The following is a 112598-nucleotide window of genomic DNA, read 5'->3' as shown; positions in this document are numbered from 1 at the left end:
CGCTTCACGGTTTTGCGAGTCGGTGCTGGCAAACCTTTTATCCAGCGGTGCCTACCGCAAATTGGTCCAGCGCCAGCGCCAGCGTTTGAGCAATGACAGAGAGGCGGCGCTGCAAGTGCTTGAAGACGCCGAATGGGAGGTGTTTGGCAAGCCCGTCGGTGGCTTGTTCATCTGGGCGCGATCGCGGATGTCCGACTACGCTCAGGTGCGCAAACAAGCCCAGCGCTACGGTGTCCTGTTGTCTTCTGCGACGGCATTCAGTCCCACCGCAGAGGCCAGTGACTGGCAGCGTATCAATGTGGCCTATGCCTGTGATCCGCGAGCCCGGGCGTTTTTTCAGGCCACCGCTCTGGATCGACCTCAAGCGTCCTGAAAACGACGGAAGCGTAGCTTTTTGCCATTATTCAGACGCCAGAGACTTGTGTTGATACAGGCCCGTTGCGAATCTGCGTCAACAGACAATGTCAGGGGACTAAGTGCAATGAATTCGGCCGTGCAAGGACGTTTTGCCAACCTCGGTATGGCGAAAAAACTGGGTGTCGGGTTTGTACTGGTGCTGCTGTTGACAGCCTTGGTGGCGGCCATCGGCGTATGGTCCCTGCAAACCATCAGCCAGCGCTTCGACGGGCTCAAGCAGATGTCGTCGCTCAACAGCGGTTTGCTCAAGGTGAGACTGCTCGAGCAGGAATACGCCTTGCACGGCAACCGGAAAACCGCTGATGCGCTGCGCGAGGGCGTTGACGGCCTGATCGCTCTGGCAACCCAGCTGAAAGCGGCGTCTGCGGCCAACGTGCCGGTGATGAATGACGTCGAGCAGTCCCTGGGGGCCTACCGCAAGGCCTTTGACGAGTTCGTCTCGCTCAGCCAGGCCAAGGACCTGGCACTGGAGATGGCCAGTTGGTCGGTGTCCAGCGTGGCCAATAACCTCGACGTGCTGCAGGCCGGGCTGGCCGATGACGGCGCTTATACCTTGAAGGAATCCGAAGGCAAGGACGGTGGTCAGTTCATCGAACAGGCCAATCAGGTCAGCCAGGTGTCGCGGTTGATGTTGCAAGCCATGAACGAAGCGCGTGTGCGCCTGGACCTGAGCCGCAAGGGCGACGACAGCGCAGGGCAGGGCAAGATCGAGCAGGCCGACCAGGCACTGACCCAGGCCGAGCAGCTGAAAACCACGGTCAAGGATGAGGGTTACCAGACGGTCCTCAATGAAGTGGTCGGGCACATCGGCGGATTCAGCGAAAAACTCGCCGAGTACACCGGCCTGCTGGCGCAGGAAAAAACCGTCTATGAGCAACTCCATCAGCGCGCCGCTCAGGTGGTGGAGCGGGTGGATCAGGCCTATGTCGCGGAAGACCAGTCGATGCAGGCGGAGCTGAAAAAGAACTCGCTGTTGATCATCGGCTCCTCGGCGCTGGCGTTGCTGGTCGGGCTGATTGCGGCTTGGGTGATTACCCGGTTGATCGTGGCACCGCTGCGCAGCGTGATCCGTGTTGCTCAACAGATTGCCTCTGGCGATTTGAGTGCGACGGTTGAAGTGACCCGACGTGATGAGATCGGGCAACTGATGCAGGCCATGCAGCAGATGGGCGCGGGGCTTAGCAGTATTGTCAGCGGTTTGCAGGCGGGTATCGAACAGTTGGCCAGTTCAGCGCAGTCGTTGTCGGCGGTGACCGAGCAGACCAATCTTGAGGTCAGTAGCCAGAAGGAGGAGACCGAGCAGGTTGCTACCGCGATGAATCAGATGACCGCCACCGTGCATGACGTTGCGCGTAACGCGGAGGAAGCAGCTCAGGCAGCGCAGACGGCGGACGACAAGGTTGAAAGTGGTCAGCAGGTGGTGCGCCAGAGCATGGCGCGGATCGAACAACTGGCGGATTCAGCCACCTCGGCCAGTTCGAGCATCGAAAGCTTGAGTGCGGAAATCCAGAACATCGGCACAGTGTTGAGCGTCATCAAGAGTGTGGCTGAGCAGACCAATCTGTTGGCCCTCAACGCTGCGATCGAGGCGGCTCGAGCCGGCGAGCAGGGCAGGGGCTTTGCGGTGGTGGCCGATGAAGTGCGGGCGCTGGCCAAGCGCACTCAGCAATCGACCGAGGAGATTGAGCGACTGGTGAGCGCCTTGCGCTCGGCGGCTCAGTCTTCTGTTCAGCAGATTCAGAACAGTGGCGAGCTGGTGAAGCTGGCGGTGAGTGATGCATTGCAGACGGAGAGTGCGCTGGGGAGTATTGCGGCGGCAGTGTCATTGATTCAGCAGATGAACCAGCAGATTGCAGCGGCAGCCGAGGAGCAGAGTTCGGTGGCTGAGGAGATTAATCGCAGTGTTACGAGTATCCGGGCCAGCGCGGATCAGTCTTCGTTGGCGATGCAGGGGAATGCGGCTTCCAGTATTGAGTTGGCGCAGTTGGGGGTTGAGTTGAAGGGGATGGTGGGGCACTTTCGGCTTTGATGTGGGAGCCATGTTGAGGGTGTCCTAGATTTTGTGTAAACGGGATTTTTATTAAACCGTTAACAGCCGATCTTCGAACTGGATACTGAAGCGATTCAAGGCCGCTTTCCAGTCCCGGATCGGCATCGTCCACTTCTTGCTGATGTTGTTCAGCGCCAGATAAAACAGTTTCATCACCGCGTCATCGGTCGGAAATGAGGCGTGCGTTTTGATCACTTTGCGCAGGCTCATGTTGATCGATTCGATGGCATTGGTGGTGTAAATCACCTTGCGAATTTCGGCTGGATAGTCAAAAAACGGGATCACCCGAGCCCAGTTTCGCCGCCATGACAGGCTGATCGACTGGTACTCGGCATCCCATTTGGCTTCAAATTCGCAGAGTCGTTGTTCGGCCAATTCGGCGGTTGCCGAGGTGTAAATCAGTTTGAGATCAGCCGCCACCTCTCGCTGCTTTTTCCACGACACGAAGTTCAAGCTGTTGCGCACCATGTGCACGATGCACAGCTGAACGACGGCTTTTGGGTAGACGGCTTCAATGGCTTCAGGGAAACCTTTGAGACCGTCCACGCAGGCGATGAAGATGTCCTGCACGCCCCGATTCTTGAGTTCGGTCACCACTTGCAGCCAGAACTTCGCGCCTTCGGTTTGAGCGATCCACAGACCCAGCACTTCCTTGTGACCGGCCATATTGACGCCGATAGCCAGGTAAACCGCCTTGTTGCGCACGGCGCCAGCGTCACGCACTTTGACGTGAATGCAGTCCAGATAGAGGATCGGGTACAGCGCGTCCAGTGGTCTGGCTTGCCACAGCTTGACCTCGTCACTCACCGCGTCGGTAATCGCCGAGATCAGGCTGGGAGAGACCTCTGTGCCGTACATTTCCTGTAAGTGAGCCTGGATTTCTCTGACACTCAAACCGCGAGCGTAGAGAGAGATGACTTTGTCATCGAAGCCCGTCCAGCGGGTTTGATGCTTGGCCACCAACTGCGGCTCGAAGGACGCCTGCCGGTCGCGAGGGATGTCGAGCGGCAGTTCGCCGAAGTCGCCCTTCAGGGTTTTACCGCTGTGACCGTTGCGCGCATTGGCGGCGGTGTTGGTGATCGCTGCGCTTTTGTCGTGCCCCAAGTGTTCGGTCATCTCGGTTTCAAGGGCCCGCTCCACCAGCATCTTGGTGAGCTGTTTGAGCAGGCCGTTTTCGCCGATCAGATCTTCGGGCTTTTTGTAGTTGGCCAGCAGACTGTCGGCCAGTTTAACCAGTTCAGGATCAGGCTTGACTCGTTTGGCGCGCTTGGGTTTTGGCTCGGTCATTGGATTTCCTTGGGGTAGGCAGTCTCCTGCCAAATGACCGTTTACACAAAACTAATTACACCCTCGCCATGTTTTGTTGACTGAGTACATATCCGTTCCTGCGGTAACGGCCACTTGGGGTTTCGCCCTTACGGCGACTCACTTTTTTTACAAGCGCCAAAAAAAAGTAAGCAAAAAAACGCTCGCCCCAAGCGTCCGGCCCCTCGCTTAGGCTCGGCGTTCCTTCGCTCCGGCATTCATCTGGGGGCATCGCCTCCGGTCGGCTTCGCTTCGACCTCCTCTCGATGTGTTCGACTTCGTCGAACGGCGCTGCGCGCCTTCCCCCCAGATGAACACCTCCACTCAGCCTTCCGAAAGGGCGGGTGGATCAAGAGCTGCAGGCGAGCTAACGCTCGGCCTGTTGAGTGGTGGGGGGCGAAAGGCGAACACTGATCTCCTGTAGGAGCTGAGCTTGCTCGCGATGGCGGCCTGACAGCCGACCTATCTTTCCTGGGTGTACACGCCAAACTCAACGCAAAAAAAAGCCACCTGATCAGGTGGCTTCTCTGTTTTTTGTGATCAGTCGTAAATCACTTTCTTCTTCCAGTCCGCATCGGCCTCGACGTCTTTGAGGCCTTCGGTCAGTTGGTTCACTTCGCCTTCTACCGGGGCGATGTTGTCCATGACTTGTGCGTTGGCGCGAGCCAGGAGTTTTTCCAGGTATTCCAGTTGTTCGGCGTAGACCTGGGGTTCCTGTTGTTTGCGCAGGTATTGCACGCCGCGTTCGAACGCCAGGCGGGCCTGGCCGGGCTGGTTTTGTTGCAGGGCGTGCTGGCCGAGGTTGTTGAAGAATTCGATGTGCAGCAGGACCAGGATGTGGCGAACTTCGCGGATCCAGCGTTTGGCTTCGTTGGTTGGCAGGAAGCCGTCCTGTGCGGCGCGGGTGATTTGGCCGTGCAGGGCTTCGAGCAGGAAGCGTACGTCTTTGGCTTTGGCTTCGGTCTGGATCGGTGCTGGCGGGTTGTTGACCGGGATCGATTCCCCCTGGCCGACCAAGACGCTCAGTTCGTCAATCCTTGTCTTGAGATTGGAGCTGGTTTTTTCCAGATTGAGCAGGCGTTGGCAGACGTTCAATTCCAGACGGGTCAACAGCAGCTTGAGGCCCGGTGTCATCAATTGGCCGGGAAAGGTCTCGGTGATTTCGCCGCAACGACGCAGACGATCGTTGAGCTCAACCTTGGTGCGGGCCTTTTCCAGCTTATTGTTTTCCACCACATGGTTCATGTAGCCAATGGCGATCAGGAGTGCGATCCCGGCTACGACTAGCAGGGTGATCATGAGTGGTGTCACCGGTAAGACCTCTTTATGGGGTTCGCGTGCGAGTGTAGTGGCTTGGCATTGGGGCGCATAGCGCCGCTCAGCGAGTTGAATCGGCTACTGCACTGTCTGTATCGGCCGCGTTCCTGCTTATATAAGTAATAGCGTGCGAGGTGCACATTGCCATCATCTTTGGCGTGGGTGGACTATAACGTCTTGGTGGGTGCCAGAATATAGGCGTCAAACGCCGGGCGACGGAAAGGCCGGATTAGTGTCTCAAAGCAGGGCGAAGTCATTGATTTAAATAAATTTATATCTGGGGGTTGACGACCCCTCAATCCATCCATAGAATGCGCGCCACTTACAGCGTAAAGCACACAGCGAAACGCGGTAGGGAGTGAATGTTGTACGTGTGTCCCCTTCGTCTAGTGGCCTAGGACACCGCCCTTTCACGGCGGTAACAGGGGTTCGAGTCCCCTAGGGGACGCCAATGCGGGAATAGCTCAGTTGGTAGAGCACGACCTTGCCAAGGTCGGGGTCGCGAGTTCGAGTCTCGTTTCCCGCTCCAATTTTAAACAGTGTTGCTTTCGGGCAGCGCTGAGTGAAACCAGAACCAGCATCTTCGGATGCGGATTTGGGCACTGAAATACACACCATGTGTTTCAGTTAGCGTGTCCCCTTCGTCTAGTGGCCTAGGACACCGCCCTTTCACGGCGGTAACAGGGGTTCGAGTCCCCTAGGGGACGCCATTTGCGGGAATAGCTCAGTTGGTAGAGCACGACCTTGCCAAGGTCGGGGTCGCGAGTTCGAGTCTCGTTTCCCGCTCCATATTTAACGAAAACGCCGCTCAATGAGCGGCGTTTTTGTGTGCGCGTATAAAACCGCATCAACCGCTGAGGCTTTGCACCAGGCTTTCGAGCGCTTCAGTGGTTTTTTCATCTTGCACCATTTGCGCAGCTGCATTCACTCTGAGTTGGCGTGCCAAGCGGTATTCGCTGGGCGTGCAGTTTGCGAACTGCTTGAAGGCACGAGCGAAGTAGGAAGGATCCTTGAAGCCGGCCTCATAGCCGATGCTGGTAATGGGCATCTGGCTGTTGTCGAGAAGTTCTTTGGCGAAGTTCATGCGCTTGTTCAAGATGTAATCCGTGAAGCCAAGTCCATTGGCTTCCTTGAACAGGCGGCTGAAGCGAAATGTTGTCATGCCGCAGCGCTGCGCCAAATCCCTCTGATCAATGCTGTCCCGATAGTGCTGCTCGATGTACAGCATGATGTTGCTCAGCGCCTGATGTTTTTGGTGTCCGGAGGTCAGCCGGATGCTGTCCGGCAGGGTCGGGGAGTGGTCGATCAGCAGTGTCTTGCGGTGGTCGACAACATTCCGGCGCAGCTCGCAGAGCTGAACTACAGCAGTCAGGTAGCGGCTCCTCTCGGTGACCGGGAAGGGGAGCACTATGTATTCCCAGACGCTGGAACGCATGGCCCAGACGGCCAGTTCTTCTGAGTGCTGCACGGTGAACATGGTGATTGGGATGGCCGGTGCGCTGCGTTTGATCTCCAGCAACAGCCTCAAGCCTGGTGTGTCGGGGCGATCGAAATGGATGCAGATCATGTCTGCGTGTTCCCCGATGGGCAGCACGGAGTTTTTCGCCAGTTTGCAGTCGCAGGTACCCTCGAACTGCGCGATGAGTTCTTTCGTGGATCGATCATGAGTCAGATCGAACCATAGGAGCGTTGGCCTTCTGGTCAGGTTGGACGTCATGTCTCTACTCTGGGGTTCTTAGTGACTCTTTACGCTAAGCAGTATCGTCAATGTGCCATCACCTCGCAGATTTAATCTCGATAGGAAAGACGAGTTTTAGTTCTATTCGCTATATGCGTTGCCTGGAAAGCAGTCGCGGGCGACTGTTTGCTCGCGTGTTTTCGATGAGCCCGGGTTGAACCGCTTATCGGTTGCGAACAATGAGAATCGCATTTGCCCTGCCATGCCTTTTTACCCCTCCCGTTACTTCTGCAAAGGCCAATGACCCCTGTTTGGCCGCCCCGCAAAAAAGTCCTAGCGATGTGCAAAATCCTCCTAACGCCTATGCCCTCACCCTGACTAAGGTTTGCATCAGGCAGCGCAAAACGTACTGCCTCAGACAAAACAACTTTCGAGTGAGGTGGGCAAAATGAACATGCAAACAATCAAGGCTTCGGTACTGAAGTTCGTCAAAGACGAAGATGGTCTGACCATTGTGGAATACGCGGTGGCGGGTGGGCTGGTAACCCTGGCGGTTGCCGCTGCGTTTACTACCTTGGGCGGAGCCATTAGCACCCAGATCGGTAGGCTCTCTACCTGTATGGCCGGTGGGGCGTGCTAGTAAGTCTATTCAGTGAGAGATGCAGCGATGCCTATTGAGCAGATGTTTACATCAATTGTTCTGTTAGGGCTGCTAGGTATAGCGGTGGTGAGCGACCTTCGTCGCCACCGCATCCCCAACCTGCTGGTTCTTTTAGGACTTGTTTTGGGTTTGACCGGCCAGGCTTACGTAAGTGGAGTTGAGGGGCTTGGTAATGCTGCGCTGGCGATGCTGATCGGCTTTACAGTGTTTCTACCCTTGTACGCACTGGGCGGTATGGCCGCCGGGGACGTCAAATTGATGGCCATGGTCGGATGTTTTTTTACACCGCATGACGCGTTATGGACGGCGCTTTTCAGTCTGGCGGCCGGTGGTGTGTGCGGTTTTTTAATCATCCTTTTTCGTGGCCAGTTGCTGCAAACCCTAGCGCGTTACGGGTTGATGTTAAGGGCGCAAACCTACCTGGCTCCGGCGGGGGATGAAGTAGCCGGAAAGCCTTTCCCATACTCCGTTGCAATTTTGCTCGGAACCCTGGCCAGTGGCTATTGGCTGTAGATCGGCTCGTAGCCCTGGAGGCTAGTCATGCAAGTCATCGTCGATAGTGAGGCCAACCCCAGCCAGCGAGCAGCGGTACAGCGACTGGCTCCTCAGCCGCGCGCTATCTGCGAGACGGGGCTGACGGACAGTTTTCTGGGTGAACTGGTGTGCAAGCATTTGCACGAAGCCGGCGTGCTGGACATGTCACGACTGGTGGAGCGCCTGGCGCTGACCGGCGCCGTACTGGAAGAAGTCCTGGCGTTTCTGCGCAAGGATGGCCGCGTTGAGGTGCTTGGCCAGGTGGGTGCGCAAACGGGCGGGCAATCGCTGCGTTATGGCCTGACCGAACGCGGTCGCAGTGCCGCCCGCGATGCCCTGTCGCGCAGCGGCTATATCGGTGCGGCACCTTTCCCGGTGAGTACCTACCGTTCCCTGCTCAAAATACAGACCATTCACCATGGTCGCATCAACGCGAGCGATATGCGCAGGGCCCTTGCTGGCGTAGTGCTCACAGAGGGGATGCTCGATCAGCTGGGTGTGGCGCTCAACTCCGGGCGCGCGATCATGATTTATGGTCCCGCGGGTACCGGCAAGACCTATATCAGCAGCCGGTTGATTCGCCTGTTCGCAGAGGCGATTTGGGTGCCTCATGCCATCGTGATCAACGAGTCGGTGATCGAGATCTATGACCCGCAGGTACACCAGCGTCTGGATGATGACGGCCAACAGAACAATCTGATGCTCAACGAAGGGATCGACCGTCGACTGCTGTGCTGCAAACGCCCGATCGTCATTACTGGCGGTGAATTGAGCATGGAGCAGCTGGACGTTCGTTATGACCCCTCCACCCGTCAATACCAGGCTGCCTTGCAGCTCAAGGCCAGCAATGGCCTGTTCATCATCGACGACATGGGGCGCCAGCGCATGGCACCCGCCGAGTTGTTGAATCGCTGGATCGTCCCGATGGAAGAGAAACGCGATTTCATCAACCTGGGCGGCGGTCGGCATTGCGAACTGCCTTTCGATCTGATTCTGGTGTTTTCCACCAACCTCAATCCTCTGGAACTGGCCGATGAGGCCTTCCTTCGCCGGATTGGCTACAAGCTGCAGTTCGGTTACCTGAAGCCCGAGGAGTACGAAAAGATCTGGCGTCAGGAAAGCGAGCGTCTGGGCATGCCTTATGACCAGCTGCTGCTGCGTTATGTATTGCAAAGGCTCTATGCAAGTGAAGGCATGCCCCTGGTGCCTTGCCATCCCCGCGATCTCCTGAACATGGCGCTCGATCGTCAGCGTTACATGGGCGGTTCCGGATCACTGTCACCGCAAGATTTGGAATGGGCCTGGCACAACTACTTCGTCCAGCTCAACTTTCTTTGATACGGAGATACTGACATGAGCTCTCGTACTCTTACCCTGATAGGCGTTTCCCTGGTCATGGGCCTTGGAGCTGCATGGATGGCCGACTCCTGGCTGAGCGCACGTATCAACGCCAGCCCGGATGACCACCTTCGAAGCGTGGTGGTCGCCACGGTAGAGATTCCATTCGGGCAGATGGTCGAGGCTCAGCAGGTCACGACCGTCCGCATGCCCATGGACACGATCCCGGACGATGCCTTCGATTCCACCGACAAAGCAGTAGGCAAGATCGCAACGTTCGACATCCTGAAGGGCGACATCATGCGCGGCGCGCGTCTGAGTGAGCACCTGGGTGGCAGCACCCTGGCCTCTTTGATTGCCCCCGACAAACGTGCCATATCGGTACGTGTGGACGATGTGGTCGGTGTCGGCGGATTCCTGTTGCCGGGTAACCGGGTCGATGTTCTGGCGACCAAAACCACCGGTGCCGGCAGTAACAATGCCGTGTCCAGGACCATCCTCGAGAACTTGCGGGTGTTGGCGGTGGATCAGACGGCGGGTACCGACAAGACCCAACCCGTGGTGGTGCGCGCAGTGACGCTGGAGATGTCGGCCTCTGAAGCGGAAGCACTGGTTACCGCGCAGACGGAAGGCAAGTTGCAACTGGCGCTGCGTAACCCGCTGAACCTCGAGAAGAAAACCGCAGTCGTTGCGCCTGTTGTGCCGCCCATGGCTGTGGCTGCCGTCGTGCCGCCAAAACGTGTGGTACAGCGCAGCAGCGGCGAGGGTGGCGGGGCTATCACTGTTATCCGCGGGACCGAAGCCACTGTAGTCAAACGTTGACAGGGCGGTAGGGGTGCCTGGGCACCAAGTATTGGCGGAACCGATCCGGATCAGTATCGGCAAACGAGGGCTTGATGATGAATATTCGTATTCAGCGGCCGTTCACTTCGACGCCAAGGCGCCAGGAAGGATCGGTGAGTGTATTGATGGTGATTGCGTTGGCGGCGATTGCCATGATGGCGGCGTTGGCTTTGGACGGCGGGCATATGATGCTGAACAAAACGCGCCTGCAGAATGCGGTGGACGCCGCCGCCCTGAGTGGCGCCAAAACTCTGAGTCAGGTGGAAGGTGGTACCAACATTGACACCGTGACGAAGGCTGCCGCGCTCAATACGCTGATGCAAAATGCCAATGCCACGGGCAACACAGAATTGGCAACGGCTATTGGCGGCAACCCAGGCACATTTGCGGTGGTGGAACTGGCAAGCAGCGTCTATGGCCCGTTCTCCTTTCCCGGGCCTTCGGATGCCAAGTACGTTCGGGTATCGGTAGCGAACTATGGCCTGACGGGGTTTTTCTGGAACATCGCTCAGGTATTCGGCTCTGGCGGCCTGGGGGGCAAAGCGGTGGCGGCAATCGCCACCGCTGGACCTAGCCCTACCAGCCCCTGCGATCTCGCACCTTTGATGGTCTGTGGCGACCCGACTCAATACAACCCGGGCACTGGCATGTTCTGGGGCTTCCAGTTTGGTGATTTGAAGGTATTGAAGACGGCTGCCGGCAATACGTCGCCCATTGGCCCAGGCAACTTTCAATTGCTCGATTTTGGCTCGGGCGGCAGTACCGTCAGGGAGGACCTGGCCGGAGGTGGCAATGTCTGCCGCACTGCGGGGGACAATGTCCAGACCGCCCCTGGCAACAAGGTTGGCCCTACCTCTCAAGGCCTGAATACGCGCTTCGGCATCTATCAAGGGCCGGTCAGTGCCTCGGCTTATCCGCCGGACCTTGTGACCACGTCCAGCAACCCCGCAATTACTTACGACGACTCAGTCTCCCCGCCACAAGCGAAGTACAAGGGGCAAACCGTCACCTCGAGCAACGGCAATCTCACTGCGGGCAGCAACGCGATATTTGACTACAACGACTGGCGTGCGAGCACTGCCGCGTGTGTGGCCGGGGCCAGCGGCTGTCAGGGCAGTGGCGTATTCGAGCGCCGGATGCTGAAAATCGTGGTGGGCGACTGCACCGGGAAGCAGGGCGGTTCAACCTCGATCCCCGTCCTCGGTTTCGGCTGCTATTACGTGGTGCAGCCAATGGATGGCGGTGGTGGTGACGCGCAGATCTTCGGACAGTTCGTGAAGGAGTGCGAAGGCGACAATGTGGCCGGCCCCTCGCCGTCAACCGATTCCGGGCCGCAGATCATTCAGCTCTACAAAACCTATATCGGCAGCGGCACTGGCACTCCGAGCACTGACTCGTAGGAGGCGTCATGAGACTTCACGCGTTTAAACATTCGCAGCACCAGCAAGGCCTGGCGATAGTGGAGTTCACCTTCGTCCTGCCGGTGTTGCTATTGCTGTTGCTGGCCTTCGGTGAGTTCGGCCGCATGCTCTATCACTACAACGTGCTGCTGCAGGCCAGCCGCGATGCCGACCGTTTCGTCGCTAGCCGGGCCTGGGACTCGACGCTTGGCCAGGTCGCTCTGAGCAATACGCTACAGACCCAGACGAAAAACGTTGCGGTCTATGGCGTGCCTGCCAACACAGGGACCGCTGTGATGTCAGGGCTGACGACTGGCGACGTGGTCGTCGCCGCAGTGGGTGTCGACCATGTGCGGGTCACCATCACGTACACGTTCTGCCCGGTGATTGGTGGTGGCAATTGTGGCGGCTCGATTCCGGGATTCTTCGGTAATCAAATTGCGCTGAGCATTCCGCTGGTCGCCACTACCGTGATGAGGGCACTGTGATGAATAGAAAACACATGCGCGGCATCTATACGGTGGAGTTTGCCTTCATTGGTGTGCTGGTGTTCACGTTGTTGTTCGGCGTAGTGGAAATGGGCCGCCTGTACTTTACCGTCAATGCGCTGGATGAAGCCGTGCGCCGTGGTACGCGCCTGGCTTCGGTGTGCAATATCAGCGATCCGGTGGTATTGCGGCGGGCGATATTCAATGCCGCGACCGATGCAGGTAATAGCCAGCTGATCGGCGATCTGGCCACCACCCACCTGACACTGACCTATCTGGACGTAAACGGTGCTCTGGTAGCCAACCCCTCCGACACCAGTGGGGTCAACGGCTTTCGTGCCATCCGCTATGTCCGATTGAGTCTGCAAAACTTCGTTTTCAATCTGTTTATTCCCGGGTTCGGCGTGCCCATTACCCTGCCTGTATTCAGGGCAACGTTGCCACGCGAAAGCCTCGGGCGTCATTCCGATTCCGGGGAGATCACACCATGCTGAATACCAAGGAAACTCCAGTCTCTACCTCGACCAGCAAAGCCGGGCTACGGTTGCTGATTAGCAGCCGTGATGCCACGTCGTTGCGCGACCTGCAAGGCGTCTGCCAACGCATGCCCAGCCTGGAGGTGAGTACGCGGCTGGTGAGCAACGGGCATGTCGACCCGCTCTACGGTCTGGACCGGATGCCCGATCTGTTGCTGTTGCGCGTTAGCCATCTGTGGCGTGAAGAGCTGTCGGCACTGTTGCAGCGCCCGGCCCATGAGCGTCCGCCGATGTTGGTATGCGGACTGCTGAGCGAACAGGAAGCCATGCGCCTGGCGATGCAGGCCGGTGCCCGGGACGTGCTGCCGGAGCCCATCGCCGGGACCGAACTGGTCGCCGCCTTGAATCGTCTGGTCACGGAAGTTCGGACCGGCAGTGGGGCAGAAGGAAAATTGATCGCCGTGATGAGCGCCAAGGGCGGCTCTGGCGGAACCCTGCTGGCCTGCAACCTGGCTCAGCAACTCAGCATCATGGGTGGCAGCACCCTGTTGCTGGATATGGACCTGCAATTTGGCAGCGTGACGCATTATCTGGATGTGGCGCAGACGCACAGCCATCTAGAGGTGTTGCACCAGATCGACGGCATGGACAGCGTCGCGTTACGCGGTTTTTGCAGTCACTTCAGCCCGACCCTGCATGTGCTGGGCGGTCGGGCCGGTGAGTTGTGTTTGCCGCAGGATACCCAACCCGAGCAACTCGACACCCTGTTGCAGTTGGCCCGGGCCAGCTATGGCTGGGTGGTGATCGACCTGCCGCGGCAAATCGATCACCTCACCGGCTCTGTGCTGGAGCAGGTGGATCGGGTGTACGTGGTGGTGCAACAGAGTGTCAGCCATCTGCGCGATGCCAGCTCCCTGGTGCGGATTCTTCGCGAAGACCTGGGCGTGCGTGGGGATCAATTGCAGATAGTGGTCAACCGCTATGACAAGGCGGCGGCGGTCAGCCTCAAAGATATCGGCGAGGCGCTGCGCTGCACCAATCTGTCGAAGTTACCCAACGACTTCAATCTGGTCAGCCAGAGTCAGAACACTGGCGTGCCGTTGGGGCTGCATGCGCCGAGGGCAGCGATCACTGCTGCATTGCGCAACATGACCGAGGACCTGGTCGGTCAACAGGTGGCCGGCAACAAAGGCTTGCTCAAACGTGCCTTCAACCGTGTTTTCGGGGGATGACCCATGATCAGCGACTTTCGTAACCGCTTGCGCAAACAGTCCGGTAAACCCGCCGCTGCCCAACCGGGCGACGACCCGTTGGATCCGGCAGAGGAAATAATGGCGTGGGAGCGTACAACGCCGGACATTCTTTACGAAACCAGAAGCCAGGTCACCCCGGTGGAGGCCGAGTGGCGGGAAAAGATCTACCAGCAGTTGCTCAAGGTCATGGACCTGTCCTTGCTGGACTCCCTTGAGCAGGCCGAGGCTGCTCGGCAGATTCGCGATATTTGCCAGCGCCTGCTCGATGAGCATACGGCTCCGGTAAGTTCCGTCAGCCGCCAGTTAATCATCAAGCAGATCACCGACGAGGTGCTCGGCCTGGGTCCTCTGGAACCGTTGCTGGCCGATCACACTGTGTCCGACATTTTGGTCAACCGGCATGACTCAGTGTATGTCGAGCGCTTCGGCAAGCTGCAACGCACCGATGTGCGTTTTCGCGATGATCAGCATTTGCTGAACATCATTGACCGCATCGTCTCCAGCCTGGGTCGACGTATCGATGAGTCTTCGCCGTTGGTGGATGCGCGGCTCAAGGATGGTTCGCGGGTCAACGCGATTATTCCGCCGCTGGCCATCGACGGTCCGAGCATGTCGATCCGGCGTTTTTCCGTGGACCTGCTCAATACCGACAGCCTGATCCAGGTGGGGGCGTTGACCCCGGCCATTGCCCTGCTGCTCAAGGCGATTGTCCGTGGGCGCTTGAACGTACTGATTTCCGGCGGTACCGGCAGCGGCAAGACCACCATGCTCAATGTGCTGTCCAGTTTCATCCCGCACAACGAGCGGATCGTTACCATCGAGGACTCAGCCGAACTGCAGTTGCAACAGCCCCACGTGGTACGCCTGGAAACCCGGCCTTCGAATATCGAGGGGCGTGGCGAGGTGGGCCAGCGGGAGTTGGTGCGCAACAGTTTGCGGATGCGTCCGGACCGCATTGTGATCGGCGAAGTGCGCGGCGCCGAGGCGCTGGACATGCTGACAGCGATGAACACCGGTCACGACGGCTCGTTGACCACGATCCACGCCAACACCGCACGCGATGCCCTGGGGCGGATCGAGAACATGGTGTCGATGACCGGGGCGACCTTCCCGATCAAGGCCATGCGTCAACAGATCGCTTCGGCCATCGGAGTGGTCATCCAGCTGGAACGCCAGGAGGACGGCAAGCGCCGCCTGGTCAGTGTGCAGGAGATCAACGGCATGGAGGGCGAGATCATCACCATGACCGAAATCTTCTCCTTCGTGCGCCACGGCATAGGCGAAAACGGCGAAGTACTGGGTGATTTTCGGCCCAGCGGCATGATCCCCGCCTTCCGCGATGTGCTGGCCAAGCGCGGTATCGAGTTGCCGCTGACGATGTTCAGGCCTGAGTGGATGGAGGCACGGCAGTCATGAACCATATTCCTGGTGAATTCATTCTGATGTTCCTCGGCATGGTGTTTATCGCTGTGTTCCTCCTGTCCCAGGGGGTGGTGGTGCCGGTGTTCGGCGAGGCCGGCAAGATGCGCAAGCGCATCCGCGGCCGTTTGCATGTTCTGGAGAAAGCCAACAATCAGCCCAACATGCAGACGGTGTTGCGGCAGAAATACCTGACGCGCTTATCGCCACTGGAGGCCATGCTCGAGCAGTTGCCCTTTATGGCGAGCCTGACCCAGATGATCGAGCAGTCAGGTCATGAATATCGTGCTTATCGGGTGCTGTTGCTCGGGCTGTTCCTGGGCGCCTGTGCAGGCATCTCGATCTGGATGATCTCGTCAGTCTGGTGGATGCCGCTGCTGGCGGGCTTCGGAGTGTTCTGGGTACCCCTGCTGAAAATTTCTCGTGACCGTGGCAAACGCTTCGCTGCGTTTGAGGAAGGCCTGCCGGATGCACTGGATGCCATGTGCCGTGCCCTGCGCGCTGGACACCCGTTCAACGAAACCCTGCGCCTGGTCGCCGAGGAGCACAAGGGGCCGGTTGCACATGAGTTCGGTCTGACCTTCGCCGACATCAACTATGGCAACGATGTACGTCGGGCCATGCTCGGCCTGCTTGAGAGGATGCCGAGCATGACGGTGATGATGCTGGTGACCTCGATCCTCATCCATCGCGAGACCGGCGGTAATCTGACCGAGGTGCTGGAGCGTCTGAGTCGGCTGATTCGCGGGCGCTTCCGCTTTCAGCGCAAGGTCAAGACCCTGTCGGCGGAAGGGCGGATGTCGGCCTGGATATTGGTGGCGATTCCCTTCGTGCTGGCGATCGCGATCATCGTCACCAGCCCCGGTTATCTGCCTGTGCTGATCAATGATCCCACGGGCCATAAGCTGATCATCGGGGCGTTCTGCGCCATGTTGATCGGGATTCTCTGGATACGCAAAATCATCCGGATTCAGGTTTAAGCGGTAATCGCTACCGGGAGGTACAGGTCATGGACTTTTTGCTTGGGTTGTTCAGTCGGTTCACGGGGAACGAGGAGCTGGCGCGTCTGTTGTTCATCGGCTCGATCGGTTTGAGTTCGGTGCTTGCGGTCGTCGCCGTGATCTTGCTGATAATGGGGCTTCAGGATCCGGTGCAGCGTCGTCTGGCGCTGATCAAGCGTGGTCATTTAGGCAACGCCGCAGGGCAGGAGGCTCCGGGTAATCTGCAACTGTTGCTGGAGCGGGTCGGACAGCGCTTTGGCTCGACCGAATCGGCTCAGACGTCCGTCACCCAGGCCCTGTTGATACATGCGGGATACCGTTCCTCGTCGGCGGTGCAGATGTATTGGGCAGTGCGCTTGATGTTGCCGCTGTTATTGATCGGTATTGCGGTGTTGCTGGTGCCGATGATTCCCAGGATTTCCCTGATCATGGGGCTGTTGTTGGTGGCCATGGTGGCCTGTATCGGATGGTTGGTGCCAGGGCTCTATGTCGCCAAGCGTAAGCAGTTGCGACAAGGTCGGTTGCGTAAAGCGTTTCCGGATGCGCTGGATCTGATGGTGGTGTGCGTGGAGTCGGGCCTGGCCCTGCCCGCGACCATCGAACGGGTGGCTGAGGAGATGACGGTCAGTCAGATCGAACTGGCTGAAGAACTGGCCCTGGTCAATGCGCAAATACGCGCGGGCATTTCCAGTACCGAGGCACTCAAACAACTGGCCCTGCGCACGGGTCTGGATGATGTACAAGGGCTGGTCAGCCTTTTGGCGCAGAGTATCCGCTTTGGTACAAGCGTGGCCGATACCCTGCGCATCTATGCCGACGAGTTCCGTGACCGGCGTACGCAGGCCGCCGAAGAGATGGGGGCGAAAATCGGCACCAAGCTGATATTCCCACTGATTTTCTGTCTGTGGCCGAGCTTCTTTCTGGTCGCTATCGGCCCTGCCATGATCGGGGTGTTCAGAGCATTCGGGTGAGGTAAACGGCCGGAGGCTGTCGAGCGCGATGGCCTCGCCACCCGAACCTGCGGCAGCTCCTTGGGTAATCCGGCCTGGCCTGGAAGAGGTGCAGATGCCAATGCTTTCCCGCAGACGACCTCTAGCCCGGCTTTTCAGCCAGGCCACTCTGGGCTCCGCCAGAGGATGATTACCCGTTGAGGTGTCAGTTGCTGCCGGGGATCTCTCCCGCTGAATCCTGGTCAAAAAACTCCGGAATCGGGTAGAGGAAGCTGTTCAGCCAGCGCTGCATGGCCAGGTCACGTTCGGTGGCCGAAGCGGTTTGCAGGTGAGGGGAGGCAACCACACCGCGAATCTGCATTTGCAACCACTGCTCGGTGCCTTGTTGATACGGCGAAGAGGGGCCCGGCTCAATGGCCCAGGCAGTGGTGGACAGGCATGCCATGCACACGATCAAAAGTCTTTTGGTCTTCATCTCGACTCCTCGTACGTTCTACTTGATCGCACTGGAAGAGGCATCGGCTACCTCAGTCCGGCGATTCCTCTCGGAAGCCACCACCTTGTTGGCGGAGGCCTTGAGTTTTTCCGCGCGGGTTTGAGCCTCTTCGACTTGCTTGGGGCTCAAGTCGGCGCGGGTCACGAGTTCGGAAGCCGCCTTCCAGTTATCCTGGTAGATCAGCAACGTCACCATATTGAGTGCCGCCAGTGTGTTTGCCTGCTTGAGTTCCATGGCAGTCATGAACTCAAAACGCGCTTCCGGGATCCGTCGCTGATTGAGGTAGACGACCCCCAGGTCATTGCGCATCTTGTCGTCGGTGGGGGCCATCTTCACCGCACGCTCAAGGTGAAGGGTCGCGGCGGCGTTATCATTTTTGGCTGCGGCCAACTGGCCCAGACCATGTTCCCCATCAGCCGCCAGGCAGGTGCGAAGCAAGCTTTCGTACAACGGCGCCGCCTCGCTACGCCCCATCAGGCGCAACACTCGGGCCTTGCGCAGGCGAACCTGGACCAGACTGTCGGGCAAACCTTCAAGATTCGCCAGACTGGCATACAAACGACCTTCGTTGGCCATGTTGTCGGCCACGCTCAGGGCCAGCTCTTGCTCCGAAGCGGGCTTGGCACATTCAGGTGGCCGCGAACTCATGCCGTTGGACGCACAGCCCGCGAGCATCAATGTCGCTGTTATTGCAATGACTGCTTTCATCGAATGTCCTCTGGCTACAACACTTTGAACGCTTGGCCAATGGCAATAAGGCTGGCCCGGCAAGCGTTCAAGGTCACCGTTACGAGTGAGGGCGAGACAGGTCTGGTTCAGGTCATGGCTCATTGCGAGAGCCCGCTGAGACTGTCGAAGTCGCCACGTTCGAGGAAGAACATGCGGTAGAAATTCGGGTCGTAATTACGCAGTTGCTCGCCTGGCAACGACGGCAGTTTTGCGTTGGCAGCCAGTGGCTGGACCAGGTGAGGGGTGACGATCATCAACAGTTCACGCTCTTCACGGTTGATGGCGTTGTCGCGAAAGAACGCCCCCAGAATCGGGATATCACCCAACCCCGGAAACTTGTTTATCTGGGAACTGTTGCGGGTGCTGATCAGGCCGCTGATGACGAAGCTTTCGCCGTCGGCCAGGGAGATGCTGGTGTCGGTACGGCGTATGGTCAGCGCCGGAACGATGGTGCCGGCGATGCTCACAGCGTTAGTGAAGTCCAGTTCACTGACTTCCGGTGCCACCTTCAGTGCGATACGGTTTTTCCCGACGATGGTAGGTGTCAGGGTCAGGCGGATACCGAATTCCTTGTACTCGATGGACACGTTATCGCTGCCTGAACTGGGCACCGGAATCGGCACTTCACCACCGGCCAGGAAGCTCGCACTCTGCCCACTGAGCGCTACCAGGCTTGGTCGTGCCAGGGTGTAGGCGAAACCGCTGCCTTCCAGCGCGTTGATCGACACTAGAGTATCGCTGGACAAAAAGGAGAGGTTGAACATGTCGTTGTTCACCGGCAACGACGGCCTGACAATGCCGTCGATGGTGGGCAAGGTTCTCGGCGAGCCGAACAGGAAGTTGCCTTGTCGACCAAAAATCGAGGCATTGGCTTCCTTGAGTTTGGTCCGGCTGACTTCAACGAAGCGGATGTCGGTTTGCACCTGGATCGGCAACAGCGGGTCTTCGGAAGGTATTGTCGAGACGCTGGTCAGCGCCGCAGTGGCCTTACCCTTGACGAACACCATGCTTTGGCGCGGCGTTTTCGAGCAGGCGGTCCAGACCATCAGGCTGGTGGTCCCCGGTGTAACGCCCGTGAGTATGAAGGCGTTATTGCCACTGTTGGCACTGGATTGCACGTCGGCAATTTTCGGGTCACCCACTGCCAGTTGTGTTACCGGAACGGGGCTGCGCAGTTCACTTTGCAACCCCTGGCCGATCTCATACGTTGTCGGCCAACTGTCCAGTTGCGCACAATTGTTCGGCGCGGCCTGAGCCGCATTCACGCTGAGGCCCATCCAGAACAGGCCATGGATAATTCGCTTGAAAGCGGGCACGGGACGAAGGCTCATATAAAACATCCTCACTGGATAGGCCATCTTTAGGCTGACTGATTTGTCACGGATCACTTCACGGGGACCGGACTATCCCCCCCAATGCGTCAGACCACTTGTCCATGGCCTTGGTGTTACTCCTTACGTGCTACACACGAGCGGGCGCAATTCGCTGATCTGGCTGGACAGCGAGCGACTTTTGCTAAGAGGGTTTTTAGTGATCCGCTTACCTGGACTGCCCGCCAGAGCGAAGCTTGCGGCTATGGACGGTACTGTCCGCCTACCTGGCTCCCCCGGAAAGTAATCGGCAATGAAGGTACAGAGCCGCAAAACGCCTGACAGGATCATAAAGAGGTAACTCCTTTTGCCAATTCACCATCTGATCGCTGAAGCTAACGTGAAAATTCGAGCCGTTATGACTTCTTATTGCTTGACGTTAGTTCAATCAAACCAAAGTGCCATGAATTTAAAAAAAACCACGGGGTGCAAAGGCTGGAGAAAGGCGGGCGGGCGAGCGGTGCGGGCAGGTTGTAGCGCCGTGCGGTTGCCTGATATTGACGGGTTATGCTGAATGTCCAGTCCGTAGATCCGTACCTACGGTGTCAGAGGACGGCGGCTGTGAAGCCGCCTCCTACTCGATTCACGCGTATTTACATCGACAAAATCAACCGACCAGCAAACAGGATCAGGATCACCCCCATGCTCCGCTCGAACCAGTGCCCGAGGCGCATGAACAGCAACCGCACCCTGCTGCTTGAAAAGAACAGCGCGACGATCACAAACCACAGCGCATTCACAAAACACATCCAGATTCCGTAAAGCGCCTGGATCTTCAGCGGCGTTGTGGCGCTGATGATGGTGGTGAAGATCGCCAGGAAAAACAGTGTGGCTTTCGGATTGGTCGCGTTGGTCAGGAAACCGGTGGTAAATGCCTTCAGCAACGTTTGTTCTACGGCCGGTTCGTCAGGCTTGTCGCCTTCCAGTACGGTCTTGGGCTTGCTGCGCAGCAGGCTGACACCGAGGTACAAAATATAAGCGCCACCCACAACTTTGGCCACCGTCAGCAGCCAAGGCGTCGTGTGCATCAGCGCGCCGACGCCGAGCAAGGTGTAAAGCACATGCACGGAAATGCCCGCACCGATGCCCAGCGCCGTGCAAATCCCGACCAGTCGACCGAAGCGCACGCTCTGGCGGATGGTCACTGCGAAGTCCGGTCCGGGTGCAACCACGGCCAGAAAGTGGATAGTTGCCAGCGCCAGAAACTCGCCCAGATAATTCGAAAGCATCTCAACTCCAGAAAGTAAGGGGTGACGCATTGCCGCGATAGCCGACAAAGAACGAAAGGCTCAAACGCGGATCAGCCACGCCCGGTGTCACCGAGTGCATGCAGCGCGAATTGAACATGATGAAATCACCCGGCTCGGGAAGAATCTCCAGGGTCGGAGTCCCGAGCAGCGCCGGATCGATGCCGTAACTGTCGCCACGCATTTCGTCGAACTGGTCCGGGGAAATGTCGTGGTCCCACATCTGCAGCGCACCGCCCTCGGTGGGCATGTTCAGGTAAACATTGCAGGCGAACTGCGCTTCCAGGCTTTTGGCCTGGTAACTGTCCGGGGCGTCCTTGGCGAAAATGTCGTGGTGGGCCAGAAAACAGATCCCGGGTTTCACCACTCGGGACAGCCCGACATACATCTTGCGACCGTAGAGATTTTCCAGGTGCGCACCCGCCGGCCAGGACTCGTCGAGCATGCAGCGCAGGGTGTCGACGGGGGACGAATAGGGCGCACACCGGTTGCGCAATTCCGCAATGTTGCGGGTGGCGCGTTCGAAATAATCCTCGATCAGCAGCGGCTGGTTTTCCGCTTCATAAAACGCCATGCCGATGCGACCGATGCTCGGCGCATTGATATAGCCTTCGAAGCCGGGGGCGAGGATCTTGTCGCCAATCTGAATCGCCAGCGGCTTGGGCAACAAGCCTTTGACGCGGATGGCGAGGACTTCTTCGTTGGCCAGTTTTTTTATGCACGTCTCATCGAGACGCTCGACGTCAAGCATCATGTCTTAGGTCCATCTATCAGATAGTCAACAGAACCCGCGACCGCAGGTTCCTCCGGCGTCAGGCGATGACAGGAACGGCATCGCCCAAATGCTCAATCCACGCTGTAGTGGACTGACAGCGTTCCCTTTTTCAGTGAAAGGGAAGCGATCGTGACCGTGCCCAAATCCTTCAGGCTGCGTACATGGGTGCCACCGCAGCCGTAGGCGGGCAGTTCACCGAAACCGATTTCCCGGGCGCCTTCACGCATTGACGTCAGGCGCGGCAGATCATGGGCGATCCACTGCTCGATGCCGTGCTGAATCATCTCGGCATCAAGCTCTTTTGCCGACTCTGCCGGTTTGAATTGCACGCGTCCTTCGCCCGGCCAGTGATGAGCCTTGATCGGCATCCAGCCCATGGCCTGGACGAAGTGGCCGATCAGGTGGCCGGCGGAATGCATGCGTGAATTGAACTGGCGGCGCTGTTCGTCGACCCGAATCTGGGTCATGCCCGGTTTTACCGGATGGTCGACGAAATGAATGATCCGGTCCGGATCCTGAACAACCCGCAGGACCCGGCTTTCGCCGATCCAGCCGGTGTCAAAGGGCTGTCCACCGCCTTGGGGATGAAACAACGTGGCGCGCAGCACCACGGCAAATTCGTTCTCGTGGGGCGTGCAATCCAGGACTTCCACATTGGCCTTGAGGTCATCACTATGGAAAAAGAGGCGAAGCGTCATATTCCATGCCCTTATTAACAATTCTATTTTTTATTATATGAAGCGTGGAATTGCGTGATAATCCGTTCAAATCTCAAAGGACTGTTGCGTTGTGAGCATAAATCTTCCACTGCCGCTGCTCGGTGAAATGGCAATTTTCGTCAAGGTTGTCGAGACCGGCAGTTTTTCCGAGGCTGCTCGCCAGTTGGGTTCTTCACCCTCGGCGGTCAGTCGCAGCATTTCGCGTCTGGAGAAGGCGCTCGCCACCCGTTTGCTGCAACGAACCACGCGCAAGTTGCGTTTGAGTGACGGTGGCGAAGAGGTGTTCAAGCGCTGCCAGGAGATGGTCAGCGCAGCCAAGTCGGTGATGGAAATCAGCGGCCAGTTCACCCATGAAGCGGAAGGACTGGTGCGCGTCAGTGTGCCGAAGGCGGTGGGGCGCTTCGTGATTCATCCGCATATGCCGGAATTTCTGCGGCGTTATCCCAAAGTGGATGTCGAGCTGTTGCTTGAGGACCGCCAGGTGGATTTGATCGACGACAACGTTGATCTGGCGATTCGTATTACAGATCGGCCACCTGCAGGATTGGTCGGTCGGCAATTGCTCACCATCGATCATATGCTTTGTGCAACACCGCAATACCTGGCCGAACACGGCACACCGACTCATCCCCATGACTTGCTCAACCATAGCTGCATCTATCTGGGTGAAACGCCGAGCGATGCACGCTGGAAATTCAAGAAAGGCACCAAGGCTGTCACCGTTGGCGTACGCGGACGGTATGCGGCCAATCACACCGGCGTGAGGTTGGGCGCAGTGTTGCAGCACATCGGGATTGGCAGCCTGCCGTACTTCACCGCGCGTTATGCGTTGGAGCAGGGGCTGATCGTGCAGGTGCTGCCGGACTGGACTTTCCTGGCGTCTTACCACGGCGGTGCCTGGCTGCTGCATTCGCCAACCCGTTATCTGCCACCGAAATTACGGGTGCTGATCGACTATCTGGTGGAGTGCCTGGAAAAGGAACCGACCCTGAGCAAGCCGGGCAAACCCAGTGCTTTGGGAAAAGTCGCTGCGCAGTATGAGTTGCCCGAGAGTGATGGGTTGCTTTGAAGGACGCCTTCGCGGGCAAGCCCAGACACCGCAGCACTCGGCAATGACACAAAAAAAAAGGCCCGCATGTTCAACCATGCGGGCCTTTTGTATTTCTGACCGGGGATCAGTGCTTGCTGTCGTCTTTCGACATCGCCAGTAGCTGTTTTTCCTGGTTCCAGTCGAACGGTTCGTCGTTTTGTTCAGCTTCGAAACGACGTTCTTCCAGCGCCTGATACAAGTCGATTTCATCGTCGGGCATGTAATGCAGGCAATCACCGGCGAAGTACCACAGCAAGTCGCGCGGGACCAGGTGAGCGATTTGCGGGTAGCGGGTAATTACCTGGCACAGAATATCCTGGCCCAGGTATTGGCTTTCGATCGGGTCGACCGGCAGCAACGCACGCAGTTCGTCGAAGCGCTCCAGGAACAAGGCATGGCTTTCTTCGGGAACCTGTTCGGCCTCACCTACGGCGACCAGGATACTGCGCAGGTGGTCGAGCAAGACAAGATGATCGGCAACGACATTGGACACGAGATAAGTCCTCAAGAGCAAAACGGGCGCGGGAGTATAAAGCTCCTGCGCCCATTTTTACAGGTAGGGCACATGACCTGCTGGATCAGCGGACCTTTCCTTCTGCCTGCGCCACTTCCTCTTTATCGAAATCATCGACATCGATCACCTTGCGCTGCGCCGCTTCGGCGTCACGCAGGGTCTGCGCTTCCACGGGCTGCAACACGCCAGCCTCAAGCGCTGCATCGATGACGTGTTCCCCGGCGACCGGTTTGACCTGGCCGCTTTTGAGCGCGACATGCAGCTTTTTGCGCAGCGGTTGCGCGGCACTCAGCAGGTTGCACGCATGTTGCAGGGCGCCGACCGGGTCATCAGTGGATTGCGGCCGGTAGCAACCGCCGAGCAACTCTTCCAGGGTCGGATCGCCCTTGGCGCGGCCGATCACCGCAGCCACTTCGGCGCCGAGTTTGTCCGATGGGCCTTTGTGACGACGACCGAACGGGAACACGATCACCCGCAACAGGCAACCCAACACCTTGTTCGGGAAGTTGGTCAGCAGTTCATCCAGCGCTCGTTCCGACTGACCCAGGCTTTCTTCCATGGCCCAGGTAAACAGCGGTGCCATGTGCTCCGGTGAATCGAGGTCGTGGTAACGCTTGAGTGCGGCGGAGGCGAGGTACATGTTACTGAGCACATCCCCAAGACGCGCGGACAGACGTTCGCGTCGTTTCAGCTCGCCACCCAGCAGCATCATGCTCAGGTCGGCAAGCAGGGCGAACGCAGCAGCCTGGCGATTGAGGGCGCGGAAGTAGCCCTGGCTGAGCTTGTCGCCTGGCGCGTGTTCGAAGTGACCGAAACCAAGGTTCAGCACCAGCGTGCTGGCGGCGTTACTCACGGCGAAACCGATGTGCTTGAGCAGCAGGCCATCAAATTCGGTGAGGGCCTGATCCTTGTCTTCACGACCGGCGAGGGCCATTTCCTTAAGCACGAAGGGATGGCAGCGAATCGCACCCTGACCGAAGATCATCAGGTTGCGCGAGAGAATGTTCGCGCCTTCCACGGTGATGAAGATCGGCGCGCCATTCCATTTGCGACCGAGGTAGTTGTTCGGCCCCATGATGATTGCCTTGCCGCCATGCACATCCATGGCGTGGCTGATGCATTCGCGGCCGCGTTCGGTGAGGTGGTATTTGAGAATCGCCGACAGCACCGACGGTTTCTCGCCGAGATCCACCGCGTTGGCGGTCAGCATCCGCGCGGCATCCATCATCCAGGCGTTGCCGCCGATGCGCGCCATGGCTTCCTGAATGCCTTCGAACGCCGCAATCGGCACATTGAACTGCTCGCGAATCTGGGCGTACTGGCCTGTCACCAGGCTGGTGAACTTGGCCATACCGGTGCCCACCGCCGGCAGGGAAATGGAACGCCCGACCGACAGGCAATTCATCAACATCATCCAGCCCTTGCCGAGCATTTCCTGGCCGCCAATGAGGAACTCCAACGGCACGAACACATCCTTGCCGGAGTTCGGACCATTCATGAACGCCGCACCCAGGGGCAGGTGGCGACGACCGATTTCCACACCGGCGATATCGGTCGGAATCAGCGCCAGACTGATGCCCAGGTCTTCCTCCTCTCCCAGCAAGTGATCCGGGTCGTAGGCCTTGAATGCGAGGCCGAGCAGGGTGGCGACAGGGCCAAGCGTGATGTAACGCTTTTCCCAGTTGAGGCGCAGGCCGAAGGTTTCCTTGCCTTCCCATTCACCTTTGCAGATGACTCCGGTGTCGGGCATGCCTCCCGCGTCGGAACCGGCCAGTGGCCCGGTTAATGCGAAGCACGGGATGTCGTCACCGCGCGCCAGTCGTGGCAGGTAATGGTTGCGTTGTTCGTCAGTGCCGTAATGCAGCAACAGTTCGGCCGGGCCCAGGGAATTGGGGACCATCACGGTGGACGCGAGATCGCCGCTGTGGCTCGCCAGTTTCATTGCCACTTGAGAGTGGGCATAGGCCGAGAAACCCTTGCCGCCAAACTCTTTGGGAATGATCAGGGCGAAGAAGCCTTGTTCCTTGATGTAAGCCCAGGCTTCGGCCGGCAAGTCCATGGTTTGACCGAGCTGCCAGTCGCTGACCATGGTGCAGAGTACTTCGGTCGGGCCGTCGATGAAGGCCTGTTCTTCTTCGCTTAACTGCACTTTTGGATAGGACAGCAATTTGTTCCAGTCCGGGCGACCGCTGAACAGTTCGCCGTCCCACCACACGGTGCCGGCTTCAATGGCGTCTCGTTCGGTTTCCGACATCGGCGGCAGGGTTTTCTGGAACCAGCTGAACAGCGGCGCACTGAAATATTTACGGCGCAGGTCGGGCAGCAACAAGGGCGCTGCGACAGCCGCGATCAACACCCAGAAAATCAACAACAGCCAGCCTGGCGCGCGGCTGAAAATACCCATCGCCACCACGTAAACGGCAACGACGCACAGGGCGGGCAGCGGCGCGACACGACGGTGGGCTAAATAAGCAATCCCGACAACCAGAACCAGTATCCACAACAGCAGCATATTTAATCCTCCGTGAAACCAGGGCAAAACCAACGTTCAGAGCTTAGACGGCATCCGCAAAACAGGGTGGTCAGAGCAATGTGATTGAATTCGTGGGAAACCATGGATGAGTTTTGTAGGCCCGGTGGGCAACAGGCCGGGGAAATCGTTCGTTGGGCGGGCGGCAAAGCGTCCATGTTTGGCCGAAACGTCGTTATCTCTGTGCTGAACGTGTCGTTAGACTCGTGGCTTCCCCAGGAGATTGTTCTCATGCACGAGTATCTGAGTCCCGGCCGCTTCATCGATAGTGACCACTCGTCGGTGGTGGAGTTCGCCGAAAAACATCGCGGCAGTCGTCGCGATCCTTTAGAACAAGCGATCAATCTCTATTACGCCGTGCGCGAAGCCGTGCGTTACAACCCTTACACCTTCAGTCGCGACCCGGATACCTTGCGCGGCAGTTATGCGTTGGCAGCGGGGGAGAGTTATTGCGTGCCCAAAGCCACGCTGCTGGCAGGTGCAGCCCGGCATTGCGGGATTCCCGCGCGGATCGGTCTGGCGGATGTGCGCAATCATTTGTCGACGCCGCGCCTGCTTGAATTGCTCAAGAGCGACGTGTTCGCCATGCACGGTTATACGGAGCTTTACCTGAACGACCGCTGGGTCAAATCCACGCCTGCGTTCAACCAAGGCTTGTGCGAACTGTTCAATGTCGCACCACTGGAATTCGACGGCATCAACGACAGCGTTTTCCATCCGTTCAATCGCGACGGCGAGCCATTGATGGAATACCTGATCGATCACGGCCAGTTCACCGACGTACCTGAAATGTTCTTTTTCGAGCACCTCGAGAAATGCTATCCGCATCTGTTCAGCGACACACTGCCCGCGCTGCTGGGTGACATGCAGAGCGATTTGAGTCGCGCCTGATCCGGCGTATGCTGCCTGCGCATTCATCCATAAAGAGGCGGTCATGCTGAAGATCTGGGGTCGGAAAAACTCGTCGATTTGTGGGCCGCCGAGGAACTGGGCCTGGCTTATGAAGCCATCGACGCCGGCGGCGCCTTTGGTGTAGTCGATACGCCGCAGTACCGCGCGATGAACCCCAATGGCCGCGTGCCGGTGATTGAAGACGAGGGTTTCGTGCTGTGGGAATCCAACACCATCGTGCGTTACCTGATGGCTCGTCACGCCAGCGGCACCGCCTGGTATCCAGAGGATCTGCAGGCCCGCGCCACTGCCGACAAGTGGATGGACTGGACCACTTCGAGTTTTGCCGGGCCGTTCCGCACGGTGTTCTGGGGCGTGTTGCGTACGCCGGAAGGTCAACAGGACTGGCCGGCCATCAACGCTGCGATCAAGGAGTGCGATGGCCTGCTGTCCATGGCCGATCAAGCGCTGGCGACCCAGCCGTACCTGTCCGGCGATGAGATCGGCATGGGCGACATTCCTCTGGGCAGTTTCATTTATGCCTGGTTCGAGATGCCGATCGAGCGCGCGCCGCAGCCTCATTTGCAAGCCTGGTATGCACGCCTGAAACAGCGTCCGGCGTATCAGAAAGCGGTTATGACCGCGTTGACTTAATACTCACTATCGACACACTTGACTGTACTTGTGTGGCGGCGGCAAGCACCATTGCGCTCGTGCGCCGCGGTTGTATCAGTCGCCACCCGGCCTTGTTTATCCCTTTCTTTCCTTCTTGGTGCGTAAATCCGATATGAGTTCCGCTCTGTCCATCCGGCAGCTAACCAAAACCTACGGCAACGGTTTCCAGGCCTTGAGTGGTATCGATCTGGACGTCGCCGAAGGTGACTTTTTCGCCTTGCTCGGCCCTAACGGCGCCGGCAAATCCACGACCATCGGCATTCTCTCGACCCTGGTGAACAAGACCAGCGGGACGGTGAATATCTTCGGTCATGACCTGGACAAGAATCCTGCGCAGCTCAAGCGCTCCATTGGCGTGGTGCCTCAGGAATTCAACTTCAACCAGTTTGAAAAAACCTTCGACATCGTCGTGACCCAGGCCGGTTATTACGGCATTCCACCGAAAATCGCCAAGGAACGCGCCGAGCAGTACCTGACCCAACTGGGCCTGTGGGACAAGCGCGATACGCCGTCGCGCTCACTGTCTGGCGGCATGAAGCGTCGACTGATGATCGCCCGTGCGCTGGTTCACGAACCGCGCCTGCTGATCCTCGACGAACCGACGGCGGGGGTGGATATCGAACTGCGTCGCTCGATGTGGACGTTCCTTACCGAGCTGAACAAGAAAGGCATCACCATCATCCTCACCACCCACTACCTGGAAGAGGCTGAGCAGTTGTGCCGCAACATCGGCATCATCGACCACGGCACCATCGTCGAGAACACCAGCATGAAACAGTTGCTCGGCCAACTGCATGTGGAAACATTCCTGCTCGACCTCAAAAACACTGTGCAAACCGCGCCGCAGTTGCTCGGTTACCCGACCAGGCTGCTCGACAGCCACACCCTTGAAGTTCAGGTCGACAAGGCCATGGGCATCACCGCGCTGTTCACCCAATTGGCGCAGCAGAACATCGAAGTGTTGAGCCTGCGTAACAAAACCAATCGCCTCGAGGAGTTGTTCGTGTCCCTGGTGGAGAAAAATCTGTCGAAGGTGGCGGTATGAGTTCCGAGCTGCAACCCAACCTCGTTGCCCTCAACACCATCGTTTACCGAGAGGTCAAACGCTTTACCCGGATCTGGCCGCAGACGCTGCTGCCGCCGGCCATCACCATGGTTCTGTACTTCGTGATCTTCGGCAATCTGATTGGCCGGCAGATCGGTGACATGGGTGGCTTCACCTACATGGAGTACATCGTGCCGGGGTTGATCATGATGTCGGTGATCACCAACTCCTACGGCAACGTGGTCTCGAGTTTCTTCGGCAGCAAGTTCCAGCGCTCCATCGAAGAGCTGATGGTGTCGCCGGTGTCGCCGCATACGATTCTGATCGGCTACACCCTGGGCGGCGTGCTGCGTGGCTTGATGGTCGGGTTCATCGTGACCCTGCTGTCGCTGTTCTTCACCAAGTTGCAGGTGCATCACCTGGGCGTGACCATTCTGGTGGTGGTGCTGACGGCGACGATCTTCTCGCTGCTGGGCTTCATCAACGCCGTGTTTGCGCGCAACTTCGATGACATCTCGATCATCCCGACGTTTGTGCTGACACCGCTGACCTACCTGGGCGGCGTGTTCTATTCAATCTCCTTGCTGCCACCGTTCTGGCAGACCGTGTCCCTGGCCAACCCGGTGCTGCACATGGTCAACGCCTTTCGTTACGGCATTCTTGGCGTGTCGGACATCAGGATCAGCGTGGCGATCACCTTCATGCTGGTGGCGACTGTTGTGTTGTACATCGGTTGCGCACGGCTGCTGGTCAGTGGTCGCGGGATGCGTACCTGATCGAGACCGCATCGTCTGCTTCGCGATTAAGCTTTGCTCCTACAAGGGCGCCACCGTACCTGTAGGAGCAAAGCTTAATCGCGATGGCGTCAGCCCAGACACTGCAAAACAAACGGCCTCCAACAATGGAGGCCGTTTTGCATTTACTGCATCCGTCTCTTCTGGCGCCGCCGCCGCCACTGCCGCCCGACCCACCAGCGCCAGTACATCATGGTCAGGCAATAGGCGAGCGCGCCGAGCACCAGTCCCGTCACCACCGAGCCGAGTAAAAACGGCTGCCAAAGCGTCGAGAGTTCGCCGCTGATCCATTCCCAGGTCAGCTCGTCCGGCAAATGGCGGGTAGGAACGTCCATCAGCCAGGCGCCGGTCTGGTAAGTGCAGAAGAACACCGCCGGCATGGTGATCGGGTTGGTCAGCCAGACCAGGCTGACCGCAATCGGCATGTTGCCGCGCACGATGATGGCGAGAATGGCGGCGAGCAGCATCTGCAACGGAATCGGCAGGAACGCCGCGAACAGACCCACCGCCATGGCCCGTGCGACGGAATGGCGGTTGAGGTGCCAGAGGTTCGGGTCATGCAGCAGGGTGCCGAGAAAGCGTAAGGATTTGTGTTCCCTGATGCTGGTCGGGTCTGGCATGTAACGTTTGAATAAGCGCCGGGGCATAAGGCTTCTCGGTCGGTTAAGGCGGCAAGTATGTCTGGATTCCATGAACCGCCCATTCAGACTTTGTGACAATTAATAACGATGCCTGTGCGATTAGCCGGCTATGCCTAGGAGGGGACTCTCAAGGACGGGCGTATGCGCACAGGGATGATGGCGCTGGCGTTGGGTCTGTTGATCCTGCGTTTTTTACCGGTATTACCGCCGGTCTGGTTATGGATGTTGCTGCCGGTGGTCGGTTTGATGTTGCTGCCGTTTCGCAGCTATCCCCTTGCATTCTTCCTGATCGGCGTCAGTTGGGCAGGCGCGAATGCACAGTGGGCGCTGGATGATCGGCTGCCGGCAAGCCTCGATGGCGAAACCCGTTGGGTCGAAGGGCGGGTGACGGGATTGCCCCAGAACAATGAGGCCGTCGTGCGTTTCGAGTTGGCGGACGCCCGGTCGCGACATGGCAAGGTGCCGAAACTGCTGCGCCTGGCCTGGTATGACGGGCCGCCGGTCAACAGCGGCGAACAGTGGCGACTGGCGGTCAAGTTGAAGCGTCCTGCCGGGCTGCTCAATCCCCATGCCTTCGATTACGACGCCTGGCTACTGGCGCAACGCATCGGCGCGACCGGGACGATCAAGGCTGGCGAGCGACTCAAGGAAGCCCAGTGGGCCTGGCGCGACGGCATCCGCCAGCGCTTGCAGGCCGTGGATGCCCAAGGGCGAACGGGTGCGCTGACGGCGTTGGTTCTGGGGGATGGCGCCGGGCTGAGTCGCGAAGACTGGCAGGTGCTGCAAGACACCGGCACCGTCCATCTGTTGGTGATATCCGGACAACACATCGGATTGTTGGCAGGGCTGGTGTATCTGCTGATCGCCGGTCTGGCCCGTTATGGCCTGTGGCCGAAACGCTTGCCTTGGCTGCCGTGGGCCTGTGGACTCGCATTCGCGGCCGCTCTCGGTTACGGACTGCTGGCCGGTTTCGAGGTGCCGGTGCGGCGGGCCTGCGTGATGATCGGCCTGGTGCTATTGTGGCGCCTGCGATTTCGTCACCTCGGCGCCTGGTGGCCGCTGTTGCTGGCGCTCGACGGTGTCTTGCTGCTGGATCCGCTGGCGAGTCTGCAACCGGGTTTCTGGCTGTCGTTCGCGGCGGTGGCGGTGTTGATCTTCACCTTCGGTGGTCGGCTGGGCCCATGGCGTTGGTGGCAAACGTGGACCCGCGCCCAATGGCTGATCGCGATTGGTCTGTGCCCGTTGCTGCTGGTGCTCGGGTTGCCGATCAGTCTCAGCGGGCCGGTGGCCAATTTGCTCGCGGTTCCGTGGATCAGCCTGGTCGTGCTGCCTCCGGCATTGCTGGGTACGTTGTTTTTACCCCTTCCTTACGTGGGCGAAGGGTTGTTGTGGTTGGCAGGAGGTTTGATCGACCTCTTGTTCAAGGGCCTGACGCTGATGGCCGGGTATTTACCCGCGTGGGTGCCGGTGGCGATCCCGTTGTGGATATGGGCGCTCGGCACATTCGGTGCCTTTCTACTATTAATGCCTCGAGGTGTGCCGTTTCGCTCGTTGGGCTGGCCGATGCTGCTGTTGCTGGTTTTTCCACCCAGGCAGCTCTTGCCTGATGGCATCGCCGAAGTCTGGCAGCTGGATGTCGGCCAGGGTTTGGCCATCCTGGTGCGCACCCGCCATCACACACTGTTGTATGACACCGGGCCACGTTTCGGCGATTTCGACCTGGGCGAGCGTGTGGTGCTGCCGACATTACGCAAACTGGGCGTGGAGGGGCTTGATTTGATGCTGATCAGCCATGCTGACGCCGATCATGCGGGCGGCGCCCGGGCCGTTGCCAATGGCCTTCCGGTGAAACGGGTGGTCAGTGGCGATCCCTTGGCGCTGCCGGCTGAGTTGCAGGCAGAAGGCTGCGAGAGTGGCAAGCAATGGGTCTGGGATGACGTGAGATTTCAGCTCTGGCAGTGGTCTTCGGCCAGCGACAGCAATCAAAAATCCTGCGTCCTGCAGATCGAAGCCAACGGTGAGCGTCTGCTATTGACCGGTGATATAGACGCCGCAGCCGAGCGGGCGCTGCTCGACAGTCCGCTGTCCGTCACCACCGATTGGTTGCAGGCGCCGCACCATGGCAGTCGCAGTTCATCTTCCGTGGCGCTGCTTGCCGGGCTGCAACCCCATGCGGTGTTGATCTCCCGGGGTCACGGAAATTCATTCGGCCATCCCCATCCCACGATCATGGCGCGCTATCGAAAGCGCGGCATATCGATCCATGACAGCGCCGAGCAAGGTGCCATCCGTCTGCAACTGGGACGCTTCAAGCTGCCATGGACGATGCGTCAAGAACGGCGTTTCTGGCGGTCTGCGCAGTGACCCGGAGGGATTAAACACCGACTGGATGCGACATCACGGTCTTCGGTGCGCTCACCCCCTATGTTAGAGTGGCGCACTTTTTCGAGGGGACTGTCACTGTGTGGGAATTGGTCAAATCCGGCGGATGGATGATGATACCGATCATTCTGAGTTCCATCGCAGCCATGGCGATCGTCGCCGAACGTCTCTGGACCCTGCGAGCCAGCCGTGTGACCCCGGAGCATTTGCTCGGGCAGGTCTGGGTCTGGATCAAGGACAAACAACTCAATAAAGACAAACTCAAGGAACTGCGCGCCAACTCGCCGTTGGGCGAGATCCTGGCCGCTGGCCTGGCCAACTCCAGACATGGTCGCGAGATCATGAAAGAGTGCATCGAAGAGGCCGCCGCGCGGGTCATCCACGAGCTCGAACGCTACATCAACGCATTGGGCACTATTGCTGCCATGGCCCCGTTGCTGGGTCTGTTGGGTACGGTGCTCGGCATGATCGACATTTTCAGCGCGTTCATGGGCACGGGCATGGGCACTAACGCTGCGGTGCTGGCCGGTGGTATTTCCAAAGCCCTGATCACCACGGCCGCGGGCCTGATGGTCGGTATTCCGGCGGTATTCTTCCACCGGTTTCTGCAACGCCGGATCGATGAACTGGTGGTGGGCATGGAGCAGGAAGCGATCAAACTGGTCGAGGTGGTACAGGGTGACCGTGATGTTGACCTGAATGGGGGCAAAGCGTGAAATTCCGCCGCAAACCGCGGGAAACGGTAGACATCAACCTCGCGTCGCTGATCGACGTGGTGTTTATCCTGCTGCTGTTTTTCGTCGTGACCACCACCTTTACCCGTGAAACCCAATTGCGTGTCGATCTGCCGGAAGCGGTCAGCGGTTCGCCTGCCGAAGACCAGCAGGTCAAGCGCGTGGATGTTGCCATCAGTGCCGAAGGCGCGTTCTCGGTGAACAATCAGGTATTGCCCAAGAACGATCTGGCGACTCTTATGGACGCTTTGCAGAAAGAATCCAGTGGCGACACCAACCTGCCGCTGTCCATCAGCGCTGATGGCAAGACCCAGCATCAGTCCGTCATCACCGCCATGGACGCCGCCGGTAAACTCGGTTTCAGTCACCTGCGCATGACCACTGTCGAGGCGGCGCCGCCCGCGCCCTGATGGCCATGTCCGATCGCTTGCTCGCCGCATGGTACCAAGGTCATCCGGCCTTGAAACTGTTGCAGCCGCTGGAGTGGCTGTATCGGCGCGTGGTTATGAACAAGCGCAAGCGTTTTCTGGCGGGTGAGGGCGAGATTTATCAATCGCCGGTGCCGCTGATCGTGGTCGGTAACATCACCGTCGGCGGCACCGGCAAGACGCCGCTGATTCTGTGGATGATTCAGCATTGCCAGCGCAGCGGCCTGCGGGTCGGGGTGGTCAGCCGGGGTTACGGCGCCAAGCCACCGCAACTGCCATGGCGAGTCGAGGCGGATCAAAGCGCCGAGATCGCAGGCGACGAACCGCTGTTGATCGTCCAGCGCACCGGCGTTCCGTTGATGATCGACCCCGACCGCAGCCGTGCCGTCAAAGCGCTGCTGGCGAGTGAACCACTGGACCTGATCCTGTCCGACGATGGCATGCAACATTACCGATTGGCCCGCGACCTTGAACTGGTGCTGATCGACGCCACTCGAGGTTTGGGCAACCAGCGCTGCCTGCCCGCCGGGCCATTGCGTGAGCCGGCCGAGCGCCTGCAAAGCGTCGACGCGGTGCTGTACAACGGTGCCGATGCCGATCGCGACGGCGGTTTTGCCTTCCAGCTACAACCCACCGAACTGGTCAATCTGCACAGCGGCGAACGACGTCCCCTCGACCACTTTCCCGCTGGCCAGGCGTTGCACGCCGTGGCCGGGATCGGCAATCCGCAGCGTTTCTTCACAACTCTTGAAACGCTACACTGGCAGCCAGTCCCGCATGCGTTTGCCGACCACGCCGAATACAGCGTGCAGGCCTTGAATTTCACACCGTCATTGCCGTTGGTGATGACCGAAAAGGACGCGGTGAAGTGCCGTGCCTTCGCCGCTGCCGATTGGTGGTACCTGGCGGTCGATGCTGCGCCATCGCCGGCCTTCGTGGCCTGGTTCGATACGCAGCTGATGCGCCTGTTGCCGGCTCGTCTTTTGCCTTAAATCCATTTATCCAGGGAATGCTCATGGACACCAAATTGCTCGATATCCTCGCTTGCCCGGTCTGCAAAGGCCCGCTCAAGCTCAGCGCCGACAAAACCGAGCTGATCAGCAAGGGCGCAGGCCTGGCTTACCCGATTCGCGACGGCATCCCGGTGATGCTCGAAACCGAAGCCCGCACCCTGACCACCGACGAGCGTCTGGATAAATGACCACAGCCTTTACCGTTGTCATTCCATCGCGTTATGCCTCCACCCGCTTGCCGGGCAAACCACTGCTGCTGATCGCCGGCAAGCCGATGATCCAGCACGTCTGGGAACAGGCGAGCAAAAGCAGTGCTCAGCGCGTGGTGGTTGCCACTGACGATGCGCGCATCGTCGAGGCCTGCAATGGGTTTGGCGCTGAGGTGGTGCTGACCCGCGAAGATCACAATTCCGGCACCGACCGTTTGGCCGAAGTCGCCGCGAAACTGGGCCTGGCGCCGGACGCCATTGTGGTCAACGTCCAGGGTGACGAACCGCTGATCCCGCCGAGCGTGATCGATCAGGTTGCCGCCAACCTGGCCGCCCACACCGAAGCGCGCATGGCCACGCTGGCCGAGCCGATCGAAGACGTGGAAACCCTGTTCAATCCCAACGTGGTCAAGGTTGTCAGCGACCTTAATGGCTTGGCGCTGACGTTCAGTCGTGCAACGTTGCCGTGGGCACGCGACGCGTTCGCCAAAAGCCGCGAGCAATTGCCGGAAGGCGTGCCGTATCGTCGGCACATCGGCATCTATGCCTACCGCGCCGGTTTCCTGCATGACTTCGTTAGCTGGGGCCCGTGCTGGCTGGAAAATACCGAATCCCTGGAACAGCTGCGTGCCCTGTGGCACGGCGTGCGGATTCACGTCGCCGACGCGCTGATCGCACCGCCCACCGGCGTCGATACCGTTGAAGACCTTGAGCGCGTTCGTCGCCTGCTGGAGGCCTGATGCGGGTTTTGTTTGTCTGCCTGGGCAACATCTGCCGTTCACCCACGGCTGAAGGTGTGTTGCGACACAAACTGCGTGAAGCGGGGCTAGCCGATCAAATCGAAGTCGCCTCCGCTGGCACCGGCGACTGGCACGTCGGCAAGTCCCCGGACAAGCGCAGTCAGGCGGCGGCCAAGCTGCGCGGTTATGACCTGTCCGCTCAACGCGGCCAGCAAGTGTCCCGCGCCGATTTCGCTACCTACGACCTGATTCTGGCGATGGACCACAGCAATCTGCGCAACCTGAAAGCCTTGCAACCGGCCAAGGGCAAAGCCGAGCTGGACCTGTTCCTGCGTCGCTACCAGTCCGAAATCGATGAAGTGCCGGATCCGTATTATGACGGCGACCAAGGCTTCGAGCAGGTGCTGGACCTGATCGAGCGCGCCAGTGATTTGCTGGTGATCGAATTGAAGGGACGGTTATGAGTTTGCAGGTACGTGCCCAGGTTTCGCTCAGACCGTTCAACAGCTTTGGTGTCGATGTTCAGGCCCGGCTGTTTGCCGAGGCCCACAGCGATACCGATGTGCGTGAAGCCCTGGCCTATGCGCTGGAACATGACGTGCCGCTGCTGGTGATTGGCGGTGGCAGCAATTTGCTGCTGACGGCCGATATCCAGTCGCTGGTGCTGCGCATGGCCACGCGCGGGATTCGCATCCTGAGCGATGACGGCAGCAAAGTCGTGATCGAAGCCGAGGCCGGCGAGCCTTGGCATCCGTTCGTGCAGCACACCTTGGCGCAGGGTTTGTCGGGCCTGGAAAACCTTAGCCTGATCCCCGGCACTGTCGGCGCGGCACCGATGCAGAACATCGGTGCTTATGGTGTGGAGATCAAGGACGTGTTCGCCGGCCTGACCGCTCTGGATCGCCAGACCGGCAACTTGCGGGACTTCACCCTGGAAGAATGCAACTTCGCTTACCGCGACAGCCTGTTCAAACAGGAACCGGGGCGCTGGTTGATCCTGCGGGTTCGGTTCATCCTGGACCGCGCCGCGCACCTGCATCTGGAGTACGGACCGGTACGCCAACGCCTGACCGAGCAAGGTATCGATCACCCGACCGCCACCGATGTCAGCCAGGCGATATGCAGCATCCGCAACGAAAAGCTTCCGGACCCGGCAGTGCTCGGCAATGCCGGCAGCTTCTTCAAGAATCCTTTGGTGCCAGCGGCGCTTGTCGCGCAACTCAAAGGTGAATACCCGGATCTGGTAGCCTACGCGCAACCCGACGGGCAGATGAAACTGGCAGCGGGCTGGCTGATCGAGCGGGCCGGCTGGAAAGGTTTCCGTGATGCTGACGCCGGCGTGCATAAATTGCAGGCGTTGGTGCTGGTCAACTACGGCAACGCGACCGGTCTGCAATTGCTGAACCTGGCGCAACGCATCCAGAAAGACATTTCAGAACGTTTCCATGTTCACCTGGAAATGGAGCCCAATCGGTATTGAGGCTACGCTTTCAAGACTGATCTCAAAGCCCTGCACACGTTTAACGGTGCAGGGCTTTTTTGTTAATGCTGGGTTAACTTAGCCACCTAACGATGCAAACGTTTGCTCCACCAAAGGCCCGATGCAGGCGCTATCGTCCGCATAAGAGAGCCCCATTAGCCTGAGCCGATCTGCGTGATGCCAACCGCCAACCCCAGGCGGCAGATTGCTCGACCCCATAACCGATAACTATGCGGGCGTGTCCATGATTACCCTGAAACTCAATGGTCAAGACCATCAACTCGACGTCACCGAGGACATGCCGCTGCTCTGGGCAATCCGCGACGTGGCCGGTTACAACGGTACTAAATTCGGCTGCGGCATGGGCCTGTGTGGCGCCTGCACCATTCATATCGAAGGTGCCCCGGCGCGCAGTTGCATCACGCCGATCGGTTCGGTGGTTGGCCAGAATGTCACCACCATCGATAACCTGCACGTCGACCCGATCGGGAAAGTCGTCCAGCAAGCCTGGCTCGACACCGCCGTGGCCCAGTGCGGTTTCTGTCAGTGCGGGCAGATCATGTCGGCCACGGCGCTGCTCAAGACCAACCCGAACCCCAGCGACGAGCAGATCGAAGAGGCGATGGTCGGCAATATTTGCCGCTGCGGCACGTACAACCGCATCAAGACCGCCATCCGCCAGGCATCCACTCACCTGAAGGAGGCCAAGGCATGAGCCCGTTACCGAATGATTTCGCGCTGAGCAATCTCAGTCGCCGCGGTTTCCTCAAAGGCGTTGGCGCCACCAGTGCCTTGGTTTTGGTGGCGAGCTGGGGCTGGCAAGAGGCTTTCGCTGCCGAGAAAGAGAAGAAATTCGGCGCCGATGGCATGCCCAACGGCTGGATCGATGATCCGAAGGTTTACGTCAGCATCGCCGCTGACGGCACGGTGACCGTGGTCTGCAACCGTTCGGAAATGGGCCAGGGGGTGCGCACCAGCCTGACGATGGTGGTGGCCGATGAGCTGGAAGCCGATTGGGCGATGATGAAGGTGCAACAGGCGCCGGGCGACGAAGTGCGCTTCGGCAACCAGGACACCGATGGCTCGCGCAGCATGCGCCACTGGTACGAGCCGATGCGTCGCTGCGGTGCTGCCGCGCGGACCATGCTTGAACAAGCCGCTGCCGAACAGTGGAAAGTGCCGGTCGGCGAATGCCATGCGCAACTGCATAAAGTCATCCATAAACCATCCGGTCGTGAATTGGGTTACGGCGCCTTGGCCGCCGCGGCCGGTGCGTTGGCAGTGCCGGCGCGTGACAGCCTGCGACTCAAGCAGCCGTCGGAATTCCGCTACATCGGCAAGGAAGGCACCAAGGCCATCGACGGTGCCGACGTCGTCAATGGCCGCGCCATTTACGGTGCAGACGTGCATTTCGACGGCATGCTCTACGCCACCATTGCACGTCCAGCGGTGTACGGCGGCAAGGTCAAGTCTGTCGACTCCAGTGCCGCGATGAAAGTCCCGGGCGTGATCAAAGTCATTCAGATCGAAGATCGTCCACTGCCGCTGGAGTTTCAACCGCTGGGTGGCGTGGCCGTGGTCGCCAGTAATACCTGGGCGGCGATCAAGGGCCGCGAAGCGCTGAAAATCGAGTGGGACGATGGCCCCAACGCCAGCTACGACTCGATCGCCTACCGCAAGGAAATTGAGGCCGCCTCCCTCAAACCCGGCAAAGTGGTGCGCAATACCGGCAACATCGACGAAGCGATGGGCAGTGCCGACAGCACGCTCGAAGCGTCCTATTACCTGCCGCACCTGACGCAAGCACCCATGGAACCGATGGTCGCCATCGCCCGCTTCAAGGACGGTGTGTGCGAAGCCTGGGCCCCAAGCCAGGCACCCCAAGTCTCCCGTGAACGAATTGGCGAACGCCTCGGCATTCCGTTCGATAAGGTCACCTTTAACGTCACTTTGCTGGGCGGCGGTTTCGGTCGTAAATCCAAACCGGACTTCATCATTGAAGCCGCGATCCTTGCCAAGGAATTCCCCGGCAAAGCAGTGCGGGTGCAATGGACTCGTGAAGATGACATCCACTGCTCCTATTTCCACACGGTGTCGGCCGAGTACCTGAAAGCCAGCCTGAACAAGGACGGTCTACCGTCCGGCTGGTTGCACCGCACCGTGGCGCCAAGCATCACCGCGTTGTTTGCGCCAGGCATGAACCACGAGGCGGCCTTCGAACTGGGCATGGGTTTCACCAACATGGCTTACGCGATTCCCAACGTGCGCCTGGAAAACCCGGAAGCGACGGTCCATACCCGGGTCGGCTGGTATCGCTCGGTGTCGAACATTCCTCACGGTTTTGCGATTCAGAGCTTTGTCGATGAACTGGCGCACAAGGCCGGTCAGGATCCGCTCAAGTACCAGATCAAATTGCTCGGCCCGGACCGGCAGATCGATCCGCGCACCTTGAGTGAAGAGTGGAACTACGGCGAATCCCCCGAGCGTTATCCGATCGACACGGCGCGGATGCGCACGGTGCTGGAAACCGCCGCCAAAGCCGCCGGTTGGGGCCGCGAGTTGCCCAAGGGCCGAGGCCTGGGGCTGGCGGTGCATTACAGTTTCGTGACCTATGTGGCGGCGGTGATCGAGGTCGAAGTCAAAGACGACGGTACGCTGATCGTGCACAAGACCGACATCGCGGTGGATTGTGGTCCGCAGATCAACCCCGAGCGGATTCGTGCGCAGTTTGAAGGCGCCTGTGTCATGGGCTTGGGCAACGCGGTGCTGGGAGAAATCAGCTTCAAGGACGGCAAGGTCCAGCAGGACAACTTCCACATGTACGAAGTGGCGCGCATGTCCCTGGCTCCGAAGGAAGTTGCGGTTCATCTGGTCACGCCGCCAGGCGATGTGCCGCTGGGAGGTGTTGGTGAACCGGGCGTGCCTCCGATTGCGCCAGCGCTGTGCAACGCAATCTTTGCCGCCACTGGCAAGCGCATCCGCAACTTGCCGGTTCGTTATCAACTGCAAGGTTGGCAGAAGGCGCAAGCCTGATGGACAGCGTCGATCTGAACGTCCTGCGCAGCGTGCTCGAATGGCGCCGCGCCGGTCAGCGGGTGGTGTTGTACAGCGTGGTCCAGACCTGGGGCACCGCGCCCCGGGCACCTGGCGCCATGCTGGCCTTGCGTGAAGATGGCGTGGTGATTGGCTCGGTGTCCGGTGGTTGTGTCGAAGACGATTTGATTGCCCGGCTGCACGACGGTCGTATTCCCGCCGATGGGCCGCCGGTGCAATTGATCACTTACGGCGTCACGCGCGAGGAGGCGGCACGCTTCGGTTTGCCGTGCGGCGGCACCTTGCGCCTGACCGAGGAGCGTGTCGGCGACCCGGCTTGGGTTGCCGAGTTGCTGGCGCGCTGCGAGGCGCATGAAATCGTTGCTCGCTCACTCAGTGTCGAGACGGGTGAAGTCATCCTGCAACCGGCTGACAAGAAGGACGTGCTGACGTTCGATGGCAAGACGTTGCGGGCCATTTACGGCCCACGTTGGCGGTTGCTGCTGATCGGTGCGGGGCAGTTGTCCCGTTATGTCGCCGAGATGGCGCGGCTGCTGGATTTCGAAGTGCTGATCTGCGATCCGCGCACCGAGTTCGTTTACGGCTGGGAAGAGCAGCACGGACGATTTGTTTCGGGCATGCCCGATGACGCGGTGCTGAGCATTCAGACTGACGAGCGTACGGCCATTGTCGCGCTGACCCACGATCCTCGACTCGATGACATGGCGCTGCTCACGGCGCTGGATTCCAGGGCGTTTTATGTCGGTGCGCTGGGCTCCCGGGTCAACAGCTTGAAGCGCCGGGACAACCTGGCTCAGCTAGGCTTGTCACAAGAGGCTATCTCTCGGCTGCATGGCCCGATCGGTTTGCACATTGGCAGCCACACACCGGCGGAAATCGCCTTGTCGCTGCTGGCCGAAATCGTGGCGATCAAGAACGGCGTCGAGCTGAAGCAGAAGAAGCTGTTGCAGGAGGTCGTATGAGCGAGTCCATCGGCGTCGTCGTGCTGGCAGCGGGGCAGGGCAGTCGGTTCCGACAGGAGGCCGGTGCCGAGAAAGACAAACTGGTCGCGGATTGTACGGGGCGCGAGGGTGCTGTTCATTCGATGATCGAGCAAGTGCTGGTGAATTTGCCGGCCTCCCTTGAGAAGCGCGTCCTGGTGACCACTGTCGATCGACCACAGGTGATCCGCATGGCCAAGGCTTATGGTTGCGAGATTGTGCTGATCGAATCGACCGGCATGGGCGACAGCATCGCGGCGGGAGTGGCGACGTGCCCGCATCTCGGCGGCTGGCTGATTGTGCTGGGGGATATGCCGTTTATCTTGCCGTCGAGTATTGAACGTGTGGTGGCGGGGATTGCTGATGACGCCGTCAGTGTTCCGGTGCATCAAGGCGAGTATGGGCATCCGGTGGGATTTGGACGCAACTTTGGTCCGGCGTTGATGGCGTTGTCTGGTGATCACGGCGCCAAGGCGTTGTTTGCGCAGGCGAGGGTGGTCGAGGTGGCCGTGGACGATTCCGGAATACTGTGGGACGTCGATGTGCCTGAATCACTGTTCTTCAAGTAGCCCCGACGCAGATCCCCTGTGGGAGTGAGCCTGCTCCGGGCGGCGTTCCGACGATGGCGGTAGATGCAAGCTGATCCACCGCTATCGTCGGAACGCCGCCCGGAGCAAGCTCACTCCTACAAGGAGCTGCGGTGATGTTCACGAGACATAAAAAAGCCCCGCCTGGATCACCAGGCGGGGCTTTTTAATGGCCGATGGAATCAGACGAGGGGTTTAGGCTCGTGTTCTTTTTCCAGGGCTTGTTCGTGTTGCTCTACCGCTTCCTGAATGGAGCGCGGTGCTTCGTCGATCACCGATTCAGCGGGTTCGGCAGCAGCGACTTCAGCAGCCGGGGCAGGTGCTGCCTCGACGACTTCAGCAAAAACCGGTGCTGGTTCGACAGCAGCCGGAGCAGCAGCGGCAGCCAGTTCGGCTTCCTTCTGCAGACGCTCCTCTTCACGCTTGCGACGACGCACTTCACGCGGATCGTTCGGCGCACGGCCACTTGGCGTCAGGGCGCTGACAGGGGCGGCTTCGACTTCCGGTGCAGCCACTTCGGCGACAACCGGCGCTTCAACCACTGGAGCAGGCTCGGCAGCAGCAACCACTGGCTCGGACACCATGGCCTCGGCTTCTGGCGCTTCGGCGGCGGCTGGCTCGGCAACCCAGTTGAACGCGGTTTGCTCTTCGCGAACTTCACGGACAGCTTCGGTCACTGTTTCGCTGGCTGTTTCGACAACCGGTTCTGCGGCAACCACTGGCTCAGCGGCAGCTTCAAATACAGGCTGTGCTTCACGAACCGGAGCGACTTCGATTTCCGGAGCCGCGGAGGCTTCGACCGGAGTCGTTGCTTCAACCACTGGCGCTTCCACTGGAGCAGTTTCCAGGGTGGCGGCAGTCGCGCGTTCGGCTTGCTCGTTAGCCTGTGCTTCGGCTGGAGCGCTGATCACGGTGCTGGCAACGGCTGCGGTAACAGCCAGGCCGGCGGCCAGATCGGCAGCGCTTGGCGCTTCGTTGGTTTCCGCAGCTTCGTTACCTTCGGCGGACTCGGATTCTTCCGAACCTTCGATCACATTGCCGTTGGCATCGCGTTGACGCTCACGACGGTTGCTGCGACGACGCTGGCCACGGGAGCGGCGGCGCGGACGATCGCCTTCGGCGCCGTCCTGACCGTCTTCCTGCAGTTGCTCTTCGTTGGTAACCAGCTCTTCTTCAGCTACTGTGGCAACAGCTTGCTCGGCACGTGGCTGGCGTTCTTCACGCGGTGGGCGTGGAGCACGTTCTTCACGTGGCTGACGAGCTGGACGCTCTTCAGCGGTAGCAGTAGCAGCAGCGGCGGCTGGAGCAGCATCCAGAGGCTCGCGCAGTTCACGAACCGGACGCTCTTCACGATCGCCACGTGGCTTGCGATCTTCGCGAGGAGCGCGCGGTGCACGTTCTTCACGAGGAGCGCGTGGTGCGCGCTCTTCACGTGGAGCGCGTTCTTCGCGGGCGACTGCTACTGCTGGAGTTTCCTCGCGGGCTTCGCGTGGCTCACGTGGTGCGCGCTCTTCACGCGGTGCACGTTCCTCGCGAGGCTTGCGTTCTTCATCGCGGCGCCCGTTACGGTTGCGGCTCTGTTGACGACCGTTGCGACGCTCTTCGTTGCGGGCCGGACGCTCGGTGGTCGCCGGTTTTTCAACCACAACCGGAGCAGCAGGCTCTTCCTTGGTTGCGAACAGGCTGACCAGCGACTTCACCAGGCCTTTGAACAGGCTTGGCTCTGGCGCGGCGGCCGGTGCGGCAACAGGAGCGGCAGCGACGACTTCGGTCGGAACCGGAGCGTTGGCGCGGGCCGGAGCTGTCTTGACCGCGGCTTCCTGGCGAACCAGGGTGCGGGTTGCAGCGGCTGGCTGGACTTCTTCGACTTCGGCAGCGGCAGCAGCGATTTCGTAGCTGGACTGGCCGACTGCGGCTTCCGGGCTGTCATCGCGCAGACGCTGAACTTCGAAGTGCGGCGTTTCGAGGTGATCGTTCGGCAGAATGACGATGCGGGCACGGGTGCGCAGTTCGATCTTGGTGATCGAGTTGCGTTTTTCGTTGAGCAGGAACGCGGCGACCGGGATCGGCACCTGGGCGCGAACTTCGGCAGTGCGGTCTTTCAGGGCTTCTTCTTCGATCAGGCGCAGGATCGCCAGCGACAGCGATTCAACGTCACGGATGATGCCGGTGCCGTTGCAACGCGGGCAAACGATGCCGCTGCTTTCGCCCAGCGATGGACGCAGGCGCTGACGGGACATTTCCAGCAGGCCGAAGCGCGAGATGCGACCGACTTGCACGCGAGCGCGGTCGGCTTCCAGGCATTCGCGGACTTTCTCTTCCACGGCGCGCTGGTTCTTGGCCGGGGTCATGTCGATGAAGTCGATGACGATCAGGCCGCCGATGTCGCGCAAGCGCAACTGACGGGCGATTTCTTCGGCAGCTTCAAGGTTGGTCTGCAGAGCGGTTTCTTCGATGTCGCTGCCTTTGGTGGCGCGCGCCGAGTTGATGTCGATGGACACCAGGGCTTCGGTCGGATCGATAACGATGGAGCCGCCGGAAGGCAGTTCAACGACGCGCTGGAAAGCGGTCTCGATCTGGCTTTCGATCTGGAAACGGTTGAACAGCGGAACGCTGTCTTCGTACAGCTTGATCTTGCTGGCGTACTGCGGCATCACCTGGCGGATGAAGGTCAGGGCTTCGTCCTGTGCTTCAACGCTGTCGATCAGTACTTCGCCGATGTCCTGGCGCAGGTAATCGCGGATGGCGCGGATGATCACGTTGCTTTCCTGGTAGATCAGGAATGGCGCGGAGCGATCCAGCGAGGCTTCTTTGATGGCGGTCCACAGTTGCAGCAGGTAGTCGAGGTCCCACTGCATTTCTTCGCTGCTGCGGCCCAGGCCGGCAGTGCGAACGATCAGACCCATGTCGGCTGGTGCAACCAGGCCGTTCAGGGCTTCACGCAGTTCGTTGCGCTCTTCACCTTCGATGCGACGGGAGATACCGCCGGCACGCGGGTTGTTCGGCATCAGAACCAGGTAACGACCGGCCAGGCTGATGAAGGTGGTCAGGGCTGCGCCCTTGTTGCCACGTTCTTCTTTTTCGACCTGAACGATGACTTCCTGGCCTTCGCTCAGGACGTCCTTGATGTTGACGCGGCCTTCGGGGGCTTTCTTGAAGTATTCGCGGGAGATTTCTTTGAGGGGCAGGAAGCCGTGGCGCTCAGAGCCGAAATCGACAAAGGCAGCCTCAAGGCTTGGTTCGATGCGAGTAATCCGGCCTTTATAGATGTTGGCCTTTTTCTGCTCGCGTGCACCGGATTCGATGTCCAGGTCGTAGAGGCGTTGGCCATCTACCAGTGCAACACGCAACTCTTCGGGTTGAGTTGCGTTAATCAGCATTCTTTTCATGTAGTACCGTCGGTTTCCGGGCTGCCGGAAACGGCGTTCGGCACACACGACTTCTCATGGTCGGTGTCAGGTGCGTCAGGAGTGGTTGGACACTCCAGTGTCTAGCGAACCCGGCCAATTGGGCCGGCGTCGCGACGTACGCGTCCTGCTTGCTGTGGCTACTTAAGCACTCAGTCAGGAGGAGGAATCAACCGGCGGCTGTGGACGAGATGAAGCGTCTTGATAAAGCCTATTGCTACACAGTCCAGCGGTTGTGCATCTCCACCCTACACGTATCCCTGATAATTCGGGTGCTGCCGCGCGCAGAATCCGCAGCGGGTTGGCATTTACCGTGAGCTCCGAAAGGGGAGGTCACGCATCATGGCTAATTTAGGCGTTGTTTCCGAAGCGTTCGCTCGGGGTTGTTCGTAGCTGACTGCACTTTGTGAACTGGCCGTGAATATTTGCTCGCAAGGCGAGTGAAAACTCTGCTTTGCGGCATGCTTCAGGCCTCATGTCACCTGCGCTCGTTACAACTGCAAACTCTACCGTTTCGTAGCGAAAGCCCCGTAGGACGGCCTCTCGTCCTCGTGAATTGCGTTGGTCAGGGCCGGTTTTTGACCGTTAGTCCGCTGTCCAGGCCACTTTTGGCGGCGTTCGCGACTATAGCAGCAATGATTAAGTGCTTCAATTCCATAAAAAATTGTTATCATCCGCGCCATGACGACTACTGCCCCTTCGACCCCAGCCGTACAACTGCTGGAGGTCTCGCCGGAATATGCCGGCCAACGTATTGATAACTTCCTTCTCGCCCGGCTTAAAGGCGTGCCCAAGACCTTGATTTACCGCATTTTGCGCAAGGGCGAAGTGCGGGTGAACAAAGGTCGGATCAAGCCCGAATACAAGCTGCAGGCGGGCGATATCGTGCGCGTGCCGCCGGTTCGCGTGCCTGAGCGCGACGAGCCGGTGCCGCTGGCACAAGGCCTGCTGCAGCGCCTCGAAGCCTCGATTGTCTTCGAAGACAAGGCGTTGATCGTGATCAACAAGCCTTGCGGCATCGCGGTTCATGGCGGCAGCGGCCTGACTTACGGGGTGATCGAAGCCTTTCGTCAGTTGCGTCCCGATTGCAAAGAGCTCGAACTGGTTCATCGTCTCGACCGTGATACCTCCGGCCTGTTGATGATCGCCAAGAAGCGCAGCATGTTGCGCCACTTGCACACGGCATTGCGCGGCGATGGCGTCGATAAGCGCTACATGGCGCTGGTTCGCGGCAACTGGGCGGCCTCGATCAAGCAAGTCCGAGCGTCGCTTGGCAAGAGCAACCTGCGTTCCGGCGAGCGTATGGTCGAGGTCGACGAGGAGGAGGGCAAGGAGTCCGTGACCGTGTTCAAGGTCCTGCGTCGTTTTGGCGACTTTGCCACCCTGATCGAAGCCAAGCCGATTACCGGCCGGACTCACCAGATCCGCGTCCACACCTTGCACGCCGGGCATTGCATTGCCGGTGACACCAAGTACGGCGATGAAGGCTTCAGCAAAGAGATTCGTGACCTGGGCGGCAAGCGCCTGTTCCTGCACGCCTACATGCTGACCGTGCCGCTGCCGGATGGTGGTGAGCTGAAGTTGCAGGCACCGGTCGACGAGATGTGGGCCAAAACCGTGGAGCGCCTGAGTGCACCCATCTGATTACAAGCTGCTGATTTTCGATTGGGACGGCACTCTCGCCGACTCCATTGGTCGGATTGTCGAGTCGATGCACGTCGCGTCCGAGCGCTCCGGATTTCAGTTGCGCGAAGATTTTGCTGTCAAAGGCATCATCGGTCTGGGTCTGCCGGAAGCGATTCGTACGTTGTATCCGGAAATCGGCGACGACGAATTGGTAGCCTTCCGTCAGCACTATGCTGATCACTACATCGCCTCGGAAGCCGTGCCTTCGCCGTTGTTCGACGGTGTGGTCGAGTCGATGGAGGCATTTCGTGCCGAGGGTTATCACTTGGCGGTCGCGACCGGCAAGGCTCGTCGCGGGCTGGATCGGGTGCTGAAGTCTCACGGCTGGGAAGATTATTTCGATATCACCCGCGCGGCCGACGAAACCGCCAGCAAACCCCATCCGCTGATGCTCGAGCAAATCCTCGCTCACTGCGAGGTTCGCCCGGAGCAGGCGCTGATGGTGGGCGATTCGTCCTTTGACTTGCAGATGGCGCGCAACGCCGGCATGGATTCGGTGGCCGTCAGCTATGGCGCGCAATCGATCGAAGCGTTGAAATTATTCGAGCCGGCACTGGCCATTGATCGTTTTTCAGAATTGCATGCCTGGCTGAGTCAGCGGGCTTAATAGGTTTTTGCTGGGGTAGATGTCATGACCGACGAATGGAAAGCGCCCGCCAAGGCGAGCGCAGAGAGCGGTGACGAAAAAAGCTGGAAGCTGTTGGAAAAGACCCTGCTGGCTAGCGTGCAAGAGCAGCGCCGGTCCCGTCGCTGGGGGATTTTCTTCAAGCTGCTGACTTTTGTGTACCTGTTTGGCGCGTTGATCCTGTTCACGCCGCTGATGGATATGGAAAAAGCTGCCACTCTCAGTGGTAACTACACCGCGCTGATCGACGTGACCGGCATGATCGCCGACAAGGAGCCAGCCAGCGCAGACAACATCGTCGGCAGCCTGCGTGCAGCGTTCGAGGACAAGAAGGTCAAGGGTGTCATCCTGCGAATCAACAGTCCGGGCGGCAGTCCGGTGCAGTCGGGTTACGTCTATGACGAGATCCGCCGTTTGCGCGGCCTGCATCCGGACACCAGGATTTACGCGGTGATCTCTGATTTGGGCGCTTCGGGTGCTTATTACATCGCCAGTGCGGCGGATCAGATCTACGCCGACAAGGCGAGCCTGGTGGGTTCCATTGGTGTGACGGCGGCTGGTTATGGCTTTGTCGGGACAATGGAGAAGCTGGGTGTCGAGCGTCGCACTTACACCTCTGGCGAGCACAAATCGTTCCTCGATCCGTTCCAGCCGCAGAAGCCTGAAGAAACTCAGTTCTGGCAGGGCGTGCTCGATACCACTCATCAGCAGTTCATCAACAGCGTCAAGAAAGGTCGTGGCGACCGCCTCAAGGACAAGGAACATCCGGAGTTGTTCTCCGGGTTGGTCTGGTCTGGCGAGCAGGCGCTGCCGCTGGGCCTGATCGATGGTCTGGGAAATGCCAGTTCAGTGGCGCGTGATGTGATCGGCGAGAAAGAGCTGGTGGACTTCACCGTTCAAGAGTCGCCATTCGATCGCTTCTCGAAAAAACTGGGTGCCAGCGTGGCTGAGCATCTGGCGATGTGGATGGGCTTCCAGGGGCCTTCGTTGCGCTGATCTCCTTCGGCATAATAAACCGGCCCAAGTGGCCGGTTTTTTAATGTCTGCGCGGCCTCTGTAGCAGCTGGCGAAGCCTGCGTTCGAGTGCGCAGCACTCGCAAATCCGGATTGCGCGGTTTATCTGAAAGGTTGCGGTGGATGGTTTGGCGAGCGCTGCGCACTCGAACGCAGGCTTCGCCAGCTGCTACGGGACTGTGGTGTTCAGGGGGTTTCAATCCCTTCGGCCAGCAACATGTCCACCAGGCGAATCAATGGCAGGCCGATCAGGCTGGTGGCGTCAGGGCCTTCGGTGCTTTGAAACAGGCTCACCCCCAAACCTTCGGCTTTGAAGCTGCCAGCGCAGTCGTAGGGCTGTTCGGCGCGAAGGTAGCGTTCGATGCGCGCCTGGTCGAGCGAGCGCATGTGTACGGTGAACGGCACGCAGTCGACCTGGCATTCACCAGTCTGGCTGTTGAGCAGCGCCAGGCCGGTGAGGAAGGTCACGCTGGCACCGCTCGAAGCCAGCAATTGTTCTCGGGCCTTTTCGAAGGTGTGCGGTTTGCCGATAATCCGCTCGCCAAGCACCGCGACCTGATCGGAGCCGATGATCAGATGAGCGGGATGGCTGCTGGCCAGCGCGCGTGCTTTTTCCTCGGCGAGGCGCTTGACCAGCTCGATGGCGGACTCGCCCGGACGATGGCTTTCGTCGATATCCGGCGAGCTGCAGATAAACGGCAGCTGCAAGCGGGCCAGCAATTCCCGGCGATAAACCGAGCTTGAAGCGAGTAATAAAGGCAGCATGCGCATCTCCAGAAGACAGGCGCGAATTCTAGCGGAGGCTTGCAAGTGACGGACAGGGCTGAATTTCCTTTGACATGGCTGGGGGCATCCCTATAATGCTGCGCCTATGTTGAATGACCCGATTCCACCTCACGTTGACCCGCGCAAATTGGCTGATCGTGGCACCACCCTTCAAGGTGAACTGCTGCTGGCCGATTTGGAGAGACTCTGCGACCCGCTTTCCGACACTGTCGGTACGGTGCAGGCTAAATTCGTTTTTGAACGAGATGAACGTAAGTCTGTGGTAATTCACAGCTTTATCGACACCGAAGTCAAAATGGTTTGCCAGCGTTGTCTTGAGCTGGTCACCCTGCCGATCCATAGCGAATGCAGTTATGCTGTGGTGAAGGAGGGTGCGAATACCCAGTCGTTGCCGAAAGGTTATGACGTGCTGGAACTGGGCGAAGATCCTTTGGATCTGCAGTCACTGATCGAGGAGGAGCTTCTGCTCGCCTTGCCCATTGTGCCTGCTCATCATCCGGAAGAATGCCAGCAGCCGGCGGGTCTCGATGAGCCCGAACCGAGCGAGGACGAGGTAACGCGGTCCAACCCGTTCAGTGTATTGGCGCAGTTAAAGCGTGACCCAAACGTTTAGGAGTTAATCAATTATGGCTGTTCAGCAGAACAAAAAATCCCGCTCTGCCCGTGACATGCGTCGTTCCCACGACGCCCTGACGGCAAGCACTCTGTCTGTAGAAAAAACCACCGGTGAAATTCACCTGCGTCACCACGTATCGCCAGAAGGCGTATACCGTGGCCGTAAAGTGATCGACAAGGGCGCTGACGAGTAATCACTTGTCTGCTCAAGTCATCGCGATTGACGCAATGGGCGGGGACTTCGGTCCCCGCAGCATTGTTCAGGCCAGCCTTGCTTGCCTGTCTGCTACGCCCTCGCTACATCTGACCCTCGTCGGTCAACCCTCCCTTCTTGAAGAATTGCTCTCTGGCCAATCGGCTGTGGATCGCTCGCGTCTGTCGATTGTTCCGGCGTCCGAAGTCATCACCATGGACGAAAAACCTGCACAGGCCCTGCGCGGCAAGCCCGACTCGTCGATGCGCGTGGCGCTGGAGTTGCTGCGCGATGGCAAGGCCCAGGCCTGCGTTAGTGCCGGCAATACCGGTGCGTTGATGGCATTGTCGCGCTTCGTGCTCAAGACCTTGCCGGGTATTGATCGGCCGGCCATGGTGGCGGCGATTCCAACGCAGAAGGGTTATTGCCAGTTGCTCGACCTGGGCGCCAATGTCGATTGCAGTGCCGAGCACCTGTTGCAGTTCGCCGTCATGGGGTCGGTGGCGGCGGAAACACTGGGCATCGTTCGTCCGCGAGTGGCGCTGCTGAACATTGGTACTGAAGACATCAAGGGCAATCAGCAGGTCAAACTCGCTGCAACATTGTTGCAAAGTGCCCGTGGTATCAATTACATCGGTTTTGTCGAAGGTGACGGTGTGTACCGTGGCGAGGCGGATGTGGTGGTATGTGACGGTTTTGTCGGCAATATCCTGCTCAAATCCAGCGAAGGCCTGGCGACCATGATTGCCGGGCGCATCGAAGCCTTGTTCAAGAAAAACCTTGCGTCGAAAGTGGTCGGTGCTTTGGCATTGCCGCTGATGAAGCGCTTGCAAGCCGATCTGGCGCCTGCGCGACATAACGGCGCAAGTTTCCTTGGTTTGCAGGGAATTGTGGTGAAAAGCCATGGTTCGGCGGGGGTTCAGGGCTTCCAGAGTGCGATTCAGCGCGCCTTGATCGAGATCCAGGAGAACCTGCCGGAACGCATTCACGGTCGCCTGGAGGATTTGTTGCTTTAGGCGTTTTCGTCGGACAATGCTTAAATGTGACCGCTCAGTTCAATTTGCCATCCAACTGTCAGTTTCTTGCGTCCCCCAAGCGGGACGTCAATTCTCCGACGACAAGATCATTAGGGGCTTGTTACATGTCTGCTTCCCTCGCATTCGTCTTTCCGGGACAGGGTTCGCAGTCCCTCGGCATGCTGGCCGAGTTGGGCGCGCAACATCCGGTTGTCCTCGAAACATTCAAAGAAGCTTCCGATGCTCTGGGTTACGACCTGTGGGCACTGACCCAGCAAGGGCCGGAAGAACAACTCAATCAAACCGATAAAACCCAGCCGGCCATTCTGACCGCCTCGATTGCCTTGTGGCGTCTGTGGCTGGCTGAAGGCGGCGCGCGTCCGGCTTATGTTGCCGGTCACAGCCTGGGCGAATACAGCGCTCTGGTCGCTGCGGGCAGTCTGAGCCTGGGTGACGCGGTGAAGCTGGTTGAACGCCGTGGTCAGTTGATGCAGGAAGCCGTTCCGGCCGGGCAGGGTGGCATGGCCGCCATTCTCGGTCTGGACGATGCTGATGTGCTGGCAGCCTGTGCCGAAGCGGCGCAAGGCGAAGTGGTCAGTGCGGTCAACTTCAACTCCCCTGGCCAGGTGGTCATCGCCGGTGCCAAGGCAGCGGTCGAGCGCGCCATCGAAGGCTGCAAGGCTCGTGGTGCCAAGCGCGCCATGCCATTGCCGGTCAGCGTGCCGTCCCATTGCGAGCTGATGCGTCCGGCGGCCGAGCGTTTCGCCGAGTCGATCGCAGCGATCGACTGGCAGGCGCCGCAGATCCCGGTGGTTCAGAACGTCAGCGCCACTGTGCCGGCCGATCTGGAAACCCTCAAGCGCGATCTGCTTGAGCAGCTTTACAAGCCTGTGCGCTGGGTCGAATCGGTTCAGGCGCTGGCCGCCAAAGGTGCTACCCAGTTGGTCGAATGCGGCCCGGGTAAAGTACTGGCTGGCCTGAACAAGCGTTGCGCCGAAGGCGTGTCGACATCCAACCTCAATACCCCCGACGCCTTCGCTGCCGCCCGCGCAGCGTTGGCTTGAATCAGGAGAAGCCTGCATGAGTCTGCAAGGTAAAGTTGCACTGGTCACTGGCGCGAGCCGCGGTATCGGCCAGGCTATCGCCCTGGAACTGGGTCGTCAGGGCGCCACCGTTATCGGTACCGCGACGTCTGCCTCGGGTGCCGAGCGCATTGCGGCAACCCTGGCGGAAAACGGGATTCAAGGCACTGGCCTGGAACTCAATGTCACCAGCGACGAATCCGTTGCTGCCGTACTGGCGAGCATTACATCGCAGTTCGGTGCGCCGGCGATCTTGGTCAACAATGCCGGTATCACCCGCGATAATCTGATGATGCGCATGAAAAATGACGAATGGCATGACGTCGTCGATACCAACCTGAACAGTCTGTTCCGCCTGTCCAAAGGCGTTTTGCGCGGTATGACCAAAGCCCGTTGGGGACGAATTATCAGTATTGGCTCGGTTGTGGGTGCCATGGGCAACGCAGGCCAAGTAAACTACGCAGCCGCCAAGGCCGGTCTGGAAGGTTTCAGCCGTTCACTGGCGCGTGAAGTCGGTTCGCGTTCGATTACGGTAAACTCGGTGGCCCCTGGGTTCATCGACACCGATATGACCCGTGAACTGCCTGAGGCGCAGCGTGAAGCCTTGCAGACGCAAATTCCGCTGGGCCGTCTGGGACAAGCTCAAGAGATCGCGTCTGTGGTCGCTTTTCTTGCATCCGACGGTGCGGCTTACGTTACTGGGGCTACAATCCCGGTGAACGGCGGGATGTACATGAGTTAAATGTGACGGGTTGCTTCAAAAAAATGTCATACGAGCTGTCTAAAATCCGTTATAAAGCTGCAATCTATTTATAGACAGAGGGTCGTCGGGTTTGAGGAGTGAAGCTTTCAGTTGAAAAACTGAAAAGTCTTTCTATACACTTACCCACTGGCCAGCTGCCTGAATTTGTCCATTAGGAGTGAAAACAAGGTATGAGCACCATCGAAGAGCGCGTCAAGAAAATCGTTGCTGAGCAACTGGGCGTTAAAGAAGAAGAAGTGGTCAACACTGCTTCCTTCGTTGAAGACCTGGGTGCCGACTCCCTTGACACCGTTGAGCTGGTGATGGCTCTGGAAGAGGAATTCGAGACCGAAATCCCTGACGAAGAAGCTGAGAAGATCACTACTGTACAAGCCGCAATCGATTACGTTACTAACCACCAGGCTTAATAGCTTGTAATCGTTGCTTGCTGTCATGGAAAAACCGCACTGCCATCACGGCGTGCGGTTTTTTCTTTAGGCCTGATGCAAAGTCGTCATTTGAAAAAGGAGAGTGCTGTGTCGCGTAGACGCGTCGTAGTCACCGGTATGGGTATGTTGTCGCCACTGGGCACGGATGTGCCGAGCAGTTGGCAGGGCATTCTGGCTGGCCGCAGTGGCATTGGTCTGATCGAACACACCGACCTTTCTGCCTATTCCACCCGTTTTGGCGGCTCGGTAAAGGGCTTCAATGTCGAGGAATACCTGTCGGTCAAGGAAGCTCGCAAGCTCGACCTGTTCATTCAATACGGTCTGGCCGCAGGTTTTCAGGCAGTTCGTAACGCCGGTCTGGAAGTCACCGACGCCAACCGTGAGCGCATCGGCGTGGCCATGGGTTCGGGTATTGGCGGACTGACCAATATCGAAGAAACCAGCCGCACGCTGCATGATTCCGGCCCACGACGGATTTCTCCGTTTTTCGTGCCTGGCTCGATCATCAATATGATTTCCGGTTTCCTGTCCATCCATCTGGGCGCACAGGGACCTAACTACGCCATCGCCACCGCGTGTACCACCGGTACGCACTGCATCGGCATGGCGGCACGCAACATCATGTACGACGAAGCCGACGTGATGATTGCCGGCGGCGCTGAGATGGCAGCTTGCGGTCTGGGCATGGGCGGCTTCGGTGCCTCCCGCGCACTGTCGACCCGCAACGACGAACCGACCCGCGCCAGCCGTCCATGGGACAAGGGCCGTGATGGCTTCGTGCTGTCCGACGGTGCCGGCGCTCTGGTTCTGGAAGAACTGGAACACGCCAAGGCCCGTGGTGCGACGATCTACGCCGAGCTGATTGGCTTTGGCACCAGTGGCGATGCCTACCACATGACTTCGCCACCGGCCGATGGTGCAGGTGCTGCACGTTGCATCACCAACGCGCTGCGCGATGCCAGGATCAATGGCGATCAGGTTCAGTACGTCAATGCCCACGGCACCTCGACGTCGGCCGGCGACCTTGCCGAAGCCTGTGCGATCAAGTCGGTGTTCGGCGATCACGCTTACAAGCTGGCGGTCAGTTCGACCAAGTCCATGACCGGTCACCTGTTGGGTGCGGCGGGCGCGGTCGAGGCGATCTTCAGTGTGCTGGCGATCAACAGTCAGGTAGCGCCGCCGACCATCAACCTTGATGAGCCGGACGAAGGTTGCGACCTCGATTTCGTACCGCATACCGCGCGCAATATGGATATCGATGTGGTGCTGTCCAACTCCTTCGGGTTTGGCGGCACCAACGGCTCGCTGGTGTTCCGCCGGTTCGCTGACTGATGGACAGCTGGGTCGACGGTCAGCCGGCTGACGCTTTGTCGCTGAAGGATCGCGGCCTGGCTTACGGTGATGGTCTGTTCGAGACCATTGCCGTGCGCAACGGCGCTCCGGTGCTGCTGGATCGGCATCTGATGCGTTTGGTCAAAGGTTGTCAGCGGTTGGCAATTAATCTCGACCATGCGGCTGTGTGCACAGAGTTACTGACCTATGCCCAAGCGTTGGGCGAAGGTGTGCTCAAACTCATCGTCACGCGTGGCGAAAGCGCGCGCGGTTATGCGCCCGATCCTTCGGCTCAGGCGCGCCGCATCATGCTGGGCAACCCTCCTGCGGTTTATCCTGCTGCCAATGCGGAGCAGGGTGTTCGCCTGTTCCCCTGTGCAACGCGGCTTTCCAAACAGCCTCTGCTCGCCGGACTCAAGCACCTCAACCGCCTTGAGCAGGTCATCGCCCGCTCCGAATGGCAAGACACCGATCATGCCGAAGGCTTGATGCTCGATCAGGCCGGGCGCGTCATTGAAGGCGTGTTCAGCAATCTGTTTCTGATTCGCGATGGCGTGCTGATCACGGCTGATTTGAAGCGCTGCGGCGTGGCCGGGGTGATGCGTGCCGAATTATTGTTTCAAGCCGAGTCATTAGGGATCCCCACGCAAATCACCGACATCACCCTCGATCAGCTGCAATGGGCTGATGAAGTCTTTGTCTGCAACAGCGTGTATGGCGTTTGGCCGGTGCGCGCCTATGCCGCACTGAGCTGGCCGGTTGGTCCGCTCACCCGTAAACTCCAAACCATTGCCCGCGCGCTACTGGATGTTTGATTCGTGAGACGTAAATTCTTGCTGCTGCTGGAAACCGGATTGGTTCTGGCAGGGCTGTGTCTGGGCGCTTCTGCCTGGAAAATCCATTCAGCGCTGGAACAGCCGCTGAACATCACTCAGGAAGAGCTGCTGGAAGTGCCCAAAGGCACGACACCGACCCGCACCTTCTATCGACTCGAAGCCGATGGCGTCATCAAGGATGCGTTCTGGCTGCGGGTGTATTGGCGCTTCAATCTCGCCAAACAACCGTTGCACAAAGGCGAGTACCGCATGCAGCCCGGCATGACCGTCGAAGGCCTGATTGACCTGTGGAAACGCGGGGAAATGGTTCAGTACAGCCTGACCCTGGTCGAGGGCTGGAATTTCCATCAGGTCCGCGCTGCTCTGGCCAAGGATGAAAAGCTCGAAAAGACCCTCGACGGTTTGAGCGATAGCGAGGTGATGGACAAACTCGGCCACACCGGGATTTTTCCGGAGGGGCGATTCTTCCCTGATACTTATCGCTTCGTGCGCGGCATGACCGATGTCGAGCTGCTGAAAAAAGCCTACGATCGCCTCGACGAAGTCCTCGCCAAGGAGTGGAGCCAGCGCGCCGCTGACGTGCCGTACACCGAACCCTATCAAGCGCTGATCATGGCCTCGCTGGTGGAGAAGGAAACCGGCGTGCCGCAGGAGCGCGGGCAAATCGCTGGCGTGTTTGTGCGGCGCATGGAAATGGGCATGTTGTTGCAGACTGATCCGACCGTGATCTACGGCCTCGGTGATCGTTACAACGGCAAATTGACTCGCGCCCATCTCAAGGAAGCGACCCCGTACAACACCTACATGATTTCGGGACTGCCACCGACCCCGATCGCCATGGTCGGCCGCGAAGCGATTCATGCAGCGCTGAATCCGGTGGCGGGCAACAGTCTTTATTTTGTTGCTCGGGGGGATGGCAGCCACGTGTTCTCCGATGATCTGGACGCGCACAATAACGCGGTGCGTGAGTTCCAGATCAGGCGCCGTGCCGACTACCGCTCCAGCCCGGCGCCGGTTACGGCGCCAGAGGCGACGGATGAGCAGGCACCGATCCCGGCTGCTTCGCCCGACACCGCCCCCGAGGCTGTGCCGCAAGTGCCGCCGCAAGAGCCTGCTCAGGCGGTGCCACCAGAGCCGCAAGCGCCTGACCCGTCGCCATCACCGGAGCCGGCGCAAGAACCCGCTCAAGAACCCGCAGCCGCACCCGCGCCCGAACCGGATGCAACCGCGCCGCAAAGCCCGCAATGACTCTGACTAAGGACTGCCTGTGACTGGCTTGTTTATTACTCTGGAAGGCCCGGAAGGGGCCGGCAAGAGCACCAATCGCGAATACCTCGCCGAGCGCCTGCGCGCCGCGGGTATCGAGGTCGTGCTGACTCGCGAACCAGGCGGCACGCCGTTGGCCGAGCGGATCCGCGAAGTGTTGCTGGCGCCGGTTGACGAAGTCATGAACCCCGACACCGAGTTGCTGTTGGTGTTCGCCGCGCGAGCCCAGCATCTGGCCGAGGTAATTCGCCCGGCACTGGCCCGCGGTGCGGTGGTCCTGTGTGATCGCTTTACCGATTCGACCTACGCCTATCAGGGTGGCGGTCGCGGCCTGTCGCTGGAGCGCATCGAGACCCTGGAAGCCTTCGTCCAGGGCGATCTGCGCCCGGACCTGACGTTGATTTTCGATCTGCCGGTGGAAGTGGGCCTGGCCCGCGCCAGCGCTCGCGGTCGTCTGGATCGCTTCGAACTCGAAGGCCGAACCTTTTTTGATGCGGTGCGCAGTGCTTTCCTCGAGCGTGCCGAAGCGGATCCTGCGCGTTATGTCCTGGTCGATGCCGCCCAGCCGTTGGCGCAGGTTCAGCAGTCACTGGATGCCTTGCTGCCGCGCCTGCTGGAGTTGACCCGTGGCTGAAGCCTATCCGTGGCAGGACAGTCTCTGGCAGCAGTTGGCCGGTCGCAAGCAACATGCCCACGCCTATCTGCTGCATGGCCCGGCCGGGATCGGCAAGCGTGCACTGGCCGAGCGCTTGATGGCCAGTTTGCTGTGCCAGCGTCCGAGCGCCGCCCACGATGCTTGCGGCGAATGCAAATCCTGTCTGTTGCTCAAGGCCGGCAGTCACCCTGACAACTACATTCTGGAACCGGAAGAAGCCGATAAGGCGATCAAGGTCGATCAGGTTCGTGAGCTGGTCAGTTTCGTGGTCCAGACCGCGCAGATGGGCGGCCGCAAAGTGGTGCTGATCGAGCCGGCCGAGTCGATGAACATCAACGCCGCCAACGCCTTGCTCAAAAGCCTTGAAGAACCTTCCGGCGATACCGTTTTGCTGTTGGTCAGTCACCAGACCAGTCGTCTGTTGCCGACCATCAAGAGCCGCTGTGTGCAGCAGGCTTGTCCATTGCCGAGCGAAGCCATGAGTCTTGCATGGCTGGCGAAAGCCTTGCCGGACTGCTCGGAAGAAGAACGTATCGAGTTGCTGATCCTGGCTGCCGGTTCGCCACTGGCCGCCGTCAACTTGCAGGCCCAGGGCGTGCGCGAGCAGCGGGCGCTGGTGGTCGACGGGGTGAAGAAGTTGCTCAAGCAGCAACAGTCGCCGACACAACTGGCTGAAGGCTGGAATGCGATTCCGCTATTGCTGTTGTTCGACTGGTTCTGCGATTGGTCGAGCCTGATCCTGCGCTATCAGTTGACTCAGGACGAGGAAGGCCTGGGACTGGCGGACATGCGCAAGGTGATTCAGTACCTGGCGCAGAAAGCCGGCCAGGACAAGGTCCTGAATATTCAAGACTGGATCCTCGCCCAACGCCAGAAAGTGATGAGCAAAGCCAACCTCAATCGGGTGTTGTTGCTGGAGGCGCTGTTGGTGCAATGGGTGGGTTTGCCTACCCAGAAGTAACCGTCTGTGCCTAGACTCTGAGCATCTGCAACGGAGGTCAGCATGAATGAACTCGTCAATCCGGGGCCGCGCAACGGCATTTTGTCCCTGACGATCAAGGACAAGTCCGTGCTGTACGCGGCCTACATGCCGTTCATCAAGAACGGTGGCCTGTTTATCCCGACCAACAAGAGCTACAAGTTGGGCGATGAGGTATTCATGCTGCTGAACCTGATGGACGAGCCGGAGAAGATTCCGGTCGCCGGCAAGGTCACCTGGATCACCCCCAAAGGTGCGCAGGGCAACCGGGCTGCCGGGGTCGGCGTACAATTCAACGAAGGCGACAATACCGCTCGCAGTCGAATCGAAACCCATCTGGCCGGAGCCCTGAAGTCCGACCGTCCCACTCATACGATGTAAGTTGCAGCCCTTTTATGCTCGTAGATTCCCATTGCCACCTTGATCGCCTTGACCTCGCCGCCCACGACGGCTCCCTGGATGCCGCACTTGATGCGGCCCGTCTGCGCGGGGTAGGGCACTTTCTGTGTATCGGCGTCAGCGTCGAGAATGCCGCCGACGTCAAAGCCCTGGCTGAACGCTACGACGACGTCGACTGTTCGGTCGGCGTGCATCCGCTGGATGTGCAACCGGGCGCTGCGCCGGCACTGGATTGGCTGTTGCGCGAGCTCAACCACCCGCGTGTGGTGGCGATTGGTGAAACCGGTCTGGATTACCACTACGAGCCGGAAGCGGCGGAGTTGCAGCAGGAGTCGTTTCGCCTGCATCTGCAAGCGGCGCAGCAGACGGGCAAACCGGTGATCATCCACACCCGGGGTGCCCGCGCCGATACGTTGAACCTGTTGCGCGAAGCGGCACTGCCCCAGGCGGGCGTGCTGCATTGTTTCACCGAAGACTGGGACATGGCCAAAGCGGCGCTGGACATGGGGTATTACATTTCCTTGTCCGGGATTGTCACTTTCCGCAATGCCGACGCTCTGCGTGACGTAGCCAGTAAAGTGCCGGCTGACCGATTGCTGGTGGAAACCGACTCGCCTTACCTGGCGCCGATCCCTCATCGCGGCAAGCCGAACCTGCCGCAGTACGTGCGCGATGTAGCGGAATTTCTGGCAATGTTGCGAGGTGAGCCTTACGAGCGGTTTGCTGAGCAAACCACCGAGAATTTCAAGCGACTGTTTCCGCTGGCGCATGTGAAAGGTTAAATCGCAGGCAAAAAAAACCCGGGTTCTGGGGGGTGAATCCGGGTTAAGACCATTAGGAGTAAAACAAAGGTACACGGTCCGTTGGTACCTATATCGGCGCAACACTTGGGGGAGATGTCCCGCCGACAGTTGAAGTATTGATCAGTATTGCGCCGAGTCCAGTTTACCGGCGCCAGTTTTTAAACAAATTTGGAATACGGGCGCTTCGGTTGAGTTCTCATTAATCTGCGAAGCGGCCGGAATTCATCAAGAAACACATATATGGTCGGATGATCCGTGCATTTTTGCGCAAGTTAGGCATAATACGCGGCTTCGAATTTTGACCCCCAACAGACCTTTTCTTATGCATAAAGAACCTCGTAAGGTCCGTGAGTTTCGTCGCCGCGAGCAAGAAATTCTCGATACCGCGCTCAAGCTGTTCCTCGACCAAGGTGAAGACAGTGTCACCGTCGAGATGATTGCTGATGCCGTCGGTATCGGCAAAGGCACGATCTACAAGCACTTCAAATCCAAGGCCGAGATCTATCTGCGCCTGATGCTCGATTACGAGCGCGATTTGAATGAGCTGTTGCATTCGGCCGATGTCGACAAGGACAAGGAAGCCCTGTCCCGGGCCTACTTCGAATTCCGCATGCGCGATCCTCAACGCTATCGGTTGTTCGATCGCCTGGAAGAAAAGGTGGTCAAGGGCAATCAGGTGCCGGAAATGGTCGAGGAACTGCACAAGATCCGCGCCTCGAACTTTGAACGCCTGACCCTGCTGATCAAAGGCCGGATCAGCGAAGGCAAACTTGAAGACGTACCGCCTTACTTCCATTACTGCGCCTCCTGGGCGCTGGTGCACGGCGCCGTGGCGTTGTATCACTCGCCGTTCTGGAGCAATGTGCTGGAAGATCAGGAAGGTTTCTTCCAGTTCCTGATGGACATCGGCGTGCGCATGGGCAATAAACGCAAGCGCGATACCGACACTCCGAGCAGCTGAACCATTCCGTTGCTTTATTGCGCCGTTATTTCGCTACGTGGCGCAGTACCGCAGGAATATACTCAGGCATAGGACTTGCTAAAACTTGATTTGTAAGTCAAGTTTTAGCGGTCCGAATATTCTTCCCGCCGGAGTAGTCCATGATCGTTGACCGTCAAGGCAGGCGTTTTCGCAATTTGCGAATCAGTCTGACTTCAGCCTGCAATTACGCTTGTACCTACTGTGTGCCCAATGGCAAGCGGTTGGTCGCTGCGCAGGATGAGTTGTCGGCCGAGGCCATGGCGCGTGGCGTGGCCTATCTGATTGAAGCAGCGGGCATTGAGCGTTTGCGCATCACCGGCGGCGAGCCGCTGGTCAGCCCCAAACTCGAAACCTTCATGACCGCCGTCGGGCAGATGGGCCTGGCGGACATCAGCCTGACCACCAACGGTCAACTGCTGGCGAAGAAGCTGCCACTGCTGGTGGATGCCGGCATTCGTCGCATCAACGTTTCCCTCGATACCCTGGATGCCAGTGCCTTTCGCAGCATCGCCCGTGGTGGCGATCTGGCGACTGTGCTTGACGGTATGGATCAAGCCAGCGCCGCCGGCCTGAAGATCAAGGTCAATATGGTGCCGCTGCGTGGGCAGAACCTCGATCAAGTGATGCCGCTACTCGATTACTGTCTGGAGCGCGGCTATGAGCTTCGCTTCATCGAGTTGATGCGCATGGGCCACCTGGCCAGCGACTCCAATGCTTTCCTGCAACAGTTTGTCAGCCTGCAGCAGTTGCTCAGCCTGATCGGCGAGCGCTACGAATACCTTCAGGCCGATGCGCCGGTAGACGCCACCGCCGTGCGTTACCAGATTCCGGGGCAGGGCTACTTCGGTGTTATCGCCAACGAAAGCGTTCCTTTCTGCCGCACTTGTTCGCGGCTGCGTCTGTCCTCTACGGGCTGGCTGCATGGCTGCCTGTCGTCGAGCAACCGCCACTATGTCGGCGACCTGCTGGACAAGCCCCGTCATCAAGCGTTGCCCGCCTTGCAAAGACTCTTGGTGAAAGCCTTGGGCGATAAGCAGGAAGTGGCATTTTCTGGTGGCGCGACCATCATGAAAATCATCGGCGGCTGATCGAACCTCATCGCGAGACGGTGCTGATCCCGAGCTGGCGCGGAAGCTGCATCCCATGGCCATTCGCCGGTTTTCCGTCACCGGCCTCTGGAGGGTAGGATGCGTAGCCTGGTTTTGCTGCTGGCCGTTTTGGCGCTTGGTGGCTGCATGAATGTCAGCGATCTGGCTGAAGGGACTCGCTACCACATGAGCGACGCGGGGTTGCTCGACCATAGCGACAGTCGCCGTGTGAATAACCTGCGCATTCAACCGGACTCATTCGTCTATATCGCCCAAGGCGCCTTTGTGCCGCCTGGCAGTTCTGTCTACCCACGACCTAACGTGATTGCCGAAGTCGCCTTCGATGGTTTTGTCGAATACTTCCCCATGGTTCGCCGCGCCCGTGCCCCCGAAGGGCTTGATCAAGCCATGGGTGAAGCCCGTGCCGCCGGTGCCCATTACCTGCTCTATACCCGGTTTGCCAAGTCTGATGACCGTATCGGCAACTCGGACGAATGGCTCGATCAGGAAGCCCTGGATCGCCTCGGTATCGATGGCGGCGTGATTCAGATCATGTTGATCGAGACCAGCACCCAGTATTTGATTGATACTGCACGTATCAAGAGTCGTGGCGGTTTACTGACGTTCCACGATAAAAAGCCAGAAGACCTGATGGGCCCGCCGCTGGAACAATACGCGCGCAGCCTGCTGGGGCTCAGCGACCAGTAATTCAAAAGGAGAACGCCATGAGTGGCCCGCAAAAAGCCAACGATCTGTTGGGGCAAATCCCCAAAACCAAAGGCTTGCCGCCGGTCCACTTGTGGAATCCCGACTTCTGCGGCGACATCGACATGCGTATCGCCCGTGACGGCACCTGGTATTACCTGGGCACGCCGATCGGGCGCAAGCCGATGGTCAAGCTGTTCTCCACCATCATTCGCCGCGATGGTGACGATTACTTCCTCATTACCCCGGTCGAGAAGGTCGGCATCAAGGTCGACGATGCGCCCTTCGTGGCGATTGCCGTGGAGGTCGAAGGCGAAGGTGAAACCCAGGTCTTGCGTTTTACCACCAATGTTGACGAGACCGCCGAGGCCGGTACCGAACACCCCATACGTGTGGTAATCGACCCGGTCACGCAGGAACCTGCGCCCTACGTGCATGTGCGCACCAACCTTGAAGCCCTGATCCACCGCAACGTGTTCTACCAACTGGTGGAACTGGCCGTAACCCGCGAGATCGACGGGCAACGTTGGTTAGGCGTGTGGAGCGGTGGCGAGTTCTTCCCCATTGGACTTGAGCCGTAACGCGCCGAGTTGCTGCGTTCTGGAAAATGGCCTGCTATCAAGAGGGCCATTTTTTGCCTACAAACCTTTTTCCTTAAGCCGAGCAGCATGTTCAAGATAGAGGTGGACCGGGCTTACGTTCCAACTCGTGATCCCGGCCATTTGATTGACTGCGTCGAAATGGTCCATCGGGTAATCCGAACGAATGACTTTGCCCAGGTGCGAGCTGTACTGTCCGACTAGCCCGTCGTTGGCGTGTTTCTCTTTATAAAACAACTTCGACAGCACGATACAGTTCAAGTGGGACGGATCGAGAGGTTGCAGACTTTGAAAGTTTTGCAGGATCCCGCTCCAGGAGTAGTAGTACACGCCGTTTTCAATTTCGTTGCCGTCCCCACCCCAATGCTCCGGTAGCCCTTGCGGGTACTTGAGATTGAAAGCGGCCATTCCTGCGCTGGTCAGGGATTCGAAAGCCGCTTGAGGGTCCTGAGGGTTTTCCGGATGGTCGCTGATCAACGAAATGAAGGTGCCGACTGCTTTGAACAGTGCGAGTACGAGCACTTCGGGCAACTCCCCAGGCGTCAGCGCCTTATGCAACTGGTCGGCAATCTCGGAGCCATGATTGGGGCAACTGACAGACGTGACGGATGCGACCTTTTCCGGGTGTAACGCCGCTACGTAACGAGCAGCCAATGGACCTTGGCTGTGGCCGATCAGATTGACCTTGGCGGCTCCCGTCTCCTGCAAAATACGGTTGACGTGTTCGAGCAGTTTTTTACCGCGCTCCTCGTTTCCGTTAACGGCTGGAATGTTAACGGCAAACACCTTGGCCCCGGCATGTTCCAGAGCTTCCTTGATCTCGAAGAAGTAGGGATAACCGGCAATTTTATCGAAGCCAAAAAGGCCGTGGACCAAAACGATCGGGTATTGCGTAGACGCATCCATGTTCATGCTTATACCTGTCGATAGCGGAATTTAGTTGCGCTTGATCTGTCGCGGTTAACCGTAGGTCACAAAGCGAGTTCGTTCAAATCGCCCATCTGCCGTCAGACAGTAAAATCAAATTGACACTCAATCGTATGATGATTAGCGTAGACACCCATCGCGAACGGCTTTGTGCCGTCCCTGAATCGAGGTGTCCATGTCCAGCAGTTTTCATGCGTCGACGGTCGATTGGCTGGGTTGCTGGATCGCCACGGGCCAGGTCAAACCGGGTGAGGCGCTTAAGGTCGAAGCCGACCTGGGTGAGCAACTCGGTGTCAGCCGCACCGTTATCCGCGAAGCCATCAAAACCCTGGTCGCCAAGGGCATGCTCGAGGTCGGGCCCAAGGTCGGTACGCGGGTGTTGCCGGTGCGTCGCTGGAACCTCTTCGATCCGCAAGTCGTAGGCTGGCTGTCACGCAGCGGCTTGCCGGAAAACTTCGTCGACGACTTGCTCGACCTGCGCCGCACCATCGAACCTATGGCCGTGCGCTGGGCTTGCGAGCGCGCTACCGTCGAGCAGGTTCACGCCATCCTTCAGGCTTACAACGCGTTGGAGCGGGCAGTGGACAGCGGCGTCGATTACAACCGCGCCGACCAGTTCTTCCACGAGTGCATCCTCGCTGCCAGCCACAATCAATTCATCGAACAAATGGTCCCGGCCCTCGGCGCGCTGCTGGCGGTGTCGTTCGAAGTGTCCGCCGCCGACCCGGACGAATTGCGCCGCACGCTACCGATTCACAAAGACATGGCCGAGGCCATCGCCGCCCGTGATGCCGCGCGGGGTGTCTGGGCCTGCATGACCCTGATCGATAACGCCGACCTGGCCATCAAGCGCTTCTACCCGCAAGTCATGGCCGACAAAAAGGCCAGCTGACAACAATAGGAAAACAGGAGGTTTTCATGATGTGGACTGCGGTTACCGAACACCGGGCACGACTGGGTGAAGGCCCGTTCTGGGACGCGCCGACCCAGGCGCTGTACTGGGTTGATATCGCCGGTCAACAAGCGCTGCGGCTGATTGGCGCCAACGTGCAGATTTGGCAGTTGCCCGAGCACGTGTCTGCCTTCATCCCCTGCGAAAGCGGCGACGCGCTGGTGACGTTGAACAGCGGCGTGTATCGACTCGATCTGGATTCCCCGGGCCTGGAGCCTGGGCTGACTTTGCTTTGCGTCGCCGATCCACAACCTGGCAATCGCGCCAATGAAGCCCGCTGCGATGCTCAGGGCCGGCTCTGGCTCGGCACTATGCAGAACAACATCGGCGAGCAGGGCCAAGACGTGCCCATCGTGCGACGTTCCGGTGGTTTGTTTCGCATCGATCGCGATGCTCGGGTCACGCCGTTGCTTCGCGGGTTGGGCATTCCAAACACGTTGCTGTGGAGCGAAGACGCAACCACCGTGTACTTCGCCGACAGCCTCGACAACACGCTCTATCAGTACTTCATCCGCACCGACGGCAACCTCGACCCGGCCCGGGTCTGGTTCGGACCGCATGAACGCGGCGGCCCTGATGGCTCGGCGATGGATGCCGAAGGTTACCTCTGGAACGCTCGTTGGGACGGTAGTTGTCTGCTCAGGCTGACCCCGGACGGGCTGGTTGATCGCGTGATCGAACTGCCAATCAGCCGCCCCACCAGTTGCGTATTCGGGGGTGATGACCTGAAAACCCTTTACATCACCAGCGCCGCGAGCGCGCTCAACCATCCGTTGGACGGCGCGTTGCTGTCGATTCGAGTCGAAGTGCCCGGAAAAACCTGTACTCGGTTTGCTGGGTGAGTCCCAAAATATGGGATGTAAAATTATATATTGAGATTATTTGACGGTCGGGTTTATAGTCGGCTCCATCAGTTACACGCACTCACACTTAAAAAAACAAAACAGGTGAAGTGATGCAGCGATTTTCCAAAAAGCCTTTTGACCGGACATCGACAGATGCCCGGCTTTTGTCGTGTCTTCGAAAAGGAGTCTTGATCCATGGCTGAACCTCTTTCCTTGCCACCAGTGCCCGAACCGCCGAAGGGTGAGCGCCTGAAAAACAAGGTCGTGCTGCTGACCGGTGCCGCTCAGGGTATCGGCGAGGCGATTGTCGCGACCTTCGCTTCCCAGCAGGCCAAGCTGATCATCAGCGATATCCAGGGTGAGAAAGTTGAAAAAGTCGCGGTGCACTGGCGGGACAAAGGCTTCGACGTTCAGGCAATCAAGGCTGACGTTTCCAACCAGCAAGACCTGCACGCCATGGCCAGACTGGCGATCGAACTGCACGATCGGATCGACGTGCTGGTCAACTGCGCCGGGGTCAACGTGTTCCGCGATCCGCTGGAAATGACCGAGGAAGACTGGCGTCGCTGCTTCGCCATCGACCTGGACGGCGCCTGGTATGGCTGCAAAGCGGTATTGCCGCAGATGATCGAGCAGGGTATCGGCAGCATCATCAACATCGCCTCGACCCACTCCACTCACATCATTCCCGGCTGCTTCCCGTACCCGGTGGCCAAACATGGCCTGCTCGGACTGACCCGCGCTTTGGGCATCGAATATGCGCCGAAGGGCATTCGCGTCAACGCCATCGCGCCGGGTTACATCGAAACCCAGCTGAACGTTGATTACTGGAACGGTTTTGCCGACCCGCATGCCGAACGTCAGCGCGCTTTCGATCTGCATCCGCCACGTCGCATTGGCCAGCCGATCGAAGTGGCCATGACCGCTGTTTTCCTGGCCAGCGATGAAGCGCCGTTTATCAATGCTTCGTGCATCACCATCGATGGCGGTCGCTCGGTCATGTACCACGACTGAGTCAATCGGGTTTCAGGCGTGGAATTACGTCTGAAATCCAATCATCATACGATATGACTATTAGCTGCACAGTTTGATTGGCTTTCAAATAACGCTCAAAAAAATAACAAGGAGTCAGCTTATGAATCGTCGTCGTGGGATCCGTTCCCTGTGCTGTGCCGCTTTGGCGGTCACCGCGGTCAGCCTGAGCAGTTCGTTGCTGGCAGCCGAGGAAGTGAAGATCGGTTTTCTGGTCAAACAAGCGGAAGAGCCCTGGTTTCAGACCGAATGGGCATTTGCTGAAAAGGCCGGGAAAGAAAAGGGCTTCACCGTCATCAAGATCGCTGTGCCGGACGGCGAGAAAACCCTCTCGGCCATCGACAGCCTCGCCGCCAACGGTGCCAAGGGCTTTGTGATCTGTCCGCCAGACGTGTCCCTGGGACCTGCGATCATGGCCAAGGCCAAGCTCAACGGTTTGAAAGTCATCGCCGTCGATGACCGCTTCGTCGATGCCAGCGGCAAGTTCATGGAAGACGTTCCTTACCTCGGCATGGCCGCGTTCGAAGTCGGCCAGAAGCAGGGCAGCGCCATGGCTACCGAAGCGAAGAAACGCGGCTGGGACTGGAAAGACACTTACGCGGTGATCAACACCTTCAACGAACTCGACACCGGCAAGAAACGCACCGACGGTTCGGTCAAAGCGCTGGAAGACGCCGGCATGCCGAAAGACCACATTCTGTTCTCGGCACTGAAAACCCTCGACGTACCGGGCAGCATGGACGCCACCAACTCGGCGCTGGTGAAACTGCCAACCGCGGCGAAAAACCTGATCATCGGCGGCATGAACGACAACACCGTGCTGGGCGGCGTGCGCGCCACCGAGAGTGCCGGTTTTGCCGCGGCCAATGTGATCGGCATCGGCATCAACGGCACCGATGCCATCGGCGAATTGAAGAAGGCCAACAGCGGCTTCTTCGGCTCGATGCTGCCGAGCCCGCACATCGAGGGATACAACACCGCCAGCATGATGTACGAGTGGGTCACCACCGGCAAAGAACCGCCGAAGTACACCGCGATGGACGACGTGACGCTGATTACTCGCGAGAACTTCAAGCAGGAACTGGAAAAGATCGGCCTCTGGAACTGAGGCCCGGTTGATTTCATCGGTGGCCCTGGCGACGGGGCTGCCTGATCTGTGTGAAGAGGTGGGTTATGCACGCGCAATCAAAAACACAACAACACACTGCCGGCGGCAGCTTGCGATTCAACGGGATCGGCAAGACCTTTCCCGGGGTGAAGGCGCTGGATGGCATCAGCTTCGTCGCCCATCCGGGGCAGGTTCACGCCTTGATGGGCGAGAACGGCGCCGGCAAATCGACCCTGCTGAAAATCCTCGGCGGTGCTTACACCCCGAGCAGCGGCGACCTGCAGATCGGCGAGCAGGCAATGGTCTTCAAGTCCACCGCCGACAGCATCGGCAGTGGCGTCGCCGTGATCCATCAAGAGCTGCACCTGGTCCCGGAAATGACCGTGGCAGAGAACCTGTTCCTCGGTCATCTGCCGGCCAGTTTCGGCCTGATCAATCGCGGCGCGTTGCGGCAACAGGCATTGGCCTGCCTCAAGGGCCTGGCCGATGAAATCGATCCGCAAGAGAAAGTAGGGCGCCTGTCCCTCGGTCAGCGGCAATTGGTGGAAATCGCTAAGGCCTTGTCCCGTGGGGCGCATGTGATCGCGTTCGACGAACCGACCAGCAGTCTGTCGGCACGGGAAATTGATCGTTTGATGGCGATCATCGGTCGCCTGCGCGACGAAGGCAAAGTGGTGCTTTACGTCTCCCACCGCATGGAAGAAGTGTTCCGCATCTGCAACGCGGTGACGGTGTTCAAGGACGGTCGCTTTGTGCGCACGTTCGAGGACATGAGCGAACTGACTCACGATCAGCTGGTGACTTGCATGGTCGGTCGCGACATTCAGGACATCTACGATTACCGCCACCGTCAGCGTGGCGCGGTGGCGCTCAAGGTTGACGGTTTGCTGGGACCGGGTTTGCGTGAGCCAGTGAGTTTCGAGGTGCACAAAGGCGAGATTCTCGGGCTGTTCGGTTTGGTCGGCGCCGGTCGCACGGAGCTGTTCCGTATGCTCAGCGGCCTTGAGCGCAACACTGCCGGACGCTTGGAATTGCGCGGCCATGAACTGAAGTTGCGTTCACCCCGCGATGCGATTGCCGCCGGGATTCTGCTGTGCCCCGAGGACCGCAAGAAAGAGGGCATCCTGCCGCTCGCCAGCGTCGCCGAGAACATCAACATCAGCGCCCGCGGTGCCCATTCCACCTTCGGCTGCCTGTTGCGTGGCCTGTGGGAGAAAGACAACGCCGACAAGCAGATCAAGGCGCTGAAAGTGAAGACGCCCAACGCGGCGCAGAAAATCATGTACCTGTCTGGTGGCAACCAGCAGAAGGCCATTCTCGGCCGCTGGCTGTCGATGCCGATGAAAGTCCTGCTGCTCGACGAACCGACTCGCGGCATCGACATCGGCGCCAAAGCCGAGATCTACCAGATCATCCACAACCTGGCCGCCAGCGGCATCGCGGTGATCGTGGTCTCCAGCGACCTGATGGAAGTGATGGGTATTTCCGACCGCATCCTGGTGCTCTGCGAAGGCGCGATGCGCGGCGAGTTGTCTCGCGCAGAGGCCAATGAATCCAACCTGCTGCAACTGGCTTTGCCGCGCCAACGCGCTGACGGCGTGGCGAACTGAGAGGTGACTATGACAATCCAAAACAACGCACTGCCAACCCCGCGCAAACCTCTGGACCTGCGGCGGTTTCTCGATGACTGGGTGATGCTGCTGGCGGCCGTCGGGATCTTCGTGCTTTGCACCTTGTTGATCGACAACTTTCTTTCGCCGCTGAACATGCGCGGCCTGGGCCTGGCGATTTCGACAACGGGGATTGCCGCGTGCACCATGTTGTATTGCCTGGCGTCCGGGCATTTCGATTTGTCGGTGGGGTCGGTGATTGCCTGCGCCGGCGTGGTCGCGGCGGTGGTGATGCGCGACACCGACAGCGTGTTTCTCGGTGTGGTGGCGGCGCTGTTCATGGGGCTGATCGTCGGGTTGATCAACGGCATCGTGATCGCCAAGCTGCGGGTCAATGCGTTGATTACCACACTGGCGACCATGCAGATCGTTCGCGGCCTGGCTTACATCTTCGCCAACGGCAAAGCGGTGGGCGTGTCGCAAGAGCAGTTCTTCGTTTTCGGTAACGGCCAGTTGTTGGGTGTGCCGGTGCCGATCCTGATCACCATCGTCTGCTTCCTGTTTTTCGGCTGGTTGCTGAATTACACCACCTACGGGCGCAACACCATGGCCATCGGCGGTAACCAGGAAGCGGCGCTGCTGGCCGGGGTGAACGTTGACCGGACCAAGATCATTATCTTTGCCGTGCACGGGTTGATAGGGGCGTTGGCCGGGGTGATTCTGGCGTCGCGCATGACATCCGGTCAGCCGATGATTGGCCAGGGTTTTGAGCTGACGGTGATTTCTGCCTGTGTGTTGGGCGGGGTGTCGTTGAGCGGCGGGATCGGCATGATCCGGCATGTGATTGCCGGGGTGTTGATTTTGGCGATTATCGAGAATGCTATGAACCTGAAGAACATTGATACGTTTTACCAGTATGTGATTCGGGGTTCGATTTTGCTGTTGGCCGTTGTCATCGACCGACTAAAACAGCGTTGAGATTTGGGGGGATTCAAGAACCACCCCTCACCCCAACCCTCCCGAAACGTCGGACCGCCCCAGAGGGGCGAGGGGGCCGACCGAGGTATTCTTCCGAGTGACATCGACCTGAAATATCGAGTCGAACTCAGGCTTTGAAAAGCGTGGAGATCTGCTCCCTTTCCCCCTCTCCCCTATGGGGAGAGGGCTGGGGTGAGGGGTGGATTCATCTGACACCACACCTCCGAACATCCCGCCTCCCGTCACCTACCCAAAATATCCCTTGCTCGGCCAACCCCGTTTCGGTTATCACTTTGTACATGATTAGACAGGTACGATTTGACAAGAAACAACGGGTGGTCGACGAACTCATCCGGCGCATCGAAAGCGGCCTCATGGAGGACGGCTTTCTGCTGCCGGGCGAGCATCAATTGGCTCAAGAATTCAAAGTCAGCCGCGGCACGCTGCGCGAAGCCCTGGCTGAGTTGAAACGGCGCAATTACATCGCGACGCAAAGCGGGGTGGGCTCCATCGTTACCTTCGACGGTGTGGTGCTCGATCAGCGCAGCGGCTGGGCCCAGGCCCTGGCTGACAGCGGGGCGCTGATCAATACCGAAGTGCTGCGGCTGGAGGCGGTCACCCGTCCTGACCTGTTGCCACGTTTCGGCACCGACCAATTCATCACCCTCGACCGTCGCCGTCGTTCCAACGAAGGCAAGCTGGTCTCCCTTGAACGCTCATTGATGCCCGCCACCGGCGGCCTGGAAAGCCTGCCGCGGGTCGGCCTTATCGACAACTCCCTAACCATCACCCTGGCTGCTTACGGCTATATCGGCGAGCGCGGCGATCAATGGATCGGCGCCGAACCCTTGAACGCCGAAGACGCCGAACTGCTCGGCCGTCCGGAAGGCACGGTGTTCCTCAAGGCCTTGCGCACCACTTATGACCGGCAAAACCGCTTCATGGAGCAGGTCGAAAGCTTGCTCGATCCGGTGCATTTTCGCCTGCACCTGCAGTTTGGAGAGTCAAAATGACCGCGCTCAATCGTGCATTGGGCGCGTTCTACGGACTGGCTCTGGGCGATGCGCTGGGCATGCCGACCCAATCCCTGAGCCGTGCCGAGATCAAGGTGCGCTTCGGCGAGATCACTGACCTCGAGGACGCGGGCCCCGATCAACCGATCGCCGCCAACATGCTCAAAGGCTCGATCACCGATGACACCGAACAGGCGATTCTGGTCGGCCAATTGTTGGTCGATGGCGAGGGCCGGATCGAACCGTCGCTGCTAGCCCAACGGTTGATCGAATGGGAAGCCGCGATGCAGGCTAAGGGCTCGCAAGACTTGCTCGGCCCTTCGACCAAACGTGCCATCGAAATGATCCTCGCCGGCCACTCACCGGAAGAAGCGGGGCGCTACGGCACCACCAATGGTGCGGCGATGCGCATCACACCGGTGGGGATCGCGGCGGATGTCGCCGACCCTGAGCGATTCATCAACGCTGTCGTGCAGGCTTGCCAGGTCACCCACAACACCACGCTGGGCATTTCCAGTGCGGCGGCGGTGGCGGCGGTGGTCTCGGCCGGTATCAACGGCATGGACCTGGGCGAGGCGTTGAACCTCGGCCAGCAAATCGCTCAACAAGCTGAAAGCCACGGTTACTGGGTGGCTGGCGGACGCATCGCCTCGCGCATCAGTTGGGCGCGGACCATCAGTGTCGACAGCGACAAGGCGTTGCTGGCGGATTTGATGTACGACGTGATCGGCACGTCGGTGGCTTCACAGGAATCGGTGGTGGTCTCGTTTGCCCTGGCCCAGCAAGTGGCCATTGGTGAAATGAACGCCTTCGAAGCGCTGTGCATGGCCGCGAGCCTTGGCGGCGACACCGACACCATCGCGGCGATTCTCGGCGCCATGCTCGGCGCCTGCCTGGGCCTTGAGAGTTGGCCGGCGGCGATGATCGACAAGGTCAAAGCGGTCAATGATCTGGAGCTGGAACCGTTGGTGCAGGGGCTGTTGGCCTTGCGCTGATTGCACTGACGCCATCGTCGGAACGCCGCCCGGAGCAAGCTCGCTCCCACAAGGGATAGTGCAAACCTTAAGGTATCCACCGTACCTGTGGGAGCGAGCCTGCTCGCGATGGGCGCGCCGCATACTTTGATTTTTCACCACGCAATGGATAGCACGAACTTGGCCAGGACAGCCGGGATGTTGTTTCGTCTTCCGTCATTGCCGACAACCACAACAAAGGCAACAGGAGCATTTCACATGAGTTCAACAAACACCGGGCAAAGCGCCGGGCAACTGGAAACCCGTGGCATCGAGCCCGTGCCGGAAGCGGAGTGCAACGGTCATCCGCTGCAACTGTTCTGGGTCTGGTTTGCTGCCAACATCTCCATCCTCGGCCTGCCGCTGGGCGCGACCCTTGTAGCCTTTCGCGGCTTGGCGATCTGGCAGGCGATCATCGTCGCGATCCTGGGGGCTGCCGGTTCCTTCGCGGTGGTCGGGATCATCTCCATTGCCGGTCGCCGTGGTCGTGCCCCGAGCCTGACGTTGTCGCGAGCGATATTCGGTGTACGCGGCAACATCGGTCCGACCCTGGTCTCGCTGATGTCGCGTCTGGGCTGGGAAACCGTCAACACCACCACCGCCGCGTTCGTGTTGCTGTCGCTGTGCTCAATCCTGTTCGGCTCGCCGGTGGAAGCCAAAAGCGCACCCGTGCTGACGTTGATCTTCATTGCGATTTTCGTACTGCTGACCCTGTCGGTGTCGGGCCTCGGTCACGCCACCTTGCTGGTGATCCAGAAGTGGGCAACCTACGTGTTCGGTGCGCTGAACATTCTGGTCGGCGGTTTCCTCTGCGCCACCATCGACTGGAGCGCGGTGTTCAATGCCACACCGGCACCGCTTAGCGCGATGATCATCGGCGTTGGTACCATGGCTGCCGGCACCGGAATCGGTTGGGCCAACGCCGGTGCCGACATGTCGCGCTACCAGCACCGCAGCGTCAAAGCCGTGCGCCTGGTGGCGTCGGCAGCGTTTGGTGCGGGGATTCCGCTGGTGCTGCTGATCACCCTCGGCGGCCTGCTGTCGGTGGGCAACAATGACCTGGCTTCGGCCACCGACCCGATCATCGCGATCCGCGACATGCTGCCGACCTGGATGGCCGTGCCGTACCTGATCACCGCGTTCGGCGGGTTGCTGCTGTCGAACAACCTGTCGGTGTACTCCGCCGGTTTGACTACGCTGACCCTCGGTTTGAAGGTCAAACGCGTGTATGCGGTGGTGGTCGACATCGTCGCGATCTTCGCTGGTTCGATCTATTTCATGCTGATCGCCGACAGTTTCTACGGCCCGTTCATTACCTTCATTTCTTTGCTGGCGGTGCCGATCACGGCATGGGTCGGGATCTTCGTCGTCGACTTGATTCACCGTCATTACTACAGCCCCAAAGACCTGCTGGACGTCAGCCCGAGCAGCGCTTACTGGTACAGCGGCGGTATCGAGTGGCGCGCCTTCGGTGCGTGGGCGTTGGCGATCGTGCTGGGCTTCAGCTTCACCACCATCGGCACGACCGAACAAACCGTGTGGTTCCGCGGCTTCCTGTCCGACTCCTGGCTGGGCCATAACGGCCTCGGCTGGATCGTGACGTTCCTGGTGGCCGGCGGCATTTATTTTGTACTCGGCGGCGCCAGGGATCGCCGTGCCGCGTTGGTCGAGAACGCTCATGCCTAGATTGCTGCACACCGGCCAGGTCATGATCGACCTGGTCATGGCCGTGGATAAACTGCCGCATTCGGGCGGCGATGTGCTGGCGCAATCCGCCAGTTTCGAGGCTGGCGGCGGCTTCAATGTGATGGCTGCCGCCCAGCGCAATGGTTTGCCGGTGGTTTACCTCGGGCGCCACGGCACCGGGCGTTTCGGCGATCTGGCGCGCGAGGCGATGAAGGCTGAAGGCATTCGGATCGGCATCACTCACCGCGCCGAACGGGATACGGGTTTGTGCGTCGCGTTGACCGAAGCCTCGGCCGAGCGCAGTTTCATTTCCTATATCGGTGCTGAAGGTGAGCTGACTGCCGAGGATCTGGCCAGCGTGCCGGCCGAGGCGGGTGACTATGTTTACGTCAGCGGCTACAGCCTGCTGCATGGCGGCAAAGCCCAGGCACTGCTGGATTGGGTGCTGGATTTACCGCGAGGAATCAACGTGGTGTTCGATCCGGGCCCGCTGGTGGATTCGCCGGATGAGCCGTTGATGCAAGCCTTGCTGGCGCGCATCGATCTGTGGACCAGCAACAGTGTCGAAGCGTTGAAATTTACCGAAGCGTTGGACATTACCGAGGCCTTGAAGCGGTTGGCCGATCACCTGCCTGCCGACGTGTTGATGGTGGTGCGTGACGGCCCGCAAGGGTGCTGGATCAGCCAGCGTGGCAACCGCCAACATGTGCCCGGTTTCAAGGTTGAGGCGGTGGACAGCAACGGCGCGGGGGATGCACATGCCGGGGTGTTTGTGGCCGGGTTGGCGCAAGGGTTGGTACCGGTTGACGCGGCGCGGCGGGCTAATGCGGCGGCGGCATTGGCGGTGACTCGATGGGGGCCGGCGACTTCGCCGGGGATTGCCGAGGTGGATGGGTTAATCAGCAAGACCTTTGGCGTCTGATCTATCGCCATCGCGAGCAGGCTCGCTCCCACACTGAATCTGTGAACAATACAAATCCCCTGTGGGAGCGAGCCTGCTCGCGATGAGGCCATAAGATTTACCATCAATCCTGACTTGACCTGACCTGACCCGGTCGCAGCCGCGCACGACTGCGACCTGATTCGTCTTGTTAAACGTCCAGCTTGCGCGCCGCCTCCACCCCTGCGGCACTGAGTTTGATCGGCAAGTTCAACGAGTGCTCACCGGTCTCGTTGCAGATCACATGACCCTGCTGGATCAATCCACGATCCTGCAGCGTGGCGAGGGTGCTGGCCACGACTCTTTCCCCCCGGTAATTGTCCAGGACCTCTTTGCCCAAACCGCTTGGATGGGCGTGCAGTAGACGGGTCAGGACTTCTTTCTCAAGGTTTTTATCGGCGTTCATGGTTACCTCTTTATGGATGTAAACAGTTCCATTTAATTAGAGTCCTTTACTAGAGGTTGGTCCGCCGCCGATTTGGATTGGTGCCTGATGAACGACGAACGGTCCAGGCCTGCTGCAGCGCTTTGCTGGTAATGGCTCGACGCCAGAGCAGCCGACCGACACTGATCAGCCAGTTCAGCACAGCAACTGCCAATACCGTGAGCAACAGCGTCGCCATCCCCTGTTCCACGATGATTTTCCCGGCCAGCAACGGAAAGCCAAACACGCCGATAAAGTAGGACAGGCTGAACAGCAGCAACGATTGCGCGGTGGTGCCGTTCGGCGCCTCGTTGGCCGCCAGGCCATTGATCACCGAGTAGGTCAGCCCGTAACCGACCCCGAGCATCACCGCCGCCAGCACGTAGCTGAACCCGTCGTCGACGACAAACCCGAACATCAGAATCGAGCCCATCATCAGGCCCGATAACAGGCAGGACGCCCGGAGCGGGTCGCGCTTGACCACGAAAGCGGCGATCAGCATGCGGCTGCTGATCGCTGCGCTCATGAAACCGAGGAAGAACAATGAATAGTCGAGTGAGCGCGCGGTAGCGTAGCTGGTTTGAAAACTCGACAGACCGCCGAAAACGCAACCACAGAGGCCGACCATGATGATCGGAAAAATCGCTCTGGACGACAGCACTTGCGCCGCTGCACGCCAGGAAATTCGTGACACCGCTGCCGAGTGGGCGGACGCTTTTTTCAGTTGCGAATCCAACCGCCAGAACAGCAACACGCCGATCAGGCTAACCAGCGCCGCGAGGTAAAACGCCGCGGTGATCGGATAGCCGAGGGCACTGGCAGCGCGGCCTAACAAGGGACCGCTGCCGATCCCGGTCATCATGCTGCCCGACAGCAGCGCAAAGTATTTCGCGCGTTGAGCAGGCGTTACCAGGCTCGCCACAATGATCGGGCCGAGGGTATAGAACACGCCCCAACCCAACCCCAGCAAGAGGCCGAAAAACAACAACAGATTGCCGAATCCCGGCGCCAGGGCGAAGCCCAGGCTGGCGGCCACCAGCAGAGTGCCGAATAGCGCAATCGAGCGGGCAGCACCGAGCAGGTCGGACAAGTGCCCGGAAACAATAACGGCGGCAAAGGTGCTGAGCATCGCAGCCGAAATCACACTGCCGGCATCGTGCTCATTACCGCCGCGGGAACCGATCAACAACGACAGCAAAAAAGTCGAACCATAGGACAGCGACAGCAGATAGCTGGCCAGACAAAACAGGCCGAATAACCTGCTGGAGACTTGCGGTGTTGCGCTAGGCATGACGCGGTTCCTTGACCGATAGAAGAGAGCTTCATCTATCTATCACGCAAGGCGTCGATGTCAGGTATGTGGTTATTGATTTCAAAGTTAGCGCTGGCCGGAGTAAAGCCTTCAGCAGGCCCCACGGATGACGTTTTTATTTCATATGTGACGAGCGCCGCGCGCCGACTTAGTATGGCGTTTTCAACTTTTGACGAAGGCACGTCCATGACGATCGAGATCCGCCCGGCGACCCCAAGCGATGCACCGCAAATCCTCGGGTTCATCACCGAACTGGCCGACTACGAACGTGCCCGCCACGAAGTCATCGCCAGCGTCGCCGACATCGAGCGCAGCCTGTTCAGCGAAGGCGCCACCGCCCACGGTCTGATCTGCCTGCGCGACGGCTCGCCGATCGGTTTCGCGGTGTTTTTCTTCAGCTATTCCACGTGGCTCGGCAGCAACTGCCTGTACCTCGAAGACCTCTACATCACCCCCGATCAGCGTGGCGGCGGCGCCGGTAAAACCTTGCTGCGTCACCTGGCAAAAATCGCCTGCGCCAATGATTGCGGTCGATTTGAATGGAGCGTGCTGGACTGGAACAAACCGGCGATCGAGTTCTACAAATCGTTGGGTGCGCAGCCGCAGGAAGAGTGGGTGCGGTATCGGATGGATGGGGCGGTGTTGCGGGAGTTTGCCGAGGGCTAGATCGCAACCGGCGTCTATTAAAGATCGCAGCCTTCGACAGCTCCTACCTCGATTTGTAGGAGTTGTCGAAGGCCGCGATCTTTTTTTGCCTCAATCCCAATATATGGGAGTGATATTTATATATTGAGATTTTTATGCGTCCGGGTTTATAGTCCAGCTCACTCACTGCCAATAAACAAAACAGGTGAAGCGATGCTGGCGCAATTGATCGCGCTCGATTGGGGGACAACCTCATTACGTGCTTACAAACTCGCCGCGGGTGGCCAGGTGCTCGAACAGCGTTCGCTGTCGTCGGGGATCATGCAGTTGCCCAGGACGCCGCGAATGATCGCGGGCCAGGAATGTACCGACGGTTTTGAACTGGCCTTTGACGAGGCCTGCGGTGACTGGCTCGACGCGCAGCCCGATTTGCCGGTGATTGCTTGCGGCATGGTCGGCAGCGCACAAGGCTGGCGTGAAGCGGCTTACCGCGATACGCCGGCAAACGTCGCCAATCTCGGAATCTCCCTACAAACGGTTCGCAGTCTTCGCGGTGTCGATGTGCACATCGTGCCGGGCGTGATTCAGCGGTCTCGTTTGCCAAACGTGATGCGCGGCGAAGAAACCCAGGTGCTCGGCGTTCTGCACAATTTGCCGGGCGAAGCGGGCAACGATCTGTTGATCGGCCTGCCGGGCAGTCATTCGAAGTGGGTGGAAGTGACCGACGGCTGCATCGTTCATTTCGATACCTTCATGACCGGCGAAGTCTTCGCCGTGCTCAGCGAGCACAGCATTCTGGGGCGTACTCAGCAAAAGGGTGCGTCCTTCGATGGCCACGCCTTTGATCGTGGTGTGCAGGTGGCGCTGTCGGCGGATGGCGAGATCGGGCCGTTATCGACATTGTTCAGTGCCCGCAGCCTCGGATTGACTGGCGAACTCAGCGCCACCGCCCAACCGGATTATTTGTCCGGTCTGTTGATCGGCCATGAGCTGTCGGCGCTGGCCAGCGTCCAGCGACGCCGACGCAACAGCGTTCATTTGCCTTCGATCATCCTCATCGGTAATACCCAACTCTGTGCCCGCTACAGCCGGGCGCTCGACGCCTGTGGTTTTGCCCGGGTGACCCTGGCCGAACAAGCCACCGAGCGCGGCTTGTGGCAGCTGGCGGTTGCCGCCGGACTGATCACACCACACTCATCCCGTTAAACCTGACTGGAGGTCTGACATGCTCAAGCAAGCATTGGCGCAAAACGGTCTGATCGCGATTTTGCGTGGCCTGCGCCCGCAAGAGGCGGCAGCCATCGGCGAAGTCCTTTACGCCGCCGGATTTCGCGTCATCGAAGTGCCGCTCAATTCCCCTGAGCCGTACGAAAGTATCCGCATCCTGCGCAGTACCTTGCCCGCCGATTGCCTGATCGGTGCGGGCACGGTGCTGACGCCGGAGCAGGTCGAGCAAGTGAAAGCGGCGGGCGGCCAAGTGATCGTCATGCCGCACAGCGATGCCAAGGTGTTGCGCGCAGCGAAAGCGGCGGGGTTGTTCCTGTCGCCGGGTGTGGCGACGCCGACTGAAGCCTTTGCGGCATTGGCCGAAGGGGCGGACGTGCTGAAGATGTTCCCGGCCGAGCAGATGGGCCCGGCAGTCGTCAAAGCCTGGCTCGCGGTGCTGCCTGCGGGAACGATTCTGGCGCCGGTCGGCGGAATCACGCCGGACAACATGCAGGTGTTTATCGACGCGGGCGTCAAAGGTTTCGGCCTCGGTTCCGGGTTGTTCAAACCGGGCATGACGCCAGATGAAGTGGCGGCCAATGCCAAGGCATATGTCGCTGCCTGGAAAGCCCTTCGCTAAGACTTTTTGGCGCTGCGAGCGCTACATCTATAAGAGCTGCACTTATAAAAAGAGAGCAAAAGATGAAAATCACCAAACTGACCACCTTCATCGTTCCGCCACGCTGGTGCTTCCTCAAGGTCGAAACCGACGAGGGCGTGACCGGTTGGGGCGAACCCGTGGTCGAGGGCCGCGCTCACACGGTCGCTGCTGCCGTTGAAGAATTGTCCGACTACCTGATCGGCAAAGACCCACGCAACATCGAAGACATCTGGACCGTGCTCTACCGCGGCGGCTTCTACCGGGGCGGTGCAATCCACATGAGTGCGCTGGCCGGTATCGACCAGGCGTTGTGGGACATCAAGGGCAAGGCTTTGGGTGTGTCGGTCAGCGATCTGCTCGGTGGGCAGGTGCGGGACAAGATTCGCGTCTATTCGTGGATCGGCGGCGACCGGCCGGCGGATACCGCTCGTGCTGCGAAGGAAGCGGTCGAGCGTGGTTTCACTGCGGTGAAAATGAACGGCACTGAAGAGCTGCAGTTCCTCGATTCCTTCGAGAAAGTCGACCTGGCCCTGGCCAACGTCGCCGCCGTGCGCGATGCGGTGGGGCCGAACGTCGGCATCGGCGTCGATTTCCATGGCCGGGTGCACAAGCCCATGGCCAAGGTGCTGATGAAGGAACTCGACCCGTACAAACTGATGTTCATCGAAGAGCCGGTGCTCAGCGAAAACTACGAAGCGCTGAAAGAACTGGCGCCGCTGACCAGCACCCCGATTGCTCTCGGCGAGCGGTTGTTCTCGCGCTGGGATTTCAAGCGTGTGCTCAGCGAAGGTTACGTCGACATCATTCAGCCGGATGCGTCTCACGCCGGCGGCATCACCGAAACCCGCAAGATCGCCAACATGGCCGAAGCCTACGACGTGGCGCTGGCGCTGCACTGCCCGTTGGGCCCGATTGCACTGGCGGCGTGTTTGCAGCTGGATGCGGTTTGCTACAACGCGTTCATCCAGGAGCAGAGCCTAGGCATCCACTACAACGAGAGCAATGACCTGCTGGATTACGTCAAGGATCCGCGGGTGTTCGACTACGACAAAGGCTTCGTGAAAATCCCGAATGGCCCGGGCCTGGGGATCGAGATCAACGAGGAGTACGTGATCGAACGCGCGGCCGTCGGCCACCGCTGGCGCAACCCGATCTGGCGCCATGCCGATGGCAGTTTTGCCGAGTGGTGAGTGATCACTGACCCACCGCAAATCCCTGTGGGAGCCAGCCTGCTGGCGATTTGGTCGGCACATCCAGCATTTTTGGTGACTGACCCACCGCGATCGCCAGCAGGCTGGCTCCCACAGTTTGATCTCCATGGACAGGAAGATTTACGGCAACCCCCCGATTTCACATCGACCTCAATAAACATAAGAAGAGGCATTCCCCATGCAACCGCAAACCCTCACCGGGCAGGCGTCGTTGGTGACGCCCAGTCGCAAGCGTTTTTTCATCATGGTCCTGCTGTTTATTACGGTAGTGATCAACTACCTGGACCGCAGCAACCTGTCCATCGCCGCCCCGGCACTCACCAGTGAACTGGGCATCGATCCAATCCACGTCGGGCTGATTTTCTCGGCATTCGGCTGGACCTACGCTGCCATGCAAATCCCCGGTGGCTGGCTGGTGGATCGGGTGCCGCCGCGCATCCTTTACAGCGTCGCGCTGCTGCTATGGTCGATCGCCACCGTCATGCTCGGCTTCGCCGCCAGCTTCATTGCCCTATTCGTATTGCGCATGGCAGTCGGTGCACTGGAAGCCCCGGCGTACCCGATCAACAGCCGTGTGGTCACCACCTGGTTCCCCGAGCGCGAACGCGCCACGGCCATCGGTTTCTATACCTCCGGGCAATTCGTCGGTCTGGCGTTCCTGACGCCGGTATTGGCCTGGCTGCAGCATCAATATGGCTGGCACATGGTGTTTGTCAGCACCGGTGCGGTGGGCATTCTCTGGGCGGTGATCTGGTACGCGGTGTATCGCGAGCCACGGGATTTCAAAGGCGCCAATGACGCCGAAATCGAGCTGATTCGCGAAGGTGGCGGGCTGGTGGATATCCAGGCTGAACAAGCCAAAGTCAAAGCCAAATTCAGCTGGATCGATCTCGGCATCGTGCTGACCAAACGCAAGTTGTGGGGCATCTACCTCGGTCAGTTCTGCCTCAACTCGACGTTGTGGTTTTTTCTGACGTGGTTCCCGACCTACCTGGTGAAATATCGCGGCATGGACTTCATCAAGTCCGGCCTGTTGGCGTCGCTGCCGTTTCTCGCCGCCTTCGTCGGTGTGCTCTGCTCGGGGTTCTTCTCTGACTGGCTGATTCGTCGCGGCTACACCGTGGGTTTCGCCCGCAAGTTGCCGATCATTGGCGGCCTGCTGATTTCTACCTCGATCATCGGCGCCAACTTCGTCGAGTCGACACCGTTGGTGATTGCCTTCCTCGCGTTGGCGTTCTTCGGCAACGGGCTCGCGTCGATCACCTGGTCGCTGGTTTCAACGTTGGCCCCGGCGCGATTGCTTGGATTGACCGGTGGGGTGTTCAACTTCATCGGCAACCTGTCGGCGATTACCACGCCGATCGTCATCGGTTTCCTCGCCACCGGTGATTCGTTTGCCCCGGCGATCACCTATATCTCGGTTCTGGCGTTGATCGGTGCGCTTTCCTACATCTTGCTGGTCGGCAAAGTCGAGCGTATCAAGTTGTAGTTGCGGCATGCGGGCGACCATAATGCCACCCGTTCACTCGCTCAACGGTAAAGGCTGGATATGCAGGAAGACGCCCCAAAAATCGCCAAGGACGCCGCACCGACCGGCACCCAGACACTGCTTCGTGGTCTGGGTGTGGTTCAGGCCGTGGCCAGTGGCGCCCGCGATCTCAAGGAAATCGCCCGGCTGATCGGCACCACGCGCAGCACCACCCATCGTCTGGCCAGTTGCCTGGTGGACGAGCGCTACCTGCGCGTGGTGCCGCAAGTCGGTTATCTGTTGGGGCCGAAGCTGATCGAACTGGGTTTCCAGGCGCGCGAAGAGCTGCCGCTGGTGACTCTTGCCGGACCGTATCTGGATGAGTTGTCGGCGCTGACGGGCGACACCATTCACCTGGCGATTCGTGAAGGCGACGAGGTGCTGTACCTGCACAAGAATCCGGGGCGCAATGGCCCGGAAATGCGTTCGCGGGTCGGCCATCGCATGCCGTTGGCGCGTACCGGGATCGGCAAGGCGCTGATGCTCGATGACCCGCAGGAAGAATGGCAGCGGCTGTACGAAGTCAGCTTGCCGGCGGGTGGGAAAAATCAGTTCTGGCCGCAGCACCCGGAGCAGTCGTGGGAGCAGTTTCAGCAGCGCATGGTCGAGTATGTGGCGGGCGGTTATGCGTTCGATCTGGAGGACAACGAACCGTCGATCCGCTGCGTGGCGGCGCCGATCCGTGATGCCAGCAAACGTATCGTCGCCGGTATCAGCATCGCCAGCACCGTGCCGTACATGCCGCTGGAGAAAATGGCCGAGCTGATTCCCCTGATCAAAGGGGTCACAGCCCGGCTGTCGGCGGAGCTTGGCGCTAAGGTCTGATTAGACTTTCAGCGTCGCCATATCGATCACGAAACGGTACTTCACGTCACCCGCGATCATGCGGGCGTAAGCCTCGTTGATTTGGCGGATGTCGAGCATTTCGATGTCGCAGGTGATGTTGTGCTCGGCGCAGAAATCCAGCACTTCCTGGGTTTCGGCGATGCCGCCGATCAGCGAGCCGGCCAATACGCGACGGCCCAATACCAGTTTGGCGGCGTGGACCGGTGGATCGACCGGTTCGATCAGACCCACCAGAATGTGCACGCCGTCGAAACGCAGCGTATCGAGGTAGGGATTGAGGTCGTGCTGCACCGGAATGGTGTCCAGCAGGAAGTCGAAATGTCCTGCCGCAGCCTTCATCTGTTCGGCATCGGTGGACACGATCACGTGGTCCGCACCCTGGCGACGACCTTCTTCGGCCTTGCTCGCCGAGCGGGTGAACAACGTGACTTCAGCGCCCAATGCCTTGGCGAACTTGATGCCCATATGGCCGAGGCCGCCCATGCCGAGAATCCCGACCTTGTCGCCCGCCTTCACGCCGTAGTGCTTGAGCGGCGAATAGGTGGTGATGCCGGCACACAGGATTGGCGCGGCGCTGGCTGGGTCGAGTTTTTCCGGGATGCGCACCACGAAGTGTTCGCTGACCACGATGCTGTCGGAATAGCCGCCCATGGTGTTGCTGCCATCGACGCGGTCCGGGGTGGCGTAGGTCATGGTCGGACCTTCGAGGCAGTATTGCTCGAGGTTCGACTGGCAGGCTTCGCAACTGCGGCAGGAATCAACCATGCAGCCGACGCCGACCAGATCGCCAACTTTGTGCTGGGTGACATTCGCACCGATGGCGGTAACTTTGCCTACGATCTCGTGGCCGGGCATCAGTGGGTAAACGGCAATGCCCCACTCGTTGCGTGCCTGATGGATGTCGGAATGGCAGACGCCGCAGTAGAGAATATCGATCGCGACGTCGTCGGCCCGAGGGCTTCTGCGTTCGAATTTCACGGGGGCGAGGGGAGTGGTGGCCGACTGGGCGGCGTATCCGATGGCGGTGTACATGATGAACCTCGCAAAAGCTGTGACGGGGGAGATGGCGAATTTTGGGCGCCGTACCTGTCGCCGGCCATGGCGATTCCTCCGGGTGTCATGCCTAATCCTCCGGCATCAGCCTTCAATGGGTCGCATTGGCCATCAGACCTGCGATGATGCTTTCATCCCTATTTCCGCGACTTTTTTGTGAAGAGCCCTCATGTTGTTGACCCGTCATCTGGATGCCAATGCCACGCTGGTTTCGCTGATCCAGCCTTTGACTAATCGCGATGGTTTCGCTCCCACGGCGTTGCCGGGTGTGCAGGTTTTGCGGGCCAGTTGTGATGTGGCTCGCGGCCCGCAGATTTATGAGCCGAGTCTGGTCATCATCGCCCAGGGCAGCAAACTGGCGTATCTGGGGCCGCGTACGCTGGAATACGGCGCCGGGCATTATTTGATTCAGGCATTGCCGGTGCCGTTCGAGTGCGAAACGTTTTCAGCGCCGGATGGGCCGATGCTTGGGGTTTCGATTGCCATTGATCGGGTGTTGCTCGGTGAGTTGGTGTTGGCCATGGGGCTGGCGCCGGGGCGTAATATTCCTGCGCAGACACCCGAGTCGATGACCTCGGCAGTGCTCGACGATGGGATGCGTGGTTGCGTGGAGCGGCTGCTGCATTGCCTGCACGATCCGCTGGAATGCCAGATCATGGGGCCGGCGCGGTTGAGGGAATTGTTGTTCGTTGCCTTGCGTGGTCCGCAAGCCGATGTGCTTCGGGCGCTGGTCGAGCAGCAGGGGCAATTCGCCCGGATCGCGGCATCGCTCAGTCATCTGCATGCGCATTACACCGAGCCGCTGAATGTAGAGACCCTGGCCAGTTGCGCGAATATGAGCGCGTCGACCTTTCATGAGCATTTCAAACGCAGCACGTTGTTGTCGCCAGTGCAGTACTTGAAGCGCTTGCGTTTGCTCAGGGCCCAGCAGTTACTGCTGGGCGAGGGATTGGGCGTGGCACAGGTGGCGCATCGGGTCGGGTATCAAAGCACCTCGCAGTTCAGTCGCGAGTACAAGCGCTACTTCGAGCGTAATCCTGGGGATGAACGCGCTGCCTGATGCGCCGCTGATCCCCTGTAGGAGCCGAGCTTGCTCGCGATAACGGTGTGTCATCCAACATCACGGTCGTCTGACATGCCGCTATCGCGAGCAAGCTCGGCTCCTACTATTGGCGGTGTTGTTGCATAAATGGCGGGCAACAAAAAGGCCCCCGTTCAGGGAGCCTTTGTTGTTCAGCCGTTCGACTTACATGTTCGGGTAAGTCGGGCCGCCAGAGCCTTCCGGCGCCACCCAGGTGATGTTCTGTGCAGGGTCCTTGATGTCGCAGGTCTTGCAGTGAACGCAGTTCTGGGCGTTGATCTGGAAGCGCTTCTCGCCGTCTTCCTTGGTCACCACTTCGTACACGCCGGCCGGGCAGTAACGCTGGGCAGGCTCATCGTACATCGGCAGGTTCTTGGCGATCGGGATGCTTGGGTCGGTCAGCTTCAGGTGGCACGGCTGTTCTTCTTCATGGTTGGTACCGGAGATGAACACCGAGCTGAGTTTGTCGAAGCTGATCTTGCCGTCTGGTTTCGGGTAGTCGATCTTCTTGCAGTCGGCCGCAAGCTTGAGGCAAGCGTAATCCGGCTTGGTGTCGTGCAAGGTGAACGGCAGCTTGCCGCCGAAGATGTTCTGGTCGAGCCAGTTGAAACCGCCGCCGACGATGGCGCCGAACTTGTGGATCGCCGGGCCGAAGTTGCGGCTGGCGAACAGTTCGTCGTAGAGCCAGCTCTTCTTGAACGCGTCGACGTAAGTGGTCAGCTCTTCGGTGCCGTCCTTTTCAGCGAACAGCGCCTCCGCCACGGATTCAGCGGCGAGCATGCCGGACTTCATCGCGGTGTGGCTGCCTTTGATCTTGGCGAAGTTCAGGGTGCCAAGGTCGCAACCGATCAGCGCGCCGCCCTTGAAAACCATTTTCGGCAGCGAGTTCAGGCCGCCTTTGGAGATAGCACGCGCGCCGTAGCTGATGCGCTTGCCGCCTTCCAGGTATTGCTTGAGCACCGGGTGATGCTTGAGGCGCTGGAACTCGTCGAATGGCGACAGGTAGGTGTTGCTGTAGGACAAGTCGACGATCAGACCGACGACCACCTGGTTGTTTTCCAGGTGATAGAGGAACGAGCCACCGGTGTTCTCGGTGCCCATGATGTCCAGCGGCCAGCCGGCGGTGTGGACCACCAGGCCTGGTTGATGCTTGGCCGGGTCGATTTCCCAGATTTCTTTCAGGCCGATACCGTAGTGCTGGGCGTCGGCATCGCTGTCGAGGTTGAAGCGCTTGATCAGCTGCTTGCCGATGTGGCCGCGGCAACCTTCGGCGAACAGCGTGTACTTGCCACGCAGTTCCATGCCAGGGGTGTACAGGCCTTCTTTCGGATTGCCTTCGCGGTCAACACCCAGGTCGCCGGTGATGATCCCGCGAACCACGCCGTTTTCGTCGAACAGCGCTTCCTGAGCGGCGAAGCCAGGGTAGATTTCCACACCCAGGTTTTCGGCCTGCTGGGCCAGCCAGCGGCACAGGTTGCCCAGGGAAATGATGTAGTTGCCTTCGTTGTGCATGGTCTTGGGCACAAAGAGGTCGGGAATCTTTTGCGCGCTGTCGGCGTTCTTGAGAACGAAGATGTCATCGCGGGTGACTGGCGTATTCAGCGGGGCGCCGAGTTCTTTCCAGTCCGGGAACAATTCGTTCAGGGCGCGTGGTTCGAACACGGCGCCGGACAGGATGTGAGCACCGACTTCGGAGCCTTTTTCGACCACGCAGACGCTGATTTCCTTGCCGGCTTCAGTGGCCTTCTGCTTCAAGCGGCAGGCGGCGGAAAGACCAGCGGGGCCGGCACCGACGATGACCACGTCGAATTCCATGTATTCGCGTTCCACAGGTTATCTCCTACTCAAGGCTCAACAGTTTTTTTTCTAATTGGAGGTTTGGTGTCGCATCCATGAATCCCTGCGCAATGCAGGAAGAGGACAATCGATGAGCCACCTTTCTCTCTGAGGTGGCGCATTATATCTACACCACTCCTAGCGTCCAATACAAACGTTTGTTTGAATCGGCTCAAAGCCAGAGAAATCAAAGTCACGCGGCTTATGACTGGCCATTTTGCCGTATTGACCGGAATAGGCGTTCCGGTCAAGATACGGTCGGTTTTGCGCTCGCCGTAGGCTGACTGTTGGTTCCAGGAGCACCTCTAAAGACAGGGCGATGGCAGGACAAGGTGATGCGCAGCGCAGGTTCTGGCGCGCAGTTTACACGCCGCGATAATGAATGACTCGTCAGTCACCACTGACGAACGGTCATCTTCATCGTAAGCGCTTGTCACTTGACACCTTTGCCAGCGTTTTTAGAGGTGCCCTTGCGCCGATGAGCATCAAACCGCCAGGTTCGCCTAGGCGACTTTCTTTTCACCGGAGAGTAACGAGGAATCCATGAAGGTTCTTGTAGCTGTCAAACGCGTTGTGGATTACAACGTCAAGGTTCGCGTCAAGGCGGACAATTCCGGCGTCGACCTCGCCAACGTCAAGATGTCGATGAACCCGTTCTGCGAAATCGCAGTGGAAGAAGCCGTACGCCTGAAAGAGAAGGGTGTTGCGACAGAAATCGTCGTCGTCTCCATCGGCCCGTCCACCGCTCAAGAGCAACTGCGCACTGCGCTGGCTCTGGGTGCCGACCGCGCCATCCTCGTCGAATCCGCTGAAGACCTGACTTCGCTGGCCGTTGCCAAGCTGCTCAAGGCTGTTGTCGACAAGGAACAGCCTCAGCTGGTGATTCTTGGCAAACAAGCCATCGACAGCGACAACAATCAGACTGGCCAGATGCTCGCGGCATTGAGCGGCTACGGTCAGGGCACGTTCGCGTCCAAAGTCGAAATCAGCGGCGACACCGTTGCCGTGACTCGCGAAGTCGACGGCGGCGCGCAGACAGTTTCCCTGAAACTGCCGGCCATCGTCACCACCGACCTGCGTTTGAACGAGCCGCGCTACGCGTCCCTGCCAAACATCATGAAAGCCAAGAAGAAGCCTCTCGAAGTGCTGACTCCGGACGCTTTGGGCGTTTCCACCGCCTCCACCAACAAGACCGTGAAAGTCGAAGCGCCAGCTGCACGCAGCGCGGGTATCAAGGTCAAGTCGGTGGCTGAACTGGTCGAGAAACTGAAAAACGAAGCGAAGGTGCTTTGAGTTAAGGAGCCGAATCATGACTATCTTGGTAATTGCAGAACACGACAACAAGGTTGTGGCTCCTGCCACCCTGAACACCGTTGCTGCTGCCGCCAAAATTGGTGGCGACATTCACGTTCTGGTCGCTGGCCAGAATGTGGGCGCTGTTGCTGAAGCCGCTGCGAAAATCGCTGGCGTGGCTAAAGTGCTGGTGGCCGACAACGCCGCCTACGCTCACCAGCTGCCGGAAAACGTTGCTCCTCTGGTTGCAGAGTTGGGCAAGGGCTACAGCCACATCCTGGCTGCCGCGACTTCCAACGGCAAAAACATCCTGCCGCGCGTTGCCGCTCAGCTGGACGTTGACCAGATCTCCGAGATCATCTCGGTCGAAAGCGCTGACACCTTCAAGCGCCCGATCTACGCCGGTAACGCCATCGCAACCGTTCAATCGAACGCTGCGGTCAAAGTCATCACCGTTCGTGCTACCGGTTTCGACCCGGTCGCGGCTGAAGGCGGTTCTGCTGCTGTTGAAGCCGCTGCTGCTGCCCATGACGCTGGCATCTCCAGCTTCGTTGGCGAAGAGCTGGCCAAGTCCGATCGTCCGGAACTGACCGCTGCCAAGATCGTCGTTTCCGGCGGTCGCGGCATGCAGAACGGCGACAACTTCAAACACCTGTACGCCCTGGCCGACAAGCTGGGCGCTGCTGTCGGTGCTTCCCGCGCCGCAGTCGACGCAGGTTTCGTACCCAACGATATGCAGGTCGGTCAGACCGGCAAAATCGTTGCTCCACAGCTGTACATTGCGGTCGGTATCTCCGGCGCGATCCAGCACCTGGCCGGCATGAAAGACTCCAAAGTGATCGTTGCGATCAACAAGGACGAAGAAGCGCCGATCTTCCAGGTGGCCGATTACGGCCTGGTGGCGGACCTGTTCGAAGCCATCCCTGAGTTCGAGAAGCTGGTCTAATCCAGCGGCCTGACTTATAAAGAGCCCGACCTTTTGGTCGGGCTTTTTTTTGTTCCGGATTTGAGTGGGAGAGTGTCGCCATGGATCTGCGCCGCGTTTACGGCTGGTCATTGCTGCTGGGGCTGACGGTATCGCCGACGCTGTCCGTCGCCGCGGGCAAGTGCGAACGCCTGGTGGTGACCGGTAGCCCGGATGCGCCGCCGTACCTGTGGCAAGACCCGCAAAACCCCAAGCACCTGATCGGCGCCAGTGCCGACCTGTTGCAGCAAGTGGCGGGGGAGCTGGGGATCAAGGTCGAACTGCTTTACGCCGGTAAGCGTTCCCAGTCCCTGGGCGAAGTGCGCAGTGGACGAATGGACATGCTGGCGGATGCGTCATTGACGGTCAGCGAGCTGGACACTCTGGATTACATTCATCCGCCGTTACTGGAAAACGATTACCTGGTCTGGACCCGCAAAGACTCGACGCTGATCTACAACGAAGCGCAGGACCTTCACGGCCATCCCGGCGCATTGTCGGAAAAGTCTCGTATGACCCCGGCATTTGGCACGTTCGCCGAGCAGCAATTGACCCTCGTACGTACACCTAATTTGACCCAGGCCTTTCAGAAATTGCTGCTGGGCGAGGTGGAATTTGTCCTTGCCGGACGCTACTCGGGCATGGCGGCCGCGCAGACACTTAACCTGGCCAACGACCTGATCGCCCGTCCACAATCGATCGACAAACCCGGCCTGTTCCTCGCGGTTTCCCACAACTCCGCCTGCAACGATCCGTGGTTGCGCGGACAGCTGGCCAAAAAGATGACAGAATTGCCCGCGTCCGGACTGACGGAAGCCGTGCTGCAACGCAATATCGAGCGCTGGAAAGCGCAACAGCAACAACCGCAGCCATCGCCGCAACAACCCGTCAGTACCCCAAAACAGTAGGGATTTTTAGTGAGTATTCGACCTCTTTTCGCTGCCCTGGCCGTTCTGGCTCTGGCGGGTTGTGCAGCCGATCCGGCGCCGAATGAACAAATGCGCCTGACCGAGCAGGCCCTCGAACAGGCCAAGGCCGTGGGCGCCACCGCCGTCGACGTGCCGGAAATGAAACTGGCCGAAGACAAGTTCAACCGCGCCAAGGGCAGCATGAACGACCAATCCTTCAAGAACGCGCGCATGCGGGCTGAGCAGGCCGAGCTGGACGCGCGTCTGGCCGAAGCCCGGGTTCTGACCCTCAAGAGCGAGGAGCAGTTGAACGTGCTTAATACCCGCATCACTCGCCTGCGCAAGCAACTGGGAGATGCCCAATGAGCCTCAAGACCAAAGCCCTGGGCGGTTTGATCCTGGCAGGCTGCGCCAGCCTCTATGGTTGTGCCGGTCAGCACAGCGAGGCCGCGCTGCAGCAGGCCAGTACTGACTTCCAGAAGGTCAAGGAAGATTCCAACGTACTGCGAATCGCGCCCAAGGACGTGATTCGCGCCGGTGAGTCGCTGGCCCGTGCCGATCGTTTGTCCAGTTACTGGGGCAGTGGAACGGACGTGCTGCATTACGCTTACCTGAGCGAGCGCTATAGCGAAATCGCGCGCGAACACACCAATCAGGTGCTCAACGAAGAACGTGCGGCGAAGCTCGAACTGGAGCGTCAGCGCCTGCAACTGGCCCTGCGCGAATCCAAATTGCTCAGCGTGCAGCAGCAGGGCAAGTGGCTCGAAGAGCAGATTGTCGCGCTGGCGACCACCCAGACTGACCGTGGCTTGGTGATGACCTTGGGCGACGTGCTGTTCGACACGGGCGAAGCGGAGTTGAAAAACTCGGCGAACCGCGTGGTGTTGAAGATCGTGCAGTTCCTGCAGCTCAACCCCAAGCGCGTGGTGCGCATCGAAGGTTATGCCGACAGTACCGGCGGCAAGCAGGAAAACCTCAAGCTGTCCCGTGACCGTGCGCAATCGGTGGCGGACGTGCTGATGGATTTGGGCATCGACGATAAACGTATTCAGGTCGAAGGCTACGGTGATGAATATCCGGTCGACGTGAACGCCTCCGAACGGGGACGTGCACAGAACCGTCGGGTGGAAATTGTGTTCTCTGACGAAAAAGGCCAGCTCGGCGCTGCCCGCTAAGGGCTGCGTCACTGGAAAACCCGGCCTGTCCATCAGTGCCGGGTTTTTTTACGCCTGCTAATCAACTCACAAAACAGTACAGTTTTTGCTGACACTGCACTGTACGGTCGACTATTGTGGCAACTGTCCCAGTACACTTCTAAACTGTTCCGGTATTGTTTTACACAAGAATAAAATGCCCGTGAAATCGAGTGCTGCGTCATGACCAATCTCTTGCTCTACCAACGTATTGCTCAGCAACTGGCCGAAGACATCCGCCGTGGCGTCTATCAACCGGGGGAGCGCGTGCCTTCGGTGCGCAAGATGAGCTCGCAGCTCAACGTCAGCCATGCGACGGTGTTGCAGGCTTACGCCAACCTCGAGGATCAGGGGCTGATCCGCGCCCGGCCGCAGTCGGGTTACTACGTGCATCAGACCCCGGCCCTGACCGCGCCGACACCGGACATCGCCCGGGTCGAGCGTCCCGGTCTGGTCACTCGCAGCAGTATCATCCAACAAGTCCTGGTCGAATCCCGCCGCGAAGGTGTGTTTCCCTTGGGCGCCGCCGTGCCGAGCGTTGATTATCTGCCGGTGCGGGCGCTGCATCAGCAACTGGCCAAAGTCACCCGTTTCCATAGCCCGCGGGCGTTCAGCTACATGTTCAGCCCGGGTTTCGAGCCGTTGCGCCGACAAGTGGCGATCCGCATGCGCGATGCCGGCGTGGTGGTCGATCCGTCGGAAGTGGTGATTACCCACGGCTGCGTTGATGCCTTGCAGATGTCTTTGCGAGTGCTGACACGCCCGGGCGACCTGATCGCTGCCGAGTCGCCGACCTACTACGGTTTGCTGCAATTGGCTGACCTGCTGGGCCTCAAGGTCATCGAGATCCCGAGCGATCCTTCCACCGGCATGAGCCTCGAAGCTTTGCAGCTGGCGGCCAACCAGTGGTCGATCAAGGCGCTGGTGCTGACCACTCGTCTGAGCAATCCATTGGGCGGCACCATGCCCGAAGAGCGGCAGAAGCAACTGCTGCGCCTGGCCTCGGATTTCGATATCCAGATTGTCGAAGACGATATCTACGGCGAACTGATGTTCGAGCAGGGGCGCACCAAATCACTTAAAGCCTATGATCGGCTGGACCGGGTGATCTATTGCTCAAGCTTCTCCAAAACCCTGTCGCCGGGCGTGCGGATCGGCTGGATGATTGCCGGCAAGTATCAGCAGGAAATCCAGCGTTTGCAGACCTTCAGCACCCATTCGGCCTGCAGCGTCACGCAAATGGGCATCGCGGCGTACCTGGAGAACGGCGGCTACGACCGACATTTGCGCTACATCCGCCAGGAATACCGCAAGAATCTCAGCGCTTTCCAGCTCGCGGTGCAGCAATACTTCCCGGAAGGCACGCAGATGACCCGGCCGACTGGCGGCTTCATTCTGTGGGTCAGCCTGCCGGGGCGGGTCAACACGCAGGAGTTGCACGTTCGTGCGTTGCAGCAAGGCATCAGTATCGCGCCGGGGCTGATTTTCAGTAACACCGAGCAGTTCAATCACTGCATTCGGCTGAACTGCGGCACACCCTGGAACCGTGAAGCCGAGCGTGCGTTGATGACCCTGGGCATGCTCGCCACCCAGCTCTGTCAGGAGATGGTCGGCGGCTTTTGAGGGGGCGGGCAGGTTATTGCTGCCCGAGCTTGTCATGTCGCGCGCAACAGGCGAGCATATGGCTCCTGCCGTTTGTACCGTTGGGTCCATGAAGCCGATTTTTCCCGCCGTCTGGCTATCGATCTGCCTGCTGATAACCTTTCAGGCCGAAGGCGTATTGGCGGCTTCCGTGCAAGAAAAACCCGCAGCAAGCGCCACCGCGAAAAAACCGGCACCTGCCAAGAAAGCCGCGCCGGTCAAAAAGAAAGCGGCCAAGGTGAAAAAGCGACCTCCGATTGCCTCCAAGTCCAAATCCGCCAGTGAGATCGCGAAAACCAAGCTTCCCTCGGCCGACCTGGATTTGAGCCTGCCCCAAGACATGGCCGAGGAGCTGAAACCGCTCGGTGCGGTAGCGATGCCACGGCACGATGCACTATTGCCGCAAATGTTTGGCGACAAGGCTGGTCCGTTTCAGCTCAACGGGAGGCTGATCAGCAACGAAATGCAGTTGCAACTGCGCAACGAAGAGCGTCATGAAGTCGAAGGCGCAGCCCTGGAATTCGAGTTCAAACGATAATTTCTTCCCGTCCGTGACCCGCTGACCAGACGCTTTGTCGGAGACTGGTCAGTCACGCTCGTTTAAGCGAAAAAACCCGTGTCCAGACAATTTGAAACAAGCGTTTTAGCGGTTACTCTGTGCCACGTCCTTTAACACATCGCCCGTCGAGGAGCTCGTCGTCATGAAATGCCGTGAAGGCTGTGGCGCCTGTTGCATTGCCCCTTCCATCAGTTCACCGATTCCCGGCATGCCCAATGGCAAGCCCGCGGGAGAACGCTGCGTCCAACTTTCAATCGAAAACCTGTGCAGTATTTTCGGTAAACCGGAACGGCCGGCCGTTTGTTCGGCGTTTGAGGCCGACGTCGAGGTCTGTGGCAGCAGCGATGACGAAGCAATCAAATTGCTGGGTTGGTGGGAGCAAATGACGGCGGCGTGATGTGTTTAACGAATGGATTTTCAACAATAAGGAATAACACTATGGGTTCGCTGCAACGTATGGCTGTGCTGTGTGGTTTGACGGTTTTGCTGGCTTCTACGGCCGCTCAGGCAGAAGACTGGAAAGTTGCCAAGAACGAAGACGGCATCAAGGTTTCCTTGAGTGAAGTGGCCGGCTCCGAATACAAGGCCTTCCAGGGCGCCACGCTGATGAAGACCACCATGGCCAAACTGCGCGCCTTGCAGGAAGACGTGCCGGGGGCCTGCGCCTGGATTCACGACTGCAAAACCCAGAAGTTGCTCAAGCACGAGGGCGATCAGAGCTGGACCTATACCCAGTTCAATACGCCTTGGCCGGTTACCGCGCGTGACTCGGTGTTGCATGTGACCACCATCGAGGGGGCTGATGGCAGCCTGACCCGTAAACTTGAAGGTGTGCCGAAGTACATTCCTGAAGAAAAAGGCTTTGTGCGGGTTACCAAGGTCGACGGTTTCTGGAAGTTCGTGCCCAAGGGCGATCAAATCGAAGTGACCTATCAGGTGCACACCGAGCCGGGCGGTAGCATTCCGTCAATGGTGGCCAATAAGTTTGTGGTTGATGCGCCGTTCAATACCCTGAAAGCCTTGAAAGAACGCGCTGAGAAGTAATCGATTTGCTCTTTTGATAAAACGCCTCGACTGGTTCGGGGCGTTTTCTATTGGGTAGGGCGGGTTATTTGATCGGGGGCATCAGAAGCAGCCCGGACTTTATTTTGTTTCCGAATATACGTTGCACGAAATTTTCACAAAGCCTCCAAGACAATTCGCCCGCGCCAACATGCGGGCAGTAATCAATGGCAATGCCGCGGTTGATCGTGCAACATTTGCGCACCGCGCAAGCCCCGGGGCCGAGTACTGGCCAACAGAGGGCAAGGCGCCGCTGTATTTTTGAAACTTCAACTTCCAATGGGTCCTAAAACGACATGGCAAACCCGGACGCCCTGAGTCAGCAGCGAGCTTCTAGTCGCCTGCTGCAACCGACCGTCAAATCGCATCTGGCCTACACGCTGCTGTGTGCCCTGGTCATGATGGTCATGTTCAGCCTGCTGCGCGTTGCGCTGCTGGTTTACAACCGCGAGATGATCCTCGACACCCCGGCCTCGACCTTTCTCGAAGCGTTTGCCAACGGTCTGCGTTTCGACCTGCGCCTGGTGGTCTACCTCAGCATTCCATTGCTGCTGGCGCTGTTCAGCGCCCGAGCAATGGCTGCACGCGCATTCTTCCGTTTCTGGCTGACCATTGCCTCGAGCATCGCCCTGTTCCTCGGCCTGATGGAGATGGACTTCTACCGCGAGTTCCACCAGCGCCTCAACGGCCTGGTCTTCCAGTATGTAAAGGAAGACCCGAAAACCGTGATGAGCATGCTCTGGTACGGTTTTCCAGTGGTTCGCTACCTGCTGGCCTGGGCCGTGGGCACGTTGATCCTGACCCTGGCGTTCAAGGGTGCCGATCGCGCCACCCGTCCTCGTGGTCCCTTCAGCGGCGGCAGCATCGGCACGCGCAAGGTCGCCCCGTGGTACTCACGCATCGCGGTGTTTGTCGTCTGCCTGCTGGTCTGCGTGGTCGCCGCTCGTGGCACCCTGCGTCAGGGCCCGCCAATGCGTTGGGGTGACGTCTACACCACCGACTCGAACTTCGCCAACCAGTTGGGCCTCAACGGCACCTTGTCGCTGGTCGCCGCGGCCAAGAGCCGGATCTCCGAAGATCGCGACAACGTCTGGAAGGCCACCCTGCCACAGCCTGAAGCGCAGAAAGTCGTGCGCGACATGCTGGTGATGGCGGACGACAAACTGGTGGATGCCGGAACCGCAGCCGTGCGTCGCGACTACACGCCTCCGGCCGACAAGACCTTGCCGATCAAGAACGTCGTCGTGATCCTGATGGAAAGCATGGCCGGTCACTCGGTGGGCGCCTTGGGGGCACCGGGCAACATCACGCCGTACCTCGACCAACTGTCGAAGGAAGGCCTGATGTTTGACCGCTTCTTCTCCAACGGCACCCATACCCACCAGGGTATGTTCGCCACCATGGCCTGCTTCCCGAACCTGCCAGGTTTCGAATACCTGATGCAGACCCCGGAAGGCAGCCACAAGTTGTCCGGCCTGCCGCAATTGCTCAGTGCCCGTGACTACGATGACGTGTATGTCTACAACGGCGACTTCGCCTGGGATAACCAGTCGGGTTTCTTCAGCAACCAGGGCATGACCAACTTCATTGGTCGTAACGACTTCGTGAACCCGGTGTTCTCCGATCCGACCTGGGGCGTGTCCGACCAGGACATGTTCGACCGTGGTCTGGTAGAGCTCAAGGCGCGGGAAAACGGCAAGCCGTTCTATGCGCTGTTGCAAACCCTGTCCAACCACACGCCATACGCCTTGCCGACACCATTGCCGGTTGAGCGCGTGACCGATCGCGGTAGCCTGAACGAGCATTTGACCGCCATGCGCTACGCAGACTGGGCGCTGGGCCAGTTCTTTGAAAAGGCCCGCAAGGAGCCGTATTTCAAGGAAACCCTGTTTGTGATCGTCGGCGACCACGGCTTTGGCAACGAGCGTCAGATCACCGAAATGGACTTGGGCCGCTTCAACGTGCCGATGCTGATGATTGCATCGGGCATCCAGGAAAAGTTCGGCGAGCGTGACCATACCGTGGGCACGCAGATCGACATCGTGCCGACCATCATGGGCCGTATTGGTGGCGAAGTGCGTCATCAGTGCTGGGGCCGCGATTTGCTCAATCTGCCTGAAGGCGATACCGGTTTCGGCGTGATCAAACCGTCGGGTAGCGAGCAGACCACCGCCATTATCACGGCTGATCAGATTCTGGTGCTGCCGAAGGAAAAGGAAATGTCGCCGAAGATGTACCGCTACGAACTGGGCGCGACACCTCACGCCGAGATCGTTCCGGATGCGCCGCGTACCGCTGAGCTGAAGCTCAAGCTCGAAGCGTTCCTGCAAACGGCGACCAAGAGCCTGATCGACAACACCGCCGGTGTGGTTGATGGCAAGCCGGACTAAGTCTTGATGCAATAAAAAAGAGGCCCTTGAAAAAGGGCCTCTTTTTTTTTGCCTGTTAAACCTTTATATCTTGCCGAGTAACAGCAGGATCAACAGCACCACCAACACCACGCCGATGATACCCGACGGGCCATAACCCCAACTTCTGGAGTGCGGGAAGACCGGTAAACCACCTATCAGCAGGAGGATCAGAATAATGATTAAAATTGTGCCCATGTCTATTTCCTTGTTGGAAGTGTTCTGGAATTACCTGGCGTTTAATGGCCAGCCGGGTTGCTATAACCGGGCTGCTTACAAAATCCGACTGTGGTGAATGAAAGAAAATTCCAAGTTTTTTTAATGTTTTTCGAAGAAAGGCTTATTTCGTTTTTGATTGGTCTAGTGGGTTCAGGCACTCTCCCGGTTTGCTCGGGCCATTCAGCAATCTGATGGAGCGTGGGTCGGGCATTGTCCTTCGCTACACTCGATGCATCTTTCCCGGAACAACAAGGCTGTTTGCTATGCAAAATCGCATGATGATCACTGGCGCGGGCTCGGGCTTGGGTCGCGAAATCGCGCTGCGCTGGGCGCGTGAAGGCTGGCAGCTGGCCTTGTCGGATGTCAGCGAACCCGGTCTGCAGGAAACTCTGAAACTGGTTCGCGAAGCCGGCGGCGACGGTTTTATCCAGCGTTGCGACGTGCGCGATTACAGCCAGCTGACCGCTTTCGCCCAAGCCTGTGACGAGAAACTCGGTGGCATCGATGTCATCGTCAACAACGCCGGCGTTGCCTCGGGCGGGTTCTTCAGTGAACTGTCCCTGGAAGACTGGGACTGGCAGATCGCGATCAACCTGATGGGCGTGGTCAAGGGCTGCAAGGCCTTCCTGCCGCTGCTGGAAAAAAGCAAAGGCAAGATCATCAACATCGCGTCGATGGCCGCCCTGATGCAAGGCCCGGCCATGAGCAATTACAACGTGGCCAAGGCTGGCGTGGTGGCGTTGTCCGAAAGCCTGCTGGTCGAGCTGGCGCAGCAGGAAATCGGCGTGCATGTGGTGTGTCCGTCGTTCTTCCAGACCAACCTGCTGGACTCGTTCCGTGGCCCGACGCCGGCCATGAAAGCCCAGGTCGGCAAGTTGCTGGAAAGCTCGCCAATCACCGCGACCGACATTGCCGACTACATCTATCAGCACGTTGCCGCCGGCGAATTCATGATCCTGCCGCACGAACAGGGCCGTATGGCCTGGGCGCTCAAGCAGAAGAACCCGCAATTGCTCTACGACGAAATGACCGCCATGGCCGACAAAATGCGCGCCAAGGCCAAACAAACCGCAGGCTGAACTTGCCCGTACGCAACACCGTCGTTAGGGTGGCCGCCATCGGCCATCCTCGCGAGACGTTTGCATGCTCAATTATTTGTGGTTTTTCCTCGCCGCGCTGTTTGAAATCGCCGGCTGCTTTGCCTTCTGGATGTGGCTGCGCCAGGGTAAAAGCGCCTGGTGGGTCGTGCCGGCTCTGCTCAGTCTGACCTTGTTCGCGCTGCTGCTGACCCGCATCGAAGCAACGTACGCCGGTCGCGCCTATGCCGCTTACGGTGGCATTTACATCATCGCGTCGATCGGCTGGCTGGCGGTGGTCGAGCGGATTCGTCCGCTGGGCTCGGACTGGCTCGGCGTGGCGCTGTGTGTGATCGGGGCCAGCGTCATCCTTTTCGGCCCGCGTTTCTCCGCTTCCTGAAGGATCGGTCCTTCATTCAATCGATTTGTCGGACGTTTCCTTAGGAGCTGTTCGTAGTGCGCTGTAGGGCGGGACTGATTTGCTGCTGTCGCATTGTAGGCCCGCTGAGTGCAGGGCATCTTCAGGGTCCGATAACCCTGAAGGACGAATGCCATGCTTGTACTTAGTCGCGTTGTGGGCGAGTTGATTTCCATCGGTGACAACATTTCCGTGCGCATTCTTGCCGTCAACGGAGGCAGTGTGCGCTTCGGTGTCGAAGCGCCGCAGAACGTCAATGTGCATCGGGCCGAGGTCTACGACCGCATCCAGGTCAAACTGGCGAAAAACAAAGGACGCTGAAGGCCTCAGTCGAACAGGTGCTTGGGCACATCGTGCTTGAGCATCAACTGACATTGCTCGCTTTCCGGGTCGAAGACAATCAGCGCCTGGCCCTTGGTCAATGCCTGCCGAACACGCAGAACACGGGTTTCCAGCGGCGTGTCATCACCATTGTCCGTACCGTCACGGGTCACGAAATCCTCGATCAGGCGGGTGAGGGTGTCGACTTCAAGTTGGTCTTGGGGGATCAGCATAGGCACCTCGGCTAAACAATGGCGCGATGCTACGGCGAATGGGAGGTTGCGGCTAGCCCGGACCTGATGTGTTTCCTGAGCTGGCCCCATCGCGAGCAGGCTCGCTCCCACAGGAGAAATACGGTCAACTGTGGGAGCGATGGCGATCCCTCAAACGACGAAAAAGTCAGAGTCAGGTATCCGACCGCTGCCCTACGAGGCTATCCACCGACGGCACCCGCGTATCGCTTTCCATCTGCGTCTCATGTTCGATCTGATGACTGAACCGGTCCAGTGACCCTTTGGCCGGTTGTGCATCGCTGGCAAATACCGGCGGACTCAGAATGTAGGCGCCGAGCAGGCGGCTGAGGGCAGCGAGGCTGTCGATGTGGGTGCGTTCGTAGCCGTGAGTGGCGTCGCAGCCGAAGGCGAGCAGGGCGGTGCGAATGTCATGCCCGGCAGTGACCGCCGAATGGGCATCGCTGAAGTAGTAGCGGAACAGGTCACGGCGCACCGGCAACTCGTTGTCACTGGCTAGGCGCAGCAGATGCCGCGACAGGTGATAGTCGTATGGTCCGCCGGAATCCTGCATCGCCACGCTCACCGCGTGTTCGCTGGAATGCTGACCCGGCGCGACCGGGGCAATATCGATGCCGACGAATTCGCTGACGTCCCACGGCAATGCCGCCGCCGCGCCACTGCCGGTTTCCTCGGTGATGGTGAACAGCGGATGACAGTCGATCATCAGTTCTTCGCCGCTGTCGACGATCGCTTTCAGCGCCGCCAGCAATGCGGCAACGCCGGCCTTGTCGTCGAGATGACGGGCGCTGATGTGGCCGCTTTCGGTGAACTCCGGCAAAGGGTCGAAGGCGACGAAATCACCAACGCTGATGCCCAGCGAGTCGCAATCGGCACGCGTAGCGCAATAGGCGTCCAGGCGCAGTTCGATGTGATCCCAACTGATCGGCATTTCATCCACGGCGGTATTGAACGCATGTCCGGAAGCCATCAACGGCAGCACGCTGCCACGGATTACGCCATTGTCGGTAAACAGGCTGACCCGGCTGCCCTCGGCAAAACGGCTGGACCAGCAACCGACGGGGGCCAGGGTCAGACGGCCGTTGTCCTTGATCGCGCGAACCGCCGCGCCGATGGTGTCGAGGTGGGCGGAGACCGCACGGTCAGGGCTGTTTTTCTTGCCCTTGAGGGTGGCGCGGATGGTGCCACGGCGGGTCATCTCAAAGGGAATACCCAGCTCTTCAAGCCGTTCGGCGACGTAACGCACAATGGTGTCGGTGAACCCGGTCGGGCTGGGAATGGCGAGCATTTCCAGCAGGACTTTTTGCAGGTAGATCAGATCCGGTTCGGGGATTTTGCTGGTCATGGAAACTCCTGATGGGTTGAGAGCATCGATGGTTTCGATGAGGAAAAGAGAGTGTGTGATCTGTCAGGGCCCCATCGCGAGCAGGCTCGCTCCCACAGGGAAATGCGGTCAAATGTGGGAGCGAGCCTGCTCGCGATGGCGATGAAACAGGCGACACATCAATGTCAGGCCGCCGGCTGACTATGCGGAAACAACAAATCCACAAACCGCTCGGCCGTCGGTTGCGGCTCGTGGTTTGCCAACCCGGCACGCTCATTGGCTTCGATAAACACATACTCCGGTTGATCCGCAGCAGGCACCATCAGGTCGAGCCCGACCATCGGAATATCCAGCGCCCGCGCCGCCCGTACCGCCGCATCCACCAAGGTCGGATGCAGAATCGCAGTGACATCCTCAAGAATCCCGCCGGTATGAAGATTCGCCGTCTTGCGTACGAACAGATGCTCACCGGCCGGCAGAATGCTGCTGTAGTCATAACCCGCCGCGTGCAAGGTGCGCTCGGTTTCATGGTCCAGCGGGATTTTGCTTTCACCGCTGGTCGCCGCCTGACGACGCCGACTCTGGGCTTCGATCAGCGCACCGATGGAATGCTGACCATCACCCACCACTTCTGCCGGACGACGAATCGCCGCGGCGACCACCTCAAAACCGATCACCACAATCCGCAAATCAAGGCCTTCGTGGAAACTCTCCAGCAGCACGCGACTGTCGAACTGGCGGGCGGATTCGATGGCCTGCTGGACCTCTTCGATGGTCCGTAAATCCACTGCGACGCCTTGGCCCTGTTCGCCATCCAGCGGTTTGACCACCACTCGTTCGTGCTCGTCGAGAAACGCCAGGTTGTCATCGGCGTTGCCGGCCAGTTGCTGCGCTGGCAAGTTCAGGCCGGCGGCCTTGAGCACTTTGTGCGTCAGGCTTTTGTCCTGGCACAACGTCATGCTGATGGCGCTGGTCAGATCGCTGAGGGATTCACGGCAACGTACGCGGCGACTGCCATGGATCAAGGTGAACAGGCCGGCATCGGCGTCATCGACTTGCACTTCGATGCCGCGACGGTGCGCTTCCTCGACGATGATCCGTGCATAAGGATTGAACTCGGCTTCCGGGCCAGGGCCCAGAAACAACGGCTGATTGATGCAGTTTTTGCGCTTGATCGCGAAGGTCGACAGGTTGCGAAACCCGAGCTTGGCGTAAAGACTTTTCGCCTGCCGGTTATCGTGCAGTACGGACAGGTCCAGGTAACTCAGCCCCCGGCTCATGAAGTGCTCGATCAAATGTCGCACCAACACTTCACCGACACCCGGTCGCGAACATTGCGGATCGACTGCCAGACACCACAGGCTGCTGCCATTTTCCGGATCGTTGAACGCCTTGTGGTGATTGAGGCCCATGACGCTGCCAATGATCGCGCCGCTGCCCTCATCTTCGGCCAGCCAATACACCGGGCCGCCCTCATGGCGCGGAGTCAGCAGACTCGCGTCGATCGGCAGCATGCCGCGCAACTGATACAGCTGATTGATCGCCTGCCAGTCCGCATCGCTTTGGGCCCGGCGGATGCGAAAGCCGCGAAACACTCGAGTCGACTGGCGGTAATCACTGAACCACAGGCGCAGGGTGTCGGACGGGTCGAGAAACAACTGCGCCGGCTCCAGCCCCAACACTTGCTGAGGCGCGGCAACGTACAGGGCGATGTCGCGTTCACCGGTGTGCTCATTGAGCAGCTCTTGGGCCAGGCTCGCCGCATCGGGAAAGGTGTGGCCGATAAGCAACCGGCCCCAGCCGCAGTGCACGGCAATCGGTGCGGCGCCCAATTCGCTGCCGTCTTCGGCCAGGCGGGCCTGCAAGCGTTCGTACGAGGGCGCCTGACCGCGCAACAAGCGTTGGCTATAAGCCGTGGCGTGGGGTTTCATCGATCAGATTCCTTGTTCACTGAGCCACAGGTTCAGGGCCGCCAATTGCCACAGCTTGGAGCCGCGCAACGGGGTCAACTGGCCTTGCGGATCGGTCAGCAGGCGATCGAGCATCGCTGGCTTGAACAGTCCGCGATCCTGGCTCGGATCGAGCAGCAGTTCACGCACCCAGTTCAGCGTATCGCCTTGCAAATGCTTCAGACCAGGGACCGGGAAGTAGCCTTTCTTGCGATCGATCACTTCACTCGGAATCACCAGCCGCGCCGCTTCTTTCAAGACTTGCTTGCCGCCATCCGGCAGTTTGAATTTGCCCGGCACGCGGGCCGACAATTCCACCAGGCGATAGTCGAGAAACGGTGTGCGCGCTTCCAGGCCCCAGGCCATGGTCATGTTGTCGACGCGTTTGACCGGGTCGTCCACCAGCATGATCGTGCTGTCCAGACGCAGGGCTTTGTCCACCGCCGCCTCGGCGCCGGGCTGTGCGAAATGTTCCTTCACGAAGTCGCCAGCGGCGTCATTGGCCGTCAGCCATTTCGGCTGCACAGTGGCGGCATAGTCGTCGTAGCTGCGGTCGAAAAACGCATCGCGATAGGCGGCGTACGGATCTTCGGCACCGTCGACTTGTGGGTACCAGTGATAACCGGCGAACAACTCGTCGGCACCCTGGCCGCTCTGCACCACTTTGCAATGCTTGGCCACTTCGCGGGACAGCAGATAGAAGGCGATACAGTCATGGCTGACCATCGGTTCGCTCATGGCGCGGAACGCTGCGGGCAGTTGCTCGATGATCTCTTTTTCGTCGATGCGCAATTGGTGATGCTGGGTGCCGTAGTGCTTGGCGATCAGGTCCGAATACTGGAACTCGTCGCCGCGTTCGCCGCCGGCATCCTGGAAACCGATGGAGAAGGTCGACAGGTTTTCAACACCGACTTCACGCAACAGTCCGACCAGCAGGCTCGAGTCGACACCGCCCGAGAGCAGCACGCCGACGTCGACTGCCGCACGTTGACGGATCGCCACCGCGTCACGGGTGCTGTCGAGCACACGGTCACGCCAGTCTTCGAGTGTCAGATTCATCTCGTCGGCGTGTGGGCCGTAGGGCAAGGTCCACCAGGTTTTCTGCTCGGTGGTGCCGTCCGCTTCGATGCGCATCCAGGTCGCCGGTGGCAGTTTTTCGATGCCGGCCAGCAAGGTGCGCGGCGCCGGGACCACGGCGTGGAAATTCAGATAATGATTGAGCGCCACCGGATCGAGGATCGGGTTGATGTCGCCGCCCTTGAGCAGCGCCGGCAGTGCCGAGGCAAAGCGCAGGCGCTGGCCGGTGCGCGACAGGTACAGCGGCTTCACGCCGAGACGGTCGCGGGCGATGAACAGGCGTTGAGCGTCGCGCTCCCAAATGGCGAAGGCGAACATGCCGTTGAGCTTGGGCAGCAGCGCTTCGCCCCAGGCGTGATAACCCTTGAGCAGCACTTCGGTGTCACCACCGGAATAGAACGCGTAACCAAGGCTTTCAAGCTCGGTGCGCAGTTCGGGGAAGTTGTAGATCGCGCCGTTGAAGGCCAGGGACAAGCCCAATTGGTTGTCGATCATCGGCTGAGCCGAGCCGTCCGACAGGTCCATGATTTTCAGGCGACGATGGCCCAGGGCAATCGGCCCTTGGGCATGAAAGCCCCACGCGTCAGGGCCGCGAGGGGCCAGGTGATGGGTGATTCGTTCAATGGCTGCAAGGTCTGCAGGTTGATGATCAAAACGTAACTCGCCAGCTAATCCGCACATAAATTCCTTACCGGTTTTTCCGTTGGGGAGGGTCAATCGATACCGCGCCAAAAACGGCGGGTACTCAGAAACTGACCCGGCTGAATCCCCGGAGTTTTAGACCGATAAGTTATAAGGCGCGCCGTCAGACTTTTCCGCGGATCAACTGGCGCACGGCGAAACGGTTGGGATGGCAGGCCTCGGCGACCGTTCTGGGCAGGGGCAGCGGTTCGTTTTCGATCCATGCCGCGAGCAATTCACCCGACAGTGGCGCGGTGATCAGGCCGCGAGAACCGTGGCCGCTGTTGACGTAAAAACCCTCAAGCCAGGGGCAGGGAATGTCCGGTACTTGCCGGGCGTCCTTGCTCAGTACGGCGTAGGCGTCGACGAAGGCTGCTGGTGCGGCCAACGGGCCAACGATCGGCAGGTAGTCCGGGCTGGTGCAGCGGAACGCGGCGCGCCCTTCAAGCTGCTGCGGGTCCAGTTCCTGAGCATGCAGTCGCGTGGCCAGGTCGGGGGAGATTTCCTCGAGCAAGGCCAGGTTGCCGAGGTGTTCGGCGAGGGTCGGAGTCAGGTCATCGCTCTTGAAGTCGAAGCTGGCGCCGAGGGTGTGTTCGCCCAGTCGAGCCGGCGCCACATAGCCTTCGGCGCAGACGACGGTGGCCAGGCTCTGGCTTTCAGGGGTTTGCGCCAGTCGGGTGATCTGGCCACGAATGCGTTTTAGGGGCAGCTCGGCGCTTTGAGGGAAACGCTTGATCTCGGCGGCGCCGGCCAGGATCACCACGGGGGCACTGGCCAGCAAATCATCACCGTCCCAGGCCTGCCACTGATCATCAACTTTGCGCAGTTCCAGGACATTGCGATGAGGCAGCCACTGGATGTTCGCCGAGGACGCCTGCCAATGGCACAACGCCGGCGGATGAACCCAGCCACCTTCCGGGAAGAACAATCCGCCGTGTTCCAGGGCGATGCCGGCCTGAGCCTGGGCTTGGGGTTGATCGAGCAAGTGCACCAGATCTGGCGAAAAGGCGGCGACCAATTGCGCCTGACGCTCGGCTTCCTTGGCGTTGAAGGCCAGTTGCAAGACCCCGCAATCGTCCCAGTCGACGCCCCGTTGCAGATGTTCGATCAAGCGTCGGGTGTGACCGAAACCACTGACAATCAACTGCGACAACGCGGTGCCATGGGCCGAAAGCTTGAGGTATAAAACGCCCTGAGGATTGCCCGAGGCTTCCTGCGCCAGCGCATCGTGACGCTCCAGCAGACTGACTTGCCAACCCCGCGCCGCCAGGCTGGCGGCCGTAGCGCAACCGGCCAGACCGGCGCCGATCACCATCGCATGACGCTCGCCGTTCAGTGGCGTCGGCCGCGCAAACCAGGGTTTGGCCACGGCGGGCACCGGGACTTCCTCAGGCCAGCCGAGAAACACGCCCCGCAAAATCTCCCATTTGTGGCCAATGCCGGGCGTTCGCTTCATCTTGAAGCCCGCCGCGTTCAGCAGACGGCGCACCCAACCGGTGCTGGTGAAGGTGCTGATGGTCGAGCCGGGGGCCGCCAGACGCGCCAGTTCGGCGAACAGTTCGGCGGTCCACATGTCGGGGTTTTTCGCCGGGGCAAAACCGTCGAGAAACCAGGCGTCGATCTGCGCGTCCAGTTGCGGCAATTGCTCCAGCGCATCGCCGATCAGCAGGGTCAGGGTCACGCGGCCGTTGTCCAGCACCAGGCGCTGGAAGCCTGGGTGGATTGCGATGTATTGCGTCAGCAGCTGATCGGCAAACGGTTTGAGCTCCGGCCACAAGGCCAAGGCACGCTGCAGATCGGGCAGGCTCAGCGGGTACTTTTCGACACTGACAAAATGCAGCCGCGCCCCGGCCACCGCGTGCTGTTCGAACAGCTGCCAGGCGCAAAGGAAATTCAGCCCGGTGCCGAAACCGGTCTCGCCAATCACCAGTCGACCGCCGGCTGGCAACGCAGCGAAGCGTTCACGCAAAGCATTCTGTTCGAGGAATACGTAGCGGGTTTCGTCCAGCCCCGACAGATCGGAAAAATACACATCATCGAACACCCGCGAACGCGGGAGCCCTTGGTCGTCCCAGTCGAGCTGGGCGTGGGGCAATACAGGTTTCATGGCAGGCTCGGCAACGGCAAGGCGGCCATTCTAGCCGATCGCTGGAGCGGTGCTTGATCCATGGCAACGTCCGAGCCAGCTCGAACGGTGAAAATGGGATTTCTCCCACGCAGGAGAGGTCAATCCGCTAGTCTTGCTCAATCCTGGAAGGAGCCGTCCCATGTTCGAATCCGCCGAAATCGGTCACGCCATCGACAAAGAAACCTACGACGCCGAAGAACCGGCCCTGCGTGAAGCCTTGCTCGAAGCACAGTTCGAACTTCACCAGCAACGCCGCTTTCCGGTGATCATTCTGATCAATGGCATCGAAGGCGCCGGCAAGGGCGAGACGGTCAAGTTGCTTAACGAATGGATGGACCCACGCTTGATCGAGGTCCGCACGTTCGATCAGCAGACCGACGAAGAGCTGGCGCGGCCACCGGCCTGGCGCTACTGGCGGATGCTCCCGGCCAAGGGCCGCATGGGGATTTTCTTCGGCAACTGGTACAGCCAGATGCTGCAAGGCCGGGTTCATGGCTTGTTCAAGGACCCGGTGCTGGATCAGGCGATCAACCAGTCCGAGCGCTTTGAAAAAATGCTCTGCGACGAAGGCGCGCTGATCTTCAAGTTCTGGTTCCACCTCTCCAAAAAGCAAATGAAGGCGCGGCTCAAGGCCCTGGCGGATGACCCGCTGCACAGTTGGCGCATCAGTCCGCTGGACTGGCAACAATCGCAAACCTACGACAAGTTCGTGAAATACGGCGAACACGTGTTGCGCCGTACCAGCCGCGACTACGCGCCTTGGCATGTGATCGAAGGGGTGGACCCTCATTACCGCAGCCTGGCGGTGGGCAAGATCCTGCTCGAAGGCCTGCAAAGTGCCCTGAAACGACACAAGGTCCATCCTTCCAAGGTTAATGCCGCACCGTTGCCCATCCATGTCGATCAGTTGAACCTGCTCGACAGCCTGGATTTGACCCTGCGCCTGGACAAGGACGATTACGAAGAACAATTGATTACCGAGCAGGCGCGATTCTCCGGCCTGATGCGCGACAAACGCATGCGTCGGCACGCCTTGGTGGCGGTGTTCGAAGGCAATGATGCGGCAGGCAAGGGCGGGGCGATCCGCCGGGTTGCGGCGGCCCTCGACCCGCGTCAGTACAACATCGTACCGATTGCCGCGCCCACCGAAGAGGAACGGGCGCAGCCTTATCTGTGGCGGTTCTGGCGGCACATCCCGGCCAAGGGCACGTTCACGGTGTTCGATCGTTCGTGGTACGGGCGGGTGCTGGTGGAGCGCGTCGAAGGCTTCTGCCCGCCGGCGGACTGGTTGCGGGCCTACAGTGAAATCAATGATTTTGAAGAGCTGATCGGCGAGGCCGGGATGATCGTGGTCAAGTTCTGGCTGGCCATCGACAAGCAGACGCAACTGGAGCGCTTCCAGGCGCGGGAAGAAATTCCCTTCAAGCGTTTCAAGATCACTGAAGATGACTGGCGCAATCGTGACAAGTGGGACGCCTACCGCGCGGCGGTCGGTGACATGGTCGATCGCACCAGCACCGAGATATCGCCCTGGACGCTGGTGGAGGCCAATGACAAGCGCTGGGCGCGGGTCAAAGTCCTGCGCACCATCAATCTGGCGCTGGAAGAGGCGTTCGAAAAGTCCGACAAGCACAACAGGAAAGAAAAGGCGCGCAAGAAGTGAGCGATGGTTACGCATACGCGGGGTGAATGATTGTCGCGGTCGGTAATGCAGTGGACTTATGCTCGGTCCACTCTCAACCGATAACAACAATGAGGTATGCCATGCGTGAAGTGGTGATCGTCGACAGCGTGCGGACCGGCCTGGCCAAATCCTTTCGCGGCAAGTTCAACCTGACCCGTCCGGACGACATGGCGGCCCATTGCGTCAATGCGCTGCTGGCGCGTTCTGGCATCGATCCGGCCAGCGTCGAGGATTGCATCGTCGGTGCCGGTTCCAACGAAGGTGGCCAAGGCTTCAACATCGGTCGCAACATCGCGGTACTGTCGCGGCTGGGCACCGGCACCGCCGGCATGACCCTCAACCGCTTTTGCTCGTCGGGCTTGCAGGCGATCGCCATCGCCGCCAACCAGATCGCATCGGGTTGCAGCGACATCATCGTCGCCGGTGGCGTCGAGTCCATCAGCCTGACCATGAAAAGCGTCAACACTGACAATCTGATCAATCCGCTGCTGAAAGAGCAGGTGCCCGGTATCTATTTCCCGATGGGCCAGACAGCCGAAATCGTCGCTCGTCGTTACGATGTCAGGCGCGAAGAACAGGATCTGTACGCGCTGCAAAGTCAGCAACGTACCGCCCAGGCTCAGGCCGATGGCTTGTTTGACGATGAAATCGTGCCGATGGCGGTGAAGTATCGGGTTGAAGACAAGGCCACCGGTGAGGTGCAGATCCTTGACGGCATCGTCGATCACGATGACTGCAATCGGCCGGGCACCACCCTGGAAAGCCTGGCGGGATTGAAACCGGTGTTTGCCGAAGACGGTTCGGTGACTGCCGGCAACTCTTCGCAGTTGTCCGATGGTGCGTCGATGACGCTGGTGATGAGCCTGGAAAAAGCACTGGAACTGGGGTTGAAGCCCAAGGCGTTCTTCCGTGGGTTCACCGTGGCCGGTTGCGAGCCGGATGAAATGGGCATCGGCCCGGTGTTCTCGGTGCCGAAGTTGCTCAAGGCCAAGGGGTTGCGGATCTCCGACATTGATCTGTGGGAACTCAACGAAGCCTTCGCCTCGCAATGCCTGTACAGCCGTATTCGGTTGGAGATCGATAACGACAAGTACAACGTCAATGGCGGCTCGATTTCCATCGGCCATCCGTTCGGCATGACCGGCTCGCGTCAGGTCGGGCATCTCGTGCGTGAATTGCAGCGCCGCAATGTGCGTTACGGCATCGTCACCATGTGTGTGGGTGGCGGGATGGGTGCGGCCGGGTTGTTCGAAGCGGTGCGTTAAGACTGCAAGATTTGTGTTGTCTGGTTAACCGCTATCGCGAGCAGGCTCGCTCCCACAGGGATCTGGAGTGCGACATAGATCTAATGTGGGAGTGAGCCTGCTCGCGATTCAGGCGCCGCGGTCTACAGGCTCATCCGCAAAAGCAGCATCCGCTCAATGTAAGCCTGTACCTCCCGCGCCAATTTCTCCGGGTTTTCAAACGGACCCTCCAGGGTGTTTTCCCGGGTGCTGAAATACAAATCCCCATTCACACGACACACCCGGTCACAGCGAAAGTGCGTGGCGGGGGCATTGTCCTGGGCGCGTTTGCCGTACATGGCGATCTCCTGAGGAATGTTCCTGTTGGCGAATCCCATGAGCTTATGCACGAACCACTTGCGACGCCTGGCCGGCCGATCGACGGCATAGCGCCAATTTAATGGTGCGACCTGCACAGTTTCATTCGCGGCCAACGCCCAACTGTCCCTGTGTGCCGAACGGCGCTAAGCCTAGAATGACCGTTCTCGCCACTTGGCTTCGGGGTTCGCAATGCACATTTCATCGGGTCGCTGGGTTTACGGTCTGTTCCTGGCCTTGGTGACCGCGTTGCTGTGGGGAATCCTGCCGATCAAACTCAAACAAGTGCTGCTGGTGATGGACCCGGTGACGGTGACCTGGTTTCGCCTGATCGTATCCGGCGGGTGCCTGTTCATTTATCTGGCGGCGACCAAACGCTTGCCGAGCCGCAAGGTGCTCGGGCCGCGTGGTGGCTGGTTGGTGTTGATGGCGGTGCTCGGCCTGGTGGGCAACTACGTGCTGTACCTGATGGGCCTGAACCTGCTCAGCCCCGGCACCGCGCAACTGGTGGTGCAGATGGGGCCGATCATGTTGCTGATCGCCAGTCTGTTTGTGTTCAAGGAACGGTTCAGCGTGGGGCAGGGGATTGGCCTGCTGGTGCTGTTGATCGGCTTTGGCCTGTTTTTCAATCAGCGGCTCGCCGAGTTGCTGACCTCGCTGACCGATTACACCGCCGGCGTGCTGTTGGTGCTGCTGGCGTCGACGGTCTGGACGTTCTACGCCCTGGGCCAGAAGCAATTGCTTACGGTGTGGAATTCGCTGCAGGTGATGATGGTGATCTACCTGTTCTGCGCGATGTTGTTGACGCCGTGGGTGCATCCGCTGGAAGCGCTGCAACTGAGTCCGCTGCAAGGCTGGCTACTGCTGGCGTGCTGCATGAACACCCTGATCGCCTATGGCGCGTTTGCTGAGGCTTTGGCCCATTGGGAGGCATCGCGGGTCAGTGCGACGCTGGCGATTACGCCGCTGGTGACGTTCGCAGCGGTGGCCGTGGCCGCGTGGTTATGGCCGGACTATGTGCATGCCGAGACGATCAATGGTCTGGGTTATGGCGGGGCGGTGCTGGTGGTGCTGGGGTCGGCGCTGGTGGCGTTGGGGCCGTCGTTGATTGCGGGGCTCAGGGCTAGAAAGGTGCGGATTGCGGCAGGTTAGACCGCGTCATCGTTCATCGCGGGCAAGCCTTGCTCCTACGGGTTTTATGTCGATACCGGATATTTTGATCGACGCAAAACCCGTAGGAGCAAGGCTTGCCCGCGATGGCTGACTGTCAGGCGCTACAAAACTCAGCCCTTGGCGCCCGCTTCCAGCATATTCTCCGGCCTCACCCACGCATCAAACTCTTCATCCGTCAGATACCCCAATTGCAACGCCGACTCACGCAAGGTCAGCCCTTCGGCATAAGCCTTCTTGGCAATCTCCGCCGATTTGTCGTAACCGATGTGCGGATTCAGCGCTGTCACCAACATCAACCCACGCTCCAGATGTTCAGCCATTTTCTCTGCATCCGGTTCCAGGCCGGCGATGCAGTGCTGCTGGAAGTTGCTGCAGCCATCGCCCAGCAGGCGGATCGATTGCAGCAGATTGTGGATGATCACCGGTTTGAACACGTTCAATTGCAAATGGCCCTGACTCGCTGCAAACCCGATGGCGACGTCGTTGCCCAAGACCTGACAAGCCAGCATCGATAGCGCTTCGCACTGAGTCGGATTGACCTTGCCCGGCATGATCGAGCTGCCCGGTTCGTTGGCCGGCAGTTTGACTTCGGCGAAGCCTGCTCGCGGCCCGGAGCCCAGCAGGCGCAGGTCGTTGGCGATTTTCATCAGGGTCACGGCGAGGGTTTTCAGCGCGCCGGACAGCGTGGTCAGCGGCTCATGCCCAGCCAGGGCGGCGAATTTGTTGGGGGCGGTGACAAACGGCAGGCCGGAGAGGGCGGCCAGTTCGGCAGCGATGGCTTCGCCAAATCCGTGGGGTGAATTCAGCCCGGTGCCCACCGCGGTGCCGCCCTGGGCCAGTTCACAGACGGCCGGCAGCGAGCTGCGGATCGCCCGCTCGGCGTAATCCAGTTGCGCGATGAACGCCGACAGTTCCTGACCGAAGGTAATGGGCGTCGCGTCCATCATGTGGGTGCGGCCGGTCTTGACCAGTTTCATATGCCGCGCGGACAGCTCGGCCAATCCGCCCGACAGTTCGTTGATCGCCGGCAGCAATTGCTGTTGCACTGCCTGGGCTGCCGCGATGTGCATGGCAGTCGGGAAACAGTCGTTGGAACTCTGGGAGCGGTTGACGTGATCGTTAGGGTGAACCGGCGACTTGCCACCGCGAGCATTACCCGCCAGTTCGTTGGCTCGACCGGCGATCACTTCGTTGACGTTCATGTTGCTCTGGGTGCCGCTGCCGGTCTGCCAGACCACCAGTGGGAACT

Annotated in this window: 109 protein-coding genes, 4 tRNA genes and 2 pseudogenes (2 of these 115 running past the window's edge); 88 read left to right on the top strand and 27 right to left on the bottom strand. The window is 59.4% G+C overall.

The genetic code is table 11. The features are described from left to right. The 3 genes and pseudogenes from ACYZUA_RS24140 to ACYZUA_RS24130 form a co-directional block, all read left to right on the top strand. A protein-coding gene (locus ACYZUA_RS24140) for an aminotransferase-like domain-containing protein (RefSeq protein WP_461960894.1) crosses the window boundary here: on the top strand, nt 1–373 show its 3' portion. 1019 nt of this gene lie to the left of the window's left edge; the window shows 373 of its 1392 coding nt (coding positions 1020–1392); its start codon lies beyond the left edge, outside the window; it ends in the stop codon at nt 371–373. A 108-nt stretch (nt 374–481) separates the two neighbouring features. Beyond that, nucleotides 482–1537, top strand: a pseudogene (locus ACYZUA_RS24135) (HAMP domain-containing protein); the annotation flags it as partial. A 27-nt stretch (nt 1538–1564) separates the two neighbouring features. Further along, on the top strand, nt 1565–2446 hold the full coding sequence (locus tag ACYZUA_RS24130) for a methyl-accepting chemotaxis protein (RefSeq protein WP_371916929.1): 882 nt from the start codon (nt 1565–1567) through the stop codon (nt 2444–2446). A gap of 51 nt (nt 2447–2497) precedes the next feature. Here ACYZUA_RS24130 and ACYZUA_RS24125 read toward each other — a convergent pair whose 3' ends face one another. Then, complete coding sequence (locus tag ACYZUA_RS24125) at nt 2498–3754, bottom strand: IS256 family transposase (protein WP_461960893.1); 1257 nt, start codon at nt 3752–3754, stop codon at nt 2498–2500. Between the two features lie 558 nt (nt 3755–4312). Next, nucleotides 4313–5071 carry a hypothetical protein gene (locus tag ACYZUA_RS24120; protein WP_461960892.1) on the bottom strand — a complete coding sequence of 253 codons (759 nt, stop codon included), beginning with the start codon at nt 5069–5071 and terminating at the stop codon, nt 4313–4315. Nucleotides 5072–5464: 393 nt separating this feature from the next. Between ACYZUA_RS24120 and ACYZUA_RS24115 the strand changes: the two genes are divergently transcribed. The 4 genes from ACYZUA_RS24115 (at nt 5465) to ACYZUA_RS24100 (ending at nt 5878) form a co-directional block, all read left to right on the top strand. Further along, nucleotides 5465–5540: transfer RNA gene (locus tag ACYZUA_RS24115), tRNA-Glu, on the top strand. 2 nt (nt 5541–5542) lie between these two features. Beyond that, nucleotides 5543–5618: transfer RNA gene (locus tag ACYZUA_RS24110), tRNA-Gly, on the top strand. Between the two features lie 105 nt (nt 5619–5723). Next, nucleotides 5724–5799, top strand: a tRNA-Glu gene (locus tag ACYZUA_RS24105). 3 nt (nt 5800–5802) lie between these two features. Continuing rightward, nucleotides 5803–5878, top strand: a tRNA-Gly gene (locus ACYZUA_RS24100). A gap of 58 nt (nt 5879–5936) precedes the next feature. Here the strand turns inward: ACYZUA_RS24100 and ACYZUA_RS24095 are convergent. Then, a complete protein-coding gene (locus ACYZUA_RS24095) occupies nt 5937–6806 on the bottom strand; it encodes a helix-turn-helix transcriptional regulator (RefSeq protein ID WP_461960891.1) in 870 nt (289 codons plus the stop codon). A gap of 409 nt (nt 6807–7215) precedes the next feature. Between ACYZUA_RS24095 and ACYZUA_RS24090 the strand changes: the two genes are divergently transcribed. From ACYZUA_RS24090 to ACYZUA_RS24040, 11 genes are all read left to right on the top strand, one after another. Next, complete coding sequence (locus ACYZUA_RS24090) at nt 7216–7407, top strand: Flp family type IVb pilin (RefSeq protein WP_461960890.1); 192 nt, start codon at nt 7216–7218, stop codon at nt 7405–7407. Between the two features lie 27 nt (nt 7408–7434). Further along, nucleotides 7435–7941 (top strand): A24 family peptidase, encoded by a 507-nt coding sequence (locus tag ACYZUA_RS24085; RefSeq protein WP_461960889.1) that lies wholly within the window; start codon nt 7435–7437, stop codon nt 7939–7941. A gap of 27 nt (nt 7942–7968) precedes the next feature. After that, entirely contained in the window at nt 7969–9300 is a 1332-nt protein-coding gene (locus tag ACYZUA_RS24080; RefSeq protein ID WP_461960888.1) for a P-loop NTPase family protein, read from the top strand. Between the two features lie 15 nt (nt 9301–9315). Then, nucleotides 9316–10122: a Flp pilus assembly protein CpaB gene (cpaB, locus tag ACYZUA_RS24075; RefSeq protein ID WP_461960887.1), complete on the top strand. Its 807-nt coding sequence runs from the start codon at nt 9316–9318 to the stop codon at nt 10120–10122. 74 nt (nt 10123–10196) lie between these two features. After that, entirely contained in the window at nt 10197–11543 is a 1347-nt protein-coding gene (locus tag ACYZUA_RS24070) for a Tad domain-containing protein (protein WP_461960886.1), read from the top strand. A gap of 8 nt (nt 11544–11551) precedes the next feature. Then, a complete protein-coding gene (locus tag ACYZUA_RS24065) occupies nt 11552–12031 on the top strand; it encodes a TadE/TadG family type IV pilus assembly protein (RefSeq protein WP_461960885.1) in 480 nt (159 codons plus the stop codon). Continuing rightward, nucleotides 12031–12525, top strand: a complete 495-nt coding sequence (locus tag ACYZUA_RS24060) for a TadE/TadG family type IV pilus assembly protein (protein WP_461960884.1) — start codon at nt 12031–12033, stop codon at nt 12523–12525. Before ACYZUA_RS24065 ends, ACYZUA_RS24060 begins: the two co-directional genes overlap by 1 nt. Continuing rightward, entirely contained in the window at nt 12519–13739 is a 1221-nt protein-coding gene (locus ACYZUA_RS24055) for an AAA family ATPase (RefSeq protein WP_461960883.1), read from the top strand. The genes ACYZUA_RS24060 and ACYZUA_RS24055 overlap by 7 nt, the downstream gene beginning before the upstream one ends. 3 nt (nt 13740–13742) lie before the next feature. Next, entirely contained in the window at nt 13743–15176 is a 1434-nt protein-coding gene (locus tag ACYZUA_RS24050; protein ID WP_461960882.1) for a CpaF family protein, read from the top strand. Further along, nucleotides 15173–16159, top strand: coding sequence for a type II secretion system F family protein (locus ACYZUA_RS24045; RefSeq protein WP_461960881.1), 987 nt, complete (start codon nt 15173–15175; stop codon nt 16157–16159). Before ACYZUA_RS24050 ends, ACYZUA_RS24045 begins: the two co-directional genes overlap by 4 nt. A 29-nt stretch (nt 16160–16188) precedes the next feature. Continuing rightward, nucleotides 16189–17151: a type II secretion system F family protein gene (locus tag ACYZUA_RS24040; protein WP_461960880.1), complete on the top strand. Its 963-nt coding sequence runs from the start codon at nt 16189–16191 to the stop codon at nt 17149–17151. Nucleotides 17152–17335: 184 nt separating this feature from the next. Here ACYZUA_RS24040 and ACYZUA_RS24035 read toward each other — a convergent pair whose 3' ends face one another. The 6 genes from ACYZUA_RS24035 to ACYZUA_RS24010 form a co-directional block, all read right to left on the bottom strand. Beyond that, nucleotides 17336–17605, bottom strand: a complete 270-nt coding sequence (locus ACYZUA_RS24035; RefSeq protein WP_461960879.1) for a DUF3613 domain-containing protein — start codon at nt 17603–17605, stop codon at nt 17336–17338. Nucleotides 17606–17623: 18 nt separating this feature from the next. Next, a complete protein-coding gene (locus tag ACYZUA_RS24030) occupies nt 17624–18334 on the bottom strand; it encodes a hypothetical protein (RefSeq protein WP_461960878.1) in 711 nt (236 codons plus the stop codon). Between the two features lie 119 nt (nt 18335–18453). Next, nucleotides 18454–19686: a type II and III secretion system protein family protein gene (locus ACYZUA_RS24025; protein ID WP_461960877.1), complete on the bottom strand. Its 1233-nt coding sequence runs from the start codon at nt 19684–19686 to the stop codon at nt 18454–18456. A 632-nt stretch (nt 19687–20318) separates the two neighbouring features. Continuing rightward, entirely contained in the window at nt 20319–20954 is a 636-nt protein-coding gene (locus ACYZUA_RS24020) for a LysE family translocator (protein WP_461960876.1), read from the bottom strand. Between the two features lies 1 nt (nt 20955). Next, entirely contained in the window at nt 20956–21726 is a 771-nt protein-coding gene (locus ACYZUA_RS24015; protein ID WP_033056908.1) for a 2OG-Fe(II) oxygenase, read from the bottom strand. Between the two features lie 92 nt (nt 21727–21818). Beyond that, nucleotides 21819–22445, bottom strand: a complete 627-nt coding sequence (locus tag ACYZUA_RS24010) for an alanyl-tRNA editing protein (protein WP_461960875.1) — start codon at nt 22443–22445, stop codon at nt 21819–21821. A gap of 91 nt (nt 22446–22536) precedes the next feature. On the opposite strand from ACYZUA_RS24010, the gene ACYZUA_RS24005 reads away from it, so the two are divergent. Further along, the gene (locus ACYZUA_RS24005) at nt 22537–23535 is read left to right on the top strand and encodes a LysR family transcriptional regulator (RefSeq protein WP_046054387.1); all 999 of its coding nucleotides are present in this window, start codon (nt 22537–22539) and stop codon (nt 23533–23535) included. Nucleotides 23536–23641: 106 nt separating this feature from the next. Here ACYZUA_RS24005 and ACYZUA_RS24000 read toward each other — a convergent pair whose 3' ends face one another. Continuing rightward, the gene (locus ACYZUA_RS24000) at nt 23642–24049 is read right to left on the bottom strand and encodes a PA2817 family protein (RefSeq protein WP_008152400.1); all 408 of its coding nucleotides are present in this window, start codon (nt 24047–24049) and stop codon (nt 23642–23644) included. An 85-nt stretch (nt 24050–24134) separates the two neighbouring features. After that, a complete protein-coding gene (locus tag ACYZUA_RS23995; protein ID WP_461960874.1) occupies nt 24135–26582 on the bottom strand; it encodes an acyl-CoA dehydrogenase in 2448 nt (815 codons plus the stop codon). Between the two features lie 249 nt (nt 26583–26831). Here ACYZUA_RS23995 and ACYZUA_RS23990 point away from each other — a divergent pair, with 249 nt between their 5' ends. From ACYZUA_RS23990 to ACYZUA_RS23975, 4 genes and pseudogenes are all read left to right on the top strand, one after another. Next, a complete protein-coding gene (locus tag ACYZUA_RS23990) occupies nt 26832–27491 on the top strand; it encodes a transglutaminase-like domain-containing protein (protein WP_461960873.1) in 660 nt (219 codons plus the stop codon). A gap of 43 nt (nt 27492–27534) precedes the next feature. Further along, nucleotides 27535–28145, top strand: a pseudogene (locus ACYZUA_RS23985) (glutathione S-transferase). A 133-nt stretch (nt 28146–28278) separates the two neighbouring features. Further along, nucleotides 28279–29211 carry an ABC transporter ATP-binding protein gene (locus ACYZUA_RS23980; protein ID WP_223431916.1) on the top strand — a complete coding sequence of 311 codons (933 nt, stop codon included), beginning with the start codon at nt 28279–28281 and terminating at the stop codon, nt 29209–29211. Continuing rightward, nucleotides 29208–29987 (top strand): ABC transporter permease, encoded by a 780-nt coding sequence (locus ACYZUA_RS23975; RefSeq protein ID WP_461960872.1) that lies wholly within the window; start codon nt 29208–29210, stop codon nt 29985–29987. Before ACYZUA_RS23980 ends, ACYZUA_RS23975 begins: the two co-directional genes overlap by 4 nt. Nucleotides 29988–30130: 143 nt before the next feature. On the opposite strand, the gene ACYZUA_RS23970 is transcribed toward ACYZUA_RS23975, so the two are convergent. Next, nucleotides 30131–30652 carry a DUF2062 domain-containing protein gene (locus ACYZUA_RS23970; RefSeq protein ID WP_461960871.1) on the bottom strand — a complete coding sequence of 174 codons (522 nt, stop codon included), beginning with the start codon at nt 30650–30652 and terminating at the stop codon, nt 30131–30133. Between the two features lie 135 nt (nt 30653–30787). On the opposite strand from ACYZUA_RS23970, the gene ACYZUA_RS23965 reads away from it, so the two are divergent. The 12 genes from ACYZUA_RS23965 (at nt 30788) to ACYZUA_RS23910 (ending at nt 42235) form a co-directional block, all read left to right on the top strand. Continuing rightward, a complete protein-coding gene (locus tag ACYZUA_RS23965) occupies nt 30788–33010 on the top strand; it encodes a DNA internalization-related competence protein ComEC/Rec2 (protein WP_461960870.1) in 2223 nt (740 codons plus the stop codon). 98 nt (nt 33011–33108) lie between these two features. Next, nucleotides 33109–33744, top strand: coding sequence for a MotA/TolQ/ExbB proton channel family protein (locus tag ACYZUA_RS23960; protein WP_176471607.1), 636 nt, complete (start codon nt 33109–33111; stop codon nt 33742–33744). Then, nucleotides 33741–34172, top strand: coding sequence for an ExbD/TolR family protein (locus ACYZUA_RS23955; protein ID WP_461960869.1), 432 nt, complete (start codon nt 33741–33743; stop codon nt 34170–34172). The genes ACYZUA_RS23960 and ACYZUA_RS23955 overlap by 4 nt, the downstream gene beginning before the upstream one ends. Further along, nucleotides 34172–35182: a tetraacyldisaccharide 4'-kinase gene (gene lpxK, locus ACYZUA_RS23950; protein ID WP_461960868.1), complete on the top strand. Its 1011-nt coding sequence runs from the start codon at nt 34172–34174 to the stop codon at nt 35180–35182. Before ACYZUA_RS23955 ends, lpxK begins: the two co-directional genes overlap by 1 nt. Nucleotides 35183–35205: 23 nt before the next feature. Further along, nucleotides 35206–35391 carry a Trm112 family protein gene (locus ACYZUA_RS23945; protein WP_007945752.1) on the top strand — a complete coding sequence of 62 codons (186 nt, stop codon included), beginning with the start codon at nt 35206–35208 and terminating at the stop codon, nt 35389–35391. Continuing rightward, on the top strand, nt 35388–36152 hold the full coding sequence (kdsB, locus tag ACYZUA_RS23940; protein WP_046049062.1) for a 3-deoxy-manno-octulosonate cytidylyltransferase: 765 nt from the start codon (nt 35388–35390) through the stop codon (nt 36150–36152). The genes ACYZUA_RS23945 and kdsB overlap by 4 nt, the downstream gene beginning before the upstream one ends. Beyond that, nucleotides 36152–36616 carry a low molecular weight protein-tyrosine-phosphatase gene (locus ACYZUA_RS23935; RefSeq protein ID WP_461960867.1) on the top strand — a complete coding sequence of 155 codons (465 nt, stop codon included), beginning with the start codon at nt 36152–36154 and terminating at the stop codon, nt 36614–36616. Before kdsB ends, ACYZUA_RS23935 begins: the two co-directional genes overlap by 1 nt. Further along, the gene (gene murB, locus ACYZUA_RS23930; protein ID WP_461960866.1) at nt 36613–37632 is read left to right on the top strand and encodes a UDP-N-acetylmuramate dehydrogenase; all 1020 of its coding nucleotides are present in this window, start codon (nt 36613–36615) and stop codon (nt 37630–37632) included. Before ACYZUA_RS23935 ends, murB begins: the two co-directional genes overlap by 4 nt. Before the next feature lie 244 nt (nt 37633–37876). Continuing rightward, on the top strand, nt 37877–38347 hold the full coding sequence (locus tag ACYZUA_RS23925) for a (2Fe-2S)-binding protein (RefSeq protein WP_461964102.1): 471 nt from the start codon (nt 37877–37879) through the stop codon (nt 38345–38347). After that, nucleotides 38344–40665 (top strand): xanthine dehydrogenase family protein molybdopterin-binding subunit, encoded by a 2322-nt coding sequence (locus ACYZUA_RS23920; protein ID WP_461960865.1) that lies wholly within the window; start codon nt 38344–38346, stop codon nt 40663–40665. The genes ACYZUA_RS23925 and ACYZUA_RS23920 overlap by 4 nt, the downstream gene beginning before the upstream one ends. After that, nucleotides 40665–41648 (top strand): XdhC family protein, encoded by a 984-nt coding sequence (locus ACYZUA_RS23915; RefSeq protein WP_461960864.1) that lies wholly within the window; start codon nt 40665–40667, stop codon nt 41646–41648. Before ACYZUA_RS23920 ends, ACYZUA_RS23915 begins: the two co-directional genes overlap by 1 nt. Beyond that, nucleotides 41645–42235, top strand: a complete 591-nt coding sequence (locus ACYZUA_RS23910; RefSeq protein WP_461960863.1) for a nucleotidyltransferase family protein — start codon at nt 41645–41647, stop codon at nt 42233–42235. Before ACYZUA_RS23915 ends, ACYZUA_RS23910 begins: the two co-directional genes overlap by 4 nt. Before the next feature lie 200 nt (nt 42236–42435). Here the strand turns inward: ACYZUA_RS23910 and rne are convergent, their stop codons facing one another. Beyond that, a complete protein-coding gene (gene rne, locus ACYZUA_RS23905; RefSeq protein ID WP_461960862.1) occupies nt 42436–45642 on the bottom strand; it encodes a ribonuclease E in 3207 nt (1068 codons plus the stop codon). Between the two features lie 699 nt (nt 45643–46341). Here rne and rluC point away from each other — a divergent pair. From rluC to sppA, 3 genes are read left to right on the top strand one after another with little or no spacing between them, the layout of a single operon-like run. Further along, nucleotides 46342–47304, top strand: coding sequence for a 23S rRNA pseudouridine(955/2504/2580) synthase RluC (gene rluC, locus ACYZUA_RS23900; RefSeq protein ID WP_046049069.1), 963 nt, complete (start codon nt 46342–46344; stop codon nt 47302–47304). Then, complete coding sequence (locus ACYZUA_RS23895; RefSeq protein ID WP_461960861.1) at nt 47291–47953, top strand: HAD-IA family hydrolase; 663 nt, start codon at nt 47291–47293, stop codon at nt 47951–47953. Before rluC ends, ACYZUA_RS23895 begins: the two co-directional genes overlap by 14 nt. Nucleotides 47954–47977: 24 nt before the next feature. Beyond that, a complete protein-coding gene (gene sppA, locus ACYZUA_RS23890) occupies nt 47978–48967 on the top strand; it encodes a signal peptide peptidase SppA (protein WP_461960860.1) in 990 nt (329 codons plus the stop codon). Between the two features lie 204 nt (nt 48968–49171). Here the strand turns inward: sppA and ACYZUA_RS23885 are convergent, their stop codons facing one another. After that, a complete protein-coding gene (locus tag ACYZUA_RS23885; protein ID WP_461960859.1) occupies nt 49172–49750 on the bottom strand; it encodes a Maf family protein in 579 nt (192 codons plus the stop codon). A gap of 106 nt (nt 49751–49856) precedes the next feature. On the opposite strand from ACYZUA_RS23885, the gene ACYZUA_RS23880 reads away from it, so the two are divergent. The 17 genes from ACYZUA_RS23880 to ACYZUA_RS23800 all read left to right on the top strand — a co-directional run bounded on the left by ACYZUA_RS23880 (nt 49857) and on the right by ACYZUA_RS23800 (nt 63494). Next, entirely contained in the window at nt 49857–50384 is a 528-nt protein-coding gene (locus ACYZUA_RS23880) for a YceD family protein (protein ID WP_004371317.1), read from the top strand. Between the two features lie 13 nt (nt 50385–50397). Next, nucleotides 50398–50580, top strand: a complete 183-nt coding sequence (rpmF, locus tag ACYZUA_RS23875; protein ID WP_008152339.1) for a 50S ribosomal protein L32 — start codon at nt 50398–50400, stop codon at nt 50578–50580. 4 nt (nt 50581–50584) lie between these two features. Next, complete coding sequence (plsX, locus tag ACYZUA_RS23870) at nt 50585–51595, top strand: phosphate acyltransferase PlsX (protein ID WP_461960858.1); 1011 nt, start codon at nt 50585–50587, stop codon at nt 51593–51595. Between the two features lie 125 nt (nt 51596–51720). Then, complete coding sequence (gene fabD, locus ACYZUA_RS23865; protein WP_008152335.1) at nt 51721–52659, top strand: ACP S-malonyltransferase; 939 nt, start codon at nt 51721–51723, stop codon at nt 52657–52659. A 16-nt stretch (nt 52660–52675) separates the two neighbouring features. Beyond that, nucleotides 52676–53419, top strand: a complete 744-nt coding sequence (gene fabG, locus ACYZUA_RS23860) for a 3-oxoacyl-ACP reductase FabG (RefSeq protein ID WP_461960857.1) — start codon at nt 52676–52678, stop codon at nt 53417–53419. Nucleotides 53420–53610: 191 nt separating this feature from the next. Continuing rightward, nucleotides 53611–53847, top strand: a complete 237-nt coding sequence (acpP, locus tag ACYZUA_RS23855) for an acyl carrier protein (RefSeq protein WP_003442511.1) — start codon at nt 53611–53613, stop codon at nt 53845–53847. A 108-nt stretch (nt 53848–53955) separates the two neighbouring features. Further along, a complete protein-coding gene (gene fabF / locus ACYZUA_RS23850; protein ID WP_461960856.1) occupies nt 53956–55200 on the top strand; it encodes a beta-ketoacyl-ACP synthase II in 1245 nt (414 codons plus the stop codon). Beyond that, nucleotides 55200–56015 carry an aminodeoxychorismate lyase gene (gene pabC, locus ACYZUA_RS23845; protein WP_461960855.1) on the top strand — a complete coding sequence of 272 codons (816 nt, stop codon included), beginning with the start codon at nt 55200–55202 and terminating at the stop codon, nt 56013–56015. The genes fabF and pabC overlap by 1 nt, the downstream gene beginning before the upstream one ends. Before the next feature lie 3 nt (nt 56016–56018). Continuing rightward, nucleotides 56019–57284: an endolytic transglycosylase MltG gene (mltG, locus tag ACYZUA_RS23840; protein ID WP_461960854.1), complete on the top strand. Its 1266-nt coding sequence runs from the start codon at nt 56019–56021 to the stop codon at nt 57282–57284. Between the two features lie 19 nt (nt 57285–57303). After that, nucleotides 57304–57936, top strand: a complete 633-nt coding sequence (gene tmk / locus ACYZUA_RS23835; protein WP_461960853.1) for a dTMP kinase — start codon at nt 57304–57306, stop codon at nt 57934–57936. After that, complete coding sequence (locus tag ACYZUA_RS23830) at nt 57929–58918, top strand: DNA polymerase III subunit delta' (protein ID WP_461960852.1); 990 nt, start codon at nt 57929–57931, stop codon at nt 58916–58918. Before tmk ends, ACYZUA_RS23830 begins: the two co-directional genes overlap by 8 nt. A 42-nt stretch (nt 58919–58960) precedes the next feature. Then, nucleotides 58961–59317 carry a PilZ domain-containing protein gene (locus ACYZUA_RS23825; protein ID WP_415773715.1) on the top strand — a complete coding sequence of 119 codons (357 nt, stop codon included), beginning with the start codon at nt 58961–58963 and terminating at the stop codon, nt 59315–59317. A gap of 14 nt (nt 59318–59331) precedes the next feature. After that, nucleotides 59332–60117, top strand: coding sequence for a TatD family hydrolase (locus ACYZUA_RS23820; RefSeq protein WP_033056960.1), 786 nt, complete (start codon nt 59332–59334; stop codon nt 60115–60117). A 343-nt stretch (nt 60118–60460) separates the two neighbouring features. Further along, the gene (locus ACYZUA_RS23815; RefSeq protein ID WP_008152317.1) at nt 60461–61099 is read left to right on the top strand and encodes a TetR/AcrR family transcriptional regulator; all 639 of its coding nucleotides are present in this window, start codon (nt 60461–60463) and stop codon (nt 61097–61099) included. 140 nt (nt 61100–61239) lie between these two features. Then, a complete protein-coding gene (locus ACYZUA_RS23810; RefSeq protein ID WP_046049083.1) occupies nt 61240–62208 on the top strand; it encodes a GTP 3',8-cyclase MoaA in 969 nt (322 codons plus the stop codon). Between the two features lie 99 nt (nt 62209–62307). Beyond that, complete coding sequence (locus ACYZUA_RS23805; RefSeq protein ID WP_461960851.1) at nt 62308–62916, top strand: DUF4823 domain-containing protein; 609 nt, start codon at nt 62308–62310, stop codon at nt 62914–62916. Nucleotides 62917–62933: 17 nt separating this feature from the next. Then, nucleotides 62934–63494 carry a DUF1285 domain-containing protein gene (locus ACYZUA_RS23800; protein ID WP_461960850.1) on the top strand — a complete coding sequence of 187 codons (561 nt, stop codon included), beginning with the start codon at nt 62934–62936 and terminating at the stop codon, nt 63492–63494. Nucleotides 63495–63551: 57 nt separating this feature from the next. On the opposite strand, the gene ACYZUA_RS23795 is transcribed toward ACYZUA_RS23800, so the two are convergent. Beyond that, complete coding sequence (locus ACYZUA_RS23795; protein WP_461960849.1) at nt 63552–64424, bottom strand: esterase/lipase family protein; 873 nt, start codon at nt 64422–64424, stop codon at nt 63552–63554. Between the two features lie 190 nt (nt 64425–64614). Between ACYZUA_RS23795 and ACYZUA_RS23790 the strand changes: the two genes are divergently transcribed. From ACYZUA_RS23790 to ACYZUA_RS23745, 10 genes are all read left to right on the top strand, one after another. Beyond that, nucleotides 64615–65331, top strand: coding sequence for a FadR/GntR family transcriptional regulator (locus ACYZUA_RS23790; protein WP_461960848.1), 717 nt, complete (start codon nt 64615–64617; stop codon nt 65329–65331). A 26-nt stretch (nt 65332–65357) separates the two neighbouring features. Next, entirely contained in the window at nt 65358–66233 is an 876-nt protein-coding gene (locus ACYZUA_RS23785; RefSeq protein ID WP_461960847.1) for an SMP-30/gluconolactonase/LRE family protein, read from the top strand. Nucleotides 66234–66431: 198 nt separating this feature from the next. After that, nucleotides 66432–67250 carry an SDR family oxidoreductase gene (locus ACYZUA_RS23780; protein WP_461960846.1) on the top strand — a complete coding sequence of 273 codons (819 nt, stop codon included), beginning with the start codon at nt 66432–66434 and terminating at the stop codon, nt 67248–67250. A gap of 121 nt (nt 67251–67371) precedes the next feature. Continuing rightward, complete coding sequence (locus ACYZUA_RS23775; protein ID WP_461960845.1) at nt 67372–68376, top strand: substrate-binding domain-containing protein; 1005 nt, start codon at nt 67372–67374, stop codon at nt 68374–68376. Between the two features lie 65 nt (nt 68377–68441). Continuing rightward, nucleotides 68442–69986, top strand: a complete 1545-nt coding sequence (araG, locus tag ACYZUA_RS23770) for an L-arabinose ABC transporter ATP-binding protein AraG (RefSeq protein ID WP_461960844.1) — start codon at nt 68442–68444, stop codon at nt 69984–69986. A gap of 9 nt (nt 69987–69995) precedes the next feature. Further along, nucleotides 69996–70964 (top strand): L-arabinose ABC transporter permease AraH, encoded by a 969-nt coding sequence (gene araH / locus ACYZUA_RS23765; RefSeq protein ID WP_150657043.1) that lies wholly within the window; start codon nt 69996–69998, stop codon nt 70962–70964. A gap of 299 nt (nt 70965–71263) precedes the next feature. Continuing rightward, nucleotides 71264–71977 (top strand): GntR family transcriptional regulator, encoded by a 714-nt coding sequence (locus ACYZUA_RS23760; RefSeq protein WP_008152295.1) that lies wholly within the window; start codon nt 71264–71266, stop codon nt 71975–71977. Next, on the top strand, nt 71974–72972 hold the full coding sequence (locus ACYZUA_RS23755) for an ADP-ribosylglycohydrolase family protein (RefSeq protein ID WP_461960843.1): 999 nt from the start codon (nt 71974–71976) through the stop codon (nt 72970–72972). The genes ACYZUA_RS23760 and ACYZUA_RS23755 overlap by 4 nt, the downstream gene beginning before the upstream one ends. A 237-nt stretch (nt 72973–73209) precedes the next feature. Beyond that, nucleotides 73210–74676 (top strand): purine-cytosine permease family protein, encoded by a 1467-nt coding sequence (locus ACYZUA_RS23750; protein WP_461960842.1) that lies wholly within the window; start codon nt 73210–73212, stop codon nt 74674–74676. After that, entirely contained in the window at nt 74669–75598 is a 930-nt protein-coding gene (locus ACYZUA_RS23745) for a PfkB family carbohydrate kinase (protein ID WP_461960841.1), read from the top strand. Before ACYZUA_RS23750 ends, ACYZUA_RS23745 begins: the two co-directional genes overlap by 8 nt. Nucleotides 75599–75767: 169 nt before the next feature. On the opposite strand, the gene ACYZUA_RS23740 is transcribed toward ACYZUA_RS23745, so the two are convergent. Both ACYZUA_RS23740 and ACYZUA_RS23735 read right to left on the bottom strand, forming a co-directional pair. After that, nucleotides 75768–76022, bottom strand: coding sequence for a hypothetical protein (locus ACYZUA_RS23740; RefSeq protein WP_461960840.1), 255 nt, complete (start codon nt 76020–76022; stop codon nt 75768–75770). 49 nt (nt 76023–76071) lie between these two features. Continuing rightward, nucleotides 76072–77331: an MFS transporter gene (locus ACYZUA_RS23735; protein ID WP_461960839.1), complete on the bottom strand. Its 1260-nt coding sequence runs from the start codon at nt 77329–77331 to the stop codon at nt 76072–76074. A gap of 207 nt (nt 77332–77538) precedes the next feature. Between ACYZUA_RS23735 and ACYZUA_RS23730 the strand changes: the two genes are divergently transcribed. The 6 genes from ACYZUA_RS23730 to ACYZUA_RS23705 all read left to right on the top strand — a co-directional run bounded on the left by ACYZUA_RS23730 (nt 77539) and on the right by ACYZUA_RS23705 (nt 83428). Next, nucleotides 77539–78018 carry a GNAT family N-acetyltransferase gene (locus tag ACYZUA_RS23730; RefSeq protein WP_150657035.1) on the top strand — a complete coding sequence of 160 codons (480 nt, stop codon included), beginning with the start codon at nt 77539–77541 and terminating at the stop codon, nt 78016–78018. Between the two features lie 192 nt (nt 78019–78210). Continuing rightward, the gene (locus ACYZUA_RS23725; RefSeq protein WP_461960838.1) at nt 78211–79203 is read left to right on the top strand and encodes a 2-dehydro-3-deoxygalactonokinase; all 993 of its coding nucleotides are present in this window, start codon (nt 78211–78213) and stop codon (nt 79201–79203) included. Nucleotides 79204–79222: 19 nt separating this feature from the next. Beyond that, the gene (locus ACYZUA_RS23720; RefSeq protein ID WP_461960837.1) at nt 79223–79843 is read left to right on the top strand and encodes a 2-dehydro-3-deoxy-6-phosphogalactonate aldolase; all 621 of its coding nucleotides are present in this window, start codon (nt 79223–79225) and stop codon (nt 79841–79843) included. Between the two features lie 62 nt (nt 79844–79905). After that, nucleotides 79906–81054: a galactonate dehydratase gene (gene dgoD / locus ACYZUA_RS23715; protein ID WP_008152275.1), complete on the top strand. Its 1149-nt coding sequence runs from the start codon at nt 79906–79908 to the stop codon at nt 81052–81054. A 199-nt stretch (nt 81055–81253) separates the two neighbouring features. Further along, nucleotides 81254–82564, top strand: coding sequence for an MFS transporter (locus ACYZUA_RS23710; RefSeq protein WP_123364820.1), 1311 nt, complete (start codon nt 81254–81256; stop codon nt 82562–82564). Between the two features lie 60 nt (nt 82565–82624). Next, nucleotides 82625–83428: an IclR family transcriptional regulator gene (locus ACYZUA_RS23705; protein ID WP_461960836.1), complete on the top strand. Its 804-nt coding sequence runs from the start codon at nt 82625–82627 to the stop codon at nt 83426–83428. Here ACYZUA_RS23705 and ACYZUA_RS23700 read toward each other — a convergent pair whose 3' ends face one another. Further along, nucleotides 83429–84481, bottom strand: a complete 1053-nt coding sequence (locus tag ACYZUA_RS23700) for an NAD(P)-dependent alcohol dehydrogenase (RefSeq protein ID WP_461960835.1) — start codon at nt 84479–84481, stop codon at nt 83429–83431. It abuts the gene before it with no gap. A 190-nt stretch (nt 84482–84671) separates the two neighbouring features. Here ACYZUA_RS23700 and ACYZUA_RS23695 point away from each other — a divergent pair, with 190 nt between their 5' ends. Then, entirely contained in the window at nt 84672–85562 is an 891-nt protein-coding gene (locus tag ACYZUA_RS23695) for an AraC family transcriptional regulator (protein ID WP_461960834.1), read from the top strand. 186 nt (nt 85563–85748) lie between these two features. Here the strand turns inward: ACYZUA_RS23695 and ACYZUA_RS23690 are convergent, their stop codons facing one another. Further along, the gene (locus tag ACYZUA_RS23690; protein WP_461960833.1) at nt 85749–87413 is read right to left on the bottom strand and encodes an electron transfer flavoprotein-ubiquinone oxidoreductase; all 1665 of its coding nucleotides are present in this window, start codon (nt 87411–87413) and stop codon (nt 85749–85751) included. Between the two features lie 549 nt (nt 87414–87962). Here ACYZUA_RS23690 and ACYZUA_RS23685 point away from each other — a divergent pair. From ACYZUA_RS23685 to ACYZUA_RS23640, 10 genes are all read left to right on the top strand, one after another. Continuing rightward, nucleotides 87963–88712, top strand: coding sequence for an electron transfer flavoprotein subunit beta/FixA family protein (locus ACYZUA_RS23685; protein ID WP_283188805.1), 750 nt, complete (start codon nt 87963–87965; stop codon nt 88710–88712). A 16-nt stretch (nt 88713–88728) separates the two neighbouring features. Beyond that, the gene (locus ACYZUA_RS23680; protein WP_461960832.1) at nt 88729–89658 is read left to right on the top strand and encodes an electron transfer flavoprotein subunit alpha/FixB family protein; all 930 of its coding nucleotides are present in this window, start codon (nt 88729–88731) and stop codon (nt 89656–89658) included. Between the two features lie 80 nt (nt 89659–89738). Next, nucleotides 89739–90584 (top strand): substrate-binding periplasmic protein, encoded by an 846-nt coding sequence (locus tag ACYZUA_RS23675; RefSeq protein WP_461960831.1) that lies wholly within the window; start codon nt 89739–89741, stop codon nt 90582–90584. 9 nt (nt 90585–90593) lie between these two features. Beyond that, nucleotides 90594–90950, top strand: coding sequence for a DUF4398 domain-containing protein (locus tag ACYZUA_RS23670; protein ID WP_461960830.1), 357 nt, complete (start codon nt 90594–90596; stop codon nt 90948–90950). Next, on the top strand, nt 90947–91759 hold the full coding sequence (locus ACYZUA_RS23665) for an OmpA family protein (RefSeq protein ID WP_033055264.1): 813 nt from the start codon (nt 90947–90949) through the stop codon (nt 91757–91759). Before ACYZUA_RS23670 ends, ACYZUA_RS23665 begins: the two co-directional genes overlap by 4 nt. Before the next feature lie 201 nt (nt 91760–91960). Next, nucleotides 91961–93400: an aminotransferase-like domain-containing protein gene (locus ACYZUA_RS23660; RefSeq protein ID WP_283188803.1), complete on the top strand. Its 1440-nt coding sequence runs from the start codon at nt 91961–91963 to the stop codon at nt 93398–93400. Nucleotides 93401–93488: 88 nt separating this feature from the next. Beyond that, nucleotides 93489–93956 (top strand): translation initiation factor 2, encoded by a 468-nt coding sequence (locus tag ACYZUA_RS23655; protein WP_461960829.1) that lies wholly within the window; start codon nt 93489–93491, stop codon nt 93954–93956. 163 nt (nt 93957–94119) lie between these two features. Further along, nucleotides 94120–94374, top strand: coding sequence for a YkgJ family cysteine cluster protein (locus ACYZUA_RS23650; protein WP_461960828.1), 255 nt, complete (start codon nt 94120–94122; stop codon nt 94372–94374). A gap of 41 nt (nt 94375–94415) precedes the next feature. Then, nucleotides 94416–95021 (top strand): START domain-containing protein, encoded by a 606-nt coding sequence (locus ACYZUA_RS23645; RefSeq protein WP_461960827.1) that lies wholly within the window; start codon nt 94416–94418, stop codon nt 95019–95021. A 314-nt stretch (nt 95022–95335) separates the two neighbouring features. Next, nucleotides 95336–97429, top strand: coding sequence for an LTA synthase family protein (locus tag ACYZUA_RS23640; protein ID WP_461960826.1), 2094 nt, complete (start codon nt 95336–95338; stop codon nt 97427–97429). Between the two features lie 63 nt (nt 97430–97492). Here the strand turns inward: ACYZUA_RS23640 and ACYZUA_RS23635 are convergent, their stop codons facing one another. Further along, nucleotides 97493–97651, bottom strand: a complete 159-nt coding sequence (locus ACYZUA_RS23635) for a DUF3309 family protein (protein WP_173860449.1) — start codon at nt 97649–97651, stop codon at nt 97493–97495. A gap of 278 nt (nt 97652–97929) precedes the next feature. Here ACYZUA_RS23635 and ACYZUA_RS23630 point away from each other — a divergent pair, with 278 nt between their 5' ends. The 3 genes from ACYZUA_RS23630 to csrA all read left to right on the top strand — a co-directional run bounded on the left by ACYZUA_RS23630 (nt 97930) and on the right by csrA (nt 99481). Further along, nucleotides 97930–98745: an SDR family oxidoreductase gene (locus ACYZUA_RS23630; RefSeq protein WP_046049115.1), complete on the top strand. Its 816-nt coding sequence runs from the start codon at nt 97930–97932 to the stop codon at nt 98743–98745. 64 nt (nt 98746–98809) lie between these two features. Continuing rightward, entirely contained in the window at nt 98810–99142 is a 333-nt protein-coding gene (locus ACYZUA_RS23625; protein WP_074878904.1) for a YnfA family protein, read from the top strand. 153 nt (nt 99143–99295) lie between these two features. Beyond that, on the top strand, nt 99296–99481 hold the full coding sequence (gene csrA / locus ACYZUA_RS23620) for a carbon storage regulator CsrA (protein ID WP_129437377.1): 186 nt from the start codon (nt 99296–99298) through the stop codon (nt 99479–99481). A 5-nt stretch (nt 99482–99486) separates the two neighbouring features. Here csrA and ACYZUA_RS23615 read toward each other — a convergent pair whose 3' ends face one another. The 5 genes from ACYZUA_RS23615 to mnmC all read right to left on the bottom strand — a co-directional run bounded on the left by ACYZUA_RS23615 (nt 99487) and on the right by mnmC (nt 106870). After that, complete coding sequence (locus ACYZUA_RS23615) at nt 99487–99714, bottom strand: YheU family protein (RefSeq protein WP_461960825.1); 228 nt, start codon at nt 99712–99714, stop codon at nt 99487–99489. 172 nt (nt 99715–99886) lie between these two features. Then, nucleotides 99887–101077, bottom strand: coding sequence for an osmoprotectant NAGGN system M42 family peptidase (locus ACYZUA_RS23610; protein WP_461960824.1), 1191 nt, complete (start codon nt 101075–101077; stop codon nt 99887–99889). 164 nt (nt 101078–101241) lie between these two features. After that, entirely contained in the window at nt 101242–102987 is a 1746-nt protein-coding gene (ngg, locus tag ACYZUA_RS23605) for an N-acetylglutaminylglutamine synthetase (protein WP_461960823.1), read from the bottom strand. A 3-nt stretch (nt 102988–102990) separates the two neighbouring features. Further along, a complete protein-coding gene (locus ACYZUA_RS23600; RefSeq protein ID WP_461960822.1) occupies nt 102991–104763 on the bottom strand; it encodes an N-acetylglutaminylglutamine amidotransferase in 1773 nt (590 codons plus the stop codon). Nucleotides 104764–104887: 124 nt separating this feature from the next. After that, nucleotides 104888–106870: a bifunctional tRNA (5-methylaminomethyl-2-thiouridine)(34)-methyltransferase MnmC2/FAD-dependent 5-carboxymethylaminomethyl-2-thiouridine(34) oxidoreductase MnmC1 gene (mnmC, locus tag ACYZUA_RS23595; protein WP_461960821.1), complete on the bottom strand. Its 1983-nt coding sequence runs from the start codon at nt 106868–106870 to the stop codon at nt 104888–104890. Between the two features lie 160 nt (nt 106871–107030). Between mnmC and pap the strand changes: the two genes are divergently transcribed. Next, nucleotides 107031–108554, top strand: coding sequence for a polyphosphate:AMP phosphotransferase (gene pap / locus ACYZUA_RS23590; RefSeq protein ID WP_461960820.1), 1524 nt, complete (start codon nt 107031–107033; stop codon nt 108552–108554). A 101-nt stretch (nt 108555–108655) separates the two neighbouring features. Then, entirely contained in the window at nt 108656–109840 is a 1185-nt protein-coding gene (locus tag ACYZUA_RS23585; RefSeq protein ID WP_461960819.1) for a thiolase family protein, read from the top strand. A gap of 122 nt (nt 109841–109962) precedes the next feature. On the opposite strand, the gene ACYZUA_RS23580 is transcribed toward ACYZUA_RS23585, so the two are convergent. Further along, nucleotides 109963–110157 (bottom strand): DUF6316 family protein, encoded by a 195-nt coding sequence (locus ACYZUA_RS23580; RefSeq protein WP_033055288.1) that lies wholly within the window; start codon nt 110155–110157, stop codon nt 109963–109965. Nucleotides 110158–110368: 211 nt separating this feature from the next. Between ACYZUA_RS23580 and ACYZUA_RS23575 the strand changes: the two genes are divergently transcribed. Beyond that, complete coding sequence (locus ACYZUA_RS23575; protein ID WP_461960818.1) at nt 110369–111328, top strand: DMT family transporter; 960 nt, start codon at nt 110369–110371, stop codon at nt 111326–111328. Nucleotides 111329–111459: 131 nt separating this feature from the next. Here ACYZUA_RS23575 and ACYZUA_RS23570 read toward each other — a convergent pair whose 3' ends face one another. Further along, nucleotides 111460–112598 carry the 3' portion of a class II fumarate hydratase gene (locus tag ACYZUA_RS23570; protein ID WP_461964099.1) on the bottom strand. It continues 256 nt past the right edge of the window, so 1139 of the gene's 1395 nt are visible here — the last part of the coding sequence; its start codon lies beyond the right edge, outside the window; its stop codon occupies nt 111460–111462.

The sequence above is a fragment of the Pseudomonas sp. LS2P72 genome, assembly GCF_054897865.1.
The sequence above is the reverse complement of the archived record's forward strand: the minus strand, read 5'-3'. Positions and strand labels throughout refer to the sequence as shown.

What these genes read in the sequence shown, in the direction of transcription:
- ACYZUA_RS24030 (WP_461960878.1), bottom strand. Translation starts at nt 18,334, where the DNA reads ATGAAAGCAGTCATTGCAATAACAGCGACATTGATGCTCGCGGGCTGT.
- ACYZUA_RS23805 (WP_461960851.1), top strand. Translation starts at nt 62,308, where the DNA reads ATGCGTAGCCTGGTTTTGCTGCTGGCCGTTTTGGCGCTTGGTGGCTGC.
- ACYZUA_RS23645 (WP_461960827.1), top strand. Translation starts at nt 94,416, where the DNA reads ATGGGTTCGCTGCAACGTATGGCTGTGCTGTGTGGTTTGACGGTTTTG.
- ngg (WP_461960823.1), bottom strand. Translation starts at nt 102,987, where the DNA reads ATGAAACCCCACGCCACGGCTTATAGCCAACGCTTGTTGCGCGGTCAG.
- acpP (WP_003442511.1), top strand. Translation starts at nt 53,611, where the DNA reads ATGAGCACCATCGAAGAGCGCGTCAAGAAAATCGTTGCTGAGCAACTG.
- ACYZUA_RS23695 (WP_461960834.1), top strand. Translation starts at nt 84,672, where the DNA reads ATGTTGTTGACCCGTCATCTGGATGCCAATGCCACGCTGGTTTCGCTG.
- ACYZUA_RS23820 (WP_033056960.1), top strand. Translation starts at nt 59,332, where the DNA reads ATGCTCGTAGATTCCCATTGCCACCTTGATCGCCTTGACCTCGCCGCC.
- ACYZUA_RS23975 (WP_461960872.1), top strand. Translation starts at nt 29,208, where the DNA reads ATGAGTTCCGAGCTGCAACCCAACCTCGTTGCCCTCAACACCATCGTT.
- ACYZUA_RS24080 (WP_461960888.1), top strand. Translation starts at nt 7,969, where the DNA reads ATGCAAGTCATCGTCGATAGTGAGGCCAACCCCAGCCAGCGAGCAGCG.
- ACYZUA_RS24085 (WP_461960889.1), top strand. Translation starts at nt 7,435, where the DNA reads ATGCCTATTGAGCAGATGTTTACATCAATTGTTCTGTTAGGGCTGCTA.
- ACYZUA_RS24010 (WP_461960875.1), bottom strand. Translation starts at nt 22,445, where the DNA reads ATGACGCTTCGCCTCTTTTTCCATAGTGATGACCTCAAGGCCAATGTG.
- ACYZUA_RS23585 (WP_461960819.1), top strand. Translation starts at nt 108,656, where the DNA reads ATGCGTGAAGTGGTGATCGTCGACAGCGTGCGGACCGGCCTGGCCAAA.
- ACYZUA_RS23880 (WP_004371317.1), top strand. Translation starts at nt 49,857, where the DNA reads ATGTTGAATGACCCGATTCCACCTCACGTTGACCCGCGCAAATTGGCT.
- ACYZUA_RS23700 (WP_461960835.1), bottom strand. Translation starts at nt 84,481, where the DNA reads ATGTACACCGCCATCGGATACGCCGCCCAGTCGGCCACCACTCCCCTC.
- ACYZUA_RS24020 (WP_461960876.1), bottom strand. Translation starts at nt 20,954, where the DNA reads ATGCTTTCGAATTATCTGGGCGAGTTTCTGGCGCTGGCAACTATCCAC.
- ACYZUA_RS23935 (WP_461960867.1), top strand. Translation starts at nt 36,152, where the DNA reads ATGCGGGTTTTGTTTGTCTGCCTGGGCAACATCTGCCGTTCACCCACG.
- csrA (WP_129437377.1), top strand. Translation starts at nt 99,296, where the DNA reads ATGCTTGTACTTAGTCGCGTTGTGGGCGAGTTGATTTCCATCGGTGAC.
- ACYZUA_RS23825 (WP_415773715.1), top strand. Translation starts at nt 58,961, where the DNA reads ATGAATGAACTCGTCAATCCGGGGCCGCGCAACGGCATTTTGTCCCTG.
- ACYZUA_RS23610 (WP_461960824.1), bottom strand. Translation starts at nt 101,077, where the DNA reads ATGACCAGCAAAATCCCCGAACCGGATCTGATCTACCTGCAAAAAGTC.
- ACYZUA_RS24065 (WP_461960885.1), top strand. Translation starts at nt 11,552, where the DNA reads ATGAGACTTCACGCGTTTAAACATTCGCAGCACCAGCAAGGCCTGGCG.
- ACYZUA_RS23710 (WP_123364820.1), top strand. Translation starts at nt 81,254, where the DNA reads ATGCAACCGCAAACCCTCACCGGGCAGGCGTCGTTGGTGACGCCCAGT.
- rluC (WP_046049069.1), top strand. Translation starts at nt 46,342, where the DNA reads ATGACGACTACTGCCCCTTCGACCCCAGCCGTACAACTGCTGGAGGTC.
- ACYZUA_RS23665 (WP_033055264.1), top strand. Translation starts at nt 90,947, where the DNA reads ATGAGCCTCAAGACCAAAGCCCTGGGCGGTTTGATCCTGGCAGGCTGC.
- ACYZUA_RS24050 (WP_461960882.1), top strand. Translation starts at nt 13,743, where the DNA reads ATGATCAGCGACTTTCGTAACCGCTTGCGCAAACAGTCCGGTAAACCC.
- ACYZUA_RS23910 (WP_461960863.1), top strand. Translation starts at nt 41,645, where the DNA reads ATGAGCGAGTCCATCGGCGTCGTCGTGCTGGCAGCGGGGCAGGGCAGT.
- ACYZUA_RS23685 (WP_283188805.1), top strand. Translation starts at nt 87,963, where the DNA reads ATGAAGGTTCTTGTAGCTGTCAAACGCGTTGTGGATTACAACGTCAAG.
- sppA (WP_461960860.1), top strand. Translation starts at nt 47,978, where the DNA reads ATGACCGACGAATGGAAAGCGCCCGCCAAGGCGAGCGCAGAGAGCGGT.
- ACYZUA_RS23755 (WP_461960843.1), top strand. Translation starts at nt 71,974, where the DNA reads ATGACCGCGCTCAATCGTGCATTGGGCGCGTTCTACGGACTGGCTCTG.
- ACYZUA_RS23970 (WP_461960871.1), bottom strand. Translation starts at nt 30,652, where the DNA reads ATGCCCCGGCGCTTATTCAAACGTTACATGCCAGACCCGACCAGCATC.
- ACYZUA_RS24040 (WP_461960880.1), top strand. Translation starts at nt 16,189, where the DNA reads ATGGACTTTTTGCTTGGGTTGTTCAGTCGGTTCACGGGGAACGAGGAG.
- ACYZUA_RS24060 (WP_461960884.1), top strand. Translation starts at nt 12,031, where the DNA reads ATGAATAGAAAACACATGCGCGGCATCTATACGGTGGAGTTTGCCTTC.
- ACYZUA_RS23735 (WP_461960839.1), bottom strand. Translation starts at nt 77,331, where the DNA reads ATGCCTAGCGCAACACCGCAAGTCTCCAGCAGGTTATTCGGCCTGTTT.
- ACYZUA_RS23980 (WP_223431916.1), top strand. Translation starts at nt 28,279, where the DNA reads ATGAGTTCCGCTCTGTCCATCCGGCAGCTAACCAAAACCTACGGCAAC.
- fabD (WP_008152335.1), top strand. Translation starts at nt 51,721, where the DNA reads ATGTCTGCTTCCCTCGCATTCGTCTTTCCGGGACAGGGTTCGCAGTCC.
- ACYZUA_RS24095 (WP_461960891.1), bottom strand. Translation starts at nt 6,806, where the DNA reads ATGACGTCCAACCTGACCAGAAGGCCAACGCTCCTATGGTTCGATCTG.
- ACYZUA_RS23660 (WP_283188803.1), top strand. Translation starts at nt 91,961, where the DNA reads ATGACCAATCTCTTGCTCTACCAACGTATTGCTCAGCAACTGGCCGAA.
- ACYZUA_RS24025 (WP_461960877.1), bottom strand. Translation starts at nt 19,686, where the DNA reads ATGAGCCTTCGTCCCGTGCCCGCTTTCAAGCGAATTATCCATGGCCTG.
- ACYZUA_RS23760 (WP_008152295.1), top strand. Translation starts at nt 71,264, where the DNA reads ATGATTAGACAGGTACGATTTGACAAGAAACAACGGGTGGTCGACGAA.
- ACYZUA_RS23815 (WP_008152317.1), top strand. Translation starts at nt 60,461, where the DNA reads ATGCATAAAGAACCTCGTAAGGTCCGTGAGTTTCGTCGCCGCGAGCAA.
- murB (WP_461960866.1), top strand. Translation starts at nt 36,613, where the DNA reads ATGAGTTTGCAGGTACGTGCCCAGGTTTCGCTCAGACCGTTCAACAGC.
- ACYZUA_RS24055 (WP_461960883.1), top strand. Translation starts at nt 12,519, where the DNA reads ATGCTGAATACCAAGGAAACTCCAGTCTCTACCTCGACCAGCAAAGCC.
- ACYZUA_RS24130 (WP_371916929.1), top strand. Translation starts at nt 1,565, where the DNA reads ATGCAGGCCATGCAGCAGATGGGCGCGGGGCTTAGCAGTATTGTCAGC.
- ACYZUA_RS23800 (WP_461960850.1), top strand. Translation starts at nt 62,934, where the DNA reads ATGAGTGGCCCGCAAAAAGCCAACGATCTGTTGGGGCAAATCCCCAAA.
- rpmF (WP_008152339.1), top strand. Translation starts at nt 50,398, where the DNA reads ATGGCTGTTCAGCAGAACAAAAAATCCCGCTCTGCCCGTGACATGCGT.
- ACYZUA_RS23705 (WP_461960836.1), top strand. Translation starts at nt 82,625, where the DNA reads ATGCAGGAAGACGCCCCAAAAATCGCCAAGGACGCCGCACCGACCGGC.
- pap (WP_461960820.1), top strand. Translation starts at nt 107,031, where the DNA reads ATGTTCGAATCCGCCGAAATCGGTCACGCCATCGACAAAGAAACCTAC.
- ACYZUA_RS23615 (WP_461960825.1), bottom strand. Translation starts at nt 99,714, where the DNA reads ATGCTGATCCCCCAAGACCAACTTGAAGTCGACACCCTCACCCGCCTG.
- ACYZUA_RS23680 (WP_461960832.1), top strand. Translation starts at nt 88,729, where the DNA reads ATGACTATCTTGGTAATTGCAGAACACGACAACAAGGTTGTGGCTCCT.
- kdsB (WP_046049062.1), top strand. Translation starts at nt 35,388, where the DNA reads ATGACCACAGCCTTTACCGTTGTCATTCCATCGCGTTATGCCTCCACC.
- ACYZUA_RS24070 (WP_461960886.1), top strand. Translation starts at nt 10,197, where the DNA reads ATGATGAATATTCGTATTCAGCGGCCGTTCACTTCGACGCCAAGGCGC.
- ACYZUA_RS24090 (WP_461960890.1), top strand. Translation starts at nt 7,216, where the DNA reads ATGAACATGCAAACAATCAAGGCTTCGGTACTGAAGTTCGTCAAAGAC.
- ACYZUA_RS23925 (WP_461964102.1), top strand. Translation starts at nt 37,877, where the DNA reads ATGATTACCCTGAAACTCAATGGTCAAGACCATCAACTCGACGTCACC.
- ACYZUA_RS23885 (WP_461960859.1), bottom strand. Translation starts at nt 49,750, where the DNA reads ATGCTGCCTTTATTACTCGCTTCAAGCTCGGTTTATCGCCGGGAATTG.
- ACYZUA_RS23780 (WP_461960846.1), top strand. Translation starts at nt 66,432, where the DNA reads ATGGCTGAACCTCTTTCCTTGCCACCAGTGCCCGAACCGCCGAAGGGT.
- ACYZUA_RS23720 (WP_461960837.1), top strand. Translation starts at nt 79,223, where the DNA reads ATGCTCAAGCAAGCATTGGCGCAAAACGGTCTGATCGCGATTTTGCGT.
- ACYZUA_RS23745 (WP_461960841.1), top strand. Translation starts at nt 74,669, where the DNA reads ATGCCTAGATTGCTGCACACCGGCCAGGTCATGATCGACCTGGTCATG.
- araG (WP_461960844.1), top strand. Translation starts at nt 68,442, where the DNA reads ATGCACGCGCAATCAAAAACACAACAACACACTGCCGGCGGCAGCTTG.
- ACYZUA_RS23625 (WP_074878904.1), top strand. Translation starts at nt 98,810, where the DNA reads ATGCTCAATTATTTGTGGTTTTTCCTCGCCGCGCTGTTTGAAATCGCC.
- ACYZUA_RS24045 (WP_461960881.1), top strand. Translation starts at nt 15,173, where the DNA reads ATGAACCATATTCCTGGTGAATTCATTCTGATGTTCCTCGGCATGGTG.
- ACYZUA_RS23995 (WP_461960874.1), bottom strand. Translation starts at nt 26,582, where the DNA reads ATGCTGCTGTTGTGGATACTGGTTCTGGTTGTCGGGATTGCTTATTTA.
- ACYZUA_RS23920 (WP_461960865.1), top strand. Translation starts at nt 38,344, where the DNA reads ATGAGCCCGTTACCGAATGATTTCGCGCTGAGCAATCTCAGTCGCCGC.
- ACYZUA_RS23795 (WP_461960849.1), bottom strand. Translation starts at nt 64,424, where the DNA reads ATGAACATGGATGCGTCTACGCAATACCCGATCGTTTTGGTCCACGGC.
- ACYZUA_RS23790 (WP_461960848.1), top strand. Translation starts at nt 64,615, where the DNA reads ATGTCCAGCAGTTTTCATGCGTCGACGGTCGATTGGCTGGGTTGCTGG.
- rne (WP_461960862.1), bottom strand. Translation starts at nt 45,642, where the DNA reads ATGAAAAGAATGCTGATTAACGCAACTCAACCCGAAGAGTTGCGTGTT.
- ACYZUA_RS23730 (WP_150657035.1), top strand. Translation starts at nt 77,539, where the DNA reads ATGACGATCGAGATCCGCCCGGCGACCCCAAGCGATGCACCGCAAATC.
- ACYZUA_RS23675 (WP_461960831.1), top strand. Translation starts at nt 89,739, where the DNA reads ATGGATCTGCGCCGCGTTTACGGCTGGTCATTGCTGCTGGGGCTGACG.
- lpxK (WP_461960868.1), top strand. Translation starts at nt 34,172, where the DNA reads ATGGCCATGTCCGATCGCTTGCTCGCCGCATGGTACCAAGGTCATCCG.
- ACYZUA_RS23630 (WP_046049115.1), top strand. Translation starts at nt 97,930, where the DNA reads ATGCAAAATCGCATGATGATCACTGGCGCGGGCTCGGGCTTGGGTCGC.
- ACYZUA_RS24120 (WP_461960892.1), bottom strand. Translation starts at nt 5,071, where the DNA reads ATGATCACCCTGCTAGTCGTAGCCGGGATCGCACTCCTGATCGCCATT.
- ACYZUA_RS23810 (WP_046049083.1), top strand. Translation starts at nt 61,240, where the DNA reads ATGATCGTTGACCGTCAAGGCAGGCGTTTTCGCAATTTGCGAATCAGT.
- ACYZUA_RS23965 (WP_461960870.1), top strand. Translation starts at nt 30,788, where the DNA reads ATGCGCACAGGGATGATGGCGCTGGCGTTGGGTCTGTTGATCCTGCGT.
- ACYZUA_RS23945 (WP_007945752.1), top strand. Translation starts at nt 35,206, where the DNA reads ATGGACACCAAATTGCTCGATATCCTCGCTTGCCCGGTCTGCAAAGGC.
- ACYZUA_RS23725 (WP_461960838.1), top strand. Translation starts at nt 78,211, where the DNA reads ATGCTGGCGCAATTGATCGCGCTCGATTGGGGGACAACCTCATTACGT.
- ACYZUA_RS23640 (WP_461960826.1), top strand. Translation starts at nt 95,336, where the DNA reads ATGGCAAACCCGGACGCCCTGAGTCAGCAGCGAGCTTCTAGTCGCCTG.
- ACYZUA_RS23600 (WP_461960822.1), bottom strand. Translation starts at nt 104,763, where the DNA reads ATGTGCGGATTAGCTGGCGAGTTACGTTTTGATCATCAACCTGCAGAC.
- ACYZUA_RS23990 (WP_461960873.1), top strand. Translation starts at nt 26,832, where the DNA reads ATGCACGAGTATCTGAGTCCCGGCCGCTTCATCGATAGTGACCACTCG.
- ACYZUA_RS24035 (WP_461960879.1), bottom strand. Translation starts at nt 17,605, where the DNA reads ATGAAGACCAAAAGACTTTTGATCGTGTGCATGGCATGCCTGTCCACC.
- mnmC (WP_461960821.1), bottom strand. Translation starts at nt 106,870, where the DNA reads ATGAAACCTGTATTGCCCCACGCCCAGCTCGACTGGGACGACCAAGGG.
- ACYZUA_RS23575 (WP_461960818.1), top strand. Translation starts at nt 110,369, where the DNA reads ATGCACATTTCATCGGGTCGCTGGGTTTACGGTCTGTTCCTGGCCTTG.
- dgoD (WP_008152275.1), top strand. Translation starts at nt 79,906, where the DNA reads ATGAAAATCACCAAACTGACCACCTTCATCGTTCCGCCACGCTGGTGC.
- fabG (WP_461960857.1), top strand. Translation starts at nt 52,676, where the DNA reads ATGAGTCTGCAAGGTAAAGTTGCACTGGTCACTGGCGCGAGCCGCGGT.
- araH (WP_150657043.1), top strand. Translation starts at nt 69,996, where the DNA reads ATGACAATCCAAAACAACGCACTGCCAACCCCGCGCAAACCTCTGGAC.
- ACYZUA_RS23775 (WP_461960845.1), top strand. Translation starts at nt 67,372, where the DNA reads ATGAATCGTCGTCGTGGGATCCGTTCCCTGTGCTGTGCCGCTTTGGCG.
- ACYZUA_RS23915 (WP_461960864.1), top strand. Translation starts at nt 40,665, where the DNA reads ATGGACAGCGTCGATCTGAACGTCCTGCGCAGCGTGCTCGAATGGCGC.
- ACYZUA_RS23750 (WP_461960842.1), top strand. Translation starts at nt 73,210, where the DNA reads ATGAGTTCAACAAACACCGGGCAAAGCGCCGGGCAACTGGAAACCCGT.
- ACYZUA_RS23650 (WP_461960828.1), top strand. Translation starts at nt 94,120, where the DNA reads ATGAAATGCCGTGAAGGCTGTGGCGCCTGTTGCATTGCCCCTTCCATC.
- pabC (WP_461960855.1), top strand. Translation starts at nt 55,200, where the DNA reads ATGGACAGCTGGGTCGACGGTCAGCCGGCTGACGCTTTGTCGCTGAAG.
- ACYZUA_RS24125 (WP_461960893.1), bottom strand. Translation starts at nt 3,754, where the DNA reads ATGACCGAGCCAAAACCCAAGCGCGCCAAACGAGTCAAGCCTGATCCT.
- ACYZUA_RS23655 (WP_461960829.1), top strand. Translation starts at nt 93,489, where the DNA reads ATGAAGCCGATTTTTCCCGCCGTCTGGCTATCGATCTGCCTGCTGATA.
- ACYZUA_RS23740 (WP_461960840.1), bottom strand. Translation starts at nt 76,022, where the DNA reads ATGAACGCCGATAAAAACCTTGAGAAAGAAGTCCTGACCCGTCTACTG.
- ACYZUA_RS23580 (WP_033055288.1), bottom strand. Translation starts at nt 110,157, where the DNA reads ATGTACGGCAAACGCGCCCAGGACAATGCCCCCGCCACGCACTTTCGC.
- ACYZUA_RS23785 (WP_461960847.1), top strand. Translation starts at nt 65,358, where the DNA reads ATGATGTGGACTGCGGTTACCGAACACCGGGCACGACTGGGTGAAGGC.
- cpaB (WP_461960887.1), top strand. Translation starts at nt 9,316, where the DNA reads ATGAGCTCTCGTACTCTTACCCTGATAGGCGTTTCCCTGGTCATGGGC.
- ACYZUA_RS24015 (WP_033056908.1), bottom strand. Translation starts at nt 21,726, where the DNA reads ATGATGCTTGACGTCGAGCGTCTCGATGAGACGTGCATAAAAAAACTG.